Here is a 115343-nt window from a genome sequence, read left to right on the forward strand (position 1 = left end):
GCGCACGAACCGCCCCCCGACCGTCCCCTGCTCCTTCCTCCCCCCCCCCCCCCCCCCCCCCTCCCCCCCCCCCCCCCCCCCAGGACCGGCGTCCTAGATCACCAGCGACAGCAGCAGCACGAGGGCCCCCGCCACCACCGAGATGATCGTCTCCATCACCGACCAGCTCTTGATGGTCTGACCGACGGTCATGCCGAAGTACTCCTTGACCATCCAGAAGCCGGCGTCGTTGACATGGCTGAAGAACAGGGAGCCGGCGCCGATGGCGAGGACGAGCAGCGCCGTGTGGGTCGACGACATGTCGGCGGCCAGCGGTGCCACGAGCCCGGCCGCGGAGATGGTCGCGACGGTCGCCGAGCCCGTCGCGAGCCGGATGCACACCGCGATGAGCCAGGCCAGGACGAGCGCGGGGATGGACCAGTCCTCGGAGATCTCCAGGATCATCCGCCCGACCCCGGAGTCGATCAGCGTCTGCTTGAAGCCTCCGCCGGCCCCGACGATCAGCAGGATGCCCGCGATCGGCGCGAGGGACGTCTCCACGGTCGACGACAGCCGCTCCTTGGTGAACCCGGCCGCCCGCCCCAGCGTGAACATGCCCACGAGCACCGACGCGAGCAGCGCGATCAGTGGCGAGCCGACGACGTCGAAGACCCGCTGCACCATCTGCTCGGGGTCGTCGACCACGATGTCCACCAGGGCCTTGGCGAGCATGAGCACGACGGGCAGCAGCATCGTCGCGATGGTCGCCCCGAACCCGGGCCGCTTCTCCAGCTCCTCCGACGCCCGCGCGGGAATCATGCGCTCGGGCACCGGGACGTCCACCCACCGCGCCGCGTACTTCGAGAACAGCGGCCCGGCGATGATCACGGTCGGTACGGCGACGAGCAGACCCAGCGCCAGCGTGGCCCCCAGGTCGGCCTTGACCGCGTCGATCGCGACCAGCGGCCCGGGATGCGGCGGGATCAGGCCGTGCATGACGGACAGGCCCGCGAGGGCGGGGACACCGATCCGCATCAGCGAGTAGCCGCCGCGCTTGGCGACCATCAGGACCACCGGGATGAGCAGCACGATCCCGACCTCGAAGAACAGCGGCAGCCCGATCACCGAGGCGATCAGCACCATCGCCCACGGCATCGCCCGCCCGCCGGCCTTCGCGAGGATCGTGTCGACGATCTGGTCGGCGCCCCCGGAGTCGGCGAGCAGCTTGCCGAGGATCGCTCCCAGCGCGATGAGCACACCCACCCCGGCCACGGTCGTCCCGAGCCCGGTGGTGAAGCTGACGATCACCTTGTCCAGCGGTGCCCCGGCGAACGCGCCGAGCGCGAGCGAACCGATGGTCAGGGCCAGGAAGGCGTGCACCTTGAACCTGGTGATGAGCAGCACGATGACGGCGATGCCCGCCAGGACGGCTATGCCCAACTGCGCGTGGCCCGCCGAGGTGATCGGCTCGACGGGGTCCGCTGCCAGCATCTCGACGCTGAGTCTGGTCACGGTGATTCCTTGGAGGAGGGGGAGGAAGGGGAGGGGAAAGCGGAGGGGGAGGGGCAGCGGGCCCGGGGAGCCGGGTCGGTCACGACGCCGGGTCGAGCCGCGCTCGCAGCGCGACGACCGCCCGTTCGGTGATCTCCTCGGGGTCGCCCGAGACGTCGACCTCGACACCCGCCTCGTCCGCCCCCAGCGGTTGCAGCGTGGCGAACTGCGAGTCGAGCAGCGCGGTCGGCATGAAGTGCCCCCGCCGGCGCGCCATACGGTCCTCGATCAGCGCCCGGTCACCCGCGAGGTGCACGAAGACCAGGCCGGGCGCGGTGGACCGCAGCCGGTCCCGGTAGGCGCGCTTCAGCGCCGAGCAGCTGACCACCCCGCCGAGCCCGGCCCGGCCGCGCGCCCAGTCGCCGATGGCGTCGAGCCACGGCCACCGGTCCGCGTCGTCGAGCGGTGTCCCGGCCGACATCTTCGCGATGTTGGCCTGGGGGTGGAAGTCGTCGCCCTCGGCGTACGGAACGCCGAGCCGGGTCGCGAGCAGGGCACCGATCGTCGTCTTGCCGGTCCCCGCCACGCCCATCACCACGACGACGGGAGGGGTACGCATGGCTACCTCGCTGTCCTCGTCGACATCTGGGACGCCATCCGGCGTCGACGACACTGAAGCCGATTACATAGGACTAATTCAAGCCCTCGTGCCAAATAAACCTGACTTATGGTTCGCTCTGTTCTCCTCGTACCCTGATCCCCATGACCACACCGGGCCGGGGGCTGCACGGCCGAGTACTGGACACGCTCGGCCCGGCGATCACGGCCGGCGAGTACCCGCCGGGCAGCGTCCTGCGCACCGATGAACTCGCCCAGCGGTTCGAGGTGTCGCGCTCCGTGATGCGGGAGGCGGTGCGGGTGCTGGAGTCGATGCACCTGGTCGAGTCCCGCCGCCGGGTGGGAGTGATCGTCCGTCCGGCCGCCGCCTGGAACGTCTACGACCCGCAGGTCATCCGCTGGCGTCTCGCGGGCGCCGACCGCCCCCGCCAACTGCGTTCACTGACCGTCCTGCGGTCGGCGGTCGAACCGGTCGCCGCGGCCCTGGCGGCTACCCACGCCACCGCCGAGCAGTGCGCCGCCATCACCGAGTGCGCGATCGGCATGGTCGCCCACTCACGCGGCCACAAACTGGAGGGCTACCTCCTCCACGACGTCGCCTTCCACCGGCTGATCCTCACCGCCTCCGGCAACGAGATGTTCGCCCGCCTCGGCGACGTCGTCGAGGAGGTCCTCGCGGGCCGCACCCACCACGAGGTCATGTTCGACGACCCGGACCCCGCCGCCGTCACCCTCCACGTCCAGGTCGCCGAGGCCATCCGCGAGGGCGACGCCCCCCGGGCCGAACACCTCACCCGAGAGATCACCGAGGGCGCCCTGAAGGAACTCGACATACTGGCCCCTTGAGGCCCGCGGCCACAGCTCCGGCACCGGGTCACGACTCCAGGAACTCCCCGTCCACATACACCCACGCCCCGTCCACCCGCTCGAAACGGCTGCGCTCGTGCAGGGTGCCGCCGTGGAACGAGGCGCGGAAGGTGACCGTGCCGGTGGTGTGGAAGGCCGAACCCTCGCTCGTGCCGAGGATCTCCAGGCCGGTCCAGCGCATGCCCGGGTCGAAGTCGACGTGCGTCGGGCGCGTGCGCGGATGCCAGGTCCGCAGGAGGTACGCCTCGTCCTGGAAGACGAAGGCGCTGTACCGGGACCGCATCAGGGCCTCGGCGGTCGCGGCCCCGGCCGGCCCGGCGTGGAAACGGCCGCAGCAGTCCGCGTACGTGCCCGGCAGACCGCATGGGCACGGGCCGGCCGCCCTCGACGGCACCCCGCCGGGCGCCGAGAACCTGGCGGCGGACCTGGACGAGGGCTTCGAACGGGCCTTGGGGCTGCGACGCGACGACATGACCGCCATTCTGCCCGCCCCGGCACCCGCCCCCTACGCAAAGGCCCTTACGCGGTGCACCCGGTAACGGGCGTCACTGTTCGCCGGACGCGTCGTACTCGAACCCGGGCCCGCGCGGCGGAGGAGTCGGACGCGCCGTGGACGGTCAGCTCGTGTCCGGCCCCGACGACGGCCCGCACCCCGGCCTCCCCGAACACCAGCCAGGCGCGCTCGTCGGGTTATCGGCGTCCACCGGAACGTACGCGGCGCCGGCGGCCAGCACCGCGAGGATCACCACGTACAGGTCGCCGGTGCCCGCGGGGGGCGGGCCCGCAGGTCTGCCTGGGGATGTTTCCGTCCCGGCGCCGAACAAGCCCCACACTCTAGTGCTCACGTGACTACGGCCTGTCGTATCGGCCAAGAGGACGCATCCGCGAAGCAACCCGGAGGCATCGGGCCATCCCCGTGAGCCGGGGTTTTCCCGGTGGGACGAGACGTCTCCCACAGTTCGCCGCACCCTACGCACGAAGGCCGCGACCTGATGGTCGCGGCCTTCGCCACTGTGTCCGAGGGGGGACTTGAACCCCCACGCCCGATAAAGGGCACTAGCACCTCAAGCTAGCGCGTCTGCCATTCCGCCACCCGGACAAGGTGTCTGTCGTGCGGGGTGTCCCCCGCGGCGACAGAGAAAACATTACCAGGCTTTCCGGGGCCCTCGATCACACCCCGTTCCCGGAGGTCCGGGGCGTGAACGGCGTGTGACGGGCCGGTCCCGGTCTTGGGGCGGGCCACCGGGCAGGAGGAGGATGAGGGGAACCACCAGCAGCGACAGCGGGAGGAAGCAGCGTGAGCGAGACGGACACGGCCAGGCGCGTGACCGGCGAGGACGAGGTCGTGGACCTCTGCCGCGAGCTGATCCAGATCGACACCAGCAACTTCGGCGACCACTCGGGCCCGGGAGAGCGCAAGGCCGCCGAGTACGTCGCGGAGAAGCTCGCCGAGGTGGGTCTCGAACCGAGGATCTTCGAGTCGCACCCGGGCCGTGCCTCGACGGTGGCCCGCATCGAGGGCGAGGACCCGTCCCGGCCCGCGCTGCTCATCCACGGTCACACCGACGTCGTCCCGGCCAACGCCGACGACTGGACCCACCACCCCTTCTCCGGTGAGGTCGCCGACGGCTGTGTGTGGGGCCGGGGCGCGGTCGACATGAAGGACATGGACGCGATGACCCTCGCGGTCGTCCGGGACCGGCTGCGCAGCGGTCGCAAGCCCCCGCGCGACATCGTCCTCGCCTTCCTCGCCGACGAGGAGGCCGGCGGTACGTACGGCGCCAAGTACCTGGTCAAGAACCACCCCGAGCTCTTCGAGGGCGTCACCGAGGCGATCAGCGAGGTCGGCGGGTTCTCCTTCACCGTCAGCGAGCAGCGGCGGCTCTATCTGATCCAGACGGCCGAGAAGGGCATGCACTGGATGAAGCTGACCGTGGCCGGCACCGCCGGGCACGGCTCGATGATCCACCGCGACAACGCCATCACCGAGCTGTCCGAGGCCGTCGCCCGCCTCGGCCGCCACACCTTCCCGGTACGGGTCACCAAGACCACCCGTGCCTTCCTCGACGAACTCGGCGACGCGCTCGGCACGGAGCTGGACCCGGAGAACATGGAGGGCACCCTCGCCAAGCTCGGCGGGATCGCCAAGCTCATCGGAGCCACCCTCAGCAACACCGCCAACCCCACCCAACTCGGCGCCGGCTACAAGGTCAACGTCATTCCCGGCGAGGCCACCGCGCACGTCGACGGACGGTTCCTGCCGGGCTTCGAGGAGGAGTTCCTCGCCGACCTCGACAAGATCCTCGGGCCCAAGGTGCGGCGCGAGGACGTGCACTCCGACAAGGCGCTGGAGACGTCCTTCGACGGGGCGCTCGTGGACGCCATGCAGTCCGCGCTGGTTGCCGAGGACCCGGCCGCGAAGGCGGTCCCGTACATGCTCTCCGGCGGTACGGACGCCAAGTCCTTCGACGACCTCGGTATCCGCGGCTTCGGCTTCGCCCCGCTGAAGCTGCCCCCGGAGCTGGACTTCGCGGGCATGTTCCACGGAGTCGACGAACGGGTGCCGGTGGAGGGCCTGAAGTTCGGTGTGCGTGTGCTGGACCGTTTCCTCGACGCGTCCTGATCTTCCGCGACGGGATCCTGGTGATCCCCGAGCGGCCCTGAACCGCCGTGATACTGCCCGGAATTGTGTATTGAAACGATACTCCCCTAATCGGCAGCACGTACGATGATCGACCGAGTCGAGTGAATCGGACCATAGGCTCGTAGCTCGATTACTCCCTTCTCGTTACAGGTGATGTGACCCGCTACTCCGGGTCGCTTTGCCAACAAGGAGGAATAATGATCAAGAAGGTCGTCGCTGCTGCGGCTGCCACCGGTGGTCTCGTGCTCGCGGGTGCGGGTCTGGCTGTTGCCGACGCTGGTGCCCAGGGTGCCGCTGTCGGTTCCCCGGGTGTCGCGTCCGGCAACGTCGTCCAGGCGCCCGTTCACGTCCCTGTGAACGTGTGTGGCAACACGATCAACGTGATCGGGCTGCTGAACCCCGCCTTCGGCAACACCTGCATCAACAAGTGACGTTGTGCCTCACCCGGTGAGGGTCCGATAACCGTTGGCCCCGGAGTGTGCGCCATGCACTCCGGGGCCGACCGGTTCCACGGACAAGGTGAAGAAGATCAGACCATAGGGCTAAGGCAGGTAATTCAGACATGCGACAGGTCACCCGCAAAGGCCTGATGACGATGGCGGCCGCGTCCGGCGTCCTCGCCGCGGCCGGCGGATACGCGCACGCCGATTCCGGCGCCCAGGGCTCCGCGACCCATTCGCCGGGCGTTCTCTCAGGTAACAACGTGCAGGCGCCGGTCGAGGCCGAGGTCAACGTCTGCGGCAACACCGTCAGCGTCGTCGGGCTGCTCAACCCCGCGTCCGGCAACAAGTGCTCCAACGGCGTCAAGACCGGCAAGCACGCCGGTGGTTCCGGATCGTCGTACGGGGGCTCGCGGGCGCAGGGGCACGCCAGTGACTCGCCCGGCATCGCGTCGGGCAACCATGTGCAGGCCCCGGTGCACGTACCGGTCAACGCCTGCGGCAACAGTGTCAACGTGGTCGGCGTCGGCAACCCGGCCACGGGCAACGAGTGTTCCAACGGCGGGGGCGGCCACCACGGCTCGTCGCACGACGGCGGCTACGGCTCCTCCCACGGCGGCGGATCCCACGCGGACGGTCACGCCGGCAACTCGCCGGGCGTCGGCTCCGGCAATCACGTGCAGGTCCCGGTGCACGTACCGGTCAACGCCTGCGGCAACAGCGTCAGCGTGATCGGTCTCGGCAACGGCACGACCGGCAACGACTGCGGGAACCCGGGCGGTGGAGGGGCGCACGAGAACCCCGGCGGCCCGCAGAACCCGCCGGTCGAGCAGCCCGGCCCGGAGCAGCCCGGTAACCCCGGGACTCCCGAGAACCCGGGCAACCCCAACAATCCGGGCAACCCTGGGAACCCCGGAAACCCGGATGCCCCCGGCCCCGGTGGCACCAACACGCCGGGTACCCGGACCGACGGCCAGCCCGGGCCCATCGGGCAGCTCGCCCAGACCGGCGCCGAGGTGCCGCTCGGCCTCGCCCTGACGGTGGGCGCCGGCACGCTCCTCGGGGGCGCGCTGATCTACCGCAAGGCACGGGGCACCGCGCGGTAACCGGATCCCACGCACAGGAAACGGAGCGGGCCCCGCACCAGCGGGGCCCGCTCCGTTTCTCTCTGCTCACATCACCACGTGGCCCGCACCTGGCGGATGATCCGTCGGCGCAACCGCACCCTGCGGCTGCCATCGCGCAGCAGACTCAGTCGGTCCAACTCCCAGTGTCCGTACTCGGCATGGTCCGTCAGCAGGCGTGTGGCGTCCTTGCGGGAGACCCCGCGCGGTACGTACACGTCGACAAATTCGTATTCCGGCATCGGTATCTATTGTGCGGGCTGGGGCCCGGTACGGATAGCGTCTGCACTATGTCTGATGCTGCGCAGCCCACCGCTGCCGAGGTACGCGCCGCCGCCGAGGCGGTCAAGACCGCGCTCGACCGCCACCTGGCCGCGGTCGAACGCCGGTCGGGTGAGGACGACCCGGCCGTCTACGAGGCGTTCAACGAGCTGGCCGCGGCCGCCGAGGAGTACGACGAACTGCTCTACGACCGCTACGACGAGGTCACTCCCTTCGAGATCCCCGGCACCGAGGACATGCCGCCGTACACCGGACCCGAGGAGCCGAGCGCGCTGAGCGTGCTGATCCGGCGGGACTACACGGTGGTGGAGCCGCAGCGGTTGCTGGCGCAGGCGCAGCGGGTGGAGGCGGCCGACGAGCCGTCCGCCGTCGGCGCCGGCGACGACGAGGCGTCGGCCACCGTCCACGGCGCCCTGGGCGTCCTGTTCGGCGAATTCGAACCGGACGAGATCGCCTCCCGGCACAAGGAGTTCGGCCTGGAGGAGGGCGACTCCACCCTCTGGGTCACCGCCGGGGACGACACGGCCGACCCCGGGGAGTGGCTGGAGGCCCCGTTCGAGAACGTCGACCCCCAGCGGGTCGTCTGCCGCTTCGACGTCAGCGCGGTTTTCGACGAGGACGATCTCGAGGACGACGAGGATCTCGAGGACGAGATCGTTCTGGACGAGGAGGATGACGAGGAGTTGGAGCCGCTGGACGCGGACCGGTAGGGCGGGCGGCCCGGACTGCCCTCCGGGCCGGTCCCACCGGGTGTCAGCCGGCCGGGGGCACCTGCGCCTTGAGCAGGGCCGGGAGGCGGGTCGTACGGGGCTTCGGGGGGACCTCGGCGACCGCGCGGGGGAGCATCTGCTCGACGCCGTGGACGACGGACAGATGCCGCTCCGCACGGGAGAACGCGGTGTAGACCCAGGGACGGCTGAGCGCCGCGCCCGCGTCACCCGGCAGGACGACCACCGCGGCCGGCCAACGGTGACCCACCGCCTGGTGCGCCGTGAGCGCCCACCCGTGCCGTACGGCCGTCTCGACCCGTTCCTTCGGTACGACGACGGCGCCCCCCGCGCCCTCCAGATGCAGCCCCTCGGCGTCGGCCTTCACGACGCGACCCGGCGTCGCACGGCCCGGCACGGGGGAGTGGACGACACGGTCACCGGGGTCGAACCCGCCGAAGCGGCCCGGCCCGGGGTTCAGCCGCTCCTTCAGTGCCGCGTTCAGCGCACGGGTGCCCGCCGCGCCCCCATGGCCGGGGGTGATCACCTGCACCTGCTCGGCCGGGATGCCGAAGGCCCTCGGCACGGAGTCCACGACAAGCTGCACGGTCCGGTGCACCGCCTCCCCGGCGTCCCGCACCGGCACGATCACGACCTCCTTGCCGGGCGCCTCCACCTGGTTGAGCTCCCCGATCCCGATCCCGGAGACCAGCTCACCGAGCGGGCCGGGGTCCGGGGTCCGTGAGGCGACCTGCGGGCAGGCCCGGGCGGCGAGGAGGTCCGCGAACACCCGACCCGGCCCGGCGGACCACAGCACCCCCGGATCGCCGCTGAGCACCAGCCGTGCCCCGTCGGGCAGCGACTCGACTAGGACGGCGGCGGTCTCCACGTCGAGCTGCGGCGCGTCCAGCACCACGAGCAGATCGAGGGCGAACGCGCCCTCGGTGTCCCTGCCGGGCCCCTCGGCTCCGGCCAGCAGCCCGTCCACGGTGACCACGGCGGAACCACCCGTCCCGGCGTCGCCGGGGGCCGCGCCGTCCGCGCCGACGGCGTCCAGCAGCGCGGCGAACCGCCGCCTGCCGTCCGCGCTGTGCGTGGCCGCGTACGCCCGCAGCCCGAGGGCGCGCGCGGCGGCGACCAGCGCGGCGGGCTCGGCGCGGGCGGCCTCGCCGCCGGTGTGCAGGACGAGCCCGTCCCCGGCGACGGCGCGGATCAGCTCGGCGGCGGGACGGGGCGCCGACGCGGCCGCGGACGCCCACTCCGTGGTGTCGTCCTTGGGCAGGGAGTTCACAATCCGGGCGAGGCCGTCGGCGAGGCTCTCCTCGGCGAGGGCGTAACGCTCCAGGCCGACCAGGACACGCACCGGGCGCTCCGGCTCCTCCTCGTCGTCCTCGGCGTCGGTGGCCGCCGCGACGGGCGGGGCGTCGTCGAGCGCGTCCTGGAAGATCAGCGCCTCGCCCTCGGCGACGGCGCTCTGCACGGCCTCGTCCGGGTCCGGCACCGCACGCTGGGCGAGCGCGGCGGTGAGGACCGGGACCTCCAGCGCGGTGTGCCCGGCGACCGCGGCCTGTTCCAGCAGCCATACCGTGACCGCCCGGCCGCGCCGCTCGTCGTCCGGGCCGCACTCCGCGCCGAGCAGCGCCCGCGCGAAACCGTCGGCCTGTTCGGGCCGGACCCCGCCGACCCGCAGCAACTGCCAGGGGTCCTCGCGCAGACGGTCACCGGCGCCCTCGCCGAGTGCCTCGGCGACCTGCGGCGCCAGCGCCTCCGGAGCCCCGCCCTCGGCCAGCACCGCGCGCACCGCGCCGACGGTCTCGCCCGAGGGCGCCACGGCGACGGGGGCGGCCACCGGCTCCGGGCGCCGCACCGGTTCCGGCGCGGGCCGCCGCGGCGCGGGCTCCGGCTCCGCGAAGACGGTGGCCGAGGGCTTCTGCCCGCCCTCCACGGCCCGTACGGCCGCCAGCAGGTCGGCCGCCGTGCCGCTGAGCTTGGCGCCCGCCGTGATCGGCCCCTTCTTCTCGGCCTTCCGCCGCTCGATCCGCTCCCGCTCCAGCTTCTGCGCCGCCAACTCGGCCTGAGCCTCGGACAGGTCGGACCCGCTGTCGGCGCTCTCCGCGCCGACAGCCGCGTCCCCCGTGGCCTCCTCGGCTCCCGCGGCCTCGGTGGTCTCCCCGGTCTCCCCGTCCTCCCGGGCACTGTCGTCCGTGGCCGCGGCGGCCGCCGTGTCCCGGCCGTCGGGTGTGCCCTCGGCCTCCGCGGTCCCGGCGTCGGGGGTTCCGTCGGCGCGGTCCCCCGGCTCGTCCGGCTCCGTGGTCGCGGGCTCCGTGCTCACAGCGTGCTCCAGTCGTGATCGGGATAGCGGTGCACGGGCGCCGACACGTCGTCGAGCGCCCGGCAGATCTCGTCAGGAAGACTAAGGGTCTCCACTGACAACGCCGCCGTGAGCTGGAGCGCGTTGCGCGCTCCGACGATGGGTGCGGCGACCCCCGGCCGGTCCCGGACCCAGGCGAGGGCGACCTGGAGCGGCGTCACGGCGAGCCCGTCCGCGGCGGTCTGCACCGCGTCCACGATGCTGGTCGCCGTGTCGTCGAGGTACGGCGCGACGAACCGGGCCATGTGCTCGGAGCCGCCCCGCGAGTCCGGCGGCGTGGCGTGCCGGTACTTCCCGGTGAGCACCCCGCGGCCCAGCGGGGAGGACGGGAGCAGCCCGACCCCGAGGTCCAGCGCGGCCGGCAGCACCTCGCGCTCGACGCCGCGCTGGAGCAGGGAGTACTCCATCTGCGTACTGGCCAGCCGGGTGCGTATCCCCGGTGCGGCGAGCTGCCAGGTGGCCGCCTTCGCGAGTTGCCAACCGCAGAAGTTGGAGACCCCGGCGTAGCGGGCGCGGCCGCTGCTGACGGCCAGGTCGAGGGCGTGGAGCGTCTCCTCCAGCGGGGTCTCGGGGTCGTAGGCGTGGAGGTGCCAGAGGTCGACGTGGTCGGTGCCGAGGCGGGCCAGGGAGGCGTCCAGGGCGGCGAGCAGATGACCGCGGGAGCCGTCGAAGCGGCGGTCGGGGTCGGGGACGCTGCCGGCCTTCGTGGAGATGACCAGGTCACGGCGGGGCACAAGGCCGTCCATGAGCCGGCCGAGCAGATACTCGGCCTCGCCGTCGCCGTACACGTCCGCCGTGTCGACGAGGGTGCCGCCCGCTTCCCAGAACACCTTCAACATGTCCGCGGCGTCATGCTCGTCCGTGTCGCGGCCCCACGTCAGGGTGCCGAGCCCGATCCGGGACACGCGCAGGCCGGTACGGCCGAGATGCCTCTGCTCCATGGACGCCGACATTACTGTCCGGAGTTCGCCGTGTGGGGGCCTGTGGACGACCGATTTCCCCAGCGCACCGCGCGACCGGTCAGGAGGCACCCGCACTGGCCCCTCTGCCGCCTTCCCCCGGTAAGGTCAGGCGGAACAAGGACGTTACTGATCGGTAAGGGGAAGGCGGGTCTACATGAAGCTCGGGATCAACCTCGGCTACTGGGGCGCCGGAATGGACGGGGACAACCTCGCCGTGGCCCAGGAGGCCGACCGCCTCGGCTACGCGGTGTGCTGGGCGGCGGAGGCGTACGGCTCGGATGCCGCCACCGTGCTCAGCTGGGTCGCCGCCAAGACCGAACGCATCGACGTCGGCTCGGCCATCTTCCAGATCCCGGCCCGCCAGCCGGCGATGACCGCCATGACCGCCGCGACCCTGGACTCGCTCTCCGGCGGCCGGTTCCGCCTCGGCCTCGGGGTCTCCGGCCCGCAGGTCTCCGAGGGCTGGTACGGCGTCAAGTTCGACAAGCCGCTCGCCCGCACCCGCGAGTACGTGGAGATCGTCCGCAAGGCGATGACCCGCGAGCGCCTGTCCCACGACGGCGAGCACTGGACGCTGCCGCTGCCCGGCGGCCCCGGCAAGCCGCTCAAGCTCACCGTGCACCCCACCCGCGAGCACATCCCGCTGTACATCGCGGCGATCGGTCCGAAGAACCTGGAGCAGACCGGTGAGATCGCCGACGGCGCGCTGCTGATCTTCCCGTCGGCCGCGCACCTGGAGGACACCGCCATCACGCACCTGCGCGCGGGCCGCGAGAAGGCCGGCAAGACCCTCGACGGGTTCGACGTGTGCCCGACGCTGCCGCTCGCCGTCGGCGACGACAAGGACGTCACGACGCTCGCCGACACCTTCCGCCCCTACACCGCGCTGTACGTCGGCGGCATGGGCAGCCGCAAGCAGAACTTCTACAACCAGCTCGCCCAGCGCATGGGCTACGAGAAGGAGGCCGCCGAGATCCAGGACAAGTACCTGGCCGGCGACAAGGCCGGTGCCGCGGCCGCGATCCCGCACGAGCTCATCGACCAGACGACGCTCCTCGGCTCCGTGGAGCGCATCGCCGACCGGATGAAGGCCTACGAGGAGGCCGGCGTCACCACCCTCACGCTGGCGCCCGCGGGCTTCACGCTGGACGAGCGGATCGCCTCGCTGCGGGCCGGCACCGAGGCCCTGGAGCGGGCCGGGCTCGCCTAACGATCGGGGCCGGCGCCCCCACGCCGGCCCCGGGAAGCTCTACGGCCGTGGTGGGGGCTCGGGGGTCTTCCCCGCCACGGCCGTCACGGGGCACAACGCGCCACCGGCCCTCTCGGTTACGCGTCTTCGCCGCCCAGTCGTCCTTCGTTTGGCGGATTTGTCCGACACAGCTGTTGCCCGACTCCTGGTACCCCATTTGACTCGATTCTCAGGGTCCTGCAGAGAGGTGCCTCAGATGCTTTCGGCCAAGAGCCTGTTCCAGGAGATCATCGACGACGACGAGTCGTTCCGGCTGTTCTGCTCCATCGCCGCCAGCGGTGAGTCCCAGGGCGGCTGGGAGAACGCGCGCATCGCCGCGCTCGTCCCGGAGAGCGAACGCGCGCTCGCCCCCAGGATCACCCGCCACGGCGCGGACGAGGACAAGCACGGACGGATCTTCAACGCCCTGATGAGAAAACGCGGCCTCGAACCCGTGGAGGTTCCGCCGGAGACCGACTACACGATGCTGCTGGAGCGCCACGGCATCGGACTGGCCCACGACAAGCTCAAGGCCGACCAGGCCCTCACCGTGCGGGACATCATCGTCTACCTGTCCCACAGCCGTGTCACCGAACAGCGCGCCTCCGAGCAGATGGTGCTGCTCCGCAAGCACTTCGCCGACCACCCGGAGATCGGCAAGGCCGTCCGGATGATCTCCGACGACGAGGACAACCACCTCGCTTACACCCACGAGGAACTCCTGCGGTTCGCCGCCGCCGGACACGGCCGCCTCATCCAGCGGACCCTGCGCGAGTGCGCCCTCGCCGAGATCGCCGTCTACCGGGACGTCAGCCTCGCCGTGATGGCCCACATGGGGCGCGTCCTCGGCTGGCCGAAGGCCAAGTCCGCCGTGCTCGCGGCGGGCATCCACGCGGTGTACGCCTACGAGCGGGCCTTCGGCTGGCGCCGCATGGTCACCCTGGAGATGCCGGAGCGCCGCGACGCGCTCGGCGGACCGGCGACCGCGGCACCCGAGTTCGCCTGAGCCCCGGGCACGAACAGCCGCACGCGCGCGTGGAGCACTCCCCGCTCCGCCCGGTCTCCCCGCGCGCGGCGGCCGGTCGTCACAGCCACCCGCGCCGCTTGAACAACCGGTACACCAGCACCTCCAGCCCGGCGGTCACCGCGATCACCGCCGGATACGACCACACCCAGCGCAGCTCGGGCATGTGCTCGAAGTTCATGCCGTAGATCCCGGCGACCATCGTGGGGATCGCCGCCATGGCCGCCCACGCGGAGATCTTCCGCATGTCGTCGTTCTGCCGGACGCTCATCTGTGCGAGATGCGCCGAGAGGATGTCGGACACCAGCCGGTCCAGGCCCTCGACGGACTCGTTCACGCGGGTGAGATGGTCGCTGACGTCACGGAAGAAGGGCCGGGCCTGCTCGTTCACGAACGGCACGGCGGAGCCGGTCGCGCCCTGGCCGGAGAGCCGGGTGAGCGGCGCGGCGAGCGGGCCGGTGGCGCGGCGGAACTCCAGCACCTGACGCTTGAAGGTGTAGATCCGCGACGCGGTGTTCCGCGAGCCGCCGACGTCCGGGGAGAACACCTCCGTCTCCAGCTCCTCCAGGTCCGTCTGGAGCTCGGTCGCCACCTCCAGGTAGTGGTCGACCGTGGCGTCCGTGATCGCGTACAGCACCGACGTGGGCCCCTCGCCCAGCAGCTCCGGCTCCTGCTCCAGCCGGCGCCGTACGGCGTTCAGGGGCGAGCCCCCGCCGTGGCGGACGGTCACCACGAAGGAGTCGCCGAGGAACACCATGATCTCGTCCGTGCTCACCGTGTCCCCGGCCGGCTCGTACACGACCGGCTTCAACACCATGAACAGCGAGTCCTCGTACACCTCCAGCTTCGGCCGCTGGTGCGCCTTCAGGGCGTCCTCGACGGCCAGCGGATGCAGTGCGAACTCCTCGGTGACGAGGGCGAACTCCTTCTCCGTCGGCTCATGCAGGCCGATCCACACGAAGCCGCCCGAGGCACGCGCGGCGGCCAGGGCGTCGGAGAGGTCCTCGGGCCCCTCGGTGCGGTGGCCGTCGCGGTAGACGGCGCAGTCGACGATCACAGGGAGTTCCTTTCTCATCGGTGGAGCCGCAGGAAGGGCGTCTAGGCTGGGCCGCATGCCCACGTTGATCCTCGTCCGGCACGGCCGGTCCACCGCCAACACCGATGGTGTGCTCGCCGGGTGGACACCCGGCGTAGCCCTCGACGAGCGCGGCACCGCGCAGGCCGCGGCACTGCCCGGCCGTCTCGCCGGGCTGCCGATCTCCGAGGTCGTCACCAGCCCCCTCCAGCGCTGCCAGGAGACGATGCGCCCCTTCCTGGAGGCCCGGCCCGAGCTGAGTCCGCACACCGACGACCGCATCGGCGAGTGCCACTACGGCGACTGGTCCGGCCGCAAGCTCGCCGAACTCGCCGACGAGCCGCTGATGCAGGTCGTCCAGTCGCATCCGACGGCCGTGCAGTTCCCCGGCGGGGAGTCGATGCGGGAGATGCAGCATCGGGCGGCGGAGGCGGTACGGGAGTGGAACGCGCGCGTGGAGCGCGACCACGGGGCGGACGCCGTGTATGTGATGTGCTCCCACGGCGACATCATCAAGTCGCTCGTCGCGGACGCACTCGGACTTCATCTGGACCTCTTCCAGCGGATTTCTGTCGAACCGTGTTCCATCACCGCGATCCGTTACACACGACTGCGGCCGTTTCTCGTCCGCCTCGGCGACACCGGGGACTTCGCGTCCCTGGCGCCGCGCGAGGAACCCCCGGACGGCGACGCCGCCGTCGGGGGCGGCGCGGGAGCACCGTGATCGTCAACCGCAGTAGGGTGAAGCGGTCGCGAAGGCGCTGAACCCGTCAGCAGCCGGAGCGACCGGTCCCGACGTCGATTCCAATGGAGACAGGACGTGTCCCGTCAGGTGTTCCTCTACGACCCCCCGGACCGCTTCGTGGCCGGTACGGTCGGGCTGCCCGGGCGCCGGACCTTCTTCCTGCAGGCCTCATCGGGGCAGCGGGTCACCAGCGTGTCCCTGGAGAAGACCCAGGTCGCCGCGCTCGCCGAGCGCATGGACGAGCTGCTCGACGAGGTCGTGCGGCGCAGCGGCGGCAGTGCCCCGGTGCCCGCCGTCGCCCCCACCGAGGTCTCGGACACGGCACCGCTGGAAACCCCCATCGAGGAGGAGTTCCGCGTCGGCACCATGGCGCTGGCCTGGGACGGCGACGAGCAGCGCATGATCGTCGAGGCCCAGGCGCTGGTCGAGCTGGACGCCGACTCCGAGGAGGACCTCGCCGAGGCCGAGGAGCGGCTCCTCCAGGACGAGGAGAACGGCCCGCCGATGCTCCGCGTCCGCCTCACCGGCGCCCAGGCCAGGGCCTTCGCCAAACGCGCCCTGGACGTCGTCAACGCGGGCCGGCCGCCGTGCCCGCTGTGCAGTCTTCCGCTCGACCCGGAGGGACACGTATGTCCGCGCCAGAACGGATACCGCCGCGGGGAGTGACCTCCGACGGGCGGACCCCGGCCGTCGTGCTGCTGGCCGAGGGCGAGCTGACCGTGCGCGGCCAGGTGCGCGAGGCGTCCAACGCGGTCCTGTACTGCTCGGTCTCGTACGAGGGACGTGAGGCCGCCTGCGTCTACAAGCCCGTCGCCGGGGAGCGCCCGCTGTGGGACTTCCCCGACGGGACGCTCGCGCAGCGCGAGGTCGCCGCGTACGAGGTGTCCGAGGCGACCGGGTGGGGTCTCGTACCGCCCACGGTGCTGCGGGACGGGCCGTACGGGGAGGGCATGTGCCAGCTGTGGATCGAGGGGGTGCCCGGCTCGGAGCTGCTCGCCCTCGTGGACGGTGAGGAGGCGGGGGAGGGCTGGAAGGCCGTCGGCTTCGCCGAGGTCGGCGACGGCGAGACCGCGCTCCTCGTGCACGCCGACGACCGGCGACTGCGCCGCCTCGCCGTCCTCGACGCCGTCATCAACAACGCGGACCGCAAGGGCGGCCATCTCCTGCCCGCCGCCGAGGACCGGCTCTACGGCATCGACCACGGCGTGACCTTCAACGTCGAGAACAAGCTGCGGACCCTGCTGTGGGGGTGGGCGGGGGAGCCCCTCACGGACGAGGCCGTCGACGTGCTGAAGCGGTTGCGGGACGCGTTGGGCGACGGCGGTGAGCTGGCGGCGAAGCTGTCGCGTCTGATCACGGCCGCCGAACTGGACGCCACCAGGGAGCGGGTGGCCACCCTGCTGAGGACCGGCCGCCACCCGGAACCGAGCGGGGAGTGGCCGGCGATCCCGTGGCCGCCGGTGTGAGGCGGTGGTGCGGCAGGGCTCCACCACCCGCGAGTGCCGTGCATCGTGTGCGCCCGAACCGCCGGGCGCCCCCGGCTTAACCTGGGAGGGATCGGGTTAGGCTCGTGGCATGTATGCCTGGCCCGCTTCTGAGGTCCCCGTCCTGCCCGGCAAGGGCCGCGACCTGAGGATCCACGACACCGCGACCGGCGGTCTGGTCACCCTTGACCCCGGTCCCGTCGCCCGTATCTACGTCTGCGGTATCACCCCGTACGACGCCACCCACATGGGTCACGCGGCGACCTACAACGCGTTCGACCTCGTTCAGCGCGTGTGGCTCGACACCAAGCGGCAGGTTCACTACGTCCAGAACGTCACCGATGTCGACGATCCGCTGCTGGAGCGGGCCGAGCGCGACGGCATCGACTGGGTGGCCCTCGCCGAGAAGGAGACCGCCCTCTTCCGCGAGGACATGACCGCTCTGCGGATGCTGCCGCCGAGGGAGTACATCGGCGCCGTCGAAGCCATCCCCGGTATCGTCCCGCTCGTCGAGCGGCTCCGCGACGCCGGCGCCGCGTACGAACTCGAGGGCGACATCTACTTCTCCGTCGAGTCCGACCCCGACTTCGGCAAGGTCTCCGGTCTCGACGCCGCCGCGATGCGGCTGCTGTCCGCCGAGCGCGGCGGCGACCCGGACCGGCCCGGCAAGAAGAACCCCCTCGACCCGATGCTGTGGATGGCCGCGCGCGAGGGCGAGCCCAGCTGGGACGGCGGCTCCCTCGGCCGCGGCCGGCCCGGCTGGCACATCGAGTGCGTCGCCATCGCCCTGGACCACCTCGGCATGGGCTTCGACGTGCAGGGCGGCGGCTCCGACCTCGCCTTCCCGCACCACGAGATGGGCGCCTCGCACGCCCAGGTGCTGACCGGCGAGTTCCCCATGGCCAAGGCGTACGTCCACGCCGGCATGGTCGCGCTGCACGGCGAGAAGATGTCGAAGTCCAAGGGCAACCTCGTCTTCGTCTCCCGGCTGCGCCGGGACGGCGTCGACCCCGCGGCCATACGGCTCGCGCTCCTCGCTCACCACTACCGGGCCGACTGGGAGTGGACCGACCAGGTCCTCCAGGACGCCGTCGCCCGGCTGGGCCGGTGGCGTGCCGCCGTCTCCCGGCCCGACGGGCCGCCCGCCGAGGCGCTCGTCGAGGAGATCCGTGAGGCCCTCGCCGACGACCTGGACGCCCCGGCCGCGCTCGCGGCGGTCGACCGCTGGGCCGCGCTCCAGCAGGAGCAGGGCGGCACGGACGAGGGGGCACCCGGTGTCGTCTCCCGCGCCGTGGACGCCCTCCTCGGCGTGGCCCTGTGAAGTAACGACTCTGCACAGGCGGCACAGGGATGACCGGCCGTCACACGTGACACGCGCTCAGTCGGCGCGGTGGTGTCGCAGCGAGGGGGCGCCTTCTCCGTTCGGAGGGGGCGCCCCTTGCGCGTACGCGGGTGCCCTCCGCGAGGACACGGGCCTTTCCTCCGCGCACGTGGGGCCTCGTGCCCAGGGGAGGGCCCTTGCTCCGCGCATGCGGGGCCTCCCGCCCGGGCGAGGGCCCTTCCTCCGTGTACGCGGGGGCGTCGAGACCATGTCGGGGGGCTGTCGACGCCCTGTCGGTCGGTTGTCGAAGGCTGCGGGGCGGGGCGGCATGTGATGGGGTGAACGACGTCAGTCGAAGCCGGACCGGCCAGCCGCCGGTCCCTTCGTGGAAGGGACGCACAGTGGCACCCCCGCACTCCTCCCCCCACTTCTCCCACTCCTCCCGCTCCTCCCTCTCCCTCCACTCGGCCCAACGCCCCGTCAGCCGACGAGGACTGCTCACGGCGTCGGCCGCCACCGCGGGCGCCCTGCTCGTCGGGACGTCGGCCGCCGGGACCGCCGCGGCGGCCGGGAAGACCTGGCCGGACGTCATCCCGCTCCCCAACGGCTTCCGCCCCGAGGGCATCGCCATCGGCGGCGGCCCCTACGCCTACCTCGGCTCCCTCGCCGACGGCTCCATCTACCGCGCCGACCTGCGCACCGGGCAGGGCCGCATCATCTCCACCGGGCCCGGCACACCCTCCGTCGGCCTCGAACTCGACGGACGGGGACGGCTGTTCGTCGCCGGACGTGCCCAGGGCGCCCGCGTGGTCGACGTACGCACCGGCGCGGTCCTCGCCTCGTACCGGCTCAGCACGGCGACGCCCAGCTTCGCCAACGACGTCTTCCTGGCCTCGCGGACCGCCTGGTTCACCGACTCGTTCCAGCCGGCCCTCCACGCGCTGCCGCTCGGCAAGCACGGTGAGCTGCCGCACGCGGACGACGTCGTGACGCTCACCCTGCGCGGCGACTGGGCCCAGACGCCCGGAGAGACGGTCAACGCCAACGGCATCACCGCAACCCCGGACGGCAAGGCCCTGCTCGTCGTGCAGTCCGGCGCCGGGGGACTGCACCGGGTCGACCCGCGCACCGGCGTCACCCGGCTCGTCGACCTCGGCGACTCCGCGCCCCTCACCAACGGCGACGGCCTGCTGCTCCTCGGACGGCGGCTGTACGTGGTGCAGAACCGTCAGAACGCGATCGACGTGTTCCAGCTCGCCGCGGACGGCCGCTCCGGCATCTTCGAGGGCCGGCTCACGGACCCGGACTTCGACGTCCCGACGACCGTCGCCGCCCACAAGAACCGCCTGTACCTGCCCAACGCCCGCTTCACCACGACCCCGACGCCGGACACGACGTACACGGTCGTCGCGGTGGAGCACTGACCGGCGGCCGGCGGACCGGCACGGACCAGGAAGGCCGCCGCGCTCCCCGCCCCCTGCGCCAGGGAGTGGGGAGCGCGCGGTGACGTCCTCTCACGGGACCGGGCCGATCAGTCCTCCGAGGACTCCTCGTCGTCGCCGCCCGCCCGTGGCGGCTTGGGCGGTCGCGCCCGGCCACCGGGGTTGTCCTTCGGGTTCCACGCGCCGGGGCCGGTGTCGCCCCCGTCGGCCGTGGCGTGACCGCCGGCCGCACCGGTGGGGCCGCCGTCGCGACGCCGCAGATACCGCTCGAACTCGCGGGCGATGGCCTCGCCCGACGCCTCCGGCAGCTCCGCGGTGTCCCGCGCCTCCTCCAGCGTCTGTACGTACTCCGCGACCTCGCTGTCCTCGGCGGCCAGCTGGTCCACCCCCACCTGCCAGGCGCGCGCGTCCTCGGGCAGCTCGCCCAGCGGGATGCGCACGTCGATCAGGTCCTCCAGGCGGTTGAGGAGGGCCAGCGTCGCCTTCGGGTTCGGCGGCTGCGACACGTAGTGCGGCACCGCGGCCCACAGCGACACCGCCGGGACCCCCGCGTGCGTGCACGCCTCCTGGAGGATGCCGACGATGCCCGTGGGGCCCTCGTACTTGGTCTCCTCCAGGTCCATGCGCTGCGCGAGATCCGGGTCCGACGTGACCCCGCTGACGGGGACCGGACGCGTGTGCGGGGTGTCACCGAGCAGGGCGCCCAGGATCACCACCAGCTCCACGCCCAGCTCGTGGGCGAAGCCCAGCAGCTCGTTGCAGAACGAGCGCCACCGCATCGACGGCTCGATACCCCGGACCAGCACGAGATCGCGGGGCTTCTCGCCGCCGACCCGCACCACCGACAACCTTGTCGTCGGCCAAGTGATCTTGCGTACGCCGCCGTCCAGCCACACCGTGGGCCGGTTCACCTGGAAGTCGTAGTAGTCCTCGGCGTCGAGCGCCGCGAACACCTCGCCCTTCCACTCCCGGTCCAGGTGCGCGACCGCGGTGGAGGCGGCGTCGCCGGCGTCGTTCCAGCCTTCGAACGCGGCCACCATGACTGGGTCGATCAGCTCGGGAACCCCCTCCAGCTCGATCACCCAGCGCCTCCTTCCGACGTGCCCTCGCGTACGCCCCAACCTTACGGCGTGCCCAGGGGGCCTTCGCAGCCCCCTTGCACGGGGGAGTGAACGGATCAATGCCCCGTTCGCACGGCCACAACACGCGCCGCCCGCCGGGCGCGAGTGATCATCGCCTCACAGCGACGACCGCAGCCACTGCTCGATGCTCGCGATGTGGACCGTCGCCCAGGAGCGGGCGGCCTCGGCGTCGCGGTCGCGGAGGGTGGCGAGGATGGCGCGGTGTTCGTGGAGGGTGCGGCTGACGGCGTCCTCCTGGGTGAGGCCCCGCCAGACGCGGGCCCGGGTGGTGGGGCCCGACAGGCCGTCCAGGAGGGAGCAGAGCACGGAGTTCCCGGAGCTCTGCACGATGCCCTTGTGGAACTCCAGGTCGCAGGCGACCAGTTCCTCCACCGACGGATGGTCGCCCAGCTTGTCCAACTGGGCGCCCAGCGCGTCCAGTTGCTGCTCGCTGATGCGCAGGGCCGCCATCGCCGTGGCGGCCGGCTCCAGAATGCGGCGCACGGCGAGGAACTCCAAAACCGTGTCGTCGCGGTGGAAGTCGACGACGAAGCTCAGCGCCTCCAGCAGGAGCTGCGGGTCGAGGCTGGTCACATACGTGCCGTCACCCTGCCGTACGTCCAGGATGCGGATCAGCGACAGGGCGCGCACCGCCTCGCGCAGGGAGTTGCGGGACAGTCCCAGATCGGCGGCGAGTTCGCTCTCCTTGGGCAGCCGGTCGCCCGGGCGCAGCGCCCCGGAGACGATCATGTCCTTGATCTTCTCGATCGCCTCGTCGGTGACTGCCATGGCGCCGCCCTCCTGCTGTTCCCTGCCTGATCAGACATCCGATGTCTCAGGTCATTATGGGCCACCGCCGGGGAAGCGTTCCCCGGTCGCCACCCGCGCCCCCGCCCGGCGCCCGGCCGAGTGACTCCTCCAGCTGCGGTTCTCGGCCATCTTCGCAGGTCAGGTACGAGCACGGGCGCCCTCGGAACACCGGCGGTCCTACGCTGATCACACGATCCGGAGTCAGGAGGCACGGGGTGGGGATGCGGATCCGACCGGCGCGCACCGACGAGGCGGCGCCGCTGACCGAGCTGGTGCTGCGCTCGAAGGCCCACTGGGGGTACGGCGCGGAGTTCCTGGAGGCGTGCCGGGCCGAACTCACCATCCGCCCGGACGACATCCACCGCCATCGCGTGGTCGTCGCCGAGGACGCCGACAGCGCGGTCCTGGGGGTGGCGTCCCTGGAGGGCACGGCACCCGAGGGCAGCCTCGGCCTGTGCTTCGTCGAACCCGCCGCCATCGGCCGGGGCGTGGGCCGCGCCCTCTACTTCCATGTGACGAGGGCCGCCCGCGAGCTCGGCTTCGCCCGGCTCACCATCGAGGCGGACCCGAACGCCGAACCCTTCTACCGCCGGATGGGCGCCCGGCTGGTCGGCCGCACGGCCTCCGGCTCCCTCCCGGGCCGTGAACTCCCGCTCCTCGAAGTGCGCCTTGCGCCCCGGACCGAGGGCTGGACCCAGGCGTGGACGGCGGGGCGCCGTGCCGTCCACCTCGGCAACATCGCGGGGTTCCAGTCCCAGTTCGGCCCCGTCTCCCCGCAGGCCGCGCACTACTCCTGCCTGGCCGCGTTCCTCTCGCCCCACCCGGCCGTCCTGATCCTGCCCGCCGCAGTCCCGCCCGACTGGACCGACCTGATCGGCCGGCCCCTGGGCTGGGGACCCGTGGAGGTCTACGACGGCCTGACGGAACCACCCGGCCGGACAGACGGCCGGACAGACGGCCAGACGGACGGGCAAACGGACGGGCAATCGGACAGCTCCATGGCACGCGCGACCCGGCCGGTCCCGGAGGCTCACGGCGACACCCTGACCCGGGCCGTCCTGTCCCGACCGGCCCTGCTCCGGCGGCTGAGCTCCCTCGACCTGCCCCTCCTCCCATGGGGCCGCACCCCCGCCGTCGCCGAGCTGACCGGCGTACCCCTCGACCCCGAAACGCTGCGGTACGAGTCCAAGCGGGCCTCGCACGAGCTGTTCACCCGGCTCGCCCCGGACCACCCGGAGGTCCGGGTGCCCGAGCAGTGGCAACCCGCCACCCGGCGGGAGGCGGCACGTCTGCTGCGGAGGAGGAGCCGCGCGGGCCTGGCGACGGTCGTCAAGAGCGAGCACGGCGCCGGGGGTTCCGGCACCCGCGTGCTCCGGGACCAGGGCCGCGGCGGGCTGTCACGCCTGAGGAGACCTCCGCTGCCCCGAAGGCCCGTCCTGCTGGAGGAGTTCGTCGCCGGGGAGACCGAGCCACGGGACGTGACCTTCGACGGGCTCGTCGACGCGGACGGCCGCGTCCACGTGGTGGGCGTCGCCGCCATGGACGTCCTCGGCACCGCCTACCAGGGAGCCACCGTGGGCCCCGATGTCGTACCGCCGGCGCTCGCCGAGGCCGTGGCACGGTTCGGCGCCGCCGTGGGGGAGAGGATCGCGGCGAGCGGCCACCGGGGCTGGTACGACGTCGACTTCGTCACCGGCTCCGACGGCCGCCCGGCGCCCACCGAGATCAACCTCCGGATGACCGGCCCGTCCGTCGCCTTCATGGTCAAGGCGCGGCTGGACGAGACCCGAGGGGGCGACCACCTCGTCCGCAGCGTCGACCACGTCCCCCTCGGCGCCCGGCTGCCCGGCCCCGCCCTGTCCGCCTTCCTGCGCGACACGACCGCGCGCTGCGCCGGGATCGACGCCGTCCTGCTGCCCTCGATCCCCACCGCCGCCTTCGCGCCCGCCCCCTACCTGGGCGTCGTCCTGGCCGCGCACACCCGTGAACGCCTCGACGCGGCCGAGGCCCTGGTGCGCACGGCGGCCCGCGACACCGGCCGCCTGTTCACGGCCTAGGAGCGACCGCCGCGGGCTCCGGTCGGCGGGTCACGTACACCGCCACCACCACCGCCGCGATCATCAGCGGCACGTTGAAGGCGTACACCAGGGCCGCCTGCCGTTCCCAGTCGTTCTTCGCCGCCAGCCGGTAGAAGTTGTCCTGCGGCCACCACGAGGCGAGCAGCCACACCACGGCCAGGTGGGCGGCCGTCGTCAGTCCGCCGGAGCGGCCCTGGCGGCGCATCAGCGGGCGCCCGGCGATCAGGAAGGCGAGGCCGACACCGAACGCCAGCAACTCGGCGGCGTACAGCCCCCGGAAGAGCCACGACCACGGCGTGGGCACAGAGGTGAGGTCGGTCGAGCCCGGCCAGAGGACGTCGGTGAGGATCGCGGCGAGCGGCAGGACCACGACGAGCACCGCGCACCCCACCCCGTAGAGGAACCCCGCCGGGCCCGCGGCCGCGCCGCCGCCCTTGCCGTTGACCGGTGCGGACGTCCCGTGCCGCGCGGGCAGCGGCAGCAGCCGGCGGTCGATCCGCCCGGCCCGGTCACGGGGCAGGGACTCCAGGGTCACCACGGCCGCCGGTATCTCCTGGTCCGGCACCACGCCCCGCAGCCGGGCGCGTATCTCGTCGGCGCCCGGAGCGGCCGTAGGGGAGGCCGGGACGACGTAGGCGACGAGCCGCTCCTCGTCCACCGCGGCGATCACCGACTCCCGTATGCCGGGATGGGCGCCCAGCGCCGTCTCGGCCCGGTAGGGGTCGACGGTACGGCCGCGGACACGGACCCGGTGCGCCAGCCGGCCGCCGAACTCCAGCAGCCCGTCCTCCAGCAGGGTCCCCGCGTCCCCGGTGGCCACCGCGTCACCGCCGCCCGAGCCGACAGAGCGATCCGACCCGCCGGAGCCGTCGGAGCCGCCCGGACCATCGGTGCCCTCCGAGCCGCCGGGGCGATCCGAGCCGTCCGTTCCGCCGGTTCCGTCGGCGACGCCGTCCGGGGGTGTCAGCCAGATCTCGCCCTTGCGGACCTCGGCCCGGCAGCCGGGGAACGGGCGGCCGAGGAGGCTGACCCGGCCGGGCTCGGCCACCGGGTCGGTGAGCTGGTCCGTCTCGAACCAGGTGCCGCACCCCGCGACCTCCACGGTCCCGTAGACGTTGAGCAGCCGCGCCCCCGGCGCCAGCCGCCCCTGGAGCCGTACCTGCTCGTCGAGGCCGAGCCGTTCCCCGCCGACGGCCACCAGCCGAAGTCCCGCGGGCGGCGCCGCCCGGTCGAGCAGCAGCCGGGCCGCGTACGGGTCGGTGTCCAGCACCGTGACGCCCTCGGCGTAGGGCCGCTCCCACAGGGCGGGCCCGGTCTCCTCCTCCGGCAGCACCAGCGTGCCGCCGGAGCACAGGGCCCGGACCCAGCCGTAGGTGAAGGCGGCTGTGTCGGTCGGCGCGGTCACCAGATGGACGTCGGAGGGCCGCAGCCCAAACGTTTCGGCCCACGCCCGGTACGCGTCGTGCAGCCGCTGGTGGCCGACCTCCACCGCCCGCCGCTCGCCCGAGGTGCCCGCAGAGAACAGCACCGCCGCCGTCACCCCGCAGGGCGCGGCGGCGGGCTCGGGGGAGTGGGCGTCGATCAGCGCCGCGTCGGTGTCCAGGCAGACGACGGGCCGGCCGGTGCCGTCGTCCACGGCCGGCGCGTACCGCGCGTGCGTGAGGACCGTGCGCGCCCCGGACCGCTCCAGCGCCCGCCCGATGTCCCCCGTCGACTGCCGCGGGCCGATCAGGGCGAAGGCGCCGCCCGCCTTGAGCACGCCCAGCACGGCGACCAGGACGTCCGGCGTCCCGGAGGCGCACACCGCGACGGTCTCACCGGTGCCGAGCCCCGAGTCCAGCAGATGCCGGGCCAGACGGTTGGCCCGGCCCTCCAGCTCCCCGTATGTCAGCCGGGCGGTCGCGGTGGCCACCGCGGGCCGGTCGGGCGTCAGCCGCGCCCATGTCTCGAACAACCGATGGAGTTCGTTTGCCCCGTTCATGACCATTGATCATGGCAGAGGCAGGGTCCACCGGGTAGAACGTGCGACCGGGTAGAACGTGCGACCGGGCAGAAGGTGCCACCAGGAGGATGATGCCACCGGGGGAAGATCCGGCCGTGGCGAAGACCCGGCACAGGCCGAGGGGGCGGCTCCACCGATGTGGTGGAGCCGCCCCCTCGCGGTCCGGCCCCGGTGCGGCAGGGGCCGTATCCCGGCCGTCCGGCCCCGGTCAGGGGAGAGGCCGGACCGGCAGGCGGGTCTACTTCTTGTCGAGCAGGTCCTGGACCTTCGTACGGACCTCGTCCGTCGCCAGACCCCGGATCGTCAGGGTGGTGCGGCGGCGCAGCACGTCGTCGGCGGTCTCGGCCCACTCGGTGTCACGGGCGTACACGACCTGCGCCCAGATCTCCGGCGCGTCGGGGTGGACCCGCTCGGCCAGCTCGGGGTTCTCGTTGGCGAGCCGGGCGATGTCGAAGGCCAGCGAACCGTAGTGCGTGGCCAGGTGCCGGGCGGTGTCGGCGCCCATGCGGGGGCCCGGCGCCGGGCGGTCGGTGAGCAGCCGGTGCGCGACCGCCCGCGGGTTGGCGATGCCCGGCAGCGGCAGCTTCCGCGGCAGCGTGGCGACCGGCTCGAAGTCCTCGCCCAGCGGGTGGCCCGGAAGGGTCTCCAGCTTCTTCATGATGGTGCGGCCGATGTGCCGGAAGGTCGTCCACTTGCCGCCCGCGATGGACAGCATGCCGCCCCGGCCCTCGGTGACGACCGTCTCCCGCTTGGCCTTGGCGGTGTCGCCGGGGCCGCCCGGAAGCACCCGCAGACCCGCGAAGGAGTACGTGATCAGATCGCGGTCGAGCTGCTGGTCCCGGACGGAGAACGCGGCCTCGTCCAGGATCTGGGCTATGTCCTTGTCGTCGACGGCGACGTCCGCGGGGTCGCCCTCGTACATCTCGTCCGTGGTGCCCAGCAGGAGCATGTCCTCCCAGGGCAGGGCGAACGTGATGCGGTACTTGTCGATCGGTGTGGCGAGCGCGGCCTTCCACGGGGAGGTCCGCTTCAGCACCAGGTGCGCGCCCTTGGACAGCCGGATCGAGGGGGCCGCGTTCGGGTCCTCCATACGGCGCAGGTGGTCGACCCACGGGCCGGTCGCGTTCAGCACCAGCCGGGCGCTCACGCCGAACTCGTCGCCGGAGAGCCGGTCGCGCAGCTCGGCGCCGGTCACCCGGCCCTTGGTGAAGCGCAGCCCGGTGACCTCGGCGTGGTTCAGGACCACCGCACCGGACTCGACGGCCGCGCGGACCGTCATCAGCGCCATCCGGGAGTCGTTCATCTGACCGTCGCCGTACACGGCCACGGCCTTCAGGTTCTCGGTGCGCAGCTCGGGCACGTCCTGCACGGCCTTCGCCGGCGACAGCAGATGCCCGACGCCGTCACCGAACGCCGACAGCGCGGAGTAGGCGAAGACGCCCGCCCCGAGCTTCGCCGCGCCGTGCGGCCCGCCCTTGTACACGGGGAGGTAGAACGTGAGCGGGTTCGCCAGGTGGGGGGCCACCTGGCGGGAGACCGCACGGCGCTCGAAGTGGTTCTCCGCCACCAGCTTCACCGCGCCGGTCTGCAGATAGCGCAGACCGCCGTGGAGCAGCTTGGAGGAGGCGGAGGAGGTGGCGCCGGCGAAGTCACCGGCGTCGACCAGCGCCACCCTGAGCCCGGACTGCGCGGCGTGCCAGGCGGTGGAGATGCCCAGGATGCCGCCGCCGATCACGAGGAGGTCGTACGACGCCTTGGAGAGCTGCTCCCGGGTCTCGGCCCGGCTCGGGTTCGAGCCGGACGCCGGACGCGTCCCCAGGGCAGGCAGGGCTTGCAGGGTGGACTGACTGGTCATGTCGGGTTCTTACTCCTCATCAGAGCCGGTACGGAGGCTTCGGGCCCCGGCTCAGCTCTCGTCCTCGAGCCAGCCCATGGTCCGCTCGACGGCCTTGAGCCAGCTCTTGTACTCACGGTCGCGGGTCTCCGCGTCCATGCGGGGGGTCCACTCGGCGGCCCGCCGCCAGTTGGCGCGCAGGTCGTCGGTGCTGGTCCAGAAGCCGACGGCGAGACCGGCGGCGTAGGCGGCGCCGAGGCAGGTCGTCTCGGCGACCATCGGGCGCACCACGGGGGCGTCCAGGAAGTCCGAGAGGGTCTGCATCAGCAGGTTGTTGGAGGTCATGCCGCCGTCGACCTTGAGGGCCGTCAGCTCCACGCCGGAGTCCTTGGTCATGGCGTCCGTGATCTCACGGGTCTGCCAGGCGGTGGCCTCCAGGACGGCGCGCGCGAGGTGCGCCTTGGTGACGTACCGGGTGAGGCCGGCGATCACACCGCGGGCGTCGGAGCGCCAGTACGGGGCGAACAGACCGGAGAAGGCCGGCACGAAGTACGCGCCGCCGTTGTCCTCGACCGAGAGCGCGAGCGTCTCGATCTCGGCGGCCGTGGAGATGAGCCCCATCTGGTCGCGCATCCACTGCACCAGCGAGCCGGTGACGGCGATCGAGCCCTCAAGCGCGTACACCGGGGCCTGGTCGCCGATGCGGTAGCCGACGGTGGTCAGCAGGCCCGAGTACGAGTTGATGATCTTCTCGCCGGTGTTCATCAGCATGAACGTGCCGGTGCCGTAGGTGGACTTGGCCTCGCCCTCGGAGAAACAGGTCTGGCCGAACAGGGCCGCCTGCTGGTCGCCGAGCGCCGAGGCGACCGGGATGCCGCCGAGCAGGTCGCCGAGCCTGCCGCCGGTGATCTCGCCGTACACCTCGGCGGAGGAGCGGATCTCCGGGAGCATCGCCAGCGGCACACCGATGGACTCGGCGATCTTCTCGTCCCACTCCAGGGTGTGGAGGTTCATCAGCATGGTGCGGGAGGCGTTGGTGACGTCGGTGTAGTGCTTGCCGCCGTTGACGCCGCCGGTCAGGTTCCAGATGACCCAGGTGTCCATGGTGCCGAAGAGGATGTCCCCGGCCTCGGCGCGCTCGCGCAGACCCTCGACGTTGTCCAGCAGCCAGCGGGCCTTCGGACCGGCGAAGTAGGAGGCCAGCGGCAGACCGGTCTCACGGCGGAAACGGTCCTGCCCGACGTTGCGGCCGAGCTCCTTGCACAGGGCGTCGGTACGGGTGTCCTGCCAGACGATGGCGTTGTGGACGGGCTCACCGGTGTTCTTGTCCCACAGCAGCGTGGTCTCGCGCTGGTTGGTGATGCCGATGGCCTTGATGTCGTCGCGGGTGATGCCGGCCTTCTGGATGGCTCCGGCGACGACTTCCTGGACGTTGGTCCAGATCTCGTTGGCGTCGTGCTCGACCCAGCCCGGCTTCGGGAAGATCTGCTCGTGCTCCTTCTGGTCGACGGAGACGATACGGCCGTCCCGGTCGAAGACGATGCAGCGGCTGGAGGTGGTGCCCTGGTCGATGGCGGCGATGAAGGGGCCGGCGGTGTGGGCGTCGGTCACGGTGTGCTCCTGAAAGTCAACTGGTCGAAGGGCGGTACGTACGGCGCGTGCCAGGCGTCGGGCGACACCTGCGGCTCGCTCGTAGGTGGTGCTCTTAGGCGAACGCGACGTTGTAGATGCCCGCGGCGATGGCGGCGCCGATCAGCGGACCGACCACCGGGACCCAGGCGTAGCCCCAGTCCGAGCCGCCCTTGCTGGGCAGGGGCAGAAGGGCGTGCACGATGCGCGGACCGAGGTCACGGGCCGGGTTGATCGCGTAACCGGTCGGACCGCCGAGGGACAGACCGATCGAGACGACGACGAGCGAGGTGATCAGGGCGCCGAGGGTGCCGAGGCCCTTGCCACTGTCGTTCAGGCCCTGGGTGAGGACCGCGAGGACCAGCACGATGGTGCCGATGACCTCCGTGGCGACGTTCTGCGCGGCGTTGCGGATCTCGGGGCCGGTGGAGAAGATGCCGAGCACGGGGCCGGCGCCGGTCTCACGGGCCTCGACGGCCTTCGCCTTGGTGGTCTCCGCGCCCGGACCGCCGACGATCTCCCTGTCGGTGAGGTGGGCGTGGAACTGGCCGTAGTAGGCGACCCAGACCAGAGCGGCGCCGATCATCGCGCCGAGCAGCTGCCCGCCCCAGTAGGTGGGGACCTGGCTCCACTCGATGCCGTTCTCCTTCAGCGCGAGCGCGAGGGTCACGGCCGGGTTCAGGTGGGCGCCGGAGAGCGGCGCGGAGGTGTAGACGGCCGTCAGAACGGCAAAACCCCACCCGAAGGTGATGGCGAGCCAACCGGCGTTACGGGCCTTGGAGGCCTTCAGCGTGACGGCGGCGCAGACGCCACCGCCGAGCAGGATGAGTATGGCGGTACCGATGGTCTCGCCGATGAAGATGTCGGAGCTGGACACCCGCGACTCCTTTGTCCTTCGTCCAGGGGAAGGCGGACCCCGGGTCCCATTCCGGGGGTCCGCGCCCTCGGGGGTGAGAGCTGTACCCGGCCCTTGGCGTTGTCACACTCTAGCGCGTATTGCCGGTAGGTGTTCGACAATGCCGACCGATGGACGGGAGTCTTGCTGCGGCGTGAGTGGCTCGTCAAGGGTCCCGTTGTCGAAAACCCGATCGTTATTGATCGAACTGCCTGATCGATCGTGCGTCGGCTGCTATGGGCGCGCGCCGAGGTCAGCCACGACCGCGTATGGCGAGGGCCGGGACACTCTCGGTGTCCCGGCCCTCGAAGGGATCGGCGGCCTCCGCACGGCACGGGCACGGCGGCCCGGCAACGGTGGGAAGCGGGGTCAGAAGCGGGCGGCGCCCAGGTCGCGCGAGACGGCACGGGCGCAGTCCCGCACCGCCGCGATCAGCTCGGAGCGCAGCTCGCCGTCCCGGCGCAGCCGCTCCACGGCGCCCGTGATGCCGACCGCGCCGACGGGCATGCGCCGCCGGTCGTGGATGGGGGCCGCGATCGAGGCGACGCCCTCCCAGGTCTCCTCGACGTCCGCCGCGTACCCGCGGGCGCGGGTGAGGTCCAGGACGCCCTCGAAGTCGTCCAGCTCGCACACGGTCCGCTCCGTGAACGCCTTGCGGTCGGTCTCCAGGACCTCGCTGTGCGCCACCGGGTCGTAGGCCGCGAGGACCTTGCCGAGGGCCGTGGAGTGCAGCGGCTGCATGGCCCCTATCTCCAGCACCTGCCGGCTGTCGTCGGGCCGGAAGACGTGGTGCACGATCAGCACGCCCCGCTGGTGCAGCACCCCCAGGTGGACGCTCTCGCCGCTGGAGCGGGCCAGGTCGTCCGTCCACACCAGGGCTCGCGCCCGCAGCTCGTGGACGTCGAGGTAGGTGGTGCCCAGGCGTAGCAGCTCGGCGCCCAACTGGTAGCGCCCGGAGGCGTCGTCCTGCTCGACGAAGCCCTCCTGCTGGAGGGTGCGCAGTATGCCGTGTGCGGTGCCTTTGGCGAGGCCCAGCGACGAGGCGATGTCCGACAGGCCGAGTCGTCGCTCGCCGCCCGCGAGCAACCGCAGCATCGCGGCCGCCCGTTCGAGCGACTGGATGTTCCGTGCCATCGCCGTCCTGCCTCCGTCCCCTTCGACCGCCGCCCGCACATGAACTTCCAACGTTCGGCAATGTCGAACACTACCGGTCGTTGCCGACCTCTCGCTAATGGCCGTCAACACCTTTTCGGCCGAACGGGCCCGAGCGGCGCCCTTTTGGTGCCGGTCCCGTGTCCGTCCGGTGCGCGTCCCGTGGACACCGGGTGTCCGAGCGGTGTCGCCGTTCGTCCGTCGAGGGAGTAAACCGCACTCGACCGCTCACGCCACGCCGGTCCGCCCCGTGGACGCCCCTGACCCCGTCCGGCGCTCCGGGCTACCCTGACGGCGTGCGCCTTCCGCGGGAAGACGCAAAGCCGACAGCCGTCGCACTCCAGGGAGCACCTTCATGGCCTCGTCGCCGAATCCGTCCCCTTCGTCCGCCGCCGCCGCAGGCCGGGCCCGTTCCGACGCCCTGCGCGAGGCCCTCGCCACCCGTGTCGTGGTCGCCGACGGCGCGATGGGCACCATGCTCCAGGCGCAGGACCCCACCCTGGACGACTTCCAGCAGCTGGAGGGCTGCAACGAGGTCCTGAACGTCACCCGCCCCGACATCGTCCGCTCGGTGCACGCCGCCTACTTCGAGGCGGGCGTCGACTGCGTCGAGACCAACACGTTCGGCGCGAACCTGACCGCCCTCGGCGAGTACGACATCCCCGAGCGCACCGCCGAGCTGTCCGAGGCCGGCGCCCGCATCGCCCGCGAGACCGCCGACGAGTTCGCCGCGCGCGACGGCCGGCAGCGCTGGGTCCTCGGCTCGATCGGCCCCGGCACCAAGCTCCCCACCCTCGGCCACACCACGTTCACCGCCATCCGCGACGCCTACCAGCAGAACGCCGAGGGCCTCCTCGCCGGCGGCGCCGACGCCCTGCTCGTGGAGACCACCCAGGACCTCCTCCAGACCAAGGCGTCCGTCCTCGCCGCCCGCCGCGCCATGGCCACCGCCGGCTACGACGTCCCGCTGATCGTGTCGGTCACCGTCGAGACCACCGGCACGATGCTCCTCGGATCCGAGATCGGCGCGGCGCTGACCGCGCTGGAGCCGCTGGGCATCGACATGATCGGCCTGAACTGCGCCACCGGCCCCGCCGAGATGAGCGAGCACCTGCGGTACCTGTCGCGGCACTCCCGCGTCCGGCTCTCCTGCATGCCGAACGCCGGCCTGCCCGTGCTCACCAAGGACGGCGCCCACTACCCGCTGACCGCCCCCGAGCTGGCCACCGCCCAGGAGAACTTCGTCCGCGAGTACGGCCTCTCCCTCATCGGCGGCTGCTGCGGCACCACCCCCGAGCACCTGCGCCAGGTCGTCGAACGCGTCCGCGACCTCACCCCGGCCGAACGCAGCCCCCGCCCCGAGCCCGGCGCCGCCTCCCTCTACCAGACCGTCCCGTTCCGCCAGGACACCTCGTACCTGGCCATCGGCGAGCGCACCAACGCCAACGGCTCGAAGAAGTTCCGCGAGGCCATGCTGGAGGGCCGCTGGGACGACTGTGTGGAGATGGCCCGCGACCAGATCCGCGAGGGCGCCCACATGCTCGACCTGTGCGTCGACTACGTGGGCCGCGACGGCGTCGCCGACATGGCCGAACTCGCCGGCCGCTTCGCCACCGCCTCCACCCTGCCCATCGTCCTCGACTCCACCGAGGTCGACGTCATCCAGGCGGGCCTGGAGAAGCTCGGCGGCCGCGCGGTCATCAACTCCGTCAACTACGAGGACGGCGACGGCCCCGAGTCCCGCTTCGCGAAGGTCACCCGTCTGGCCCAGGAGCACGGCGCCGCGCTGATCGCCCTCACCATCGACGAGGAGGGCCAGGCCCGCACCCCGCAGAAGAAGGTCGAGATCGCCGAACGGCTCATCGACGACCTCACCGGCAACTGGGGCATCCACGAGTCGGACATCCTCATCGACACCCTGACCTTCACCATCTGCACCGGACAGGAGGAGTCCCGGGGGGACGGCATCGCCACCATCGAGGCGATCCGCGAACTCAAGCGCCGCCACCCGGACGTCCAGACCACCCTCGGCCTGTCCAACATCTCCTTCGGTCTCAACCCGGCCGCCCGCATCCTCCTCAACTCGGTCTTCCTCGACGAGTGCGTCAAGGCCGGCCTCGACTCGGCGATCGTGCACGCCAGCAAGATCCTGCCCATCGCCCGCTTCGACGAGGAGCAGGTGCGGACCGCCCTCGACCTCATCTACGACCGCCGCACCGAGGGCTACGACCCCCTCCAGAAGCTCATGGAGCTCTTCGAGGGCGCCACCGCGAAGTCCCTGAAGGCGGGCAAGGCCGAGGAACTGGCCGCCCTGCCGCTGGAGGAGCGCCTCAAGCGCCGCATCATCGACGGCGAACGCAACGGCCTGGAGGCAGACCTCGACGAGGCGCTGCTGACCCGCCCGGCCCTCGACATCGTCAACGACACCCTCCTCGACGGCATGAAGGTCGTCGGTGAACTCTTCGGCTCCGGCCAGATGCAGCTGCCGTTCGTCCTGCAGTCCGCCGAGGTCATGAAGGCCGCCGTCGCCCACCTCGAACCGCACATGGAGAAGAGCGCCGACGGCGAGGAGGCGGGCAAGGGCACCATCGTCCTCGCCACCGTCCGCGGCGACGTCCACGACATCGGCAAGAACCTCGTCGACATCATCCTGTCCAACAACGGCTACAACGTCGTCAACCTCGGCATCAAGCAGCCGGTCTCCGCGATCCTCGACGCCGCCCAGGAGCACCGCGCCGACGTCATCGGCATGTCCGGGCTCCTGGTCAAGTCCACGGTGATCATGAAGGAGAACCTGGAGGAGCTGAACCAGCGGGGCCTCGCCGCGAACTACCCCGTCATCCTCGGCGGCGCCGCCCTCACCCGCGCCTACGTCGAGCAGGACCTGCACGAGATCTACGAGGGCGAGGTCCGCTACGCCCGCGACGCCTTCGAGGGCCTGCGCCTGATGGACGCCCTCATCGGCGTCAAGCGCGGTGTGCCCGGGGCCAAGCTGCCCGAACTGAGGCAGCGCCGGGTCCGCGCCACCGCCACGGCCGTCGAGGAGCGCCCCGAGGAGGGCCACGTCCGCTCCGACGTCGCCACCGACAACCCCGTGCCCACCCCGCCGTTCTGGGGCACTCGCGTCAGCAAGGGCATCCAGCTCAAGGAGTACGCCACCTGGCTGGACGAGGGCGCCCTCTTCAAGGGCCAGTGGGGACTCAAGCAGGCCCGCACCGGCGACGGCCCCAGCTACGAGGAGCTCGTGGAGACCGAGGGCCGGCCCCGGCTGCGCGGTCTGCTGGACCGCCTCCAGACCGACAACCTCCTCGAAGCGGCCGTCGTCCACGGCTACTTCCCCTGCGTCTCCAAGGACGACGACCTCATCATCCTCGACGACGCCGGCAACGAACGCACCCGTTTCTCCTTCCCCCGCCAGCGCCGCGGCCGCCGGCTGTGCCTCGCCGACTTCTTCCGCCCGGAGGAGTCCGGCGAGACCGACGTCGTCGGACTCCAGGTCGTCACCGTCGGCTCCCGCATCGGCGAGGAGACCGCCAAGCTCTTCGAGGCCAACGCCTACCGCGACTACCTCGAACTCCACGGCCTGTCCGTGCAGTTGGCCGAGGCCCTCGCCGAGTACTGGCACGCCCGGGTCCGCGCCGAGCTCGGCTTCGGCGGTGAGGACCCGGCGGCCATCGAGGACATGTTCGACCTCAAGTACCGGGGCGCCCGCTTCTCCCTGGGCTACGGAGCCTGCCCCGACCTGGAGGACCGCGCCAAGATCGCCGAGCTCCTGGAGCCCGAGCGCATCGGCGTCCAGCTCTCGGAGGAGTTCCAGCTCCACCCCGAGCAGTCCACCGACGCCATCGTGATCCACCATCCCGAGGCGAAGTACTTCAACGCGCGCTAGGTCGCGTCCGGCGTTGGGCCGCCGAACACCGCCGCCCTGCCGCGACCCGGACGAAGGGCGCTTCGGCGCACGGCGTCGTACACTGGTCGGTCCACCGCAGGCCGGTTCCCCACCCGGGAACCGGCCTGCTCGTCCCACAAGGAGGTGCGCCGGATGACCACGACGATCCCCGCGCTAGGAACCCGGACGGCCGAAGGCTCCGCCCTGCAGGCCGTGCTCCTCGACATGGACGGCACCCTGGTGGACACCGAGGGTTTCTGGTGGGACGTGGAGGTCGAGGTCTTCCGCTCCCTCGGCCACACCCTCGACGAGTCCTGGCGCCATGTCGTGGTCGGCGGCCCCATGAGCCGCAGCGCGGGCTTCCTCATCGAGGCCACCGGCGCCGACATCACCCTCGCCGACCTGTCCGTGCTGCTCAACGACGGCTTCGAGGCCCGGATCGGACACGCCCTGCCGCTGATGCCCGGCGCGGCGAGACTCCTCGCCGAACTCGCCGCGCACGGTGTCCCCACCGCCCTGGTATCCGCCTCCCACCGGCGCATCATCGACCGCGTCCTGACCACTCTCGGCCCTCAGCACTTCGCCCTGACCGTCGCCGGCGACGAGGTGGAACGCACCAAGCCGTTTCCCGACCCCTACCTCCTGGCGGCCGCCGGGCTCGGCGCCGACCCGGGCCGGTGCGCGGTCATCGAGGACACCGCGACCGGTGTCGCGGCCGCCGAGGCGGCGGGCTGCCATGTCGTCGCCGTGCCCTCCGTGGCCCCCATCCCCCCCGCCGCCCGGCGTACCGTCGTGACCTCGCTGGAAGAAGTCGACCTGCCATTCCTGCACGGCCTGATCACGCTCTGACGGCGACGGAAATGGGCCCGTTCATGCACCCAGCGTGAACAATTGAAAGCACAATAAAACTCAAGATCATTAACGGGGCTTCCGTCGCCCCGGAATTCCGGCCGGGGAAACTCAATTCCCGCCATCGGGAAGCCCCCTCGGCCTGTGACGTTGACCACTCGGACCCGGCTCGCGCGGCCGGGTCCGGCACGTCCAAAACCCGCTTTCAGGGGCGATTGACGCGCCCAAGTGTCCCGATTGGTGTAGGGTGCACCAAACATTCCACCGGCGCTCTCATCCGTGCGTCCACACCCGGCTCCACAGCGTGAGGGGAACTCAACTCCGGTGCGCGCGGGCGCCTTACACGGGGCGGGCTAATCTCGACGCGGAAACATCGCCGTACCGCCCGGGACCCGCCCGCACCACCCCGCAGGCACCCGCCCCGGAATTGAGCTCTGGAGAAACTCGAGCATGAACCGCAAGACCCTGGTGCTGCCGGCCGTCCTCGGCCTGCTCGCCCCGGTGATCGCCGCCTGCGGCGCCACCGACGGCGCGAGCAGCGACGGCGACGCGATCGTCGTCGGCACCACCGACCGGTTCACCGCCTCGAAGGAGGCCCCGGCCCCGATCGACCCGGCCTACGCCTACGACGTCGGCACCTGGAACATCCTCCGCCAGACCGTCCAGACCCTCCTCGTCCAGCCCAGCGGCGACGGCGAGCCGGAGCCCGAGGCCGCCTCCCGCTGCGGCTTCACCGACACCGGCAGTGAGCGCTACGTCTGCACCCTGCGCGACGGCCTCAAGTTCGCCGACGGCAGCCCGATCACCGCCGAGGACGTCAAGTTCTCCATCGACCGCGCCCGCTCCATCAAGGCCGACAGCGGTGTCTTCGCCCTGCTGTCCACCATCGACCTCGTCGAGACCAAGGGCGACAAGCAGGTCATCTTCCACCTCAACGGCCCCGACGCCACGCTCCCGTACAAGCTGTCCACTCCCGTCGCCGGCATCGTCAACCCCGCCGACTACGACAAGGACAAGCTCCGCGACGGCTTCAAGGTCGACGGCTCCGGCCCCTACACCCTGGACGCCGAGGTCGAGAACAACGAACTCGTCAAGGCCGTCTTCACCAAGAACCCCCACTACCGGGGCCACTTGGACCCTAAGAACGACCAGATCGAACTGCGTTCCTTCGCCGACCCCGACGCCATGGGCAGCGCGCTCGAGAAGGGCGACATCGACCTGATGACCCGGACCATGACGCCGGCTCAGATCGACAAGTACGCCAAGTCCGAGGACAAGGACATCGACCTCATCGAGTCCTCCGGCCTGGAGATCCGCTACCTCGCCTTCAACACCGACGCGTCCCCGGTCAGGAGCACCGCCGTCCGCCGGGCCGTCGCCCAGATCGTCGACCGCGGCGCACTCGTCTCCAAGGTCTACGGCTCCCAGTCCGAGCCCCTCTTCTCGATCGTCCCGACCGGCATCACCGGCCACTCCAACTCGTTCTTCAACAAGTACGGCGACCCCAGCGTCTCCAAGGCCACCGAGACCCTGAAGCAGGCCGGCATCACCACCCCGGTCAAGCTGACCCTGCACTACACGACCGACCACTACGGCGCCGCCACGAAGACCGAGTTCGAGGTCCTGAAGAAGCAACTCGACGACAGCGGCCTGTTCGACGTCACCATCAAGGGCGCGCCCTGGTCCACGTTCCGCCCCGCCGAACAGAAGGGCGAGTACGCCGTCTACGGCATGGGCTGGTTCCCGGACTTCCCGGACGCCGACAACTACCTCGCGCCCTTCCTCGACAAGGACAACTTCCTCAACTCGCCGTACGACAACAGCGAGATCCGCAGCAAGCTGATCCCCGAGTCCCGCCGCGAGGCCGACCGGCTCACGGCCTCCGAGAGCCTCACCGGCATCCAGGACATCGTCGCCGACGACGTGCCGATCCTCCCGCTGTGGCAGGGCAACCAGTACGTCGCCGCCCGCGACGACGTCACCGGCGCCGAGTACGCCCTCAACTCCGCCTCCACGCTCCAGCTGTGGCAGCTCGGCCGCGGCATCGGCGACTGACCGTCACTCTTCACCCACGCGCGCCGACACCCGGGGGAGCCCGGCGCGTCCCGACACCCGACGACGACACAAGGCACTCACACGTGAACATGCGCACCCAGTGGCCCGTCCTGACCATCGCGACAGGGCTGGCCGCCGGCCTGCTGACCGGCTGCGGCTCCGAATCCGGGGGGACCGGGGACTCCGGCTCCAACGTGGTGCTCGGGATGACCGACGACGTCCTGGCCACCGACCCCGCCTCCGGCTACGACCCGGGTTCCTGGCTCCTCTTCAACAACGTCTTCCAGTCGCTGCTGAGCTTCCCCAACGGCGCCACCGAGCCCGAGCCGGAGCTCGCCGACGAGTGCTCCTTCGCCGACTCCAGGACCACCGTCTACGAATGCACCCTGAAGAAGGGCCTGAAGTTCAGCAACGGTGAGGACCTCACCGCGAAGGACGTCAAGTTCTCCTTCGACCGCATGCTGAAGATCAACGACGACGCCGGCCCGGCGATCATGTTCCCCATGCTCGACAACGTCGAGACGCCGGACGACACCACCGTCCGCTTCAACCTGAAGTACGCCGACGCCACCTTCCCCAGCAAGATCGCCTCCGGCGCCGGCGCCATCGTCGACGAGAGCTCCTACGACGCCGACGGCCTCCGCAAGGACGGCGAAGCGGTCGGCTCCGGCCCCTACAAGCTGGAGTCCTTCGGCAAGGACGAAGCCGTCTTCGCCGTCAACGACAACTACAAGGGCCCCGCCGACATCGAGAACGAGGGCATCACCCTCAAGTTCTTCCACGGCAAGCAGGACGCCCTGAAGAAGGCCCTCCTGGAGGGCGAGGTCGACGTCGCCTTCCGCGGCCTCAGCGCCGGAGCCATCTCCGACATCGAGACCGACACCTCCACCGCCAGCGGCGTCGAACTCGTCGACGGCACCGGCGCCGAGGTCCAGCACCTGGTCTTCAACATGAACGACCCGGTCACCGGCAAGATCGGCGTCCGCCGCGCCATCGCCCACCTCCTCGACCGCGAGGCCCTCGTCGACGAGGTCTACCAGGGCACCGCCACCCCGCTGTACTCGATCATCCCGGCGGGCATCACCGGCCACAACACCGCCTTCTTCGACACCTACGGCGCCCGCCCCTCGAAGGCCAAGGCCGAGGCCGCCCTGCGTGCCGACGGCATCACCGACAAGGTCGAACTCACCCTCTGGTCCACGCCGTCCCGCTACGGCCCCTCCACCGACCAGGAGCTCGAGGCCATCGCCAAGCAGCTCAACGACTCCGGCCTGTTCGACGCGAAGGTCAAGTCCGTCGCGTTCCCCCAGTACGAGAAGGACATAGCCGCCGGCAAGTACGGCCTCTACGTCAAGGGCTGGGTCCCGGACTACCCGGACCCCGACAACTTCACCAGCCCCTTCTTCGGCAAGGGCAACGTCCTCGACAACAACTACACCAACAAGACCATCACCGGTGATCTCCTGCCGAGCACGGCCGCCCAGAGCGACCGCTCCGCCACCGAGCAGGAATACGCCGAACTGCAGAACCTCGTCGCCGAGGAGGTCCCCCTCCTCCCCGTCTGGCAGGCCAAGCAGTACGCCGTCATCCGCCAGAACGTCTACGGCCTCGAGTACTGCCTCGACGCGTCCACCGTGTTCCGCTTCTGGGAGATCAGCAAGGGCTGACGGCCCACCCCTGACGGCCCACCAGCCGTCGACGAACCACCCCCCCCGTCAACACCCGAGGGCGTCCCCTTCACCACGAAGAGGGCGCCCTCGGCACGTCGTCCACCCCGGCGCCCGCTACTGCGCGCCGGGCCGCACCAGCCCGCTCTCGTACGCGTACACCGCCGCCTGCACCCGGTCCCGCAGCCCCAACTTGGTGAGCACATGCCCCACATGCGTCTTCACCGTCGTCTCGCTGACGAACAGATCGGCCGCGATCTCCGCGTTCGACAGACCCCGCGCCACCAGCTTCAGCACCTCGACCTCACGGTCGGTCAGCGTGTGCAACGTGTCCGGCACCGGCTCGTCCCCCGACGGAAGATGCTCCGCGTACTTGTCGAGGAGGCGGCGTGTGATGCTCGGCGCCAGCATCGCCTCACCGCCCGCGACCACCCGGATCGCCTGCACCAGCTCATGCGCGGGGGCGTCCTTCAACAGGAATCCGCTGGCCCCCGCCCGCAACGCCTCCACCACGTACTCGTCCAGATCGAACGTGGTCAGCACCAGCACCTTCGCCGGACCGTCCCGCCCGGGACCGGTGATCTGACGGGTCGCCTCCACCCCGTCCATACGGGGCATACGAATGTCCATCAGAACCACATCGGGCTGCAACGCCCGCACCTGGTCGAGCGCCTGCAGGCCGTCTCCGGCCTCCCCGACGACCGCGAGGTCCTGCTCCGCCTCCAGAATCATCCGGAAGCCGGTACGCAGCAGCGGCTGGTCGTCAACCAGTAGGACGCGGATGGCCACGAAAATCTCCTTCGCTAGTCCGGGCCCATTCTGCCCTGCGCCCAGGGTCTGTCGTTTGGATCATGCCGGTTTTCGGGCTACGGCACGTTGACAACTGCCGATGAGCGGGGCTTGGCGCGTGCAGCAGCAAGGCGGAGGAGGAAGTCAACGCGACGGGGGAGTCGGGGACCGACGACAACGCCGCAGATGGGCGTGCCAATCCCCGAGGCCCAGGCGTGATCCAAACGACCGGCCCTAGGAGGGAGACTCCGGCGACCTCACCTGCAAGGGATACGGCGGGGGAGTACCACCGAATTCCGGACACACCGCCCGGTGGTCGCACCAGCCGCACAGTTTCGTCGGCCGGGGCCGCCACTCGCCGGTCTCCGTCGCCAGCCGGATCGCCTCCCACAGCGCCAGCAGCTTGCGCTCCACCCGCTCCAGATCGGCCATCACCGGGTCGTACGTCAGCACATCACCGCTGCCCAGATACACCAGCTGCAGCCGGCGCGGCACCACCCGCTTCAGCCGCCACACCACCAGCGCGTAGAACTTCATCTGGAACAGCGCGCCCTCCGCGTACTCGGGCCGCGGTGCCTTCCCCGTCTTGTAGTCGACGATCCGCACCTCACCCGTCGGCGCCACGTCCACCCGGTCGATGATCCCGCGCAGCCTGAGCCCCGAATCCAGCTCCGCCTCCACGAACAACTCCCGCTCGACCGGCTCCAACCGGGTCGGGTCCTCCAGCGTGAACCAGCGCTCCACCAGCCGCTCGGCCTCCGCCAGCCAGCCCGCGAGCCGCTCGCCCTCCGGGTCGTCCGCGAACAGCTCCACGACCTCCGGCCGCGACTCCCGCAGCCGGTCCCACTGCGCCGGCACCAGCGACTTGGCCTTCGGTGCCGTCCGCTCCGCCGCCGGCGCGTCGAACAGCCGCTCAAGCACCGCGTGCACCAGGGTGCCCCGCGTCGCCGCCTCGCTCGGCTTCTCCGGCAGCCGGTCGATCACCCGGAACCGGTACAGCAGCGGACACTGCATGAAGTCACTGGCCCGCGAGGGCGACAACGAGGCCGGGGGCGCCGCCTCCCGCGCGGGGCGCGCGCCCTCTTCGCCGGTGCCGTCCACCGCGCCGGAGGGTGCGGTGCCGGCGCCGGTGCCGTCGGTGCTGGTTTCCATGACGACAGACCATACGGCCCACCACTGACAGTGACCGCCACGGGGCCGCCGGCGACGGATGCCGACCGGCCCGCGCGTCCCCGGACCGCCCCCGTCCACCGACACGGCCGTGTGCCTGCTGCGACGCGGGGAAAACTGAGGGGGTGCCGGGGCGGAACCCATGACGGCGACCGCATAGCATCGACCACAGACCCTTCCGCCACTGGACAAAGGCGCGGAAGACGCTTCGAACGAGGGGACATCGTGGAGACGAGCGGCGGGAGCGGGCAGCCGCGGTCGGGCAACGACGACGCGACCGAACACACGGACGGCGAGACCACCCACACCGCCGACCTCGCCCCCACCAACCCTGCCGAACCGACACCCGAGGGCACCCCCGCCCCCCGTCGAGACCCGCAGACCACGGAGGGCACCGAGGCCATCGAACCCTCGGACGTCACCGACGGAACCGGGGCGGACACGAAGGCCGCCGCGCGAGCCGAGAAGCAGGCCGCCACCGAGGGCGCCCGGACGCCGGAGGCCGCCGGAGGCGCGGGGGAGTCCGGTGAGCCGAACGCTCCCGAGAGCCCCGCGGACACGGGCCACACCGGGGGCGCCGAGGCCGCCACCGGCCGACCGGATCGCCGCGCAGCCGCCGAAGGCGCCGGTCAGCCCGAGGACCCGGCGGCCGACGGCCGTTCCGAGGCTCCGACGGCCTCCCGCCGGGCTGGGCGACCGGACGCCTCCGAGAACCCCCAGTCGCCCGCCGACGCGCAGCCCTCCGAGCACCCCGCGCCCTCGGCGGACACACAACCGTCCGAGGAACCCCGCCCGGCCGACAGCCCCCGGCGGCCCGCGGACGCCCTCCCTCCGGAGGACCACCGGCGAGCCGCGGACACGCCGTCCTCCGAGGGCTCCCAGCGGCCCGACGCGCCCCACTCGACGGACGGCCCCGCCTCCCTGCGCAAGGGCCCCTCGGCCGGGTCCTCCGCCGCGTCCGAGGACACCGCCAGTACCGCGCGGCCCTACGCCCACGGCGGCGGGCCCAAGCCTCCCGAGCGGCCCAAGGAGCCCGGCGGCGGCATCCTCATGGGGCGTCCCTTCGGCGTACCCGTGTACGTCGCGCCCAGCTGGTTCCTCGTCGCCGCCCTCATCACCTGGGTCTTCGGCGGCCAACTCGACCGCGTCCTGCCCGAACTCGGCGCCCTCCGCTACCTCGTCTCCCTCTTCTTCGCGGTCGCCTTCTACGCCTCCGTCCTCGTCCACGAGCTCGCCCACACCATCGCCGCCCTCCGCTTCAAACTCCCCGTACGACGCATTCAGCTCCAGTTCTTCGGCGGCGTCTCCGAGATCGAGAAGGAGTCCGAGACCCCCGGCCGCGAATTCGTCCTCGCCTTCGTGGGCCCCCTCCTCTCCCTCGTCCTCGCCGGCGTCTTCTACCTCGCCCTCCTCGCCGTGGAACCCGGCACCGTCCCCGGCGTCCTGCTGGCCGGCCTGATGATCTCCAACCTCATCGTCGCCGCCTTCAACCTCCTCCCCGGCCTCCCCCTCGACGGCGGCCGCATGCTCCGCGCCGTCGTCTGGAAGATCACCGGCAAGCCCATGAGCGGCACCGTCGCCGCCGCCTGGGTCGGCCGCGCCCTCGCCCTCTCCGTCCTCATCGGACTGCCCTGGCTCACCCAGTCCGGCCTCCTCGGCGCCGACGCCACCGACAGCGTCGGCATGGACACCGTCCTCGACGCCCTGCTCGCCGCGATCCTCGCCGCCATCATCTGGACCGGCGCCGGCAACAGCCTCCGCATGGCCCGCCTGCGCGAACACCTCCCCGAACTGCGCGCCCGCGCCCTCACCCGCCGCGCCGTCCCCGTCGAGACCGACACCCCCCTCTCCGAAGCCCTCCGCCGCGCCAACGACGCCGGCGCCCGCGCCCTCGTCGTCGTCGACGCCGACGGCGAACCCCTCTCCCTCGTCCGCGAGGCCGCCATCGTCGGCGTCCCCGAACACCGCCGCCCCTGGGTCGTCGTCAGCGGCCTCGCCCAGGACCTCACCGACGGCATGCGCGTCTCCGCGGAACTCGCCGGAGAAGAACTCCTCGACGCCCTCCGCGCCACCCCCGCCACCGAGTACCTCGTCGTCGAGGAGACCGGAGAGATCTACGGCGTCCTCTCCGCCGCCGACGTGGAACGCGCCTTCGTCAAGGCCATGGCCAGGCCCTCCTGACCCGCACGCCCCCCACCACCCGGGCACAGCGGTGGTCCGCGGCCCCGTCGGGGACCGGTAGGCTGGTCACATGTCCGAACCGACCGGTGCCGCCCGCCGTCGCGGGCCCTTCAAGGTCGGGGACCAGGTTCAGCTGACCGACCCCAAGGGCCGCCACTACACGTTCACGCTCGAAGAGGGAAAGAACTTCCACACCCACAAGGGTTCCTTCCCTCACGACGAGCTGATCGGCGCACCCGAGGGCAGCGTTGTCCGCACCACCGGTAACGTCGCCTACCTCGCGCTGCGCCCCCTGCTCCCCGACTACGTCCTGTCCATGCCCCGCGGCGCCGCCGTGGTCTACCCCAAGGACGCGGGGCAGATCCTCGCCTTCGCCGACATCTTCCCCGGCGCCCGCGTCGTGGAGGCCGGCGTCGGCTCCGGCTCGCTCAGCAGCTTCCTGCTGCGCGCCATCGGCGACCAGGGCATGCTCCACTCGTACGAGCGCCGCGCGGACTTCGCCGAGATCGCCCAGCAGAACGTGGAGCGCTACTTCGGCGGCCCCCACCCCGCCTGGCAACTCACCGTCGGCGACCTCCAGGACAACCTGTCCGACACCGACGTCGACCGCGTCATCCTCGACATGCTCGCCCCCTGGGAATGCCTGGAGGCCGTCTCCAAGGCACTCGTCCCCGGCGGCATCCTCTGCTGCTACGTCGCCACGACCACCCAGCTCGCCCGGACCGTCGAGTCCATCCGCGAGATCGGCAGCTTCAACGAGCCGACCGCCTGGGAGACGATGATCCGCAACTGGCACATCGAGGGCCTCGCCGTCCGCCCGGACCACCGCATGATCGGCCACACCGGCTTCCTGCTCACCGCCCGCCGCCTCGCCGACGGCGTCGAGCCCCCCATGCGCCGCCGCCGCCCCGCCAAGGGCGCCTACGGCGAGGACTACGCCGGCCCCAACGCCGACGGCGGCAACGCCCGCTGACCCCACCGGCAACCCACCCTTGACGTGGCCGAGTTCCCCGTAGCGCCCGGGAACTCGGCCACGCCGCTTTCGCGTTGACGCGCACCAGAACGCCCCCGCGAACCCCGCACCCCGCCGTTCCACCCCGCTGTGACGTGTGGCACCATGCGGGGCATCCCAACCGCCACAGCCCTCCCAGGAGACGCTCCTAGTGCAGCAGCCCGCGGTCCCGGAACTGGCACACGCGCACACCCGCCCGATCCACTGGCTCGCCACGGCCACCGCCCTCGCCGGAGTCGTGGCCCTGTCGTCGGCCCTCCAACCGGACGCGGCGAGAGCCGCCCAGCCCGGCCCGGGGCCCAAGCCCGCCCCCGCCGCGGTCGCCGCCCCCCACCCCGCCGACGTCGACCTGCCCCTGGACTGCGGCCCCGTCGACGTCGTCATCAAGGAACAGGCATCCGGAGACCTCGACGGCGACAACCGCCCCGAGACCGTGGCCGTCGTCCACTGCGACGCCGCCATGGGCACCCCGCCCGACGCCGTCTACGTGCTCACCCGCTCCACCGACGCCGCACGGCCCCGCGTCGTGGCCACCCTCGTCGCCCCCGAGGACCGCGACACCGTCACCGACTTCGCCGTCCGTGACGGAGCCGTCACGGCCACCCTGCACGGCTACTCCTCGCCCAAGGTGCCCAATTGCTGCCCCGACGTCACCGACGACGTCGAATGGCAGTGGCGGAACGGGGCGTTCGTACGCTCGACACCCGCAGGTACCCAAAGCGTGTGACACCCCGCCCAAGGGGATGTGATCACCCGGCAAACCCGGTGTGAGAAACCAGACACGGCATGGCGGGGAGTGGCCGCCCGGTCACTCCGCGTCCGGGCCGTACACCTCGACCCTGTCCGAAACCCGACGTACATGGATGCACTCGCCCGGACACTCCTTCGCCGAGTCCACCACGTCCGTCAGAAGCGGCAGCGGAACCGGCGTCGTCGCCCCCGGAGCCTGCAGCAACTCGTCGTCCACGCTCTTCACATACGCCAGCCCGTCGATGTCCAGCTCGAACACCTCGGGCGCGTACTGCGCGCAGATACCGTCACCGGTGCACAGGTCCTGGTCGATCCAGACCTCGAGCGCCTCGCCCACGGTCCCGGACTCCTGTTGCACGGTCATCTCTCCTGCCATTCCTCTCGCCACGGTCGGGAACCATGCAGGCCCTGACGGGTGTTGAACACTTCGACCCTACCCGGACCGGCTTCCCAATCATGTTCCGTGGGTATTCCCCTGGCGTGAGGGAGAGCGCAAGGGTGAAGATCGGACACACCCCGACCGTCTTTGTGATCTAGGGGTTTCAATCGACACCCACCCAGGTAGGGTCTGGAAGCGTCCAGCTCCCCTTGGAGGAGGTGAGGACCGTGGCAGCCCACGACGACGACATGAACCGCGGCATCCGCCCGGGACGAGGGTCCGACGACCCGGCCGGGCAGATTGCCTACCTTGAGCAGGAGATCGCCGTCCTGCGACGCAAGCTCGCCGACTCTCCGCGACACACGAGGATTCTCGAAGAGCGGATCGTCGAGCTGCAGACCAACCTGGCCGGCGTGTCCGCACAGAACGAGCGGCTCGCCAACACGCTCCGTGAGGCCCGCGACCAGATCGTGGCCCTCAAGGAAGAAGTCGACCGGCTCGCACAGCCCCCGGCCGGCTTCGGTGTCTTCCTCACGGCGAACGAGGACGGCACGGCCGACATCTTCACCGGAGGCCGAAAGCTCCGCGTGAACGTCAGCCCGAGCGTGGACCTGGAAGAGCTCCGGCGCGGCCAGGAAGTCATGCTCAACGAAGCGCTCAACGTGGTCGAAGCCATGGAGTTCGAGCGCGTCGGGGACATCGTCACCCTCAAGGAGATCCTCGAGGACGGCGAGCGCGCCCTGGTGCTCGGGCACACCGACGAGGAACGGGTGGTACGGCTCGCCGAGCCGCTGCTGGACGTCACCATCCGCCCCGGCGACGCCCTGCTGCTCGAACCCCGATCCGGCTACGTCTACGAGATCGTCCCGAAGAGCGAGGTCGAGGAACTCGTCCTCGAAGAGGTCCCGGACATCGGCTACGAACAGATCGGCGGCCTCGGCGGCCAGATCGAGGCCATCCGCGACGCGGTCGAGCTCCCGTACCTCTACCCCGACCTCTTCAAGGAGCACGAGCTGAGGCCGCCCAAGGGCGTCCTCCTCTACGGGCCCCCCGGATGCGGCAAGACGCTCATCGCCAAGGCCGTGGCCAACTCACTGGCCAAGAAGGTCGCGGAAGTGACCGGCCAGGCCGCGGGCAAGAGCTTCTTCCTCAACATCAAGGGACCCGAGCTCCTCAACAAGTACGTCGGCGAGACCGAGCGGCAGATCCGCCTCGTCTTCCAGCGTGCGAGGGAGAAGGCCAGCGAGGGCACCCCCGTCATCGTCTTCTTCGACGAAATGGAATCCCTCTTCCGCACCCGTGGATCCGGTGTCAGCTCGGACGTGGAGAACACCATCGTCCCCCAGCTGCTCGCCGAGATCGACGGCGTGGAAGGCCTGCAGAACGTGGTCGTGATCGGCGCCTCCAACCGCGAGGACATGATCGACCCCGCCATCCTGCGCCCCGGCCGACTCGACGTGAAGATCAAGATCGAGCGTCCCGACGCCGAGGCCGCCAAGGACATCTTCGGCAAGTACCTCACCGAGCGCCTCCCGCTGCACTCCGACGACCTCGGCGAGCACGGCGGCAGCAAGGCCACCACCGTCGAGAGCATGATCCAGACGGCAGTGGAACACATGTACGCCGAATCCGAGGAGAACCGCTTCCTGGAAGTCACCTACGCCAACGGAGACAAGGAAGTCCTCTACTTCAAGGACTTCAACAGTGGCGCCATGATCGAGAACATCGTCGGCCGCGCCAAGAAGATGGCGATCAAGGACTTCCTGGAGAAGAACCAGAAGGGCCTCCGCGTCTCCCACCTCCTCCAGGCCTGCGTGGACGAGTTCAAGGAGAACGAGGACCTGCCCAACACCACCAACCCGGACGACTGGGCCCGAATCTCCGGAAAGAAGGGCGAACGGATCGTTTACATCCGTACCCTGATCACCGGAAAGCAGGGTGCCGACACGGGACGCTCCATCGACACGGTGGCGAACACCGGACAGTACCTGTAAAAGGCAGGGCGGCTGCGGGTGCCCTCAGTGGGTACCCGCAGCCGACTGTTTTTCGGGTCACGGCTGGAGCAGTCAATGACGCAAATGATCTCCCCACCAGCGCGAAGCCGTTCTAGGCTCGTTCGTACCGCCGAGTCGCGCAGTGCGGGGACGGGCACCGCACACGCACCGGAGCGCCAGCGGTACTTGAGCGGCGTCCCCGACCGAGGGCGCCGCCGGGCAAGGAGGGCCGCATGACCGTACGGCGAGTAATGGGCATCGAGACGGAGTACGGGATCTCCGTCCCCGGCCACCCCAATGCCAATGCCATGCTCACCTCGTCCCAGATCGTCAACGCCTACGCCGCGGCGATGCACCGGGCCCGCCGGGCCCGCTGGGACTTCGAGGAGGAGAACCCGCTGAGGGACGCGCGAGGCTTCGACCTCGCCCGTGAGGCCGCCGACTCCAGCCAGCTCACCGACGAGGACATCGGCCTGGCCAACGTCATCCTCACCAACGGAGCACGCCTCTACGTCGACCACGCACACCCCGAATACAGCGCCCCCGAGGTCACCAACCCCCGGGACGCCGTCCTCTGGGACAAGGCCGGCGAACGGATCATGGCCGAAGCCGCCGAACGGGCGGCCCAGCTCCCCGGCGCACAGCCGATCCACCTCTACAAGAACAACACCGACAACAAGGGCGCCTCCTACGGCACGCACGAGAACTACCTGATGAAGCGGGAGACCCCCTTCTCGGACATCGTGCGCCACCTCACGCCGTTCTTCGTCTCCCGCCAGGTCTTCGCCGGCGCCGGACGCGTCGGCATCGGCCAGGACGGCCACGAACACGGCTTCCAGCTCAGCCAGCGCGCCGACTACTTCGAGGTCGAGGTCGGCCTGGAGACCACCCTCAAGCGCCCCATCATCAACACCCGCGACGAACCCCACGCGGACGCCGAGAAGTACCGCCGCCTCCACGTGATCATCGGCGACGCGAACCTCTCGGAGATCTCCACCTACCTGAAGCTGGGCACCACCGCCCTCGTCCTCTCCATGATCGAGGACGGCTTCATCGCCGTCGACCTCGCCGTCGACCAGCCCGTACGCACCCTCCACCAGGTCTCCCACGACCCGACGCTGCAACGCCTCATCACACTGCGCAGCGGACGCACGCTGACCGCCGTGCAGCTCCAGATGGAGTACTACGAGCTGGCGCGCAAGTACATCGAGGAGCGGTTCGGCGCGGACGCCGACGACCAGACCAAGGACGTCCTCAGCCGCTGGGAGGACACGCTCAACCGCCTGGAGCACGACCCCATGAGCCTCTCCGGCGAACTCGACTGGGTCGCCAAGCGGGAACTCATGGAGGGCTACCGCCGCCGTGACGGCCTCGACTGGGACGCCGCCCGGCTTCACCTGGTCGACCTCCAGTACGCCGACGTACGGGCCGACAAGGGCCTCTACAACCGTCTCGTGGCCCGCGGCAAGATGAAGCGGCTCCTCGACGAGACGGAGGTCGAGCGGGCGCGTACGAAGCCGCCGGAGGACACCCGCGCGTACTTCCGCGGCCGCTGCCTGGAGCAGTACGCCGACGACGTCGCGGCCGCCTCCTGGGACTCCGTGATCTTCGATCTTCCGGGCCGGGATTCGCTCCAGCGGGTTCCAACCCTCGAACCCCTTCGCGGAACGCGAAATCACGTCAAGGAGCTCCTGGACCGCTGCCGCACGGCAGAAGACCTGGTCAAGGTCCTGTCCGGCGGCTGAACCGGGGTTCGAACCCGATCAGCCGGGCAGGGTGGAAACAGCGCCGTCCGGGAATCATCGAGGTGGTTCCCGGACGTTGTCGAAACAACGGGGCCAATGTCAGACCCGGCTTGTAGGGTCTGATCATGACCGATCGGCAGGAAAGCCGACCTGCCGACCATGTCGGGCGAACTGAGCGGGGTGAGGGTTATGGCGACCAAGGACACCGGCGGCGGACAGCAGAAGGCCACCCGTTCCACCGAAGAGGTCGAGGAGCAGGCGCCCGAGGCGCAGGCCGGCGAGGACCTCAAGGAACGACACGAGAAGCTGAGCGACGACGTCGACTCGGTTCTCGATGAAATCGATGATGTCCTGGAAGAGAACGCCGAGGATTTCGTGAGGTCCTTCGTTCAGAAGGGTGGAGAGTAGTTTCGCCTTTGATTCTAAGGTGAAGCAGGGCTTCTTCAGTGGAGCAGTCGGGGGAGCCGCTGTTCGCGGTGCGAGGAGTGTTTACCGCGGGCGGCGTTCGCCAGTAACAAGGGCATGCCTGACGGCCTTCAGGCGTACTGCCGGGAGTGCTCGGCCGAGTACTACCGGCAGCGTCAGGAGGCCAAGGGTAAAAGGTCCGGCCCAAGGTGCCGGTTCCTCGTGGGCACAAGCGATGCCCCCAGTGCGAACAGGTCAAGCCGCACTCCGCATGGGAGCCGAACAAGTCCGCGTCGGACCGGATGGGCCAGCTACTGCCGGACATGCCGTGCGGAGCGCAGTCGGATCAGCTACTTCAAGCGCAAGTACGGCCTCACCCCAGCCGAGTTGGACGCCATGGTCGCCGAGCAGCACGGGATCTGTTGTATCTGTCTCGCTGGTCCGGCGGAGCATGTGGATCACTGCCACGAGACGGGTAGGGTCCGAGGCGTACTGTGCTTCAGCTGCAACGCGGCGCTGGGGCAGTTCAAGGATCGGCCCGACGTCATGAGGCGGGCTGCGACATACGTGGAAGGAAACGCGTGGAAGCCAACACTCGTAGCACCGGGCGTCTACCAGCTGCCTTCCTGACGCCTGGGTCGTCGTCCTTCATGGACTTCCTGTCGGAGCACCAGCCGGAGCTGCTCCCCGGCAAGCGGCAGCTGCCGCCGACCCAGGGCGTGATCGAGGCCCCGCACGGCACGACGATCGTGGCCGTGACGTTCCCCGGCGGTGTGGTGCTCGCCGGCGACCGGCGGGCCACGATGGGGAACATGATCGCGCAGCGGGACATCGAGAAGGTGTTCCCCGCGGACGAGTACTCGGCTGTGGGAATCGCCGGTACGGCCGGTCTGGCCGTGGAGATGGTCAAGCTGTTCCAGCTGGAGCTGGAGCACTTCGAGAAGGTCGAGGGGGCGCAGCTCTCCCTGGAGGGCAAGGCGAACCGTCTGTCGACCATGATCCGTTCCAACCTCGGCATGGCGATGCAGGGTCTGGCGGTGGTCCCGCTGTTCGCGGGCTACGACGTGGACCGGGAGAAGGGCCGCATCTTCTCCTACGACGTGACGGGCGGCCGTTCCGAGGAGTCCGGTTACGCGGCCACGGGTTCCGGCTCGATCTTCGCGCGCGGTGCCATGAAGAAGCTCTTCCGTGAGGATCTGACCGAGGAGCAGGCCACGACGCTCGTGGTGCAGGCTCTGTACGACGCGGCTGACGACGACTCGGCGACCGGTGGTCCCGATGTCGCCCGCCGGATCTACCCGATCGTCACCGTGATCACCGAGGACGGCTTCCGTCGGCTCACCGACGAGGAGTCCTCCGGGATCGCCCGCTCGATCCTGGAGCGGCGTCTGGAGCAGCCCGACGGTCCGCGGGCCGCGCTGCTCTAGCCGGTCCGGCGCGGACGGCCCTCTTATCAAGGTGATCCAGTGACTTCGACAGAAAGGGACGGATAACCGGTGTCGACGCCGTTCTATGTCTCACCCCAGCAGGCCATGGCCGACCGGGCGGAGTACGCCCGCAAGGGCATCGCCCGCGGCCGCAGCCTGGTCGTGCTGCAGTATGCCGACGGCATCGTGTTCGTCGGCGAGAACCCGTCCCGTGCGCTGCACAAGTTCAGCGAGATCTACGACCGGATCGGTTTCGCGGCCGCCGGCAAGTACAACGAGTACGAGAACCTGCGGATCGGTGGTGTGCGCTACGCCGACCTGCGGGGTTACACCTACGACCGTGACGATGTGACCGCTCGCGGTCTCGCGAACGTCTACGCCCAGACGCTGGGCACGATCTTCTCCTCGGCGGCCGAGAAGCCGTACGAGGTGGAGCTCGTCGTGGCCGAGGTGGGGGAGACGCCCGAGGGCGATCAGATCTACCGTCTGCCGCACGACGGCTCGATCGTCGACGAGCACGGTTCGGTCGCGGTGGGTGGTAACGCCGAGCAGATCAGCAGCTATCTGGACCAGCGTCACCAGGACGGCATGTCCCTGGCGGAGGCCCTGAAGCTCGCGGTGCAGGCGCTGTCGCGGGACACCAACGGCACGCAGCGGGAGATCCCCGCCGAGCGGCTGGAGGTGGCGGTCCTGGACCGTACGCGTCCGCAGCAGCGCAAGTTCAAGCGCATCGTCGGCCGTCAGCTGGCCCGTCTCCTGGAGACGGACGGCGCGTCCACGGAGGCCGAGAGCTCCGAGGAGGAGTAGGCCGACAGTCCGGCGTCAGCCCGCCCGTAATGCGCCCCGGTCGATCATGGCCGGGGCGCGCGACGTTGGAGGGGGTGTCGCTCACCCCCGACGGGGTGTTCAGGCCCCTGGGCGGGCCGTGGAGCCCCGTACGACGAGTTCCACGGGGATGTCCCCTTCCTGGGGTGTGCGGCCCTCCAGGACCGCCAGGAGGGCCGCCATGCCGCGTTCCCCGAAGGTTTCGGCGTCGAGGCGCACGGTGGTGAGTTCGGGGTCGAGTGCGGTGGCGAGGCCGAGGTCGTCGACGCCGGTGACGGAGATGTCGTCGGGGACCCTCAGTCCGAGGCGGCGCAGGGCCTTGTAGGCCCCGGCGGCGAGTTTGTCGTCGTCGCAGACGAGTGCGGTGGGCCGGGGGCCGTCGGGCCCGGTGAGCGCGGCTTCGGTGGCGGTCAGGGCACCCTCGATGGAGATGGGTGCGGCCACCGTCCGCAGGGTGGTTCCGGAGACCGCGGCGAGCCGTGTGGCGAGTTCCTGTGCGCGTACCTCGAAGGTCCAGGAGGGGACGTCGGCGGCGAGGTGCAGGAAGTGGCGGTGGCCCAGGGCGAGGAGGTGGTCGGCGACCTGTCGTGCGCCGTCGCGGATGTCGAGGTTGACGGTGACGGCGCCGTGGCTGCCCCGGGGGTCGCTGTCGAGCATCACCAGGGGCAGCTGGTCGCCGCGGATGGCGCTGAGGGCGTCGGCGGCCATGGAGGAGGCGATGACGCCGTCGAGGGCGGCCTGGGCGGAGGCGAAGGGGTCGCGGGCGGGGCCGACGCCTTCGGGGGAGGGATAGAGGACGACGCCGAAGCCGTGCCGTGCGGCGACGCGGGCGGCCCCGGTGTAGACACCGCCGAAGAACTCGGTGGTGAGGGCGGGGACGACGAGGAGGACTGTGCGGGTGCGGCCGAGGCGGAGGTTGCGGGCGGCGAGGTTGGGCCGGTAGCCGAGTTCGCGGGCGGCTTCGCGGACCCGTTCGGCGGTGGTCTCGGAGACGCGGCCGCGCCATTTGTCGCCGAGGACGAGGGAGACGGCGGCCTGGGAGACGCCGGCGGCCTGGGCGACGTCACGGCTCGTGGGCCGTGTACTACCTCGTGCCACGGTGGGCGTGCTCCTTCGTGGGCCTCGTGCGTGTGGACGCGTGGTCAGCGCTCATGGTACGTATGACTACGGACGTTATACGTAACACTTCCTCCGTCGGCTCCTTCTGGACCGGCGGGAGCCGACGAGCCGACGAGAGTCGTCCGAGGGGCGGAACATGGCAGCCGGATACCTGGAGATCCTCAGGGCGCGGCATGCCGCGCGTCTGCTGGCGGGCACGCTGGTGGGGCGGTTGCCGAACGCGACGGCCGCGATCGCGATCGTGCTGTTCGTGCGCGCGGAGGGCGGGACGTACAGCCTGGCGGGGGCGCTGGCCGCCGTGTACGGCGTGGCGAACGCGGTGGGGCAGCCGCTGCTGGGCCGTCTGGTGGATCTGCGCGGGCAGCCGCGCGTGCAGCTGCCCGCGGCGCTGGTGTCGGCGCTCGGCATGACCGTCTTCGCGCTCTCGGGGCTGGATCCGCTGCCGGTCGCGTATCTCTCGATGGCGGTCGCGGGGCTGTTCACGCCTCCGCTGGAGGGCGGGCTGCGGGCCCTGTGGTCGTCGGTCCTGCGCCGGGAGGACCAGGTGCACACGGCGTACGCGATGGACGCGGTGGCCCAGGAGATCATGTTCACCGTGGGGCCGCTGCTGGTGACGCTGTGCGTGGCGCTGTGGTCCGCGGCGGCGGCACTGGTCGTGCTCAATGTCGTCGGGGTGCTCGGCGCGCTGTGGGTGGTGGTCTCGCCGCCGTCCCGGGCCTGGCGGTCGGCGCCGCGCGAGGCGCACTGGCTGGGCGCGCTGCGCTCGCCGGGGATGCTGGCGCTGCTCGGCGCGTTCCTGTTCGTGGGGATCGCACTGGGGTCGATCACGGTCGCCGCGGTGTCGTACGCGGACGGTCACGGCGGGGACGCTGTCTACGGCTGGCTGATGGCGGGCGTGGGCCTGGGCGCGCTCGTCGGTGGCACGGCGTACGGGGCGCGGCGGTGGGGCGGGGCGCCCGAGCGGCGGTTGCAGGTCCTGGTGGGGCTGCTGGCGGTCTGCTACGTGCCGCTGACGCTGATGCCGGGTCCGGTCGGGATGACGGGGCTGACGACGCTCGCGGGGGTGTTCCTGGCGCCGGCGATCGCGTGCGGGTTCGTGCTGGTGGACCGGCACGCGCCGCGGGGGACGGTGACGGAGGCGTTCTCGTGGATCGTGACGACGTTCACTGTGGGCCAGTCGGTGGGTACGGCGGTGGCGGGGCCGGTCGTGGAGTGGGGCGGGACGCTGTGGGGCTTCGTGGTGCCGGGTGCCGCGGGGGCCGTGTCGCTGCTGGTTCTGCTGGCGACGGGACGGGTTCTGGCTGTTCCCTCGGGGGGTGCGGTGGTTGCGGTCTCATCGGAAAATGATCCAAACCGTGCCGTCGAACCCCGTTTCAGGTCGGTGGATCAGGCGTAATGTTCAGTCATGGACCGCCGCATTTTCGGGCTGGAGAACGAGTACGGCGTCACGTGCACGTTCAGGGGACAGCGCCGTCTGTCTCCTGACGAGGTGGCGCGGTACCTCTTCCGCCGTGTCGTGTCATGGGGCCGCAGCAGCAATGTGTTTCTGCGGAACGGGGCCCGCCTCTATCTCGACGTGGGCTCACATCCGGAATACGCGACACCCGAATGTGACAACGTGACCGAGCTGGTCACTCACGACAAGGCCGGCGAGCGCATTCTGGAAGGACTGCTGGTCGACGCCGAACGCCGCCTGCACGAGGAGGGAATCGCGGGCGACGTCTATCTCTTCAAGAACAACACGGACTCGGCGGGCAACTCATACGGTTGCCATGAAAACTATCTGGTGGCGCGGCACGGGGAGTTCTCCCGGCTCGCGGACATCCTCATTCCGTTCCTGGTCACGCGGCAGTTGCTGTGTGGCGCGGGCAAGGTGCTGCAGACGCCGCGTGGTGCGGTGTACTGCGTGAGTCAGCGCGCGGAGCACATCTGGGAGGGCGTCAGCTCGGCGACGACGCGTTCCCGGCCGATCATCAACACGCGTGACGAGCCGCACGCGGACGCGGAGCGGTACCGCCGGCTCCATGTGATCGTGGGCGACTCGAACATGTCCGAGACGACCATGCTGCTGAAGGTCGGTGCCACCGATCTGGTGCTGCGCATGATCGAGGCGGGCACGGTGATGCGGGACCTGACGCTGGAGAACCCGATCCGGGCGATCCGCGAGGTCAGCCATGACATCACGGGCCGGCGCAAGGTGCGGCTGGCCAGTGGCAGGGAGGCGTCCGCGCTTGAGGTGCAGCGCGAGTACTTCGAGAAGGCCGTGGACTTCTGCGAGCGGCGCGGTATCCGCACGGGCACCGTGGAGCAGGTCCTGGAGCTGTGGGGTCGCACGCTGGACGCGATCGAGGCCGAGGATCTGGACCGGATCGGTACCGAGATCGACTGGGTGATGAAGTACAAGCTCATCGAGCGGTACCGGGCCAAGCACAACATGACCATGTCGCATCCGCGGGTCGCGCAGATAGACCTCGCGTATCACGACATTCACCGTCGTCGTGGGTTGTACTACCTCCTGGAGAGGAAAGGTCAAGCCGCCCGGATCTGCAATGACTTGAAGATCTTCGAGGGCAAGTCGGTTCCGCCGCAGACGACTCGGGCGCGGCTGCGTGGTGACTTCATCCGGCGGGCGCAGGAACAGCGCCGGGATTTCACGGTCGACTGGGTGCATCTGAAGCTCAACGACCAGGCGCAACGCACGGTGTTGTGCAAGGATCCGTTCCGTTCGGTGGACGACCGGGTGGAGAAGCTGATCGCCGGAATGTGAGCCGGAATGTTCCGGGTGTGTCTCCCGCCCTGGAATGCACCCGGGCGGGAGGCTTCTGAGCCGGAACGCAACGCGGGGCGCCGTACGTTTGCCGTACGGCGCCCTTCTCACGCCGTAGAGTTGCGCGCACGCATCCGACAAGATCGACCGATACGAGGCCCTCACCGTGCGCCGACGCTCACTCCTCATCGCTGTTCCCGCCGGACTGGTCACGCTCGCCGCCTGTGGTGACGACAAGTCCGACTCGGCCAAGGCCAGCAGCAGCCCGTCCGCGTCGGCGAGCGCGGCGAAGCCGCCGAAGATCGTGGACGGTCCGCTGCCCGCGATCACGGCCGGGGTGAAGTTCGACGAGAAGCCGACCGTCGCGAAGGGCAGTGGGGACCCGTCGAAGAACCTGGCCGTGAAGACGGTGATCGCGGGCACCGGCAGGACGGTCGCCGAGGGTGACTACATCCAGGCGAACTACCTGGGTCAGATCTGGGAGACGGCCAAGGTCTTCGACAACTCCTACGACCGCAAGACGCCGCTGGTCATCCAGCTGACCCCGCAGGGCATCATCGACGGCTGGCGCTATGCGCTGACCGGTAAGAAGGCCGGCAGCCGGGTCCAGATGGCCGTGCCGCCGACCTGGGGCTACGGCAAGCAGGGGAACGCGCAGGCGGGCATCAAGGGCGACGACACGCTGGTCTTCGTCGTGGACATCCAGAACACGTTCAACGCCAAGAGCTCCGCCAAGGGCAAGAACGTCCCGCAGAACGACGCGAAGCTGCCGAAGGTGAGCACGAACACCGACGGCAAGGCCCCCACCGTCGACATCCCGAAGGCGGACCCGCCGGCCGACCTGGCCGCGACGTACATCATCGAGGGCGACGGCCCGGAGGTCGCGGCCGACGACAGCCTGCTGGTGCAGTACAAGGGCGTCATCTGGGACACCGGCAAGGAGTTCGACTCGTCGTACAGCCGGGACGCGCTGAGCTCGTTCGGGATGCAGCAGGTCGTCAAGGGCTGGCAGCAGGGCATGGCGGGCAAGAAGGTGGGCAGCCGCCTGCTGATCGTGATTCCGCCGAAGCTGGGTTACGGCGACACGCCGCCGAGTGGCAGCGACATCAAGAAGGACTCCACGATGGTCTTCACCGTGGACATCCTCGCGAAGATGTGAGTGCGCGGGATGCGAGACTGTCCCGCGTTGTCTTTTCGTACAAGAGCAGGAGCCTGAAGACGTGAGCATTGAGAAGCCCGAGATCGACTTCCCCGAAGGCGAGCCCCCGAAGGACCTTGAGATCAAGGACATCTGGGAGGGCGAGGGCGAGGTCGCGCAGGCCGGCCAGACCGTCACCGTGCACTACGTGGGCGTGTCCTTCAGCACCGGCGAGGAGTTCGACGCCAGCTGGAACCGTGGTACGCCGTTCCGCTTCCCGCTCGGTGGCGGCCGTGTCATCAAGGGCTGGGACCAGGGCGTGCAGGGCATGAAGGTCGGCGGCCGCCGCCAGCTGACCATCCCGGCGCACCTCGCCTACGGCAACCAGAGCCCGACCCCGGCGATCAAGCCGGGCGAGACGCTGATCTTCGTGGTCGACCTGCTCGGGGTCTGATCATCGTACGACCGGAGCGGCCCGGTCCTGTGACCGGAGCCGACCACCTGGGGTCCATGCCTGTTCGGGCATGGGCCCTCGGCTTTTGCCGCGACGCTCGGTAGCGGTACGGTCGTGCCGCAGAAGCACCCATAGGGAAGGGCGTCGATGGCCATTGCCAAGGCCGAGCGGTTGATGAACCTGGCGCTGTGTCTGCTGGGGACGCGCCGGCCGCTCAGCAAGCGCGAGCTGCGGGAGTCCATCGAGGCCTACCTGGAAGCCGGGTCCGACGACTCCTTCAACCGCATGTTCGAGCGCGACAAGGACGATCTGCGCGAACTCGGCCTGGTCATCGAGACGGTGGAGAACCTCGACGGCGAGGTCGGCTACCAGGCCCGCCGCGACAGCAACAGCCTCCCGCCCATCACGCTCGACGCCGAGGAGGCCGCCGCCCTGGGGCTCGCCGCCAAGGTCTGGCAGCAGGCCCGCCTCGCCGGGGCCGCCAGCGGCGCCCTGCAGAAGCTGCGCGCGGCCGGCCTCCCCGAGGACGTCGACCCGTACGAGGCCCACGGGGCGCTGGAGCCGCGCATCCCGGTGCACGAGGCCGCGTTCGAGCCGCTGATGCTGGCCTGCCGGGACCGCCGCCCGGTGGTGTTCGAGTACCGCAAGGCCACCGCCGCCCGCCCCGAGCCCCGCCATGTGGAGCCGTGGGCGCTGGAGTGCTGGCGCGGCCACTGGTACCTCGCCGGTTTCGACCGGGACCGGGGCGCCGAGCGGGTCTTCCGGCTGTCGCGGATCACCGGCAAGGTGCGCAGCCGGGGCGGTGCCTTCACGGCCGAGGTCCCGGACGTCGTCACCGTGCGGGAGACCGTCGCGAGCTGGGCGGGGGAGACCGCCGACCGCTCCGCGCTGATCCGGCTCCGCACGGGCGCCGGCTACCCGCTGCGGGCCAGGGCCACCGCCGTGCGGGAACTCGGCGACGGGTGGGACGAGTTGGAGATTCCGTACGGGCACGGTCTGGATGCCTGGCTGGTCGAGTTCGGGCCCGACGTGGTCGTCCTGGACCCCGCCGAGCTGCGGGCCGACGTGGTCGACCGGCTGCGTGCCGTGGCCAAGGGTTGAGGGGACGTAAGAACGTGGTGGGAAAACCGGCCCGGCCGGCGAACGCCATCGACCAGACCCGGCGGATGCTCTCCCTGGTCACGTATCTGCGCGAGCGCCCCGGCGCCCGTATCGAGGACGTGGCCCGCGCCTTCGGGATCACCGAGGACGAGCTGGTGTCGGACCTCGATGTGCTGCCCATGTGCGGGACCAGCTTCCGCGGCGGTGACCTGCTCGACATCGACACCGACGGCGAGCGGATCTGGTGGCACAACCCGGCCGCGCTCGGGGCGGAGGCCGCCGAGCCGCTGAGGCTGGCAGCCGACGAGGCCACCGCCCTGCTCGTGGCCGCCCGCGCGGTCGCCACGCTGCCCGGGCTGCGCGAGAGCGACCGGCAGGCGCTGCTGCGGGCCACCGCCAAGGTGGAGGCGGCCGCGGGCGAGGCGGCCGGGGCCAGCTCCCGGCTGTCGGTGACCTTCGAGTCGGAGGGCGGAGTCTTCGCCGACGTCGACCGGGCCATCTCGGAGCGGCGACGGCTGTGGATCCGCTACTACTCCCCGGCCCGCGACGAGGTCACCGAACGGGAGATCGACCCGATTCGCCTGGTCAGCGTGGGTCACACCTATGTCGAGGCATGGTGCCGACGCTCCGAGGCGCGCCGGACGTTCCGCCTCGACCGGGTCGCCGAGATCAAGATCCTCGACGAGCCGTCCGCGCCGCCCGAGATCGAGCTGCGGGATCTGTCGGAGGCGCTGGTGCAGCCCGCCGCCGAGGACCCGGAGGTCGTCGTCGAGGTCGGGCCCGGCGGACGGTGGGTCGCCGAGTACTACCCGCACGACAGCGCCGAGGAGCTCCCGGACGGCGGGCTGCGCATCACCCTGCGCACCCCCGACCCCGCCTCGCTGCGGCGGCTCGCGCTGCGGCTCGGACCGGACGGGCGGATCGTCTCGCCCCAGGACCTGGCCGACAGCGCCCGCCGGGCGGCCCGTGAGGCTCTGGCGGCCTACGACGAGGTCGTACCGGCGTACGACGGGCTCGACGCCCGGCTCGGTGCGCCGCGTGGGGCCGGTGCGGGGCAGGAGCGGCAGTACGACAGACAGGAGCGAGGGCTGTGAACGGCGGGTCGGCTGTGTCCGGAGTTCAGGGTCTGCAGGGCGTGCAGGGTTTACAGGGCGTGCCGGAGATGTCGGCGGCGGTCGCGTTCGCGGGGATGAAGCGGGTGGTCGACGTGGTGTTCAGGGCCGGATGCCCCGACTGCCGGGCCAGCTTCGAACTCGGCGCGAGCGCGCTGCGGCTGGCCATCGGCGCCACCAGCAAGACCACGTTCTACTCCTTCACCTGCCCCGAGTGCGGTGTCGCCGTCCGTAAACCGGCCGGGGAGCGCATCGTCGAGCTGCTCACCGGGGGCGGCGTGCGGACGCTGCGGCTCCATTCGCCGGGCTAGGGTCGTCGCTATGTTCTGGCCGATGTTCGCTGTCGCTATGGGTTTTCTGGGGCTCGCCGTGCTGGGGGTGCTCGCCGTCCGGGTCTTCGTCGAGGCCCAGCGGCTTGGCCGGCAGGTCACCGAGTCGGCGCGGCGGATCAACAGGGCGGCGGAGGACCTGGAGCGGGCGACGGCGAGCGCGGCCCGCTCCGCGGAGGCGCTGTGAGCGACCGGCCTGCTCCGCTGAGGCGCTGTGGAATGGCCGGCCTGGTCCGCGGACGCTGCGTGAGCCGCTGACCGGGTCCGCGGACGCTGCGTGAGCCGCTGACCGGGTCCGCGGACGCTGCGTGAGCCGCTGACCTGCTCCGTGGGCGCGGGGTGGGTTCGCTGACCTGCTCCGTGGGCGCCAGGTGAGCCGCTGACCTGCTCCATGGCCGTGCCGTGAGTGGTCGACCTGCTCCGTGGACGGGCCGTGAGGTAAGAGCGTGGCTGCTGTGAGGTGCAGGCGGGCATGCGGTGAGCCGACGGGCCTGTGCGGTTTGCGCCACTTCGCCCTGTCACCTTCATACCTTCGGCAGGTACGCTGCCTGTCGCGGCCCGGTGAACGAGGCCAGGGTCGCGCGAATCGGGAGTACGCACAGGGATTGCCTCTGATTCACCCCTGAGCGTTACGATCGCTGCCAGTACGGTCGTTCGGACACTTGTCCGACCGGTCGGACAGCCCCCACCCGCCGCCTCGGTGAAGAAGGTAGACAGCTATGGGTAGGCTCGGCCCCACCGAGATCATTCTGATCCTCGTCGTCATCGTCCTGCTGTTCGGTGCGAAGAAGCTCCCTGACATGGCGCGCTCGCTCGGCAAGTCCGCCCGCATCCTCAAGAGCGAGGCGAAGGCCATGAAGAGCGACGGCCAGGAGGACACCACCACCTCCGCCGCGCCTCCGCACGCCGGCGACACCCCGGCTCAGCGCACCATCCAGGCCGCGCCCGGCGACGTGACCAGCTCCCGCCCGGTCGCGGAGCCGACGGACACGACCAAGCGCTGACGCAGGGCCGGAGGAGACATCCGGCCTGCCGCACGAGATGAGGACGTGGGTTGCTCAAGTCTGCCCGCAAGACGGAGAAGGATCCCGAGGGGCGGATGCCCCTCGCGGAGCACTTGCGCGAGCTGCGAAACCGTCTGGTGAAGAGTTTGCTGGCGATCGTCGTGGCGACCGTCGTCGCAGCCCTCTTCTACAAGGACATCATCCAGTTCTTCACAGATCCCATCCTCCGCGCGGTGGGATGCGAATACTCCTTCGCCGAGCTGGCGAAGAACACCAATGAGACGCAGTGCGCGCGCATCGTGCAGAACGGTCTGCTGAGCCCGTTCACCCTCGCCCTGACGGTCTCCCTGTCATCGGGCGTGGTGCTCGCCGCCCCGGTGTGGCTGTACCAGCTCTGGGCGTTCGTCGCTCCGGGACTGCACCGGAACGAGAAGAAGTACGGCCTCGGCTTCGTGGCGGCGGGTTTCCCGCTGTTCGTCATGGGTGCCTACTTCGCGTACTGGTCGCTGCCCAAGATGGCGTCGGTGATGTTGGAGTTCTCCATCATCGGCAGCGACAACCAGCTCCCCCTCGACGATCTGCTGAACCTGATCATGCGAATGATCGTCGTCTTCGGCCTCTCCTTCGAGCTGCCGCTGCTGCTGGTGATGCTGAACTTCGGTGGGGTGCTCTCGGGTAAGAAGATGGCCGGCTGGTGGCGGGGCATGATCCTCGGCATCACCCTGTTCGCGGCGATCGCCACTCCCAGCACCGACCCGATTTCCATGCTGGCGCTGGCCGGTCCCATCTGGATCCTGTACTTCGCCGCGTCGGCCATCGCCCTGGTCAACGACAAGCGCCGGGCCCGCGTCGAGGCCATGAAGCCGGCCGACGACGAGGCATCCGAGCTGGACCTCACCCCCGAGGACATCGGCGAGGTCGAGACCGTGTCGGCCAGCAGGGCGCTGCCGTCCCCGTCCCCGTCACCTGAGACGGAACGCGACCGGATCAACGGCTACGACGACGTGACCTGACGCGTCGCGTGCGTCCGCGACCCGGCGTACGCGGATCGGCACAGATCAGGCATCGCGGGACCTGGAGCGGCCGGGGCGCCCACATGGCGCACCCGGCCGCTCCCGTGCGCGGGGCGGTCATCCGGATAATGATCGTCCCGTTGTCAGTGGGGCCCGGTACGCTCGAAAGCACGATGACAGAGGATCTCTCACCGGCCGAGCGGTATGCGGCAGCACGTAGGCGCGCTGCCGAGCAGGCCACCGCGCTCGCGTCCTTCCGCGAGATGTACGACTTCGGCCTCGACCCCTTCCAGATCGAGGCCTGCCAGGCGCTCGAGGCGGGCAAGGGCGTCCTGGTGGCCGCCCCCACCGGCTCGGGCAAGACGATCGTCGGCGAGTTCGCCGTCCACCTCGCCCTGAAACAGGGCAAGAAGTGCTTCTACACGACACCCATCAAGGCCCTGTCGAACCAGAAGTACGCCGACCTGTGCCGCCGTTACGGCGCCGACCAGGTCGGACTCCTCACCGGCGACAACAGCGTCAACTCCGACGCCCCGGTGGTCGTGATGACCACCGAGGTCCTGCGGAACATGCTGTACGCGGGCTCCCAGACCCTCCGCGGCCTCGGCTACGTGGTCATGGACGAGGTGCACTACCTCTCCGACCGCTTCCGCGGCGCCGTCTGGGAAGAGGTGATCATCCACCTCCCCGAGTCGGTCACCCTCGTCTCCCTCTCGGCGACCGTGTCGAACGCCGAGGAGTTCGGCGACTGGCTGGACACCGTGCGCGGCGACACCGAGGTGATTGTCTCCGAGCACCGGCCCGTGCCGCTGTTCCAGCACGTGCTCGCCGGCCGGCGGATGTACGACCTCTTCGAGGAGGGCGAGGGCCACCGGAAGGCCGTCAACCCCGACCTCACACGCATGGCCCGCATGGAGGCCAGCCGCCCCTCCTACCAGGACCGCAGACGGGGCCGCGCCATGCGTGAGGCCGACCGGGAGCGCGAGCGCCGCCAGCGCTCCCGCATCTGGATCCCGAGCCGGCCGGAAGTCATCGAACGGCTCGACTCCGAGGGCCTGTTGCCGGCCATCACCTTCATCTTCAGCCGCGCCGCCTGCGAGGCCGCCGTCCAGCAGTGCCTCCACGCCGGCCTGCGCCTCAACGACGACGACGCACGACTCAGGGTGCGCGCCCTCGTCGAGGAGCGCACGGCGTCCATCCCCTCCGAGGACCTCCACGTCCTCGGCTACTTCGAGTGGCTGGAAGGCCTGGAGCGCGGCATAGCGGCCCACCACGCGGGCATGCTGCCGACGTTCAAGGAGGTCGTCGAGGAACTGTTCGTACGCGGCCTGGTCAAGGCCGTGTTCGCCACCGAGACCCTCGCCCTCGGCATCAACATGCCCGCCCGCTCGGTGGTGCTGGAGAAGCTCGTCAAGTGGAACGGCGAGCAGCACGCCGACATCACCCCCGGCGAGTACACCCAGTTGACCGGCCGCGCCGGCCGCCGCGGCATCGACGTCGAGGGCCACGCCGTCGTGTTGTGGCAGCGCGGCATGAACCCCGACCACCTCGCCGGCCTCGCGGGCACCCGTACCTATCCGCTGCGCTCCAGCTTCAAGCCGTCGTACAACATGGCGGTCAACCTGGTCGAGCAGTTCGGCCGGCACCGTTCGCGGGAGCTGCTGGAGACGTCCTTCGCGCAGTTCCAGGCCGACAAGTCCGTCGTCGGCATCTCCCGCCAGGTCCAGCGCAACGAGGAGGGGCTCGAGGGCTACAAGGAGTCGATGACCTGCCACCTCGGGGACTTCGAGGAGTACGCCCGCCTCCGGCGCGAGCTGAAGGACCGCGAGACCGAACTGGCCAAGCAGGGCGCGGCCCAGCGGCGCGCCGAGGCCGCCGTGGCCCTGGAGAAGCTCAAGCCGGGCGACGTCATCCACGTCCCGACCGGCAAGTACGCGGGTCTCGCCCTGGTGTTGGACCCCGGGCTGCCCGCCGGGCGGTCCAACGGCCACCGCGGCTTCGAGTACCACGACGGCCCGCGCCCGCTGGTGCTCACCGCCGAGCGGCAGGTCAAGCGGCTGGCGTCGATGGACTTCCCGGTGCCCGTGGAGGCGCTGGAGCGGATGCGGATCCCGAAGTCCTTCAACCCCCGCTCACCGCAGTCCCGCCGCGATCTGGCGTCCGCGCTCCGCACGAAGGCCGGGCACCTGGTACCCGACCGGCACCGCAAGCGGCGCGCCGCCGCCGCCGACGACCGCGAGATCGCGCGTCTGCGCGCCGACCTGCGGGCCCACCCCTGCCACGGGTGCAGCGACCGCGAGGACCACGCCCGCTGGGCGGAGCGCTACTACCGGCTCAAGCGGGACACCACGCAGCTGGAGCGGCGCATCGAGGGCCGCACCAACACGATCGCCCGCACCTTCGACCGGATCGTCGCGCTCCTGACCGAGCTGGACTATCTGCGGGGCAACGAGGTCACCGAGCACGGCAAGCGGCTCGCCCGCCTCTACGGCGAGCTGGACCTGCTGGCGAGTGAATGCCTGCGCGCCGGCGTCTGGGAGGGCCTCGGCCCCGCGGAACTCGCCGCCTGTGTCTCCGCGCTCGTCTACGAGGCCCGGGTCGGCGACGACGCGATGGCGCCGAAGCTGCCGTCGGGCGCCGCGAAGGCCGCGCTCGGCGAGATGGTGCGGATCTGGGGGCGACTGGACGCGCTGGAGGAGGAGTTCCGGATCACCCAGAGCGAAGGGGTCGGACAGCGTGAGCCCGACCTCGGCTTCGCCTGGGCCGCGTACATGTGGGCCTCCGGGAAGGGGCTCGACGAGGTACTGCGGGAGGCGGACATGCCCGCCGGTGACTTCGTGCGCTGGTCCAAGCAGGTGATCGACGTGCTGGGACAGATCTCGGCGGCGGCCCCTTCGGGGTCCACCGTGGGCAAGAGTGCGCGCAAGGCGGTCGACGAGCTGTTGCGGGGGGTTGTGGCCTACTCCTCGGTGGGGTGACGCCCACGGGGACGGAGGGCGACGCCTACGGGGGTGGGTGCGGGTGGTGTGTGGCTGGTCGCGCGGTTCCCCGCGCCCCTCACCGCTCTCCGGTCACCTGGGACCCTCGGGCTCTCCGCGGGTCAGGAACGACCTCCACCCGCCGTGGCGTGTGATGTCCTCGGCGTCCCGCAGGGCTGTCGGTTCGCAGAGGAAGCCGGGGGTGCTCGTGCCGTCGGCGAGCTGCACACTGCCCAGGGTCATGGGGTGGGGGAGTGTCGTCAGGAGGCGTCCCAGGCCCTCCGCCGGGAGGCGCCAGATCTCCGTCTCGATCGCGGCGCCGCCTTCGCCGACGTGGACCAGGCCCGGCTTCGGCGGGGACGTCCGCAGGGCGTGGAGACGGTAGACCGGCGCGGTCGTCGTCGTACGTTCCAGGCGGGCGCCCAGGGCGAGGAGCTGGGGGTTCAGAGGCTGCCCCGAGAGGTGGGCGCCGACGACGGCCAGCCGTGGCTCCGGCGGGAGGAGCGCGGCGATCCGGGCCAGCCGCTCGTCCGTGAACGCCGGGCCGATCAGCATCACACCGAAGGGCAGACCGTTCACCTCGCCCGCCGGGGCGGCGACGGCCGCCAGGTCGAACAGGTTCGTCGAGTTGGTGAAGCGGCCCAGGCGGGCATTGGCGCCCAGCGGGTCGGCGGCCACGTCGGCGAGGGTCGGGTGCCCCGGGGCCGTCGGCAGCAGCAGGGCGTCCGCGTCGGCCAGTTCGGCGAGGGCGTGGGCGCGCAGCGCGGCCAGCCGGTCCTGGTCGGCGAACAGTTGATGGGCCGGGACCTCGCGGGCGCGGCTGATGATGCCGGCCACGGTGGGGTCGAGACCGTCCACACCGTCGACGAGCGCCTTGTCGACGAAGGGGCCCACCGCCGTGTACCGCTCCGCCACGAACGCGCCCTGGTACAGCATCGCGGCCGCCTCGGTGAACGGGGTGAGGTCCAGGGCGCGGATCTCCACGCCCGCGTCGCCCAGTCGCGCCACCGCCGCCTCGTACGCCTCCGCCCAGCCGTCGTCCAGTTCGCCGAGCTGCTCGCGCGGCGGGACGGCGACACGCCACGGACCCGGTGTGCGCTGTGGGAGGGCCGGGAGGGCGCGGGTCGGTGGGGAGGTCATGTGGGCGAGGGCCTGCTCGGCCTCCGGGAGGGTGCGGGCGAACACCGTCACACAGTCGAGGGAGGCGCAGGCAGGGACCACGCCGTTGGTGGGGACCAGACCACGGGTGGGCTTCAGGCCGACGATGCCGTTGAAGGCGGCGGGAACGCGGCCCGAGCCCGCGGTGTCCGTGCCGAGGGCGAGGTCGACGATGCCGAGCGCCACCGCCACGGCCGAACCCGAGCTGGAGCCGCCGCTGATTCTGGACGGGTCGTGGGCGTTGCGGACGGCGCCGTACGGAGAACGGGTGCCGACGAGGCCGGTCGCGAACTGGTCCAGGTTCGTGGTCCCCAGCACGATCGCGCCGGCCTCGCGGAGACGGGCGACGACCGGGGCGTCCTCGTCCGGCGTGTACGCGTAGGCCGGGCAGCCGGCGGTCGTGGCCAGGCCGTGGACGTCGATGTTGCCCTTGACGGCGAGGAGGCGGCCGGCGAGGGGCAGCCGGTCCCCGGCGGCGAGGCGGGCGTCTACGGCCCTGGCCTCCGCTTCGACGTCCGGCCGGGCACGCAGGTCGATCCAGATCTCGGGGCGGTCCACGGCGTCGATGCGCTCGTACGCCAGGCGGACACGGGTCAGGGTCGGGGACGGGTGCGGCATCTGTGCTCCTGTGCTGGGACGGTCCGTCGGTGTGCGGGGCGGGCCCGGTGTCAGTCGGTGTCGGGTGTCAGGACGAGGAGCGGCGTGCCCGCCTGGACCTGGGCGCCCGGGACGGTCAGGGTCTCGTGGACCACGCCGTTCAGGGGGGAGTGGACGCGGGACTCCATCTTCATGGCCTCCAGGGTCAGCAGGGGCCGGCCGGTGGTCACTCGGTCGCCGGGCCGGACGTGGAGCTGCCAGACCGACGCGGCGAACTCCGCCTCGATCACCCGCCCGCCCGCCGGGACGTCGATCTCCGTCGAGGGCACCGGTGCGGCGGTGGCCGCCTCCGCTCGGGCGAACTCGCCGGCGGCCTCCCAGGCGGCTCGTTCCGCGGCGAAGGCGGACCGCTGACGGGATCTGAACTCGGCTATGGAATCGGCGTGTTCGGCCAGGAACCGCTGGTGGTCGGCGAGGGAGAACTCGCCCTCCTCGATCCGCGGGACGAAGCGGCCCGAGATGATGTCGGCCCGCAGGGCGAGGAGTTCGTCCGCGTCCACCGGATACCACTTCACACGGTCGAAGAAGCGCAGGAGCCACGGGGAGCCCGCCTCGAAGGCACCGCGCTGCTGCCAGGGGGACCAGACCTGGGTGGTGCGGCCGACGAACTGGTAGCCGCCGGGCCCCTCCATGCCGTAGACGCACAGGTACGCGCCGCCGATGCCCACCGAGTTCTCGGCGGTCCAGGTGCGGGCGGGGTTGTACTTCGTCGTCACCAGACGGTGGCGCGGGTCGAGCGGGGTCGCCACCGGCGCGCCCAGGTACACGTCGCCCAGGCCCAGGACCAGGTACTCGGCGGCGAACACCGTGTCGTAGACGTCCGCCACCGATTCCAGGCCGTTGACGCGGCGGATGAACTCGATGTTCCACGGGCACCAGGGCGCGTCGTCGCGGACACCGGCCATGTAGCGGGCGATGGCCTCACGGGTCGCGGGATCGTCCCAGGACAGGGGCAGGTGGACGGTGCGGGAGGGGACCACCAGCTCGTCGGCCGGTGGGAGCGAGGCGACGATCCGCCGTACGGTGGCCAGGAGTTCGGGTTGGGGGAGCCGCGCCGGGTCGGTGCGGATCTGGAGGGAGCGGATGCCGGGGGTGAGGTCGGTGACGCCGTCGGGGGCCGTCTCGGCCACGGCCTCCATCAGGGCGTGCACCCGCATCCGCAGGCCCAGGTCCAGTTGCATGGGGCCGAACTCGACGAGCAGGTTGTCGTCGCCGCTGCGGCGGTACGTCACCTCGCCGTCCCGGGCCAGGACACCTCCGTCGACGATCGCGGGGCGGGGCGAGGCGTCGTCGGCGACGGGCAGGAAGCGGACCGTGTCGCCAGGGCGGAGCTGCCCCAGCTTCCAGCGTTCCGTGGAGATCACCGTGGCCGGGCAGACGAATCCGCCGAGCGAGGGGCCGTCGGGGCCGAGCAGGACCGGCATGTCGCCGGTGTAGTCGACGGCGCCGACCGAGTACGGGGTGTCGTGGATGTTGGAGGGGTGCAGACCCGCCTCGCCGCCGTCGCTCCGCGCCCAGCGGGGCTTCGGGCCGACCAGCCGTACGCCGGTGCGGGCCGAGTTGAAGTGGACCTTCCAGTCGGCGGCGTAGAACTCGCGGATGTCCTCCTCGGTGAAGAACTCCGGTGCCGCGTGCGGGCCTTCGAGGGCGGCCACCTGCCAGGTCGAGCCGAAGACCGGGCGGGCCCCGGCCGGTACGGGGCTGCCTTCGGTGACCCCTCCGCCGTGCAGCACGTCGCCCGTCCGCAGCTCCCGGCCGCCGTGGCCGCCGAAGCGCCCCAGGGTGAAGGTGGCCGCGCTGCCGAGGAACGACGGCACGTCCAGGCCGCCCCCGGCGAACAACACATAGGTGCGCAGGCCGTGTCGGGTGGGGGCGCCGACGGCCAGCACGGCTCCGGCGGGCACGGTCACCGGTTCCCACTGCGGAACGGGTGAGCCGTCCACGGTCACCGGGGCCGGGGCGCCCGTCACGCACACCGTGGTGGCGTGGGTGAACCGCAAGGAGGGTCCCCGCAGGGTGCATTCGAGGCCCGGTGCGCCCTCGGGGTTGCCGAGCGCCGTGTTGCCGAGGCGGAAGGACAGGTCGTCCATGGGGCCGCAGGGCGGTACGCCGACCTGCCAGTACCCGGTGCGGCCGGGCCAGTCCTGCACGGTGGTGAGGGTGCCGCCGGAGACCACCTCGACACGGGGCGTCGGGTCGCTCACGGTCGCGAGCGTGGCGGTGGAGTGGGTGGCCCGCCGCAGGTCAGGGTCGCGCAGGGCGGCCCTGAGCTGGCCCAGGTTGGTCTCGATGCCGTCGATCCGGGTCCGGGACAGCGCTTCGTCGAGCCGGCGCAGGGCGTGGGCGCGGTCCGGTCCATGGGCGACGACCTTGGCGAGCAGCGGGTCGTACGACGTCGTCACCTCGGTGCCGGTCTCCACCCAGCCGTCCACGCGGACGCCCGGCGGAAACTCCACCCTCGTCAACAGGCCAGCGCTCGGCCGGTGTTCCCGGGAGGGGTCTTCGGCGTAGATCCGGGCCTCGACGGCGTGGCCGCGGGGCGGCCCCGGGTCGCGGACGACGTCCGACTCACCGCGTGCCAGGCGCAGCATCCAGGCGACGAGGTCGACGCCGTGGGTCTCCTCGGTGACCGGGTGCTCCACCTGGAGGCGGGTGTTGACCTCCAGGAAGTAGGCCTCGCCGCGCTCCGGGTCGTACACGAACTCGACGGTTCCGGCGGAGCGGTAGGCGACGCTGGCGCACAGGTCGCGGGCCGACGTGGCGAGCCGCGCGCGGACGGCGTCGGCGAGGTTGGGCGCCGGGGCCTCCTCGACGACCTTCTGGTTGCGGCGCTGGAGGGAGCAGTCCCGGTCGCCGAAGGTGACGACGCGGCCCTCGCCGTCGCCGAAGACCTGCACCTCCACGTGGCGGGCGTGCTCGACGAGGCGTTCGAGGAAGACACCGGCGGAGGAGAACGAGGCGGCGGCGACTCGCTGCACCCGCGCCCACGCCTCCGCCAGTTCGGCGGCGGAGCGGCAGGCCGACATACCGATGCCGCCCCCGCCGCCGGTGGCCTTCAGCATCACCGGGTAACCGACGGCCTCGGCGCGGGCGACGGCCTCGTCGAGGGAGGCCAGCAGGCCCGTGCCGGGAAGCAGCGGGACGCCCGCGGCCTCGGCGGCGGCCCGCGCGGTGTGCTTCGCGCCGAACAGCTCCAACTGCTCCGGGGTGGGGCCCACGAACACGATCCCGGCGTCCGCGCAGCGGCGGGCGAAGGCGGCGTCCTCGGACAGGAAGCCGTAGCCGGGGTGGACGGCGCCCGCGCCCGCGTCCTTCGCCGCCCTCAGCACCAGGTCGGCGTCGAGGTACGACTCCTGCGCGGGCGCCGGACCGAGCCGTACGGCTGTGTCGGCGAGGCGGACGTGGGGTGCGGCGCGGTCGGCGTCGGAGTACACGGCGACCGTGCGCAGGCCCAGGTCGCGGGCGGTACGGATGACGCGGACGGCTATCTCGCCCCGGTTGGCGACCAACAGGGTGCCGAAGGTCATGCGGGGCTCCCTTGGGAGGCAGGGGCTTCGAGCAGGGGCTGGGCGATGGTCATCTCGACGGCCGTCGGGGTGAAGCCGTTGCAGGGGTTGTTGATCTGGGGGCAGTTGGAGACCAGCACGAGGACGTCGCACTCCGCACGCAGGGTCAGGGACAGCCCCGGCGCGGAGATGCCGTCGACGATGCCGAGGGTGCCGTCCTTCTCGACCGGCACGTTCATGTACCAGTTGACGTTCGACACGAGGTCGCGTTTGCCGAGGCCGTGCCGGGCGCCCTCCGCGAGGAAGTTGTCCACGCAGGCGTGCTGCGACCAGGTGTGGTGCCCGTACCGCAGGGTGTTCGACTCCTTGGAGCAGGCGCCGCCCACCGTGTCGTGCCGGCCGACGTCGTCGGCGACCACGGTCATCAGAGGGGTGTGCTCGTTGGACATCAGCACGCTGCCGGTGGTGAGGAAGATGCCGCCCTGCGCGTGGATGGTGTCGGGGGCGCTGTAGCGGACGGCTGTGTCGTGGGCGTCGTACACGAGGAAGTCGACGGCCTGGTTGCCGTGCAGATCGGTGAGGGTGAGGGTCCCGCCGGCCGGGACGACGGCGGACCAGGCGGCGCGGGCCGCGACAATCTGGGAAGTCATGCGGTCCTCCTCGCGGCGCGGGCCGGAACGATCACGGTCGTCATGCGGCCCCCCTGGCGGTGCGGAACTCGGCGGTGTTGAGGAAGGCCCGGCGCCCTTCCGGGGTGGCGTTCCACAGCGGATCGTCCGGCTCGGTCGCTCGGGCCCGCCAGGCGAGCACCTCCAGCGCGGTGCTCACATACTCCGGGCGCGGATCTGCGGGGTGCGGGACGTTGGCGATGAGGACGGTGACGTCCTGCTCGGTGCGCAGGGTGACACTGGCGCCGGGGCCGGCGGAGCCGGTGAAGTCGAGGGTGCCGTCGTCGCGTACCTCGACGCCCTGGAAGAACGAGAGGGAGGGCGGCAGGTCGCGGGGGCCGAGTCCGTTCTTCGCGGCGGCGAGTTTGAACAGCTCGCGTCCGGCGGGGGAGGGGGACTGGGGGCTGCCGTCGCCGTAACGGGCGGTGTTGCGCACGAGGGTGGAGGTGCCGCACAGCGCGTCGTGCCGGCCGGAGGTGTCGGCGACCAGGGAGGCGAGGACGCGGCCCTGGTCGGACAGGAGCAGGACGCCCTCGCCGAGGTAGGCGTTCCACTGGACCTTGACGGTGTCGGCGACGTTCAGCCGCTCCCAGGGACGGTCGGCGACGTACAGCAGGACGTGGGCGCAGGCGTCGCCGTGCGGGTCGGTCAGGCGCAGCTCCGTGCCGCGGGCCAGCACCTTGTGCGTGTAGTTGCCGCCCGCGACGGTCTCGGCCCACACGAGGGGGCCGGCGTCGGCGGGCGGGTCCGGCCAGTCGCCGGCCGGGACGACGGGCATCGCCTCGGCGCGGGTGCCCTCCTGGGCGCGGGCATGGTCGCGTGCTCCGTACGTGGTCGCTGTCGCCATGGCGGGACCTCCGGGTGCGGCACTTATTTCTGTCGTGCGACAGAAATTAGGGGGGAGGTGGGTCGCCGCCATGTCCCACGCGTTGCGGGGCAGTTACCGGGGCCTCACCGGTCGGTTCGTTGACGGGAGGGTGATGAGGGAGGGTGGGGACGGGGGTGTTCGGCGGTGGTTTCGCCGGTGGGGCAGCCGGTGGTGGGAGCTGAACGCCGCCCGGAGGGGTGTCGCGGTGCGTGTGCGAGGATCGAACGCATGGGAAGCGCGGGTGGTGCGGGCGAGCGCACGGGAGGCGCGGGTCGTGCGGGCGAACGCGCGCGAAGTGTCGGCGGTGCGGGCGAGCGCGCGGGAAGTGCCGGTGGTGCGGGCGAACGCGCGGGAAGTGCCGGTGGTGCGGGCGAACGCGCGGGAAGTGCCGGTGGTGCGGGCGAACGCGCGGGAAGTGCCGGTGCTGCGGGTGGGCGGCGGGTCGGTAGGCCCAGGGTCGCGCAGCGGCCGGACAGCGGGTTGTCGCCGCGCGGCGAACTCCTCGCTGCGGCGGCCGAGTTGTTCACCACCCGTGGCTATGCCGCCACGACCACCCGGGCCGTCGCCGAACGGGCCGGGATGCGGCAGGCGTCCATGTACCACTACGTCTCCGGCAAGGAGGAGTTGCTGGCCGAGCTCCTGGAGTCCACGGTGACGCCGTCCCTGGGGTACGCCCGTGACCTGCTCACCCGGGACGCCGACCCGGCCGAGGATCGGTTGTGGGAGCTGTGCCGCGCCGATGTGGAGCTGCTGTGCGGCGGCCCGCACAACCTCGGCGGGCTGTACCTCCTCCCCGAGGTCCGCGCCGAACGCTTCGCCGGCTTCCACGCCGTGCGGGCCGAACTCAAGGACGCCTACGGCCAGTTGATCGCGGCGACGGCCGTGGGCGGGGCGCTCGCCAAGAGCGAGCTGGAGCTGCGGACCGACCTCGTGTTCGGGCTGATCGAGGGGGTCATCCTCGTGCACCGCTCCGACCCGGACCGCCAGGTGGCCGCGTTCGCCGAGGCCACGGCGGACGCCGCGCTGCGCATCGTCGGCGCCTGAGGTCTGATGCCCTGAGGCCGATTGCCTATGCCTATTGCCTGAGGCCTGAGGCCTGAGGCCTGAGGCCTGATACCCGCGGTCTGCCGTCTCGGCTTGGCCGTACGGCCGACCTTCAGGACCCGCCCTGGCCCTCCCCCCGCCCTCCCCTTCGCACACCCGTACATCGTCACGCTGTGCGTTCGAGTCGCGCCTTAGCGTGTAAACGACCAGAGCGTACTCCTGTCGTGAGGGTGATTTCAGGCGGTTGCTGAATATGACACAGCGATGATCCGGTCGGACTAAGCTCGCCCGCAGCGCACCGAGTTGGGGTGTATTCGTGCGCTTGTTCCAAAAATTACCGAAGATCCAGTTTGATTCCCGGATGAACCCCAGCTAGTCCCAGCTAGTCCCAGCTAGTCCCAGCTAGTCCCAGAAGTCCCAGCAAGTCCCCCGACCTCCAGCCGATTTGTCGTTAGAGGGCATACATGGTGAGTGTTCAATCGCCTCCAGGTGGCCGTGACCTCCCCCACGGGCGCGTACTACTGCTGCCGGCGATACTGATGGCCGCGGCGACCGGGATCACCGTCGCCCTGGTGACAGGGCCGATCCGGCTCGCCGTCGGCTTGACCGGAGCCGTCGCGACACTGCTGCTGATCGCGGTCGCGGTCGTGGCCGTGCGCGGCACCCGCCGCTCCGTGCGCGAACTGCGCGCCGAACAGGAACGGCGGACCCTCTCCCTGAAGCAGCGGATCGCCGCCCACGACCAGGAGTTCACCCGGCTGGGCAAGGAGATCCTGCCCGCCGTGCTGTACCGGCTGCGCGGTGGAGAATCCCCCTCAGAGGTGATTCGCCACGTCATCGACGGTGACCCGGAGTGGCGGGAACTCCCGCAGTCGCAGCGCGACTTGCTGCGCGCGGTGCTCGACATCGTGGACCGCGAGGAAGCGATGCGCGACTCCTCGCAGCGTTCCTTCGTCAACATCGCCCGCCGCGTCCAGGCGATCGTCCACCAGCAGAACAAGGAACTCCGAGAGATGGAGGAGGACCACGGGCGCAACCCCGAGGTCTTCGACGACCTGCTGCGCATCGACCACGGCACCGCCCTGATCGGCCGCCTCGCCGACTCCATCGCCGTCCTCGGCGGCAGCCGCCCGGGCCGCGTCTGGCCCAAGCCCGTCCCGCTGTACAGCTGTCTGCGCGGCGCGATGTCCCGCATCCTGGAGTACCGCCGCATCGAGCTGCACTCCATCGCCAAGGTCAACGTCAACGGCGTCTCCGTCGAACCCGTCATCCACGCCTGCGCCGAACTCCTCGACAACGCGACCCGCTACTCCCCGCCGCACACCAAGGTGCACGTCACCGCGGTCGAGGTGCAGACCGGCGTCGCCATCGAGATCGAGGACGGCGGCATCAGCCTCAGCGAGGAGGCACGGGCCAAGGTCGAGGACATGCTGGCGAAGGCGCAGCAGGGCATCGACCTCCAAGAGCTCGGCAGCAGCCCGCGCCTCGGCCTCGCCGTCGTCGGCCGTCTCTCCACGATGTACAACATGCAGATCTCGCTGCGGCAGTCCGCGTACGGCGGTGTTCGCGCCGTCGTCGTCGTACCCCGTGACATGCTCACCGACGAGCCCGCCCCCGGACTCGCCCACGGCATCGGCGCGGCCGCCGTACCGACCATGGACACCGGTGGCGTCGAGGGGCCCAACCGCAAGCCCAAGCGTCGCCGCCCGACCACCGGACCGCGGATCCCGAGTTCCGCGGAGGAGATGGGCCAGGGCATGGACGACGACGTACCCGTCGTCACCGAGTGGACCGCGGGCGGGCTCCCGCAGCGCCGCAGTCGGATGAAGATCCCGCTGAGCCAGCGCTACGCCGAGGCCGCCGCGGCGGAAGCCGCAGCCGAGGCCGCCATGGCCGCCGCACCCGTCTGGGAACCGGAGCACGAACCGAAGAAGGAACTGCCGCCGCCCGGCATGTGGGTCGAGGCGTTCATGGCAGGGCTCAAGCGCGACCCGGACCCCGGCGCCTTCTCCAGGAACCCGGACGACCCGACTGGCCCCGGGCTCACCGCTTCCACCGCGAACACCGAGCCGGCCCGCAACGAGGCCGACGACGAGGGGGACCTCAAGTGATCCAGCAGCGAGCCAATTTCGACTGGATGCTCAAGGATCTGGCCGATGGCGTACCAGGCATCCAGCAAATCGTCGTGCTCTCCGCCGACGGCCTGCGGATCGCCCGCTACGGCGGTGATCCCGACGCCGCCGACCGCGTCGCCGCCGCCTGCGCCGGACTGCAGAGCCTCGCGGGCGCCGTGGCCGGGGAGATCCCGCAGAGCGACGGCGAGATGCGCATGGTCATCATCGAGATCAACGGCGGCTACTTCTACCTTATGGCCGCCGGCTCCAACGCCTATCTCGCCGTGCTCGCCAACGAGATCGCAGAACCCGGTCTGATGAGCAACCGCATGCGCGACCTGGTGGACCGGATCGGCGCCCACCTCACCAGTCCGCCCCGGCGGAACGGGCAGACCGTATGACGCCTCCGCAACGCCAGCGCCGCCACCCCACACCACAGCCCCCTCCACCGCCTCCCGTGGAGGCACCCGCGGGAAGCGAGGGCGATCGCCCGCCCGAGCGTCTCTACATCCTCACGGGAGAGGACGGCGAACGAGCACCGATCGACCTCGTCACGTTAATCGTCGCGCGCGCCGATCCGCCGCCGTCTGCCGCTCCGGAGCAGTCGGCGCTGATCCGGATCTGCCAGGCCCCCCTGTCCGTGGCCGAGATCTCGGCCTATCTCAACCTGCCGATCAGCGTGGTGACCGTCCTGCTCACCGAGCTGCTGACGGCCGAACTGGTTCAGGCGCGCGCACCCGTCGTCCGGCAGGCGCGGGCCGACCGTTCCCTCCTCGAAGCGGTGATGCATGGACTTCAAAAGCTCTGACACCATCACGGGTCCACGGACCGAGGACCACCTGCCGCACACCGCGCAGGCCGCGGCGAAGATCGTGATCGTGGGCGGTTTCGGGGTCGGCAAGACGACCATGGTGGGCTCCGTCAGCGAGATCAGACCGCTGACGACCGAGGAGACCATGACCCAGGCCGGCATCGGAGTCGACGACAACTACGGCTCCAAGTCCAAGACCGCCACCACCGTGGCGATGGACTTCGGCCGCATCAGCATCACGGACCAGCTGGTGCTGTACCTGTTCGGAACCCCCGGCCAGGAGCGCTTCTGGTTCCTCTGGAACGGTCTGTTCGAGGGCGCCCTAGGCGCGGTCGTCCTGGTCGACACCCGTCGCCTGGAGGTCAGCTTCGACGTCATGGGCCGCCTGGAGGAACGCGGTGTCCCCTTCGTCGTCGCCGTCAACGACTTCCCGGACGCTCCCCGCTACCCCATCGAGGAGCTGCGCCAGGCACTGGACCTGGCCGTGGAGATCCCCATCATCCGCTGCGACGCGCGGCGCCGGGCCTCCAGCCGGGACGTCCTGATGACCCTCATGCGGTTCCTGCACTCCTTGACCATGACGGGTGCCTCGGCGTAGGCCCCGTACCCGTCCCTGACTGGGAGCCGTGTCGTCCCGCACGGTTTTCCTTCCCGGTCGCCCCAGCAATTCCCCCGACTCGGACCCCCTTCAATTCGGAGCGATCATCGTGACGCCTGAAGCACACTCCCTGACCGGTACGGACGACCCCGAGCTCGGGCCGCCCCCCGGCTGTCCCGCCCACGGCCTGGGCCCCGGCGGACTCCGCCGGCTCTACGGCCCTGAGGCGGAGGACCTGGGAGCCGTGTACGAGAAACTGCGCGCCGAGCACGGCACGGTGGCCCCCGCGCTGCTCCACGACGACGTGCCGATCTGGGTGGTGCTCGGCCACAGCGAGAACATGCACATGGTGAGCACGCCCTCGCAGTACTGCAAGGACAACCGGCTGTGGCGGCCCATGCGGGAGGGTGAGATCAGGCCCGACCACCCGCTCATGCCGCACTTCGCCTGGCAGCCCATCTGCGCCCACGCCGAGGGCGACGAGCACCTTCGGCTGCGCGGCGCGGTCACCGGCGCCATGTCGACGATCGACCCCCGGGGTATCCGCCGCTACATCAACCGCGCCACCCAGCACCTGGTCAACAAGTTCTGCGAGGACGGCAGGGCCGACCTCGTCGGCCAGTTCGCCGAGCACCTGCCGATGGCGGTGCTGTGCGAGATCCTCGGCATGCCCGAGGAGTACGGCGACGAGCTGGTCCAGGCCGCCCGTGACTGCCTCAAGGGCAGCGACACCGCGCTCGTCAGCCACGCCTACGTCATGGACGTCCTCGGCCGGCTCGCGGTCCGCCGACGCGCCCAGCCCGAGGAGGACTTCACGAGTCACCTCATCACCCACCCGGCCGGGCTCACCGACGACGAGGTCAGGGAACATCTGCGCGTGGTGCTCCTCGCCGCCTACGAGGCCACCACCAACCTCCTCGCCAACGTGCTGCGCCTCGTCCTCACCGACCCTGGCTTCCGCGCTCAGCTCAAGGGCGGCCAGATGACGGTGCCCGAGGCGGTCGAGCAGTCCCTGTGGGACGAGCCCCCGTTCAGCACCGTCTTCGCCTACTTCGCCAAGCAGGACACCGAGTTGGGCGGCCAGCGCATCCGCAAGGGCGACGGGCTGCTTCTCGGTATCGCGCCGGGCAACGTCGACCCGCGTGTCCGGCCCGACCTCAAGGCCAACATGCAGGGCAACCGCGCCCACCTGGCCTTCAGCGGCGGCCCCCACGAGTGCCCGGGTCAGGACATCGGCCGTGCCATCGCCGACGTCGGCGTCGACGCACTGCTGACGCGGGTCCCGGACATCCAGCTCGCTTGCGAGGAGCGCGAGCTACGCTGGCACGAGTCCATCTCCAACCGGCACCTGGTGGAGCTGCCGGTACGGTTCGCGCCGAAACCCCCGCAGGAGGTCGTCCTGCGCCCAGGCGCCAAGCAGGTGCCGACGCAGCGCCCGGGCACCGCACGGACCGCCGCACCGCAGCCGCAGCCCGCTGCCGCGGAGCCGGCCGTCGCTGTCGCCGAACCCGCGACCACGCCAGAACCGGCCTGCCGACCTGGCCTGTTCCGGCGGATCCTGCGTTGGTGGCGGATCGGCTGACCTTGCTGTCGCACGCGCCTACTCGGCCCACGCCTCGTACGACGACCAGGCTCGCAGCTCTCGCGGGCTGACGAACCGGTGGTCCCGCCCCGTGACCGGATCAGTGAACTCCAGGCACCGCGCCAGCAGTTGGAGCGGACGTCGGAAGTCACCGGCCGCCACGGGGTCGGCCACCACCGGATAGAGGGGATCGCCGAGGATCGGCACCCCGCACGCGTTCATGTGAACCCGCAGTTGGTGTGTCTGCCCGGTACACGGCGTCAGCCGGTACCGGGCCCGCCCCTCGTGGTGTTCCAGCAGCTCGATCCGGCTGATGGCATTGGGCTCGCCCTCGACCTCACGGGCGGTCAGGACCCCGCGGTCCTTGACGATCCGGCTGCGCACGGTCCGGGGCAGCGTCAGCCCGGGGTCGTACGGCGCCACCGCCTCGTACTCCTTCTCCACCCGTCTGTCCCGGAACAGCGACTGGTAGGCGCCGCGCTCCTCGGGCCGCACGGTGAACAGCACCACCCCGGCGGTCAGCCGGTCCAGTCGGTGGGCCGCGGTCAGGGTCGGGACACCGAGTCGCCGTCGCAGCCGGGCCAGGGCCGTCTCGGCGACATGGCTGCCGCGCGGGGTGGTGGCCAGGAAGTGCGGCTTGTCGGCCACCACCACGTGCTCGTCGCGGTACAGGACGTCTACCTCGAACGGCACCCGCTCCTCGGCGGGCAGATCCCGGTGGAACCATACGAACATGCCCGGCCTGTACTCCATGTCGCGGGGCACCGGACGCCCGGCGACATCGACGATCAGCCCCGCGTCGAGCATGCCGTCGATCACACCGGGTCCGGCCGCCAGCCGTGCCACGAGGTGATCCCGTACCGTCGCCCAGCCGTCACCTGCGGGCAATCGCACCCGCACCGGATCCACCCCGTCGCGTTGCGGCAGGGGAGAGGGCGGGGACGGGGCACGGCGTCTCATCACCGTCAAGCATACGAGCGGCTCGGTGAGCCCGGCTGGGACCGTTCTGAGCCACCGGGCCGCCTCGGACTCGCCCTGTGGCGCGGAACGTTCGGCGATCAGGCGGGCAGCCTCGCGGCCTGCGCTGGCTCCTGCCGAACGCCCGCGTGGAGACGGTGCAGACGATCGACGTCCTGCGGCTCGCCGACGCCGGGCGGCCCTGTGAGGCGCATGCGATTCGCGGCGGCGAACGCCTCGTCGAGCCATTCGTCCGTCGGTTTCTCACCGAAGAGCCGGGTGAGTTCCCGCAGCATGGGCGGGGCGAGCGGGAATCGTTTTCCCCGACGCCGCTCCTGGTAGCGGTCCTGCAGCTGCACGAAGAGGAAACCGCTGCGGCCGAAGTGAACCAGGGATTCCGGTGCTCCCGTGAAGACCAGGTCGTCGATGAGATCCAGGTAGATCGACCGGTAGCTCGCCTTCCTCGACTCCGACCGGCGGTCATTCGAGGTGGGCTGGTGATTGTCCACCGAGTAGACGCCGAGGGCGGACTTGCTCAGATCCATGGAGAGACAGTCGCAGATGGCGCTGTCCATGAGCCACGGGAAGGAAACCGGTCCCGCTCCACTGTTCCTGACCACCATGATGGCGGTTCCATATGCATTTCCGGTATTCCCTCGGAATATGACACCGTCCCACATGTTCGGAGAGCTGTTCAACGCCTCGTGAAGCCCGACATGGGCCTCTCCGGGGCGAAAGTCCATCTTCTCCGCGTACTGGACGATGGCCTGCCTGACCAGGGACAACAGTGCGTGCACGGCGTCACGCCCCCAGCCGGCCGCGTCCATCTCCCGCATCAGGTCCCCGACGGACCTGCCGTACATGCGGAAGCGGCCCCTGACCAGGTCGAGCGGGGGGATGCAGATGTCGTCGATGATGGTGGCGAAGGCTATGTAGTGCAGACTCAGCGGGTCGGCGTCGTATTCCTCGCCACACCAGCACGCCATCCACTGGACGGTGTCGCGGCATGCGCGGGACACCGTGTCGGCGGCCTCGGCATCATGCTTCTTCGTCCAGTCCGAGTAGTGCGCCGGAATCCTGCCCCGCCGCTCTCCGGCCGCATCCCATCGCTCCAGCACCTTGTCGAGCAGGGGCCAGACGTTCACCTCGTGGTACTGGGGTACGGGGCCCGCGTAACCGCCTTCTCCCATCACGCCGTACAGGTGCGCGGTCTGCTTGTTGTAGCGAGATCGCGTGGTCTGCGGGACGGTGGTATCCATCCCGTTTCGCGGGTAATGAAGGAAGGTGCATGCAGTGTCGCGTGCACAGTCCGAACCACACCAAAAGTCATGCGCGAGGTGCAGCATTTCCTGGATTCCGCGGGTGCCTGACAGCTGTTCCAGTGCCTCGTGCGCCGTTCCCTTCCAGGCGAGCATGTCCGGGGTTACCGTCGCGCTCTCAACGCCACTTGATGCCATAGCCCGAGCCTCCGCAAGAAGTTCCCACTTCTGTGCAACCTCAGCGTGCGCGCGACGCCGCTTTCCGTTGAAGAGCGTACGGCGAGCGTACAGCGGCAAACAAGGGGCGCATTTGACCGAAAAACTGTCACGGGTGGTACTCGGAGTGACTGGCGATGTCCGGTGTTGATCGTGGTTGTTCGCCGTGCGGGTGCGCGAAGAATGGACCGGACTGTTCCGTTCAGCCTTTCCCGTAGCCGTGGACCTGGCGCCGATGTGGTGCGAGCGACAGTCGACACAACACCCCCACACCCACCGTGACCAGCAAGAAGAGAACGGTGAACCACTGGAACCACCAGCCGCTGCCCGAGGGGTCGTAGACCTCGGCCCGGGGCCAGGCCAGGTTGATGGTCATGAACAGGCCGTAGGCGAGGGCGAGGGCGTTGACGGGGACGCCCCAGCGGCCGAGGGAGAAGAGGGGCCTGCCCGTCTCGTCCGTGCCTCCGCCGGGGAACGTGCCCTTGAGCCGCCGGACGAGCAGCGGGCCGGTGACCATCGCGTACGCCAGGTACAGCATCACGATGCAGGTCGTGCCGATGGCGAGGAACGCGTCCGGCGAGACGAAGTTCAGGAGCAGCAGGGCCGCGGCGAGGGCGCCCACGATCACGGCCGGCGCGCCCGGCATGCCCGTGCGCGGGTTGACCCGCGCGAGCCGTGCGGAGAAGGGGAGTTGGCCGTCGCGGGCCATCGAGAACAGCATGCGGCAGGCCGACGTCTGGATCGCCAGCGTCGCCACCGCGATCGCCACGACCACGTCGGCGAGCAGCAAGCGGCCCACACCGTCGCCGAGGCTGCTCGTCAGGACGTAGCTCAGGCCGTCCACGGCCAGTCGGCCGTCGGTGAGGCTGGGCGCGGCGAGCAGCCCACCGAGGACGATGAGACCGCCGAGCAGTCCCGCCGCCCCCAGAGCGGTGAGGATCGTCCGGGGCGCGGTGCGGCGCGGGTGGTGGGTCTCTTCGCTCATCTCGCCCGCGCTGTCGAAGCCGATCATCACGTACGCCGCCATGAACGAGCCCACGAGCAGCGCCCCGAGGAGGTCGGTGCTGCCCTCGGCGGTGTGGAAGGTGATGCCGGGGGAGCGCTCTGCGTGCGTCAGGAGGAGGACGACGATCAGGATCGCCCCGATGATCTCCGCGGTCACCCCCACCCGGTTCACCATGGACAGCACCCGGTTGTCCAGGACGTTCACCAGGGTGGTGAGCGCCAGCAGAACCATGCCGAGCACGGCCGCGTTCGCCGCGCCCGTGGCGGTGGTCGGCGCCGGGTCACCGCCCACCAACTGGAAGCCTGACCAGATCGCGGGCATCACGATCTGCAGGGCGAGCGCGGCCGCCGCGACCACCACGATCTGCCCGATCACCATGATCCAGCCCGCGAACCAGCCGAACGTGGCGTTCGACAGCCGCGAGGACCACTGGTAGATGGCGCCCGAGATGGGATAGCGCGCCGCCAGCTCCGCGAAGCAGGCGGCGACCAGGAGTTGGCCGAGCAGCACGGCCGGCCAGGTCCAGAAGAAGACCGGGCCGCCGAACGCGAACCCGAACGCGAAGAACTGGAAGACGGTCGTCAGGACGGAGATGAAGGAGAAGCCGGCCGCGAACGAGGCGTACCGGCCCAGGCTGCGGTGCAGTTCCTGGCGGTAGCCGAACGCGGTCAGGGAGGTGTCGTCGGGGGAGCGCGACGGGTCGGGGCGGAGGTCGGCGGGGGAGGTGCTCGTCATGGCGGCAACCTGCTTTCGCAACAAGCGGCACGAGCGTTCGCGCGGCAGTGACGCGAATTCCTGTCGGGTGACAGAAATGAGGGGACAGAAGCTAGGGGAGCCCCGTGTCGTGCGTGTCACGCGCCCGTGTCCGCGGCGCGCCCAAACCCTCACGGGGGGCGGCGCGGCGGCGGTTGAGGTGGGTGCGGCGGCAGGTGTGGTCTGCTGTGATCCGGTGTTGCGCGCGGAGGCCGGGATGATCGCGGCCTATGCTGAGCGGCCTCTCCGGACCACCACACCGCGAGGAGCTGTGGATGACGACCGACGTGCCGCCCGCCCATCGGCTCCTTCCGGGTGCGCCGGAGTCCCCGGTGCTCCTGCATGTGCCGCACGGTTCACGGGTGATACCCGCGGCCGTACGGGAGAGGATCGTCCTCGATGACGCCGCGCTGGAGCGGGAGTTGGACCACATCACCGACGCGCACACGGAACGGATCGCCGAGCGGGCCGCCGCCCGCGCGGGGGCCACGCCCTGGAGGTTCGTCAACCAGCTCTCGCGGCTGGTCGTCGACCCCGAGCGGTTCCCCGACGAGCGGGAGGAGATGCTGGCCGTGGGCATGGGCGCCGTCTACACGAGGACCACGCACCGGGAGGCCCTCCGCCCTGACGGCCACGACGGACGGCCCCTCGTCGACGCGTACTTCGTGCCGTACGCCGCCGCGATGACCGACGCCGTGGCGCGGCGCCTGGAAGACGCCGGGCGGGCCGTGGTCGTCGACGTCCACTCGTACCCGAGCGAGCGCCTCCCTTACGAGCTCCACGGCGACGGGCCCCGGCCGCCGATCTGCCTGGGCAGCGACCCGTTCCATACGCCGCCCGAGCTTCTCGGCCTCGCGGAGGGGGCGTTCGCGGGGTTCGGCGGGACGGGTGTCAACAGCCCGTTCGGGGGCGCGTACGTGCCGCTGGAGTACTACGGGAAGGACCCACGGGTCACCGCCCTGATGATCGAGATCCGCCGCGACGTCTACATGACCGAACCGGGCGGACCGGCGGGCCCCGGCCTGGAGGAACTCGCGCACGCGCTGGCCCGGTTCGTCGACGCGGCGACGAACGCCATCTGAGCCCGGCCTCAGCCCCCGCCTCGCGGGCTCAAACCCCCGCCTCGCCGGCGTTTCTCCCCGAGGCCGCGGACGCGTGCAAGCTCGGTACGCCAGCGCCGCCGCAGGGTTGCGGCACAGCGCGCGGGCAAGCATGAGGCGAGGCGCGTCGGCAGAACCGGACTCGGCGGTCACGGTCACCTCAGACGGGAGCTGCCTCGCCCGGCGGTCTGCGCGAGCTACGGCTGCTGCCCCTCGCCCGGCCGTCTACTGAGCTACGGCTGCCCCTCGACCGGTCGCCTCAGGCGGACGCCGTCACGCCGTCCTGTTCCGCCTCCACGCGGGCGTTCCACTCCTTCTTCGTGGCCTGCCAGCCGTCCTCGTTGTGGCCGAGGCGCCAGTAGCCCGAGACGGACAGGTCCTCGCGGGGGATCTGGCGTTCGACGCGGAGCAGCCGGCGCAGCTCCTTGACGAAGCCCGCCTCACCGTGGACGAAGGCGTGCAGTCGCCCCTCGGGGAACTCCAGCGCGCGTACCGCCTCGATGAGCAGGGAGCCGACGGGGCGGTCACCGCGGTGCAGCCAGACCACGTCCACGTCGGAGTCGATCTTCTGCTCCTCCTCGGGGCCGGCGACCTCGACGAAGGCGTGGGCGCGGGCACCGTCGGGAAGGGCCTCCAGGGAGGCGCTGATCGCGGGCAGGGCGCTCTCGTCACCGGCGAGCAGATGCCAGTCGGCCTCGGGGTTGGGCGCGTACGCGCCACCCGGGCCCAGGAGCCGTACCGTTTCGCCCGGCTGGACGCGGGTCGCCCAGGGGCCGGCGAGGCCCTCGTCGCCGTGGAGCACGAAGTCGACGGTCAGCTCACGCAGTTCGGCGTCCCAGGCTCGCACGGTGTACGTCCGGGTCACAGGCCACTGGTCCCGTGGCATCTCCGCGCGGATCCGCTCCAGATCGAACGGCTCCGGGTACGTCACGCCGTCCGGGCCGAAGAGGAGCTTCACGTAATGGTCGGTGCTGCCCCGCGTGGTGAACTCGGCGAGACCGTCGCCTCCGAGGACGACGCGCTGCATGTGCGGGGTGAGCCGCTCGGTGCGGACGACTCGCGCGGAGTGGGGCTTGGGGCTCCTGCGTACCGGACGCTCTGCCATGACGGCCTCCCGAATACCTAGTAAGGCTTACCTAAGTTATCATCTCCCACCGGAATTCACCCCATGCTCGACCAGTGGACGACAACTTCGTGATGTGAGTCGTGCCTCAGCCCCCTCACCACCGAAGTGCCACCACACCCCCCGGCGTACGCCCCACCCGTACCGTCGTCGGCCCGGCCCCGTCACCCCTGCAGCGTGGTGAGCAGTCGCTGCAACGACCCTCCCAACCCCCAGCGGGCGGCAAGGGCCTCCAGCGCGGCCGCGTCCCGCGGCGCCTTCGGCAGCGCGGTGTCGACGTCGGGGAGCGGTACGTCCGAGGCGACCCGCACCACCTTCGGCGCGACCGCCACGTACGGACGCGCCCCGTCCAGCCGTTTGCGCTGCGACGGCGTGAGTCCCGCCGTCGGATCGTCGACCGCGGCCATGATCCCGGCCAGGTCGCCGAACTGCGCGAGCAGCTTCGCGGCCGTCTTCTCACCGATGCCGGGCACTCCCGGGAGACCGTCGCTCGGGTCGCCGCGCAGCAGCGCCAGATCCGCGTACCCCTGCCCGACGACCCCATACTTCTCGCGCAGCAGCGCCTCGTCGGTCAGCTGGAGGGTGCCCACGCCCTTGAGGGGGTACAGCACGCGGATGCCGCGCTCGTCGTCGACCAGCTGGTACAGGTCGCGGTCGCCGGTGACGATGTCCACCGGGTCCTTCGCGAGAGCCGTGAACGTGCCGATGACGTCGTCCGCCTCGTACCCGGCGACGCCGACGCGCGCGATGCCGAGCGCGTCCAGCACCTCCTCGATCACCGGTACCTGCGGCGACAGCGTGTCCGGCACCTCCTCCTCGTCCGGCCCCGCCTCGTGCTCCTCGGCCACGCGGTGCGCCTTGTAGGAGGGGATCAGGTCGACCCGCCACTGCGGACGCCAGTCCGCGTCCATGCACGCCACCAGATCCGTCGGCCGGTGGTCCTTCACCAGGCGGTCGATGAAGTCCAGCAGCCCGCGCACCGCGTTCACCGGGGTGCCGTCCGGGGCCTTCACGGACTCCGGCACACCGAAATAGGCGCGGAAGTAGAGGGAGGCGGTGTCGAGAAGCATCAGGCGTCCAGTCACGTCCCGCATCATGCCGTACGGCGCCGACAGCGGGCCCCTGACGCAACCGCCGCGACCCGTACGCGGGAGGGCGTGAACGCGTTTCGTGAACACCCCTGACCAGCGGTGAACGGCCTGCGAAGCGGGCCACTGTCGCGTTTCGCGCGGAGCGGCCAGAGCAGGGGCGGCCCCGGAGCGGCGGCCGTGTCAGCGGGACCGGCGCGGGCGGGCCGATCCCGCCGTGCTCCGCGGACGCGACGCCCCGCGCGACGGTGCCCGGCGCCGGCGAGACCAAGCTCTACGAGGACCAGGTCCAGAACGTGTACGGCCTCAAGGGCGAGTACCGCCTCGTCAAGTCCAACGCCTCCGCCATGCTCGCCCAGTTGGACCGGGCGTACGGGAAGAAGGAGCCGATCGCGGTCACCCTGGGGTCGCACTGGGCGTACGACAGGTACCGGCTGACCAAGCAGGCCGACCCGGGGAAGGACTTCGGCTCGGGCGACGGGATCCACACCCTCGGCCGCAAGGGCATCGCCGCGAAGGAGCCGCGCGTCGCCCGGTGGCTCAAGGACTTCAAGCTCACCGAGGCACAGCTCACCGCCCTGGAGGACGCCATCGTGGACGCCGGCAGGGGCCACCGGGAGGACGGCGTCAGGGCCTGGCTGAGGAAGAACCCGGGGATCGTCGACAGGCTCGCCCCGGTCGCCGGGACCCGCTAGCTGGCGAGCCGTGTCGCCGGGACCCGGCGACAGGTGATCCGGACGTGACCGCCCCGCCCCTGCCGAACGGGCGGGGCGGTCACGTACTGGCGTACGGGAAAGATCCGGACAACCGCCCCGCGGCGCGCGGCGGGGCCGGGCTCGAACTCAGCGACCGGTACCGGCACGCGTGCGCGACCCAGCGTCAACTACGGTCCGGTGGACCGCCCGGACCGGTGACGGGCCGTGTCGACGGGATCACACCGCGCGCCCGGCCGGGCGGCCGGAGCGGCTCCCTCACTGGCGTGAACTGTGAGCATGGCCCCTCACCGGGTTTACGGGGATGTGACGGGCGCGTGAAACGGTTTGCCGAACATGCGTAGGGTGCAGAGAACTCATCAGGAGAACCGCGCCCGATGAGTGCCGGGCCGTCGACCATCCGTACTCGGAGCCGTAGGCGCCCTCGGCCCGACCCGTGAACGAAGACCCCGGACCAAGAGCGACGAGCGAAGGAGGGAGCCGGAGCTATGGGCGACCACAAAGAGCAGCCCCTTCGGGTGGGCGCGGCCGTCCGGCGGCGGCGCCGGGCACTGGAGCTCACGCTCTCGGCCGTGGCCGAGCGCAGCGGCCTGTCGGTTCCCTTCCTCAGCCAGGTCGAGAACGAGCGGGCCCGCCCCAGCAAGCCCTCCCTGGAACGCATCGCGGACGCCCTCGGCACCACCGCCGTCGAACTGCTCGCCGCGGCCGACCCGGCGTGCAGCGTCGATGTCGTGCGCGCCGAGGACGACTCCCTCACGCCCCCCGTCTCCCGCACGCGCTCCCTGGTGCGTGGTCACCACCAGTTGCACGCCATGGAGTTCACCGGCGACCACGACGAGGGCCGCGAGGTCCAGCACCGCAACGACGAGCTGATGTACGTCGTCGAGGGCGCCGTCGAGGTCGAGGCCGAGGGCCGCGCCCACCGGCTGGGGCGCGGCGACACGCTGTACATGTCCGGTGGCGTACGGCACCGCTGGCGGGCCACCGTCCCGGACACCCGCGTCGTCGTGGTCGCCGTCGCCGACCACATCGAGGCGCTGGAGGACCGGCACCGCAGGGGGAAGTGACGCCGTGCGGCGCGTCGTCTCCCTCGTCCCGTCCCTGACCGAGGCCGTCGCGGTCACGCTCCCCGGCGCGCTGGTCGGCGCCACCGACTGGTGCGACCACCCGGGTGATCTGGACGTCGTACGGATCGGCGGCACCAAGAACCCCTCGGTCGACGCGATCGTGAAGCTCGCCCCCGACCTGGTCGTCGCCAACGAGGAGGAGAACCGCGCCGTCGACCTGACCACCCTGCGCGAGGCGGGCGTCGAGGTCCTCGTCACCGAGGTGCGCGGCGTCCCCGAGGCCTTCACCGAACTGGACCGCGTCCTGCGCGCCTGCGGCGCCCGGTCCCGGCCCGGCTGGCTCGACGAGGCCGAGTCGGCGTGGGCCCGGCTGCCGGACCCGGGCCGCCGGACGACAGCCGTGGTGCCCATCTGGCGGCGGCCCTGGATGGTGCTCGGCCGGGACACCTTCGCCGGTGACGTCCTTGCTCGCCTCGGCGTGGACAACCTGTACGGCGGGCACGCCGAGCGCTATCCGAAGGTGCCCGTCGAGGAACTGCGGGCCGCCGCCCCCGAGGTCGTCGTCCTCCCCGACGAGCCGTACCGCTTCACCGCCGACGACGGCCCCGAGGCGTTCGGCGGCCTGCCGTGCGCGTTGCTGAGCGGCCGCCACCTCACCTGGTACGGGCCGTCGCTGACCGAGGCGCCGCGGGTGCTCGGCGAGGCCCTGCGAGCAGCTCTGCGCTGACCAGTCCCCGCACGGTACCGACGGCGGCCGTCGCCCAGGCCGTCAGCAGCAGCGCGTACAGCGCGACGGCGAGGACCTCGAAGGCGACGAGCCCCGTGTGCCGGGCCAGGCCCTCCGCGCCGGTCACACATGTGCCCACCGGGAAGGTGAACGCCCACCACGCCAGGGAGAACCCCATGCCCCGCCGCCGCGCGCGCACGGCCAGCGCCCCCGCCAGGGCCAGCCACAGCAGCGCGAAACCCATGACCGGCACCCCGTACAGGACGGCGAGGGCGGGCCCGTACGGCGTCGACGCGGGCAGGGCGGTGGGCGCCGCGTCCGCGAGGTTGCCGGCCGCGGTGGTCGACTGGCCGAGCGGCCCCAGCACCAGGAACAGGCTCGGCGTCACCGCGAGCGGCAGCGGCCCCGCCGTCACCAGCCGCGCCACGACCAGCGGCAGCACCAGCAGCGTGGCCAGCAGACTCAGCCCGAACAGCGCGAGACAGCCGAGCAGCAGGGTCTGCCGGGCCTGACCGGGCGGCAGGTACGGCACGAGGAGCGGGCCGAGCGCGGCGGACACCATCGGCGCCACGAGGGGGAGCAGCAGGACGGGGGTGACCCGGCCGGGCTCCACACGGTGCCGGACGATCAGGAGATACGGCACGACGACCGCCCCGCCGACCCCGACGAGCGTGCCGGCCCCGAAGAGCACGGCGTCCAGCGCGACGGCCGCCGGCACGCCGATCCGGTCCCGGCCGACGACCAGGGCGCCGCCGCCCACGGCGAGCAGGGCCATGGAGAGGCAGCCGTAGAAGGGGGCCACGGCGGGGTCGAGGAAATGAGCCCGGGCCTGGTCGCGGTGATGACGCCAGTGCAGGGCGCGGGCGCCGAGCACGGCGACCAGGGCGAGCAGCGCGAGGGCCCAGACCGCCGCACAGACCGTCCGGACGCCCGGCAGGTTCCCGGGAAGCCCGGCACCGGCCGTGGCGACGATCGCGGTGCCCATGACCGGGGCGTACCACTGGGGGCCGAGGTGGCGGAACGACGGGGCTCGGACGGTGGGGGAGAGGGGCGCCGAGGAGATGGGGGCGGTGGCGGTGGGAGGTGCGCCTGCGGGGCCGGGGGCGGTGGGAGGCGTGCCTGCCGGGCCTGTCGTGGCCGGAGGCGGGCCTGTCGGGCCGGTGGTGGGGGCGGGAGCGGGGGCGTCCGTGGGGCGAGCCGGGGTGGCCGGCGGGGTCGGAAGGACGCGGCGGACTGGGGTGACCATGGAGCGAGCGTCTCGTCGTCCCGGTGGGGCCACCAGGGAGTCCGTGTGTATGGGGACATAAGCTGGCGTTATGAGTGAGCTGGAGGAGCCGCGGGGCGGGCTGGCCCATAGGGTGCCGGATCTGGGGGCCCTCGAACTGCTGCTGGCCGTCGCCCGGCTGGGCTCGCTCGGGCGGGCGGCGCGGGAGCTGGGGATCACCCAGCCCGCCGCGAGCAGCCGGGTCCGCTCCATGGAGCGGCAGCTCGGCGTGGCCCTGGTCGACCGGTCGCCGCGCGGCTCCCGGCTCACCGACGCGGGGGCGCTGGTCACCGACTGGGCCCGGCGGATCGTGGAGGCGGCCGAGGCGTTCGACGTGGGCGCGCAGGCGCTGCGGGACCGGCGGGACTCGCGGCTCCGGGTCGCCGCGAGCATGACCATCGCCGAGTATCTGCTGCCGGGGTGGCTGATCGCCCTGCGGGCCGAGCGGCCGGACACCGCGGTGTCGCTCCTCGCGGGCAACTCCACGATCGTCGCGGAGCGGCTGCTGGCGGACGAGGCGGACCTGGGGTTCGTGGAGGGGCCGACGGTGCCCGCCGGGCTCGACGCGGTCGTGATAGCGCACGACCACCTGATCGTGGTGACGGCGCCCGGGCACCCGTGGGCGCGGCGGCGCCGGCCGTTGGACGCGGCGGAACTGGCGTCGACGCCGCTGATCCTGCGGGAGAAGGGGTCCGGGACGCGCCAGGTGCTGGAGTCGGCGCTGGGCGGGCTCGCCCGGCCGTTGATCGAGCTGTCGTCCACCACGGCGGTCAAGTCGTCCGCGCTCAGCGGGGCCGGGCCGGCCGTCCTCAGCGAGCTGGCGCTGGGGGAGGAGCTGTCCGCCCGCCGGCTCGTCCGCATCCCCGTCGACGGGGTCCGCCTCCGCCGTGCGCTGCGGGCGGTCTGGCCGACGGGCCACCGACCGGCGGGACCGGCACGGGACCTGTTGGGGCTGACCCGGGGCGGCACGTCGGCCGCCGACTGACGGTGAAACGCCGTGGGCGCAGTTCCCCGCGCCCCGGGCTCCGCCCTGGGACATCCAGGCCCCTCGGCGCCCCCGGCACGCGAAGGTCGCCCGCCGTCAGGACGCCGCTCGCACGAGCGCCCGCATGACTCCCAGGTCCTCGCCCATCTCGGGGTGCCACTGGACGCCCAGGACCCACGAGGGTGCCGGCCGTTCGATCGCCTCCACCGTGCCGTCGTCCGTGGCGAACGCCGACGCCACCAGGCCCTCTCCGAGGCGGTCCACGGCCTGGTGGTGGTACGTCGGCACATCGGCCTCCTCGGGCGCGATCTCCGCGTAACGGGTCCCCGGCACCGGCTTCACGGAGTGACGGCCGAAGACCCCCACCTCGGCCACATGCCCGTCGATGTGCTGGACGAGCGTGCCGCCGAGCGCCACGTTCAGCAGCTGCATGCCCCGGCAGATGCCCAGCAGCGGCGTTCCGGAGTCCAGTGCCGCCCGGATCAGGGCCAGCTCCCAGGCGTCCCGTGTGGGCGCGGGAGGCCCACAGCGCGGGGAGCGTTCCGCGCCGTAGTGGACGGGGTCCACGTCGGGGCCGCCCGCGATGACCAGGCCGTCGACACGGGCCACCGCCGCGGCGGCGTACGACGGGTCGTCCGGCGGGAGCATCGCGGCGACGCCGCCCGCCGCCTGCACGAGCCGGGGGTAGCCGACCGGCAGCAACGCGGCCTCCAGCTCCCAGACGCCCCAGCGCGCGCCGGACTCCAGATACGTACTCACACCGATCAACGGCCTGGTCACACGTGCTCCTGACGGATGAGATGCGTGGAACTGCGGGACGGAACGAGTCAGTCCCGTGCCAACTCTGCCTCGGCGGCGGCCAGTGCCGCGAATTCCTCCTCCGGCGCCTTCGCCACCAGGTGCTTGCGGCTGTAGAGCCCGAAGTACGCTGCCGCGGCCGCGTACACGCCGAGCGCGATGAGCGCCGCCGTCACGTCCACCAGGAACGTCGCCACCAGTGCCGAGCACGCGAGGACGAGGGCGACCGAGGAGGTCAGGATGCCGCCCGGCGTGCGGTAGGGCCGTTCGAGCCCCGGCTCCCGGCGGCGCAGCACGATGTGCGACAGGGACATCAGGGCGTAGCTGATGGTGGCGCCGAAGACGGCGATGTTCAGCATCCGGCCGCCGTCCCCGGTGCCGGCGGCCAGCGCGAAGCCGATCGTGCCCGGCACCAGCAGCCCGAGGTACGGGGCCTTGCGGCCGCTGGTGAGGGACAGGACCCGGGGGAGGTAGCCGGCCCGGGACAGCGCGAAGAGCTGGCGCGATCCCGCGTAGATCAGGGAGAAGAACGAGGCCACGAGGCCCGCCAGGCCGGCGTAGTTCACGAAACGGCTCAGCGCCGTGGCCTTGCCGTCCGGCTGGAGCGCCTCGACCAGCGGGTTGCCGGCGTCCTGGATGGCGGCCGAGCCACGCGCCCCGGCCGCGGCGAAGAAGGTGATCACCGCCAGCACCACCAGGACGCCCATCGACCAGCGGATGGCCTTCGGCAGCGTACGGGCCGGGTCCCTGGTCTCCTCGGCGGCCAGCGGCACGCCCTCGACGCCCAGGAAGAACCACATGCCGAACGGGAACGCCGCCCAGATGCCCAGCAACCCCATGGGCAGCCAGGAACTCGCGCCGAAGGCGCTCGTGTCGACCGGGATGTCGTCGAGCGCGGACACACTGAAGTCGGGCAGCGCGCCCAGGGCGAACACGATCAGGGCGAGGACGGCGATACCGGTGACGACGAAGCTGGCGATCAGCGCCTCACCGACACCCCAGAGATGGATGCCGATGAAGAACGCGAAGCAGAACAGGTACACCGGCCAGCTCGACGTCAGGCCGAACAGGCCCAGCGACTCGACGTAGTCGCCGATGAAGATCACGATGGCGGCCGGGGCGAGCACGTACTCGATCAGGATCGCCGTGCCGGTCAGGAAGCCGCCCCAGGGGCCGAGCGCCCGGCGGGCGAAGCCGTAGCCGCCGCCCGCCGTGGGCAGGATCGCGGAGAGTTCCGCGAGGGCGAAGACCATGCAGGCGTACATGGTGCCCATGAGCACCGTGGCGATCGCCAGACCACCGAAGCCGCCCTTCGCCAGGCCGAGGTTCCAGCCGGAGTAGTCGCCGGAGACGACATAGGCGACGCCGAGGCCGGTCAGCAGGACCCAGCCGGCGCTGCCCCGGCGGAGCGTTCTGCGCTCCAGGTAGTCGTCCGCCGCGTCGACGGTGTCCGTGGCTTTCAGGGACATGGGCACTCTCCCCACTCAAAGGAATGGATCCATACCTTTGTGGGGTCGATGGCGGAAAAGCAATACCCCTGCGTTAAGCGGCCGTAAATCCGTGCCCGTCCGGGCCTGCCCGCCGGGCCCGGGTCTCACCCGAGGAAGCCGCGCAGCAGGGCCGCCGTGCCCGCGCAGTGCTCCCGCATGATCTCCCGTGCCGCCTCGGCGTCCTCGTCGAGCACCGCCTCCACCAGGATCGTGTGCTGCTGCTGCGAGTGCTCCAGGTTGCGCACCAGCAGGGGGATGCAGTCGAGGAGGTCGTTCACCCCCGAGCGCACGCCGGCGTACTGGGCGGCGAGCGACGGCGAACCGGACAGCTCGGCGAGGGTCAGGTGGAACAGGGTGTCCAGCCGGCGGTACTCCGCGAGCGGCGCGTCACGCGTGCGGGCCAGGGCCTCGCGCAGCCGCTCGGCCTGCTCGTCGGTCAGGCTGTGCGCCGCACACAGCCCGGCCGCGCCCACCTCCAGCACCTCGCGGAAGCGCAGCGTGTCCTCGACGTCGATGTCCTTCAGTCGCCGACGCAGTTCGTCCTCGCCGGGGGTCTCGGCGCGTGGCAGCACGAACGTTCCTCCGTAGCGGCCGCGCCGCGCCTCGACCAGGCCCTGCTCCTGCAGCACCTTCAGGACCTCGCGCAGCGTCACCCGGCTGATCCCGAGCCGTTCGGCCAGGTCGCGTTCGGCCGGCAGGCGCTCGCCGCCCGGCACCAGGCCGAGCCGGACCACCTGGAGGATCTGCTCCAGGGCCTCCTCGAAGCCGTTGCCCGCCCGCACCGGACGCAGTACGGACGCCAGCCGGTCCTCGGCCCACGGACTCTCCGGTCCCGCCCCTGTCCGCGACATGTGGCGGTACCCCCTTCCCAATAATGGTTCCGGGTAATACCTTATGGCTCCCGGATGGCCGAAGAAGCCCCTAGGAGGCTTTCCCGTGGCAGACCGCACACCCCCGCTCTCCGTCGAGGAACTGCACGCCCTCGTCGCCGGCGGCGAGATCGATACTGTCGTCCTGGCCTTCCCCGACATGCAAGGGCGACTCCAGGGCAAGCGGTTCGCCGCACGCTTCTTCCTCGACGAGGTACTCGCCCACGGCACCGAGGGCTGCAACTACCTCCTCGCCGTCGACACCGAGATGAACACCGTCGACGGCTATGCGATGTCCTCCTGGGACCGGGGCTACGGCGACTTCGCCATGCACCCGGACCTGTCCACCCTGCGCCGGGTGCCCTGGAACGAGGGCACGGCCATGCTGATCGCCGACCTCGCGTGGAACGACGGCTCACCGGTCGTCGCCGCCCCCCGCCAGATCCTCCGCCGCCAGCTGGAGCGCCTCGCCGAACTGGGCTACACCGCCAAGGTCGGCACGGAGCTGGAGTTCATCGTCTTCAAGGACACCTACGAGCAGGCCTGGGACGCCGGGTACAAGGGCCTCACCCCGGCCAACCAGTACAACATCGACTACTCGGTCCTCGGCACCGGCCGTATCGAGCCCCTGCTCAGGAGGATCCGCAACGAGATGGCGGCCGCCGGGCTGACCGTCGAGTCCGCCAAGGGCGAGTGCAACCCCGGCCAGCACGAGATCGCCTTCAAGTACGACGACGCCCTGGTCACCTGCGACCAGCACGCCGTCTACAAGACCGGCGCCAAGGAGATCGCCTCCCAGGAGGGCGTCTCCCTCACCTTCATGGCCAAGTACAACGAACGCGAGGGCAACTCCTGCCACATCCACCTGTCCCTCGCGGACGCCGACGGCGCCAACGTGATGGCCGACGGCCAGGGGATGTCGCAGGTCATGCGGCACTTCCTCGCCGGCCAGCTCGCCGCGCTCCGTGACTTCTCGCTGCTCTACGCGCCCAACATCAACTCCTACAAGCGGTTCCAGCCGGGCTCCTTCGCCCCGACCGCCGTGGCCTGGGGGTACGACAACCGCACCTGTGCCCTCCGGGTCGTCGGCCACGGCCGCTCCATGCGGTTCGAGAACCGGCTCCCCGGCGGCGACGTCAACCCGCACCTCGCCGTCGCCGGGCTCGTGGCGGCCGGCCTGTACGGCATCGAACAGAAGCTGGAACTGCCGGACGTGTGCGAGGGCAACGCCTACACCGGCGACTACGCCCATGTGCCGACCACCCTGCGCGAGGCCGCCGAGCTGTGGGGCAACAGCCCCATCGCCAAGGCCGCCTTCGGCGACGAGGTCGTCGCCCACTACCTCAACATGGCGCGGGTCGAACTCGCCGCCTTCGACGCCGCCGTCACCGACTGGGAGCTGCGCCGCTCCTTCGAACGCCTGTGAACCACGCCCCGCGGAAAGGCCCTTCCTTGTCCGGACAGTCCCCGCAGTACGAGCAGCAGCTCCAGGTACTGAACCCCGCCACCGAGGAGGTCGTGGCCACCGTCCCCGCCGCCACCCCGGCGGACGTCGACGCGGCCGTCTCCCTGGCGACGAAGGCCCAGCGGGGCTGGGCCGCGCTGGCACCCGGCGACCGGGCCCGACTGCTGCGCCGGTTCGCCGTCACCGTGGACGAGCACCTGGAGGAGCTGGCCCTCCTGGAGGTCCGCGAGGCCGGGCACACCATCGGCAACGCCCGCTGGGAGGCCGGCAACGTCCGGGACCTGCTGGACTACGCGGCCGGCGGCGTCGAACGGCTCACCGGCCGTCAGATCCCCGTCCCCGGCGGCCTCGACGTCACCATCCTCGAACCCCTCGGCGTGGTCGGCGTGATCGCCCCCTGGAACTTCCCGATGCCCATCGCGGCCTGGGGCGTCGCCCCCGCGCTCGCGGCGGGCAACGCGGTGCTCCTCAAGCCGGCCGAGACCACCCCGCTCACCGCCCTCCGCCTCGCGGAGCTGGCACGTGAGGCGGGACTCCCCGAGGGCCTGTTCCAGGTGCTGCCCGGCCACGGCGCCGTCACGGGCAACGCCCTCGTCGAACACCCCGGCGTCGCGAAGATCGTCTTCACCGGTTCGACGGCCGTCGGCAAGCAGGTACTGGCCAAGGGCTCGGAGCTCCTCAAGCGCGTCACCCTCGAACTCGGCGGCAAGAGCCCCAACATCGTCTTCGCCGACTCCGACCTCGAAGCCGCCGCGGCCGCCGCCCCCATGTCGTTCCTCGACAACTCCGGCCAGGACTGCTGCGCCCGCACCCGCATCCTCGTGCAGCGCTCCGTCCACGACCGCTTCCTCGACCTCCTCGCCCCCGGCATCGAGTCGGTCCGCGTCGGAGACCCGGCCGACGAGGCCACCCAGATGGGCCCGCTGATCTCCGCCGTCCAGCTCGACCGGGTCCGCGGCTACGTCGACCCGGACGCGCCCGGCATCCGCGGCAAGGCCCCCGAGGGCCCCGGCTTCTGGTTCCCGCCGACCGTCCTCACCGGTGTCGAGCCGCACGCGCGCGTGGCCGCCGAGGAGGTCTTCGGCCCGGTCGCCGTCGTCCTCCCCTTCGACGACGAGGCCGACGCGATCCGCCTCGCCAACGACACCCCGTACGGCCTCTCCGGCTCCATCTGGACCCGGGACGTCGGCCGCGCCCTGCGCGTCTCGCAGGCCGTCCGCGCGGGCAACCTGTCCGTCAACTCCCACTCCAGCGTCCGTTACTGGACGCCCTTCGGCGGCTTCAAGCAGTCCGGAATCGGGCGCGAACTCGGCCCGGACGCCCTGACCGCCTTCACCGAAACCAAGAACGTCTTCATCAGCACGGAGGGCCCCGCACTGTGACCCAGCCCCAGGACACCATCTGCCGCCGACTCGTCGGCCGTACCGCCGTCATCACCGGTGCCGGCAGCGGCATCGGCCTCGCCACGGCCCGCCGCCTCGCCTCCGAGGGTGCCCACGTCGTCTGCGGCGACGTGGACGAGGCGCGGGGCAAGGCGGCCGCCGAGGAGGTCGGCGGGATCTTCGTGAAGGTCGACGTCACCGACGCCGAGCAGGTGGAGGCGCTGTTCAAGACCGCGTACGACACCTACGGCAGCGTCGACATCGCCTTCAACAACGCGGGCATCTCCCCGCCCGACGACGACTCCATCCTGGAGACCGGCCTGGAGGCCTGGAAGCGGGTCCAGGAGGTCAACCTCACCTCCGTCTACCTGTGTTGCAAGGCGGCCATCCCGTACATGCGGCGCCAGGGCAAGGGCTCCATCATCAACACCGCCTCCTTCGTGGCCCGGATGGGCGCGGCGACCTCCCAGATCTCGTACACGGCCTCCAAGGGCGGTGTGCTGGCGATGTCCCGCGAGCTGGGAGTGCAGTTCGCCCGGGAGGGCATCCGCGTCAACGCCCTGTGCCCCGGCCCGGTCAACACCCCGCTGCTGCAGGAGCTGTTCGCCAAGGACCCCGAGCGGGCCGCGCGCCGCCTCGTGCACATCCCGGTCGGGCGGTTCGCGGAGGCCGACGAGATGGCCGCCGCCGTGGCCTTCCTCGCGAGCGACGACTCGTCCTTCGTGAACGCCACCGACTTCCTGGTCGACGGCGGCATCTCGGGCGCCTACGTCACCCCGCTCTAGGGCATCGGGAACATCGCACCGGGAACACCCACCCTGGCGGTGTGATTAAAGTGCCGGGATGAGCAGTTCGCCGCCGCCCGGCTGGTACCGCGACCCGTCCTACCCGCTCACCGAACGCTGGTGGGACGGGTCCGCGTGGACCGACCACCGGCGCCAGCCGGAGCAGCCCGTCCCGCTCCCGACCCAGCCCCGGCCGCCCAAACGCCCCGGGCGCACCAAGGTGATCGCGCTGGCCGCCACCGGTGCCGTGCTGGTCGCCGGCGCGGTCACCGGCGGCGTCCTCGTCCTGGGCGGCGACGGTGACGGCGGCCAGGAGACACGAACGGCCCCCACCGCCCCGTCGTCCGGCGGCGCCGAGAGCCCGTCCCCGACCGCCCCGTCCGCGACCCCCTCCGGCTCCGGGGCCGGCGGTGACGCGTCCGTCGTCGTGGACGACCTGAACGGCATCACCTTCCCGGTCCTCGACGGCTGGACCGACGGCGCGGACGCCGACGAGGACGCCGTCCTCGTCACCGACGGCACCTATGACTGCCCCGGCGACGACGGCCTGTGCCGCAGCGGCTGGGTCTACTCCCGCACCGTGACCCAGAGCGACGAGACGTCCCCGAAGGCCCTCGCCGAGAACGACATCGAGGACGCCGCGAACGACGCGTACGACCGCGACGACCTGGACCGGCGCCCGTACGACGGCATCACCGGACACGAGGTCGTCGGCTCCGGCTCGGTCGCCGTCGCGGGGCGCGCCGGCTACTTCGTGCGCTGGCGGGTCACCACCGACGCCGGGCCCGGCGGGTACGTCCAGTCCCTCGTCTTCCCGTCCAGCGTCGGCTCCGAGGCGCCGGTCCTCGTCCGGTTCGCCGTCGACGCGGGCCACGACGGCCCGCCGGTCGGCGACATCGACCGGATCGTCCGGGGCATCCGGGCGGTCGGCGACGAGAAGACCGGCGGGGGAGTGGGCAGCAGCCTGGGCCCGCGATGACACGGCGGGTCCGGGCGCACCACCGGGTCCTACAGGAAGGTGTGGCCCTCGCCCCGGTACGTCGGGACCGTCGCCGTCACCTCGTCACCCTCCACCAGGTGCAGCACGTCGAACCGCTCGCACAGCTCACCGGCCTTGGCATGCCGAAACCACACCTTGTCGCCGAGCAGCAGATCGTCCGCCGGGGCGCCGAGCAGCGGGGTCTGCACCTCGCCCGGCCCCTCCTGCGGGTCGTACTTCAGCCCTTCCGGCAGATACGGCACCGGCAACCGGTCCGGCCCCGCGGCACCGGAGGCGGGATACCCGCCACCGAGCACGGTGACCACGCCGACCCCCGGGCGCCGGACCACGGGCATCGCGAACAGCGCGGCCGGACGCCCGCTGAACGACGTGTAGTTGTCGAAGAGGCGGGGCACGTAGAGCCCGGACCCGGCGCCGATCTCGGTGACCGCGTCCTCCGCCGCCGTGTGCTGCACACTGCCCGTGCCGCCGCCGTTGACGAACTCCAGGTCCGGCGCCACCCGCCGCACGGCACGGACGACCTCGGCCCGGCGGGCGGCCAGTTCCTTCTTCGCGGTGGCCTGCATCAGCCGCACCGCCCGTGAACGCAGGGGCCGCCCGGCCACCGAGTCGCCCACACCGGCGATATGGCCCTCGTACGCCATGATCCCGACCAGCTTGAACCCCGGCCGCTCGGCCACGGCCCGCGCCACCTCGGCGACCTGCTCGGGGGAGTGCAGCGGCGAACGCCGCGCCCCGATCCGCACCCGGCCCCCGAGAAGCTTCAGGGAGGTGTCCAACTCCAGGCAGACACGCACCACTTCGGTGCCGCCGCGCCGCGAGTGCTCGATCAGCTGGAGGTGGGCGGGGTCGTCGACCATCACGGTGACGGCGGCGGCGAGCTTGGGATCGCCCGCCAGTTCCGCGAAGGCGTCCTGGTCGGCGGACGGATAGGCGAGGAGGATGTCGTCGAACCCGGAACGGGCCAGCCACAGGGACTCGGCGAGAGTGAACGACATGATGCCCTGGAAGCCCTCACGGGCCAGGACCCTCTCCAGCAGCGCCCGGCAGCGAACGGACTTGCTCGCGACGCGGATCGGCTTGCCGCCGGCCCTTCGGGCGAGGTCGTCGGCGTTCGCGTCGAAGGCGTCGAGGTCGACGATCGCCAGAGGTGCGTCGAGATGAGCGGTGGCCCGGTCGTAGCGGGCCCGGTCGGCGGCGCGCGCAGTCATGAACGAAGCCTGCCAGACATGATTACCGCAGGGTAGGGGGACGTTCCGGGCTAAAGCCCCGGTGCCGCCGACTGGTTCCCGCTCGACCCCGGGCAACCCGTAGAGTGACGCGAACGCAGGGGACGACCTCGACGGGGATGCCGATCCGCTGCCACGGGTATGGCTTGCGTGTGGTGTGACCACGGGTGCGGTCGGCCCGTGGTGTGACGCATGTCCATGGGAGCGAACCCGTCGCATGCGTGCCGGTCGCTCCCACGGGTGACCGGGACCCGGACGGTTCCGGGTCGGCCCGGGCACGAGGAAACGGGGGGTGCATGAGCACGGAAGCGCGTCGCGCCTCCATCCCCCCGCGCCCACCGAGGCGCCCCGCCACACCGCCGCACGTCCCCGCGCCGCCCACCACCCCACCGCAGAGCACCGTGCCCCCCACCGACACCCCGCCGCCGCGCCGCGAGCCCACCCCCACCGCCGACACCCCGCGAGGCGGACGCCCGCCCGGCGACGGCACTTCCGGCCCGCGTCCTGGTGGTGCGCCGGGGGGACGGCCCTTCCTCGGCAGTAACTCCGGCGCACGCCCCACGGGCGACAGCGCCTCCGACGCGCGGGCGAACGGCGGACGGCCGTCCAGGACGCCCTTGACGGGTGAGAGTGCGTTCGGACCGCGCCCGTTCTTCGGGGCCGGTCCCGGTGGCCGTCCGCCCGCCGGGAACACCACCGGTTCAGGCGGTGCCCGTGCTTCGGCCGGGAACGCATCCGACGGGAACGCGTCCGACGGGGGTGCCTTCGCCGGGGGTGACTCGGCGGGAGGCGCTTTCGCCGGGCGCGCCTTCGACGGGCCGTCGTCGGGGCGCCCTGACGGAGCGGTGCCTGCCGGCCCACGCGGGGGCGAGTCGGGGGCGCGGCCCTCGAACGGTTCCGCGTCGACCCTGCCGCCGCGGCCGGGCTGGGCGCCGTCGAACGGGGAGACGCCGGCCGTGCCCCGGCGTCCGCAGCGACCGCCCACGACAGGGGTGCCCGCACGGCCCACCGCTCCGCCCCGCCCCTCCTCTGCACCCTCCACGACGCAGGGCGGCGCGCTCTGGGACGACCGGCGACGGGACCCGGCGGACGCGCAGCGGCCTCCGCACGGCCTGTTCCCCGGCGGGGAACCTTCGCAGGGCTCCGAGACGGACGATGGCCCGGCTGCACGGAACCACGCCGAACACCCGCGTTTCTCCGACTTCCGCAGGACCGCCGCGGCGAGCGGCGCGACCCCGCCACCCCCCGCGGCCTCGGCCCGCTTCCCCGACACCCCGCCCGCCTCCGCGCCCCGTCAGACGGGCCGCCTCGCGAGGCTCACGACGCCGACGCCGACGCCGACGCCGCGCCACGCCGCACGTGCCGCCACTTCGGAGCCGGGTGCGCCCGAAGCGCGCGTCGATGCCGCCCCGCCCCGCCAGGCCGACCGGCTGACGGGGCAGCCCGGTGCCGCTGCCTCCCGCCCCGCCGGACAGCCGTCCGTCGCCCCCGCTGCGCGTCCTGCCGCACGGGCTTCCGGTAGTACTCCGGACCCGGCCCGCCTCCCCGGGCAGTCCTCCGGTGGTGTTCCGCCGCGCCCCGAGGGGGCACCCTCCGCTTCCACGGTTCGCGGGAGTGTGCCCGCAGGGGCCGGGGGTTCCCTGCCCGGGGCGAAGGGGGAGCCGCGTGGTTCTCTGTCCGGGGACGGCGGTGCCGACGCCGGGCGACGGCCGCGGCCCGGGGATCCCGGCCATCCGGGGGCCTGGCAGCCGCCCTCCGGGGCCTCCCGACGGTCCGCCGACGCCATCGACGACGCGCTCGGCGGCAGCTCCGGGCGGCCCTACGTGACGCTCGCCGAGCCCGACACCTCGCCGTGGACCTCGGCCGAGTCGGACGGCGACGTACGACGCAGGCCGCGCCCGACCGGCGCCCGCGCCGCGGCCATGGCTGCCTGCGTGGTGCTCGGCGTCGGCCTCATCGGCGGCGCGGCGGCGGGCAGTTGGCTCACCGGGGACCCGGGTCCGGACGGCACCCGCGTGGGCTTCGCCGCGGCCGGCGCCCTCTGGCACGGCGTACCCGTCGACGAACTGTTCCCCCCCACCGTGCAGGGAGAGGGCGCCGGCCCCGGCGGTACCGACCGCACCTGGACCCGCGTCGCCGTCGCCCCCGACAGCGGCTGCGCCGACGCCTTCGACCCTCTGCTGCGCCAGGCCCTCGCCCCCGTCGGCTGCCTGCGCCTGCTGCGCGCCACCTACACCGACGCGACCCGCAGCAACGTCACCACCGTCGGCTTGATGTTCACCAAGGCCGACCCCACCGGCATGGCGACCCTCAAAACCCACTTCGCGCGCGACGGCCTCGACCGGCGCATCGACCTGATGCCCCGCCCGTACGCGGCCAAGGGCACCGTCGCCGCCGGCTTCGGCGACGACCAGCGGGCCTCCTGGACCATCTCCGTCCTCACGGACGTCCCTGTCGTCGTGTACGCGGTCTCCGGTTTCGCCGACGGCCGCACCGTCTCCGAACCGCAGCCCGCCGAGGACGCGATGCAGGCCGACGCCACCACCGCCCCCGCCCAGGCCGGTCTCGGTCACGAGGCCCAGGGCCTCGCCGACCGCATCGAACGCGGCCTCCGCAAGACCGCCGCGTCCGCCTCGGAGCAGCCTTCATGACCGCCGAGGAGACCGGAAGCACCGACGAGACCGGCCGCGCCGACGGCACCGAACCCATTGGCGAGGCCAGGCTCGTCGGCGGCACCGATCCTGTCGGCGAAGTCAGGCTCGTCAGCGACCCAGAACGCGTCGACGAGGTCAGGCCCGTCGGCGGCCCAGAACGCGTCGGCGAGACCGGGCGCGCCGACGCGGCCGAGGGCATCCGGCAGGCCCGCCCCTCCCCGACCGCCGCGCACGCACAGAAGGCCCCGACCCGCGTGACGTCGTACCCCGAGCCCGGGAAGCCGGCACCGACCGCGACCATCGCCACGGCGGGGGACCCGGTGCACGCCGCCCGCACACCGGCGCGGACCCGCCGTGCCCGCCACCCCCGGCGCACCGCCCTCCTGGCACTCCCGCTCGCCTTCTCCCTGGCCCTCCTGCCCTCCACCACCGCCCACGCCGACGGCATCCGGGACCAGCAGTGGGCCCTCGACGCGATGCACACCCAGGAGGCATGGCGGACGACCAAGGGGGAGGGGATCACCGTCGCGGTGCTCGACACCGGCGTCGACGACGAGCACCCCGACCTCGTCGGGAACGTCCTCCCGACCAGGGACCTGGTCGGCTTCGGGGCCTCGCGGGGCGACCGCTCCTGGGCCCGGCACGGCACCGCCATGGCCGGCATCATCGCCGGTCACGGCCACGGCGTGAACAACGGCGACGGTGTCCTCGGCATCGCCCCCGAGGCGCGGATCCTGCCCGTCCGCGTGATCCTGGAGGACGGCGACTCCGCTCGTTCCAAGGCCCGCAGCACCCGCGGCAACGCCCTCGCCGAGGGCATCCGCTGGGCCGCCGACCAGGGCGCCGACGTCATCAACCTCTCCCTCGGCGACGACTCCGAGTCCGCCCACCCCGAGCCCTCCGAGGACGCGGCCGTCCAGTACGCCCTGAAGAAGGGCTCGGTCGTCGTCGCCTCCGCCGGCAACGGCGGCAAGAAGGGTGACCACGTCTCGTACCCGGCGGCCTACCCGGGCGTCATCGCGGTGACCGCCGTCGACGAGGACGGCGACCGCGCCCCGTTCTCCACCCGCCGCTGGTACGCCACCGTCAGCGCGCCCGGCGTCGACGTCGTCATCGCCGACCCCGACCGCAAGTACTACGAGGGCTGGGGCACCAGCGCCGCCGCGGCCTTCGTCTCAGGCGCCGCCGCCCTCGTCAAGGCGGCCCACCCCGGCCTGACCCCGGCCCAGGTGAAACGGCTCCTGGAGGACACCGCCCGTGACGCCCCCGTCGGCGGCCGCGACGACTCCCGCGGGTTCGGCTTCGTCGACCCGGCCGCCGCCATCAGGGAGGGCGGCAGGCTCAGGCCCGACGACCTCACGTCCGCGGCGTACGGCCGCAAGTACTTCGGCCCCGGCCCCGACCCCGTGAAGGAGGAGGACACCGCCTCCGGCTGGGCGGCCCCCGCCGCCGGCGGCCTCGGCGTCGCCCTTCTCATCACTGCCGTCGTCATCTGGCGCGGCGACCGCCGACGACCGGACGAGTTCCTGATCTGACACGACGGGGGGAGCCCGCCGCGAGCCCCCTCCCGGACGTCGCACGGTGCCCGACCGGCCATCACGAAGAGAACACCGACACCCCGGCCCTGGCCGCCGCCTCGACCAGCGCGATCCCCTTCGCCTTCGTCGTGTTGCCGTGCGACACCACGGCGACCAGGCAGTCCCGCCCGTCCACGGTGACCCGGCCGACGCTGTTGATCACCCACAGCCCGGTGGCCGTACGGGGCAGCCACCCGTTCTTCAACGCGAACCGCACGCCGGAGGAATCCGTGGAGCCGTCCGCCGCCGCCGACACCCCCCAGTCCTGGCCCACTGCGATCTGCCCCATCAGCCGCCGCACATACGTCCGCGAGGCCCCGCTCAGCTCCGACTCGTCGTCGTCCCCGAACACCTGGCGGAGCAGGACGAGCTGGTCGACCGCCGTGGTGCGGGTCAGGCCCCAGTACAGGCCGTCGCCGCCCACCGTCCCCGTCAGACCGAACCGCTCGTTCGCCGCGTTCAGGCCCCCCGCCTCACCGATGGCCTTCCACAGCGCCGTCGCGGCCGTGTTGTCGCTGTCGCGGATCATCGTGGCGGCGTACGCCTTCTCCCGCGCCGTGAGCCCCCGGCTCGCGTCCTGCGCCTGGAGCAGCAGCGCGGCCAGGATGTCCACCTTCACGATGCTCGCGGTCTCGAACCGCCCGTCCCCGTAGACAGCGCCGGCCCCGGACCCCATGTCCAGCACGGCCACCGAGAACGCCGCCCCGCCCTCGACCGGCACCTCCGCCAGGGCGGTCGCGAGCAGCGCGTCGTGATCGACCTCGGGCACCGCCACAGGTTCCACCGACGCCTCCTCCACGTCCGCGCCCGGCGCGGTGGAAGCGGAGGCCGAGGGCGATACCGACGATGACGCCGCCGACGATACGGCCGCGCCCCCGCCGTCCTGCGCGCGGGCCGTCACGTACAGGGTCCCGGCGGCGGTCCCGCACACCATGAGGGCGGCGGCCAGGAGGGCACAGAGGAGGGGGCGGCGCACGGCCGGGCGGGCCCGGCGACGGGCTCTGCGAGAAGGCATGCCGCGATGGTGGTGGGTCGCGCTGTGCGGTGGGTTAGGCGGATGTTAGAGCCAGGTCAGGACATACTCAGAAAGCTGTGAGTGAGGTGACGGTCACGTTTCCGGCCCGGAGAACGCCCGGGAGACCTCCCCCGATAGGGTCGACAACCGTGGCGAACAAGAACATCCCCGACCCCGGCTACTCCGACGACGACGGCTCCGCCGACCCCCGGCTGAGCGCCGCGCTCACCGCCTGGGCCGAGGACCGCACCGCCGTCGGCCCCGTCCTCGAAGCGCTCAAGGACGCCCGGCTGCTCGTGCCCGTCGTGGCCGTGCTCGGAGAGGTCGAGGAGGACGAGAACGGGCTGCGCCGCGAGAAGACCAGCGACATGGCCGTACCCACCCTGAAGGCCGGCCACCGCACCGCCCTGCCCGCCTTCACCTCCACCGACTCCCTCGCCCGCTGGGACCCCGCCGCCCGCCCCGTCGCCGTACCGACGCACCAGGCCCTCCAGGCCGCCGCGCACGAGAAGGCCGACACCCTCGTCCTGGACCTGGCGGGGCCCGTGCCGTTCGAGCTGACCGGATCAGCGCTGCTCGCGCTCGCCGAGGGACGTACGACGGCCGACCCGCTCGCCGACCCCGCCGTCATCGCCGCGGTGCGCGCGGCCGTGGCCGCTGAGCCCTCCGTGCTCCGCGCCCACCTCGGGCCCGGACAGTCCGACGGCACCCTCGCCCTGGTCCTCGCCCCCGCCGCCGCCCCCGCCGAGGCCGCCCGCGCGGTCGCCTCACGGCTCGCCGCCGACGAAACACTCAGGGCCCGCCTGGTGCGCGGCCTCGACCTGGCACTCCTGCCGGCCGGAACCACGCCTCCGGGCGAGCCCCTGTACGTGAAGGACTGACTCAGCCGTAGAACGGGCCGGTGTACTTCTCGCCCGGGCCCTGGCCCGGGTCGTCCGGGACGACCGACGCCTCGCGGAACGCCAGTTGCAGCGACTTCAGACCGTCGCGCAGCGGCGCCGCGTGGAACGAGCTGATCTCCGTCGTGGACGCGTCGAGCAGACCGGCGAGGGCGTGCACCAGCTTCCGGGCCTCGTCCAGGTCCTTGTACTTGTCGCCCTCCTCGGTCAGACCCAGCTTCACCGCGGCGGCGCTCATCAGATTGACGGCGACCGTCACGATCACCTCGACCGCGGGGACCTCGGCGATGTCACGGGTCATCGAGTCGAAGTCGGGGGACTCGGGGGACTCAGGAGGGGTGTCACTCATGCCCCACACGATAGGCCCCGGCGCGTACGCTCCCACCTGCGGGAGTCCGCTGCGCCCCGATTGGCACCCCAGGTTTGAACCCGCTATGGTTATGACTACGACCGGCTGGACACTTGTGTGCCCGGCCCGCAAGTGGAGGCTCCGAACTCCCACCTGACCATCCTCCGGGACGGCAGGTCACCGGTCAGACGGCCCCCACCGTTCCGTACGGACGGTGGAGTCGTCCGAATCGCGCCCCGCGGCCACCGCGGCGGTGCTCCGGCAGTCATTGGAGCCCCGCCTGTGTCCCGTCCGGGGCATTTTTCATGCGCCGCGATGGTTGGTCCTTATGTCAACCAGACATGACACGGCGGTCCGCCAGACCGTCGTGGGGTGCTACCGAGGAGGATCCATCAGCGCCGAGCCCCGCATCAACGACCGGATTCGCGTTCCCGAGGTGCGACTTGTCGGTCCCAGCGGCGAGCAGGTCGGAATTGTTCCGCTTGCCAAGGCCCTGGAGCTTGCGCAGGAGTACGACCTCGACCTGGTCGAGGTGGCCGCGAACGCACGTCCGCCGGTCTGCAAGCTCATGGACTACGGGAAGTTCAAGTACGAGTCGGCCATGAAGGCCCGTGAGGCGCGCAAGAACCAGGCGCACACGGTCATCAAGGAGATGAAGCTCCGGCCGAAGATCGACCCGCACGACTATGACACCAAGAAGGGTCACGTCGTCCGGTTCCTCAAGCAGGGCGACAAGGTCAAGATCACGATCATGTTCCGTGGTCGCGAGCAGTCCCGGCCCGAGCTGGGCTACCGGCTGCTGCAGCGTCTCGCGGAGGACGTCCAGGAGCTCGGGTTCGTCGAGTCGAACCCGAAGCAGGACGGCCGCAACATGATCATGGTCCTCGGTCCGCACAAGAAGAAGACCGAGGCGATGGCCGAGGCCCGTCAGGCTCAGGAAGCGCGGAAGGCGGAAGCGAAGGCCAACCCTGGCAAGTCGCAGAACGCCGCCGAGGCCGGGCCCGTCGAGGTCGAGGCGCCTGCCGAGGAGCCCGCCGAGGCGTAAGTCCCCTGGACGACAGTCCGGGGGAAGCCCTGGACGCGAGTCCGGGGTGTCAACCGATAGAAATGACGTTCCGTCGTGCCCGGTTTAGCGACCGGGCACCGGAGCGCCACTGACGAGGAGAGAACGGCGCTATGCCGAAGAACAAGTCGCACAGCGGTGCCAGCAAGCGCTTCAAGGTCACCGGCTCCGGCAAGGTGCTCCGTGAGCGCGCCGGCAAGCGCCACCTGCTCGAGCACAAGTCGTCCCGCGTGACGCGTCGCCTCACCGGCAACGCCGAGATGGCCCCGGGCGACGCCGCGAAGATCAAGAAGCTTCTCGGCAAGTGACGAAGCGGCGCTGATCGTCCGTCGATCACCCAGCGCCGTACGTCAGGACCGGGACCCAATCGAATTTCGGGCCGTGTGAGGACAACCACGGCCCCGCTACAAGGAGTTAAAAAGTGGCACGCGTCAAGCGGGCAGTCAACGCCCACAAGAAGCGCCGGGCGATCCTCGAGCAGGCCTCCGGCTACCGCGGTCAGCGTTCGCGCCTGTACCGCAAGGCCAAGGAGCAGGTCACCCACTCGCTGGTCTACAACTACAACGACCGCAAGAAGCGCAAGGGCGACTTCCGTCAGCTGTGGATCCAGCGCATCAACGCCGCTGCCCGCGCCAACGGCATCACGTACAACCGCTTCATCCAGGGTCTGAAGGCCGCGAACATCGAGGTCGACCGCAAGATCCTCGCCGAGCTGGCCGTCAACGACGCCACCGCGTTCGCCGCGCTGGTCGAGGTCGCGCAGAAGGCGCTGCCGGCGGACGTCAACGCGCCGAAGGCCGCGTGACGCCGCGCTGGCCTTGAGCCGGATGTCGATGTGAACCCCGGACCCGTGGGCCTTTCGAGGCTTGCGGGTCCGGGTGTTTGTTACGCCTGCCGTCTCGGGGGTGCGGGTGGTTGACGGCTGCGGGTGGGGGTTGTTCGCGCAGTTCCCCGCGCCCCTGAAAAGCGACCGGGGCTGCGCCCCGTGCTTTTCATGAAGGGCGGGCCGCAGGCCCGTTCCCTTCAGGGGCGCGGGGAACTGCGCGAGAAACCACACACCACCCGCACCCGCCGACGAACCCGTACCCCCGAGTCCCAAGGCGCCCCCTCCACCATCCCCCGCCCGACCCGAAGGTGATCCATTGTCCGCCGCCCCCGAGTTGATCTCTCCCCGTTCCGCCCGGGTCTCCGCCGCTCGGCGGCTCGCCAAGCGGAACTTCCGGGGCAAGGACCGCCTGTTCCTCGCCGAGGGCCCCCAGGCGGTGCGGGAGGCGGCGGCTCACCGCGCGCCGGCCGACGGCACCTCCACCCTCGTCGAGCTGTTCGCCACGGTCGACGCCGCGGAGCGCTACGCCGACATCGTCGGCGAGGCCCGCGCCGCGGGTGCCCGCGTGCACCTCGCCGACGAGACCGTCATCGCCGACATCTCCACGACCGTCACCCCGCAGGGGCTCGTCGGGATCTGCCGCTTCCTCGACACCCCCTTCGAGGAGATCCTCGCCGCCCGCCCCAAGCTCGTCGCCGTCCTCGCCCACGTCCGCGACCCCGGCAACGCCGGCACCGTCCTGCGGTGCGCCGACGCCGCCGGCGCCGAGGCCGTCGTCCTCACCGACGCGTCCGTCGACCTCTACAACCCCAAGGCCGTCCGGGCCTCCGTGGGGTCGCTGTTCCACCTGCCCGTCGCCGTCGGCGTGCCCGTCGAGCAGGCCGTCGCGGGGCTCAAGGACGCCGGCGTCCGCATCCTCGCCGCCGACGGCGCCGGCCAGGACGACCTCGACGACGAGCTGGACAAGGGCACCATGGGCGGACCCACGGCCTGGGTGTTCGGCAACGAGGCCTGGGGGCTCCCCGAGGAGACCCGGGCGCTCGCCGACGCCGTCGTACGGGTCCCCATCCACGGAAAGGCGGAGAGCCTGAACCTCGCGACCGCCGCCGCCGTATGTCTCTACGCGTCCGCCCGTGCACAGCGCGCCTTCGGAGGGTGCCGCACCGTCACTCCCAGCTAGTAGGGTGACGGGCTCGGGGGCCCACTGCACAACGGAAGAGGTGGGGTACGGGGATGAGGGTCGGCACGAGCAGCACACTGGGGGGCCGCGACGCGCGCGCCACACCCACGGCGCCGCACGCCGAGATCGCCGGACTCGGCATCGACCCCGACGACCTCCCCGACGGGCTCGTCGTCGCCGACGAACAGGGCCGCGTGATCTGCTTCAACGCCGCCGCCGCCCGGATCACCGCCGTCCCCGCCGCCGACGCCCTCGGACTGCCCCTGGAGCGGGCGCTGCCCCTGGAGGACCTCGAAGGCCGCCGCTGGTGGCAGCTGACCGATCCCTACGGGGGCCTCGCCATCCGTGTCGGCCAGCCCGAGCGGAACCTGCTGCTGCCCGGCGCCCGCGAGGTCCTCGTGTCGGCCCGGTACATCCGCACCGAACCCACCGGCCCCGTCCGCCGTGTCGTCGTCTCCCTCCGGGACACCGAGGCCCGGCGCCGCACCGAACGCAGCCACGCCGAGCTGATCGCCACGGTCGCCCACGAACTGCGCTCGCCGCTCACCTCGGTCAAGGGGTTCACCGCGACCCTGCTCGCCAAGTGGGAGCGGTTCACCGACGACCAGAAGAAACTGATGCTGGAGACCGTCGACGCCGACGCCAACCGCGTCACCCGGCTGATCGCCGAGCTGCTCGACATCTCCCGCATCGACTCCGGGCGGCTGGAGGTGCGCAGGCAGCCCGTCGACATAGGCGCGGCCGTCGGCCGGCACATCCAGGCGTACGTCGCGGCGGGACAGCCCGCCGACCGGTTCCTGCTCCGCATCGAGCAGCCGCTGCCCGACCTGTGGGCCGACCCCGACAAGATCGACCAGGTGCTCAGCAACCTGCTGGAAAATGCCGTGCGGCACGGCGAGGGAACCGTCACGATTGACGTCACGCCCACGGCGTCCCCCCGCGAAGGGGAGGACACCGGTACGTCGGTCACGGTGAGCGACGAGGGCACCGGTATCCCGGAGGAGTCCATGAACCGCGTCTTCACCCGCTTCTGGCGGGGCAGCAAGCGCGGTGGCACCGGCCTCGGGCTGTACATCGTCAAGGGCATCGTCGAAGCCCACGGCGGCACCATCACCGTCGGACGCGCCCCGAGCGGCGGCGCCGAGTTCCGATTTACGTTGCCCGTGGGGGCCCCGGCCTATCTGGCCTAGCCGCCCCGCGGGCGCGTTCGCACACCTCAACCCCGTTAGACTCGGCCTTTGGCACCTTTGCGTCCCCATAGCGGAGACGATTCGTCCACGAGTCGGTGTGACGGGGACCTTCAGCCAGCCAACCGGAAGCACGGGAAGAGATGTCGGCACCGAATAAGTCGTACGACCCTGTAGAGGTCGAGGCGTTGAAACCGGAAGAGATCGAGCGCATGCGGGACGAGGCGCTCGCCGCCTTCGCCGCCGCGGACTCCCTCGACGCGCTCCAGGAGGCCAAGGTCGCCCACACCGGCGGCACCTCCCCGCTGGCGCTCGCCAACCGCGAGATCGGCGCCCTGCCCCCGCATGCCAAGGCCGCCGCCGGCAAGCTCGTCGGCCAGGCCCGCGGCGCCGTGAACAAGGGCCTCTCCGCCCGCCAGGCCGAACTGGAGGCCGAGCGCGACGCGCGCGTCCTCGTCGAGGAGGCCGTGGACGTCACGCTGCCCTACGACCGCGTACCGGCCGGCGCCCGCCACCCCCTCACCACGCTCTCGGAGCGCATCGAGGACGTCTTCGTGGCCATGGGCTACGAGGTCGCCGAGGGCCCCCAGGTCGAGGCCGAGTGGTTCAACTTCGACGCCCTCAACATCGGCCCGGACCACCCGGCCCGCGGCGAGGCGGACACCTTCTTCGTCGAGGGCCCCCAGGGGGGCACCGAGTCCGGTGTCGTCCTGCGCACCCACACCTCGCCCGTCCAGATCCGCTCCCTGCTCGACCGCGAGCTGCCGGTGTACGTGATCTGCCCCGGCCGCGTGTACCGCACCGACGAGCTGGACGCCACGCACACCCCGGTGTTCCACCAGGTGGAGCTGCTCGCCGTCGACGAGGGCCTGACCATGGCCGACCTCAAGGGCACGCTCGACCACATGGTCCAGTCGCTGTTCGGCGAGGGCATGAAGACCCGGCTGCGGCCCAACTTCTTCCCCTTCACCGAGCCGTCCGCCGAGATGGACATGGTCTGCTACGTCTGCCGCGGCGAGTCCGTCGGCAACCCCGACCGGCCCTGCCGCACCTGCTCCAGCGAGGGCTGGATCGAACTCGGCGGCTGCGGCATGGTCAACCCCAAGGTGCTCACCGCCTGCGGTGTCGACCCGGAGAAGTACAGCGGCTTCGCCTTCGGGTTCGGCATCGAGCGGATGCTGATGTTCCGCCACAACGTCGAAGACATGCGAGACATGGTCGAGGGTGACGTCCGGTTCACCCGGCCGTTCGGGATGGAGATCTGATGCGGGTCCCGCTTTCCTGGCTGCGGGAGTACGTCGACCTGCCGGCGACCGAAACCGGCCGTGACGTCCAGGCCAAGCTCGTTTCCGCGGGCCTCGAGGTCGAGACCGTCGAGCACCTCGGCGCCGACCTCAAGGGCCCCCTGGTCGTCGGCCAGGTCCTGACCATCGAGGAGCTGGAGGGCTTCAAGAAGCCGATCCGCTTCTGCACGGTGGACGTCGGCCAGGCCAACGGCACCGGCGAGCCCCAGGAGATCGTCTGCGGCGCCCGCAACTTCGCCGTCGGCGACAAGGTCGTGGTCGTGCTTCCGGGCGCCACGCTTCCCGGCGGCTTCTCGATCTCCGCGCGCAAGACGTACGGCAAGACCTCCCACGGCATGATCTGCTCCAGCGACGAGCTGGGCATGGGCGACGACGGCACCAAGGGCATCATCGTGCTGCCGCCGGAGACCGAGGTCGGCAAGGACGCGATCGAGCTGCTCGAGCTGGTCGACGAGGTCCTCGACATCGCCGTCACCGCCAACCGCGGCGACTGCCTGTCGATCCGCGGCGTCGCCCGCGAGACCGCCATCGCCTACGGTCTGCCGCTGCGCGACCCCGCGCTCCTCGACGTGCCCGGCCCGAACGCCTTCGGCCACCCCGTCCAGGTCTCCGACCCGCTCGGCTGCGACCGCTTCACGGCCCGCACCGTCACCGGTCTCGACCCCGAGGCGCGCTCCCCGATCTGGCTCAAGCGCCGGCTCCAGAAGGTCGGCATGCGCCCGATCTCGCTCGCCGTCGACATCACCAACTACGTGATGATGGAGCTCGGCCAGCCGCTGCACGCCTACGACCGCAACCTCGTCCAGGGCACCATCGGCGTCCGCCGGGCCGCCGAGGGCGAGAAGATCGTCACCCTCGACGGCGTCACCCGGAAGCTGCACGCCGAGGACCTCGTCATCACCGACGACCGCGGCCCCATCGGCCTCGCGGGCGTCATGGGCGGCGCGAACACCGAGATCGCCGACCACGACGATGTGGAGAACGCCTCCACCGAGGTCGTCATCGAGGCCGCCCACTTCGACCAGGTCTCCATCGCGCGCACCGCCCGCCGGCACAAGCTGTCCTCGGAGGCGTCCCGCCGCTTCGAGCGCGGCGTCGACCCGCTGGCCGCGTCCGCCGCCGCCCAGCGCACCGTCGACCTGCTGGTGCTCCTCGCGGGCGGCACCGCCGACGCGGGCGTCACCGAGGTCATCGCCCCGTCCGCGCCGCACACCATCGCGGTCCCGGCGGACCACCCCGACAAGGTCGCGGGTGTCGTCTACGGTCGCGAGACCGTCGTACGCCGCCTCCAGGAGGTCGGCTGCGACGTCTACGGCCAGGACGAGCTGATCGTCACCGTGCCGTCGTGGCGGCCCGACCTCGCCGACATCAACGACCTGGCGGAGGAGGTCATCCGCCTGGAGGGCTACGAGAACCTGCCCTCCACGCTGCCCAAGCCCCCGTCGGGCCGCGGCCTCACCCACCGGCAGCGGCTGCACCGCCGGGTCGGCCGGGCGCTCGCCGGCGCCGGGTACGTCGAGGCGCCGAACTACCCGTTCATCAGCGAGCAGGTCTTCGACCAGCTCGGGCTGGACGCCGACGACCCGGCCCGCCGTGTCGTCCGGCTCACCAACCCGCTGAGCGAGGAGGAGCCCGCGCTCCGTACGACGCTGCTCCCGGGCCTGCTCGGCGCGCTGCGGCGCAACGACGGCCGCGGCTCGCACGACCTGGCCCTCTTCGAGACGGGGCTGGTCTTCCAGCCGCGCGCCGAGCAGGGCGTCGCCGTCGCGCTGCCGGTCGACCGCCGGCCCACCGACGAGGAGATCGCGACGCTGGACGCCGCGCTGCCCGAGCAGCCGCGCCACGTCGCCGTCGTCCTCGCCGGGGCCCGCGAGCAGGCCGGCTGGTGGGGCAAGGGCCGTCCGGCCGACTGGGCCGACGCGGTCGAGGCCGGGCGCGCCGTCGCCCGTGAGGCCGGCGCGGAGCTGATCGTCCGCAAGGGCCAGTACGGGCCCTGGCACCCGGGCCGCTGCGCCGAGTTCGTGGTCGTCGTCGACGGCGCCGAGCGCGTCGTGGGCCACGCCGGTGAACTGCACCCGCGCGTCGTCAAGGCCCTCGGGCTGCCCGCGCGCACCTGCGCGGCCGAGCTGGACCTGGATGTGCTGGAGCGGGTCGGGGACGACACCCCGCAGGCGCCGAGCATCTCCTCGTTCCCGGTCGCCACGCAGGACGTCGCGCTGGTCGTCGACGAGTTCGTGCCGCACACCGAGGTCGAGGCCGCGCTGCGCGAGGGCGCCGGTGAACTGCTGGAGGCCATCCGGCTGTTCGACGTCTACGAGAACGCGGAGCAGCTCGGTGAGGGACGGAAGTCGCTGGCGTACGCGCTCCGCTTCCGGGCCGCGGACCGGACGCTGACCGTGGACGAGGCGTCCGCGGCGCGCGACGCGGCGGTCGCCCTCGCGGGTGAGCGTACGGGGGCGGTTCTGCGGAGCTAGGACGCCGAGGACGCCACGGGCGCCGTGGGCGTCCGGGTGCCGAGAGCGTCGAAGGGGCGGGGAGCTGCGCGTGTTCGCGGCTGCGGGTTGTCCGCGGCTGGTCGCGCAGTTCCCCGCGCCCCTTTCACGTCCCCCTCTCTTCTTCTCACTCATTCGAGTGAGAAGTTCGGGCGATCTGGCCCGAACGGGGCATTCGGTCGACAGAATCGGACCGGCCTCTCTGGGCCGTACCGCTGTCAGGGCCTGATGGGGGGCCAACGGCATGATTCGAATCAGGACTGGGGCACCTCCACGGGCATGGGTACGAAGGCGCCGCCCGTCCGACCGGCGGTCTGTCCGACGGGCGCTGGCGCTGGGGTTGCCGGCGGTGTGGGGCGCGACAGCCGTCACCTACACGTGGGCCTGCCCGGTGGCGCGGAACAACGGCCTCGGGGCCCGGCTCGCCAACAGCGCCGTGTTCCTCGCGGTCGGCGCCGGGCTCGTACTGCAGGTCAGACAGGTGTTGCTGCAAGAGGTGCGGCAGGCGCGCCGGATCGCCGGCGCCGCGCAGAGCGTACTGCTGCGGCCCCTGCCCGCCCGGATCGACGGACTGGCCACCGCCGCCGCACAGCTCTCCGCCGACCGGGGCGCGACCGTCGGCGGCGACCTCTACGAGGTGATCGCCACCGAACACGGCGTGCGCGTCGTGATGGGCGACGTGCGCGGCCACGGCCTCTCCGCCATCGGTACCGTCGCCGCCGTGCTCGGCAGCTTCCGCGAGGCCGTCCACGACGAGGCCGAACTCACCGGTGTCCTCGCCCGACTCGACCGCGCCCTCGCCCGGCATCTGCGGGACCGCGCCCGCGCCGAGGACACCGAGGAGTTCGTGACCGTACTCCTGCTGGAGATCGCCCCCGACGGTGAGGTCCACGCCCTCAACTGCGGGCACCCCTGGCCGTATCTGCTGACCGCCGACCGGGTGGAACCGATGGCCGGCGCCGACCCGCTGCCCCCGCTCGGGGTGTTCCCGCTGCCGGCGGAACTGCCGGCCACCCCGTGCGGCCGGCTCCTCCCCGG

97 protein-coding genes, 1 tRNA gene and 1 pseudogene (1 of these 99 cut by a window edge) are annotated in these 115343 nt (G+C 71.5%); 63 read left to right on the forward strand and 36 right to left on the reverse strand.

Going from position 1 to position 115343, the window contains the following annotated elements:
- Window positions 1-93: 93 nt before the first annotated feature.
- Together ACZ4Z3_RS23585 and ACZ4Z3_RS23590 are read right to left on the reverse strand one after the other, a co-directional pair.
- Window positions 94-1491, reverse strand: a complete 1398-nt coding sequence (locus ACZ4Z3_RS23585) for a GntP family permease (protein ID WP_468502865.1) — start codon at window positions 1489-1491, stop codon at window positions 94-96.
- 79 nt (window positions 1492-1570) lie between these two features.
- A complete protein-coding gene (locus ACZ4Z3_RS23590; RefSeq protein WP_468502866.1) occupies window positions 1571-2089 on the reverse strand; it encodes a gluconokinase in 519 nt (172 codons plus the stop codon).
- 143 nt (window positions 2090-2232) lie between these two features.
- On the opposite strand from ACZ4Z3_RS23590, the gene ACZ4Z3_RS23595 reads away from it, so the two are divergent.
- On the forward strand, window positions 2233-2934 hold the full coding sequence (locus tag ACZ4Z3_RS23595; protein WP_468502867.1) for a FadR/GntR family transcriptional regulator: 702 nt from the start codon (window positions 2233-2235) through the stop codon (window positions 2932-2934).
- Window positions 2935-2962: 28 nt separating this feature from the next.
- Here the strand turns inward: ACZ4Z3_RS23595 and ACZ4Z3_RS23600 are convergent, their stop codons facing one another.
- The 3 genes and pseudogenes from ACZ4Z3_RS23600 to ACZ4Z3_RS23610 form a co-directional block, all read right to left on the reverse strand.
- Complete coding sequence (locus tag ACZ4Z3_RS23600) at window positions 2963-3427, reverse strand: YchJ family protein (RefSeq protein WP_468502868.1); 465 nt, start codon at window positions 3425-3427, stop codon at window positions 2963-2965.
- 88 nt (window positions 3428-3515) lie between these two features.
- A pseudogene (locus ACZ4Z3_RS23605) lies at window positions 3516-3911 on the reverse strand (hypothetical protein); the annotation flags it as partial.
- 58 nt (window positions 3912-3969) lie between these two features.
- Window positions 3970-4054 (reverse strand) — tRNA-Leu (locus ACZ4Z3_RS23610).
- A gap of 198 nt (window positions 4055-4252) precedes the next feature.
- Here ACZ4Z3_RS23610 and ACZ4Z3_RS23615 point away from each other — a divergent pair.
- The 3 genes from ACZ4Z3_RS23615 to ACZ4Z3_RS23625 all read left to right on the forward strand — a co-directional run bounded on the left by ACZ4Z3_RS23615 (window position 4253) and on the right by ACZ4Z3_RS23625 (window position 7145).
- A complete protein-coding gene (locus tag ACZ4Z3_RS23615) occupies window positions 4253-5578 on the forward strand; it encodes a M20/M25/M40 family metallo-hydrolase (protein ID WP_468502869.1) in 1326 nt (441 codons plus the stop codon).
- 218 nt (window positions 5579-5796) lie between these two features.
- The gene (gene chpH / locus ACZ4Z3_RS23620) at window positions 5797-6030 is read left to right on the forward strand and encodes a chaplin ChpH (RefSeq protein WP_468502870.1); all 234 of its coding nucleotides are present in this window, start codon (window positions 5797-5799) and stop codon (window positions 6028-6030) included.
- A gap of 131 nt (window positions 6031-6161) precedes the next feature.
- Window positions 6162-7145: a chaplin gene (locus ACZ4Z3_RS23625; protein WP_468502871.1), complete on the forward strand. Its 984-nt coding sequence runs from the start codon at window positions 6162-6164 to the stop codon at window positions 7143-7145.
- A gap of 71 nt (window positions 7146-7216) precedes the next feature.
- Here the strand turns inward: ACZ4Z3_RS23625 and ACZ4Z3_RS23630 are convergent, their stop codons facing one another.
- Window positions 7217-7405 (reverse strand): DUF5703 family protein, encoded by a 189-nt coding sequence (locus tag ACZ4Z3_RS23630; protein ID WP_005485166.1) that lies wholly within the window; start codon window positions 7403-7405, stop codon window positions 7217-7219.
- A gap of 48 nt (window positions 7406-7453) precedes the next feature.
- Here ACZ4Z3_RS23630 and ACZ4Z3_RS23635 point away from each other — a divergent pair, with 48 nt between their 5' ends.
- Window positions 7454-8155 carry a hypothetical protein gene (locus ACZ4Z3_RS23635; RefSeq protein WP_468502872.1) on the forward strand — a complete coding sequence of 234 codons (702 nt, stop codon included), beginning with the start codon at window positions 7454-7456 and terminating at the stop codon, window positions 8153-8155.
- A 43-nt stretch (window positions 8156-8198) separates the two neighbouring features.
- Here the strand turns inward: ACZ4Z3_RS23635 and ACZ4Z3_RS23640 are convergent, their stop codons facing one another.
- Both ACZ4Z3_RS23640 and ACZ4Z3_RS23645 read right to left on the reverse strand, forming a co-directional pair.
- Window positions 8199-10484 carry a helix-hairpin-helix domain-containing protein gene (locus ACZ4Z3_RS23640; protein ID WP_468502873.1) on the reverse strand — a complete coding sequence of 762 codons (2286 nt, stop codon included), beginning with the start codon at window positions 10482-10484 and terminating at the stop codon, window positions 8199-8201.
- Window positions 10481-11464, reverse strand: coding sequence for an aldo/keto reductase (locus ACZ4Z3_RS23645; RefSeq protein WP_107462689.1), 984 nt, complete (start codon window positions 11462-11464; stop codon window positions 10481-10483). The genes ACZ4Z3_RS23640 and ACZ4Z3_RS23645 overlap by 4 nt, the downstream gene beginning before the upstream one ends.
- A 175-nt stretch (window positions 11465-11639) precedes the next feature.
- On the opposite strand from ACZ4Z3_RS23645, the gene ACZ4Z3_RS23650 reads away from it, so the two are divergent.
- Both ACZ4Z3_RS23650 and ACZ4Z3_RS23655 read left to right on the forward strand, forming a co-directional pair.
- Window positions 11640-12695, forward strand: a complete 1056-nt coding sequence (locus tag ACZ4Z3_RS23650; RefSeq protein WP_468502874.1) for an LLM class F420-dependent oxidoreductase — start codon at window positions 11640-11642, stop codon at window positions 12693-12695.
- A gap of 235 nt (window positions 12696-12930) precedes the next feature.
- Window positions 12931-13719, forward strand: a complete 789-nt coding sequence (locus ACZ4Z3_RS23655; protein WP_468502875.1) for a ferritin-like domain-containing protein — start codon at window positions 12931-12933, stop codon at window positions 13717-13719.
- Window positions 13720-13798: 79 nt separating this feature from the next.
- On the opposite strand, the gene corA is transcribed toward ACZ4Z3_RS23655, so the two are convergent.
- Window positions 13799-14794: a magnesium/cobalt transporter CorA gene (gene corA / locus ACZ4Z3_RS23660; protein ID WP_468502876.1), complete on the reverse strand. Its 996-nt coding sequence runs from the start codon at window positions 14792-14794 to the stop codon at window positions 13799-13801.
- A 55-nt stretch (window positions 14795-14849) separates the two neighbouring features.
- Between corA and ACZ4Z3_RS23665 the strand changes: the two genes are divergently transcribed.
- The 5 genes from ACZ4Z3_RS23665 (at window position 14850) to ACZ4Z3_RS23685 (ending at window position 19786) form a co-directional block, all read left to right on the forward strand.
- Window positions 14850-15536 carry a histidine phosphatase family protein gene (locus tag ACZ4Z3_RS23665; protein WP_468502877.1) on the forward strand — a complete coding sequence of 229 codons (687 nt, stop codon included), beginning with the start codon at window positions 14850-14852 and terminating at the stop codon, window positions 15534-15536.
- Window positions 15537-15632: 96 nt separating this feature from the next.
- The gene (locus tag ACZ4Z3_RS23670) at window positions 15633-16223 is read left to right on the forward strand and encodes a DUF3090 domain-containing protein (RefSeq protein ID WP_055514112.1); all 591 of its coding nucleotides are present in this window, start codon (window positions 15633-15635) and stop codon (window positions 16221-16223) included.
- Window positions 16187-17023 (forward strand): SCO1664 family protein, encoded by an 837-nt coding sequence (locus ACZ4Z3_RS23675; protein WP_468502878.1) that lies wholly within the window; start codon window positions 16187-16189, stop codon window positions 17021-17023. Before ACZ4Z3_RS23670 ends, ACZ4Z3_RS23675 begins: the two co-directional genes overlap by 37 nt.
- Before the next feature lie 109 nt (window positions 17024-17132).
- Window positions 17133-18362 (forward strand): cysteine--1-D-myo-inosityl 2-amino-2-deoxy-alpha-D-glucopyranoside ligase, encoded by a 1230-nt coding sequence (gene mshC / locus ACZ4Z3_RS23680; RefSeq protein WP_468502879.1) that lies wholly within the window; start codon window positions 17133-17135, stop codon window positions 18360-18362.
- Between the two features lie 401 nt (window positions 18363-18763).
- On the forward strand, window positions 18764-19786 hold the full coding sequence (locus tag ACZ4Z3_RS23685) for an NHL repeat-containing protein (RefSeq protein ID WP_468502880.1): 1023 nt from the start codon (window positions 18764-18766) through the stop codon (window positions 19784-19786).
- 107 nt (window positions 19787-19893) lie between these two features.
- Here ACZ4Z3_RS23685 and ACZ4Z3_RS23690 read toward each other — a convergent pair whose 3' ends face one another.
- Together ACZ4Z3_RS23690 and ACZ4Z3_RS23695 are read right to left on the reverse strand one after the other, a co-directional pair.
- Window positions 19894-20886 (reverse strand): PAC2 family protein, encoded by a 993-nt coding sequence (locus ACZ4Z3_RS23690; protein ID WP_099965637.1) that lies wholly within the window; start codon window positions 20884-20886, stop codon window positions 19894-19896.
- A 156-nt stretch (window positions 20887-21042) separates the two neighbouring features.
- A complete protein-coding gene (locus tag ACZ4Z3_RS23695) occupies window positions 21043-21714 on the reverse strand; it encodes a FadR/GntR family transcriptional regulator (RefSeq protein ID WP_468502881.1) in 672 nt (223 codons plus the stop codon).
- Window positions 21715-21956: 242 nt separating this feature from the next.
- Here ACZ4Z3_RS23695 and ACZ4Z3_RS23700 point away from each other — a divergent pair, with 242 nt between their 5' ends.
- Complete coding sequence (locus ACZ4Z3_RS23700) at window positions 21957-23792, forward strand: GNAT family N-acetyltransferase (protein ID WP_468502882.1); 1836 nt, start codon at window positions 21957-21959, stop codon at window positions 23790-23792.
- Here ACZ4Z3_RS23700 and ACZ4Z3_RS23705 read toward each other — a convergent pair.
- The 5 genes from ACZ4Z3_RS23705 to ACZ4Z3_RS23725 form a co-directional block, all read right to left on the reverse strand.
- Window positions 23782-25794, reverse strand: a complete 2013-nt coding sequence (locus ACZ4Z3_RS23705; RefSeq protein WP_468502883.1) for an AMP-binding protein — start codon at window positions 25792-25794, stop codon at window positions 23782-23784. The two genes, ACZ4Z3_RS23700 and ACZ4Z3_RS23705, sit on opposite strands and share 11 nt — an antisense overlap.
- A 259-nt stretch (window positions 25795-26053) precedes the next feature.
- A complete protein-coding gene (locus ACZ4Z3_RS23710; RefSeq protein ID WP_468502884.1) occupies window positions 26054-27670 on the reverse strand; it encodes a glycerol-3-phosphate dehydrogenase/oxidase in 1617 nt (538 codons plus the stop codon).
- A 51-nt stretch (window positions 27671-27721) separates the two neighbouring features.
- Window positions 27722-29260 (reverse strand): glycerol kinase GlpK, encoded by a 1539-nt coding sequence (gene glpK / locus ACZ4Z3_RS23715; protein ID WP_468502885.1) that lies wholly within the window; start codon window positions 29258-29260, stop codon window positions 27722-27724.
- Window positions 29261-29354: 94 nt separating this feature from the next.
- On the reverse strand, window positions 29355-30155 hold the full coding sequence (locus ACZ4Z3_RS23720) for an MIP/aquaporin family protein (protein WP_468502886.1): 801 nt from the start codon (window positions 30153-30155) through the stop codon (window positions 29355-29357).
- A 387-nt stretch (window positions 30156-30542) separates the two neighbouring features.
- A complete protein-coding gene (locus tag ACZ4Z3_RS23725; RefSeq protein ID WP_468502887.1) occupies window positions 30543-31307 on the reverse strand; it encodes an IclR family transcriptional regulator in 765 nt (254 codons plus the stop codon).
- Between the two features lie 373 nt (window positions 31308-31680).
- Between ACZ4Z3_RS23725 and metH the strand changes: the two genes are divergently transcribed.
- The 4 genes from metH to ACZ4Z3_RS23745 all read left to right on the forward strand — a co-directional run bounded on the left by metH (window position 31681) and on the right by ACZ4Z3_RS23745 (window position 39785).
- The gene (gene metH, locus ACZ4Z3_RS23730; RefSeq protein ID WP_468502888.1) at window positions 31681-35214 is read left to right on the forward strand and encodes a methionine synthase; all 3534 of its coding nucleotides are present in this window, start codon (window positions 31681-31683) and stop codon (window positions 35212-35214) included.
- 153 nt (window positions 35215-35367) lie between these two features.
- Window positions 35368-36063, forward strand: a complete 696-nt coding sequence (locus ACZ4Z3_RS23735; protein WP_468502889.1) for an HAD family hydrolase — start codon at window positions 35368-35370, stop codon at window positions 36061-36063.
- A 450-nt stretch (window positions 36064-36513) separates the two neighbouring features.
- The gene (locus ACZ4Z3_RS23740; RefSeq protein WP_468502890.1) at window positions 36514-38118 is read left to right on the forward strand and encodes an ABC transporter substrate-binding protein; all 1605 of its coding nucleotides are present in this window, start codon (window positions 36514-36516) and stop codon (window positions 38116-38118) included.
- A gap of 83 nt (window positions 38119-38201) precedes the next feature.
- Window positions 38202-39785: an ABC transporter substrate-binding protein gene (locus ACZ4Z3_RS23745; RefSeq protein WP_468502891.1), complete on the forward strand. Its 1584-nt coding sequence runs from the start codon at window positions 38202-38204 to the stop codon at window positions 39783-39785.
- Window positions 39786-39902: 117 nt separating this feature from the next.
- On the opposite strand, the gene ACZ4Z3_RS23750 is transcribed toward ACZ4Z3_RS23745, so the two are convergent.
- A complete protein-coding gene (locus ACZ4Z3_RS23750) occupies window positions 39903-40574 on the reverse strand; it encodes a response regulator (protein ID WP_055523022.1) in 672 nt (223 codons plus the stop codon).
- Between the two features lie 234 nt (window positions 40575-40808).
- Window positions 40809-41726, reverse strand: coding sequence for a RecB family exonuclease (locus ACZ4Z3_RS23755; RefSeq protein ID WP_468502892.1), 918 nt, complete (start codon window positions 41724-41726; stop codon window positions 40809-40811).
- A gap of 243 nt (window positions 41727-41969) precedes the next feature.
- Between ACZ4Z3_RS23755 and ACZ4Z3_RS23760 the strand changes: the two genes are divergently transcribed.
- The 3 genes from ACZ4Z3_RS23760 (at window position 41970) to ACZ4Z3_RS23770 (ending at window position 45664) form a co-directional block, all read left to right on the forward strand.
- A complete protein-coding gene (locus ACZ4Z3_RS23760) occupies window positions 41970-43925 on the forward strand; it encodes a site-2 protease family protein (protein ID WP_468502893.1) in 1956 nt (651 codons plus the stop codon).
- 70 nt (window positions 43926-43995) lie between these two features.
- A complete protein-coding gene (locus ACZ4Z3_RS23765) occupies window positions 43996-44898 on the forward strand; it encodes a tRNA (adenine-N1)-methyltransferase (RefSeq protein ID WP_099965625.1) in 903 nt (300 codons plus the stop codon).
- Window positions 44899-45088: 190 nt separating this feature from the next.
- Window positions 45089-45664 (forward strand): hypothetical protein, encoded by a 576-nt coding sequence (locus ACZ4Z3_RS23770; RefSeq protein WP_468502894.1) that lies wholly within the window; start codon window positions 45089-45091, stop codon window positions 45662-45664.
- Between the two features lie 81 nt (window positions 45665-45745).
- On the opposite strand, the gene ACZ4Z3_RS23775 is transcribed toward ACZ4Z3_RS23770, so the two are convergent.
- Entirely contained in the window at window positions 45746-46051 is a 306-nt protein-coding gene (locus ACZ4Z3_RS23775) for a ferredoxin (protein WP_099965623.1), read from the reverse strand.
- Between the two features lie 242 nt (window positions 46052-46293).
- Between ACZ4Z3_RS23775 and arc the strand changes: the two genes are divergently transcribed.
- The 6 genes from arc (at window position 46294) to prcA (ending at window position 52444) form a co-directional block, all read left to right on the forward strand.
- Window positions 46294-48060, forward strand: coding sequence for a proteasome ATPase (arc, locus tag ACZ4Z3_RS23780; protein ID WP_468502895.1), 1767 nt, complete (start codon window positions 46294-46296; stop codon window positions 48058-48060).
- 233 nt (window positions 48061-48293) lie between these two features.
- Complete coding sequence (gene dop, locus ACZ4Z3_RS23785; protein ID WP_468502896.1) at window positions 48294-49805, forward strand: depupylase/deamidase Dop; 1512 nt, start codon at window positions 48294-48296, stop codon at window positions 49803-49805.
- A 189-nt stretch (window positions 49806-49994) separates the two neighbouring features.
- Window positions 49995-50213: a ubiquitin-like protein Pup gene (locus ACZ4Z3_RS23790; RefSeq protein ID WP_055540795.1), complete on the forward strand. Its 219-nt coding sequence runs from the start codon at window positions 49995-49997 to the stop codon at window positions 50211-50213.
- A gap of 393 nt (window positions 50214-50606) precedes the next feature.
- Entirely contained in the window at window positions 50607-50840 is a 234-nt protein-coding gene (locus ACZ4Z3_RS23795; protein WP_359694015.1) for an endonuclease VII domain-containing protein, read from the forward strand.
- Window positions 50792-51637, forward strand: a complete 846-nt coding sequence (prcB, locus tag ACZ4Z3_RS23800; RefSeq protein WP_359693943.1) for a proteasome subunit beta — start codon at window positions 50792-50794, stop codon at window positions 51635-51637. Before ACZ4Z3_RS23795 ends, prcB begins: the two co-directional genes overlap by 49 nt.
- Before the next feature lie 69 nt (window positions 51638-51706).
- Complete coding sequence (prcA, locus tag ACZ4Z3_RS23805) at window positions 51707-52444, forward strand: proteasome subunit alpha (RefSeq protein WP_055540797.1); 738 nt, start codon at window positions 51707-51709, stop codon at window positions 52442-52444.
- Window positions 52445-52543: 99 nt separating this feature from the next.
- Here prcA and ACZ4Z3_RS23810 read toward each other — a convergent pair whose 3' ends face one another.
- Window positions 52544-53560: a LacI family DNA-binding transcriptional regulator gene (locus ACZ4Z3_RS23810; protein ID WP_468502897.1), complete on the reverse strand. Its 1017-nt coding sequence runs from the start codon at window positions 53558-53560 to the stop codon at window positions 52544-52546.
- A 157-nt stretch (window positions 53561-53717) separates the two neighbouring features.
- Between ACZ4Z3_RS23810 and ACZ4Z3_RS23815 the strand changes: the two genes are divergently transcribed.
- From ACZ4Z3_RS23815 to ACZ4Z3_RS23865, 11 genes are all read left to right on the forward strand, one after another.
- Complete coding sequence (locus ACZ4Z3_RS23815; RefSeq protein WP_468502898.1) at window positions 53718-54977, forward strand: MFS transporter; 1260 nt, start codon at window positions 53718-53720, stop codon at window positions 54975-54977.
- 9 nt (window positions 54978-54986) lie between these two features.
- Window positions 54987-56348 (forward strand): Pup--protein ligase, encoded by a 1362-nt coding sequence (gene pafA, locus ACZ4Z3_RS23820; protein ID WP_055517796.1) that lies wholly within the window; start codon window positions 54987-54989, stop codon window positions 56346-56348.
- A 166-nt stretch (window positions 56349-56514) separates the two neighbouring features.
- A complete protein-coding gene (locus ACZ4Z3_RS23825) occupies window positions 56515-57507 on the forward strand; it encodes an FKBP-type peptidyl-prolyl cis-trans isomerase (protein WP_468502899.1) in 993 nt (330 codons plus the stop codon).
- Window positions 57508-57568: 61 nt separating this feature from the next.
- Window positions 57569-57940 (forward strand): FKBP-type peptidyl-prolyl cis-trans isomerase, encoded by a 372-nt coding sequence (locus tag ACZ4Z3_RS23830; protein ID WP_468502900.1) that lies wholly within the window; start codon window positions 57569-57571, stop codon window positions 57938-57940.
- Between the two features lie 147 nt (window positions 57941-58087).
- Window positions 58088-59041: a helix-turn-helix transcriptional regulator gene (locus ACZ4Z3_RS23835; RefSeq protein ID WP_468502901.1), complete on the forward strand. Its 954-nt coding sequence runs from the start codon at window positions 58088-58090 to the stop codon at window positions 59039-59041.
- A gap of 14 nt (window positions 59042-59055) precedes the next feature.
- Window positions 59056-60135: a helix-turn-helix transcriptional regulator gene (locus tag ACZ4Z3_RS23840; RefSeq protein ID WP_468502902.1), complete on the forward strand. Its 1080-nt coding sequence runs from the start codon at window positions 59056-59058 to the stop codon at window positions 60133-60135.
- A 68-nt stretch (window positions 60136-60203) separates the two neighbouring features.
- Window positions 60204-60464, forward strand: coding sequence for a hypothetical protein (locus tag ACZ4Z3_RS23845; RefSeq protein WP_468503107.1), 261 nt, complete (start codon window positions 60204-60206; stop codon window positions 60462-60464).
- 10 nt (window positions 60465-60474) lie between these two features.
- A complete protein-coding gene (locus ACZ4Z3_RS23850) occupies window positions 60475-60669 on the forward strand; it encodes a hypothetical protein (protein WP_468502903.1) in 195 nt (64 codons plus the stop codon).
- Window positions 60670-61201: 532 nt separating this feature from the next.
- Entirely contained in the window at window positions 61202-61486 is a 285-nt protein-coding gene (gene tatA, locus ACZ4Z3_RS23855) for a Sec-independent protein translocase subunit TatA (protein WP_055517803.1), read from the forward strand.
- A 50-nt stretch (window positions 61487-61536) separates the two neighbouring features.
- Window positions 61537-62499: a twin-arginine translocase subunit TatC gene (gene tatC / locus ACZ4Z3_RS23860; RefSeq protein ID WP_468502904.1), complete on the forward strand. Its 963-nt coding sequence runs from the start codon at window positions 61537-61539 to the stop codon at window positions 62497-62499.
- A 128-nt stretch (window positions 62500-62627) separates the two neighbouring features.
- Entirely contained in the window at window positions 62628-65477 is a 2850-nt protein-coding gene (locus ACZ4Z3_RS23865) for a DEAD/DEAH box helicase (RefSeq protein ID WP_468502905.1), read from the forward strand.
- 93 nt (window positions 65478-65570) lie between these two features.
- Here the strand turns inward: ACZ4Z3_RS23865 and atzF are convergent, their stop codons facing one another.
- The 4 genes from atzF to ACZ4Z3_RS23885 are packed head-to-tail and all read right to left on the reverse strand — an operon-like array spanning window position 65571 to window position 72313.
- Window positions 65571-67253, reverse strand: coding sequence for an allophanate hydrolase (gene atzF, locus ACZ4Z3_RS23870; protein WP_468502906.1), 1683 nt, complete (start codon window positions 67251-67253; stop codon window positions 65571-65573).
- Window positions 67254-67303: 50 nt separating this feature from the next.
- Entirely contained in the window at window positions 67304-70819 is a 3516-nt protein-coding gene (locus ACZ4Z3_RS23875; protein ID WP_468502907.1) for a 5-oxoprolinase/urea amidolyase family protein, read from the reverse strand.
- The gene (locus ACZ4Z3_RS23880) at window positions 70816-71448 is read right to left on the reverse strand and encodes an urea amidolyase associated protein UAAP2 (protein ID WP_468502908.1); all 633 of its coding nucleotides are present in this window, start codon (window positions 71446-71448) and stop codon (window positions 70816-70818) included. The genes ACZ4Z3_RS23875 and ACZ4Z3_RS23880 overlap by 4 nt, the downstream gene beginning before the upstream one ends.
- A 40-nt stretch (window positions 71449-71488) precedes the next feature.
- Window positions 71489-72313, reverse strand: a complete 825-nt coding sequence (locus ACZ4Z3_RS23885; RefSeq protein ID WP_468502909.1) for an urea amidolyase associated protein UAAP1 — start codon at window positions 72311-72313, stop codon at window positions 71489-71491.
- Window positions 72314-72814: 501 nt separating this feature from the next.
- Between ACZ4Z3_RS23885 and ACZ4Z3_RS23890 the strand changes: the two genes are divergently transcribed.
- From ACZ4Z3_RS23890 to ACZ4Z3_RS23915, 6 genes are all read left to right on the forward strand, one after another.
- Window positions 72815-73378, forward strand: a complete 564-nt coding sequence (locus ACZ4Z3_RS23890) for a TetR/AcrR family transcriptional regulator (protein ID WP_468502910.1) — start codon at window positions 72815-72817, stop codon at window positions 73376-73378.
- A gap of 464 nt (window positions 73379-73842) precedes the next feature.
- Entirely contained in the window at window positions 73843-75489 is a 1647-nt protein-coding gene (locus tag ACZ4Z3_RS23895; RefSeq protein ID WP_468502911.1) for a sensor histidine kinase, read from the forward strand.
- A complete protein-coding gene (locus ACZ4Z3_RS23900; protein WP_099965605.1) occupies window positions 75486-75893 on the forward strand; it encodes a roadblock/LC7 domain-containing protein in 408 nt (135 codons plus the stop codon). Before ACZ4Z3_RS23895 ends, ACZ4Z3_RS23900 begins: the two co-directional genes overlap by 4 nt.
- Entirely contained in the window at window positions 75890-76300 is a 411-nt protein-coding gene (locus ACZ4Z3_RS23905; protein WP_468502912.1) for a DUF742 domain-containing protein, read from the forward strand. Before ACZ4Z3_RS23900 ends, ACZ4Z3_RS23905 begins: the two co-directional genes overlap by 4 nt.
- Complete coding sequence (locus ACZ4Z3_RS23910) at window positions 76281-76901, forward strand: GTP-binding protein (protein ID WP_468502913.1); 621 nt, start codon at window positions 76281-76283, stop codon at window positions 76899-76901. Before ACZ4Z3_RS23905 ends, ACZ4Z3_RS23910 begins: the two co-directional genes overlap by 20 nt.
- Window positions 76902-77010: 109 nt before the next feature.
- Window positions 77011-78483 carry a cytochrome P450 gene (locus ACZ4Z3_RS23915; protein ID WP_468502914.1) on the forward strand — a complete coding sequence of 491 codons (1473 nt, stop codon included), beginning with the start codon at window positions 77011-77013 and terminating at the stop codon, window positions 78481-78483.
- A gap of 18 nt (window positions 78484-78501) precedes the next feature.
- Here ACZ4Z3_RS23915 and ACZ4Z3_RS23920 read toward each other — a convergent pair whose 3' ends face one another.
- The 3 genes from ACZ4Z3_RS23920 to ACZ4Z3_RS23930 form a co-directional block, all read right to left on the reverse strand.
- Window positions 78502-79443, reverse strand: coding sequence for an RluA family pseudouridine synthase (locus ACZ4Z3_RS23920; protein WP_468502915.1), 942 nt, complete (start codon window positions 79441-79443; stop codon window positions 78502-78504).
- A gap of 98 nt (window positions 79444-79541) precedes the next feature.
- The gene (locus tag ACZ4Z3_RS23925) at window positions 79542-80855 is read right to left on the reverse strand and encodes a hypothetical protein (protein ID WP_468502916.1); all 1314 of its coding nucleotides are present in this window, start codon (window positions 80853-80855) and stop codon (window positions 79542-79544) included.
- 262 nt (window positions 80856-81117) lie between these two features.
- Window positions 81118-82656 carry an amino acid permease gene (locus ACZ4Z3_RS23930; protein ID WP_468502917.1) on the reverse strand — a complete coding sequence of 513 codons (1539 nt, stop codon included), beginning with the start codon at window positions 82654-82656 and terminating at the stop codon, window positions 81118-81120.
- Between the two features lie 293 nt (window positions 82657-82949).
- Here ACZ4Z3_RS23930 and ACZ4Z3_RS23935 point away from each other — a divergent pair, with 293 nt between their 5' ends.
- A complete protein-coding gene (locus ACZ4Z3_RS23935; protein ID WP_468502918.1) occupies window positions 82950-83756 on the forward strand; it encodes an N-formylglutamate amidohydrolase in 807 nt (268 codons plus the stop codon).
- 277 nt (window positions 83757-84033) lie between these two features.
- On the opposite strand, the gene ACZ4Z3_RS23940 is transcribed toward ACZ4Z3_RS23935, so the two are convergent.
- Both ACZ4Z3_RS23940 and ACZ4Z3_RS23945 read right to left on the reverse strand, forming a co-directional pair.
- Window positions 84034-84879 (reverse strand): siderophore-interacting protein, encoded by an 846-nt coding sequence (locus tag ACZ4Z3_RS23940; RefSeq protein WP_468502919.1) that lies wholly within the window; start codon window positions 84877-84879, stop codon window positions 84034-84036.
- Between the two features lie 182 nt (window positions 84880-85061).
- Window positions 85062-85991 (reverse strand): 5'-3' exonuclease, encoded by a 930-nt coding sequence (locus ACZ4Z3_RS23945; RefSeq protein ID WP_468503108.1) that lies wholly within the window; start codon window positions 85989-85991, stop codon window positions 85062-85064.
- Window positions 85992-86233: 242 nt separating this feature from the next.
- Here ACZ4Z3_RS23945 and ACZ4Z3_RS23950 point away from each other — a divergent pair, with 242 nt between their 5' ends.
- From ACZ4Z3_RS23950 to ACZ4Z3_RS23960, 3 genes are all read left to right on the forward strand, one after another.
- Window positions 86234-86680, forward strand: coding sequence for a glycine betaine ABC transporter substrate-binding protein (locus ACZ4Z3_RS23950; protein WP_468502920.1), 447 nt, complete (start codon window positions 86234-86236; stop codon window positions 86678-86680).
- A 506-nt stretch (window positions 86681-87186) separates the two neighbouring features.
- Entirely contained in the window at window positions 87187-87765 is a 579-nt protein-coding gene (locus ACZ4Z3_RS23955) for a helix-turn-helix domain-containing protein (RefSeq protein WP_055712701.1), read from the forward strand.
- Window positions 87766-87769: 4 nt separating this feature from the next.
- Window positions 87770-88492, forward strand: a complete 723-nt coding sequence (locus tag ACZ4Z3_RS23960) for a helical backbone metal receptor (protein WP_468502921.1) — start codon at window positions 87770-87772, stop codon at window positions 88490-88492.
- Here ACZ4Z3_RS23960 and ACZ4Z3_RS23965 read toward each other — a convergent pair.
- Window positions 88419-89738 carry a TDT family transporter gene (locus tag ACZ4Z3_RS23965; RefSeq protein WP_468502922.1) on the reverse strand — a complete coding sequence of 440 codons (1320 nt, stop codon included), beginning with the start codon at window positions 89736-89738 and terminating at the stop codon, window positions 88419-88421. The genes ACZ4Z3_RS23960 and ACZ4Z3_RS23965 overlap by 74 nt on opposite strands.
- A gap of 70 nt (window positions 89739-89808) precedes the next feature.
- Here ACZ4Z3_RS23965 and ACZ4Z3_RS23970 point away from each other — a divergent pair, with 70 nt between their 5' ends.
- Window positions 89809-90741: a LysR family transcriptional regulator gene (locus tag ACZ4Z3_RS23970; RefSeq protein WP_468502923.1), complete on the forward strand. Its 933-nt coding sequence runs from the start codon at window positions 89809-89811 to the stop codon at window positions 90739-90741.
- A 96-nt stretch (window positions 90742-90837) separates the two neighbouring features.
- Here the strand turns inward: ACZ4Z3_RS23970 and ACZ4Z3_RS23975 are convergent, their stop codons facing one another.
- From ACZ4Z3_RS23975 to ACZ4Z3_RS23985, 3 genes are all read right to left on the reverse strand, one after another.
- A complete protein-coding gene (locus ACZ4Z3_RS23975; protein WP_468502924.1) occupies window positions 90838-91521 on the reverse strand; it encodes a gamma-glutamyl-gamma-aminobutyrate hydrolase family protein in 684 nt (227 codons plus the stop codon).
- 47 nt (window positions 91522-91568) lie between these two features.
- Window positions 91569-93008 (reverse strand): ethanolamine permease, encoded by a 1440-nt coding sequence (gene eat / locus ACZ4Z3_RS23980; protein ID WP_468502925.1) that lies wholly within the window; start codon window positions 93006-93008, stop codon window positions 91569-91571.
- Between the two features lie 125 nt (window positions 93009-93133).
- Window positions 93134-93880, reverse strand: a complete 747-nt coding sequence (locus ACZ4Z3_RS23985) for a FadR/GntR family transcriptional regulator (RefSeq protein ID WP_468502926.1) — start codon at window positions 93878-93880, stop codon at window positions 93134-93136.
- An 85-nt stretch (window positions 93881-93965) separates the two neighbouring features.
- Between ACZ4Z3_RS23985 and ACZ4Z3_RS23990 the strand changes: the two genes are divergently transcribed.
- Genes ACZ4Z3_RS23990 through ACZ4Z3_RS24005 form a run of 4 tightly spaced genes read left to right on the forward strand, consistent with a single transcriptional unit; the run spans window position 93966 to window position 98509 of the window.
- A complete protein-coding gene (locus ACZ4Z3_RS23990) occupies window positions 93966-95324 on the forward strand; it encodes a glutamine synthetase family protein (protein ID WP_468502927.1) in 1359 nt (452 codons plus the stop codon).
- A gap of 26 nt (window positions 95325-95350) precedes the next feature.
- Window positions 95351-96745 (forward strand): aldehyde dehydrogenase family protein, encoded by a 1395-nt coding sequence (locus ACZ4Z3_RS23995; RefSeq protein WP_468502928.1) that lies wholly within the window; start codon window positions 95351-95353, stop codon window positions 96743-96745.
- Window positions 96742-97530, forward strand: coding sequence for a 3-oxoacyl-ACP reductase (locus ACZ4Z3_RS24000; RefSeq protein WP_099965585.1), 789 nt, complete (start codon window positions 96742-96744; stop codon window positions 97528-97530). Before ACZ4Z3_RS23995 ends, ACZ4Z3_RS24000 begins: the two co-directional genes overlap by 4 nt.
- A 58-nt stretch (window positions 97531-97588) precedes the next feature.
- Window positions 97589-98509 (forward strand): DUF2510 domain-containing protein, encoded by a 921-nt coding sequence (locus ACZ4Z3_RS24005; protein ID WP_468502929.1) that lies wholly within the window; start codon window positions 97589-97591, stop codon window positions 98507-98509.
- Window positions 98510-98538: 29 nt separating this feature from the next.
- Here the strand turns inward: ACZ4Z3_RS24005 and ACZ4Z3_RS24010 are convergent, their stop codons facing one another.
- The gene (locus tag ACZ4Z3_RS24010) at window positions 98539-99741 is read right to left on the reverse strand and encodes an amino acid deaminase/aldolase (RefSeq protein WP_468502930.1); all 1203 of its coding nucleotides are present in this window, start codon (window positions 99739-99741) and stop codon (window positions 98539-98541) included.
- 1634 nt (window positions 99742-101375) lie between these two features.
- On the opposite strand from ACZ4Z3_RS24010, the gene ACZ4Z3_RS24015 reads away from it, so the two are divergent.
- The gene (locus ACZ4Z3_RS24015; protein WP_468502931.1) at window positions 101376-102410 is read left to right on the forward strand and encodes a hypothetical protein; all 1035 of its coding nucleotides are present in this window, start codon (window positions 101376-101378) and stop codon (window positions 102408-102410) included.
- 323 nt (window positions 102411-102733) lie between these two features.
- Window positions 102734-103948 (forward strand): type VII secretion-associated serine protease mycosin, encoded by a 1215-nt coding sequence (gene mycP / locus ACZ4Z3_RS24020; protein ID WP_468503109.1) that lies wholly within the window; start codon window positions 102734-102736, stop codon window positions 103946-103948.
- Between the two features lie 61 nt (window positions 103949-104009).
- Here the strand turns inward: mycP and ACZ4Z3_RS24025 are convergent, their stop codons facing one another.
- On the reverse strand, window positions 104010-105005 hold the full coding sequence (locus ACZ4Z3_RS24025) for a serine hydrolase (RefSeq protein ID WP_468502932.1): 996 nt from the start codon (window positions 105003-105005) through the stop codon (window positions 104010-104012).
- Between the two features lie 149 nt (window positions 105006-105154).
- Here ACZ4Z3_RS24025 and ACZ4Z3_RS24030 point away from each other — a divergent pair, with 149 nt between their 5' ends.
- Complete coding sequence (locus tag ACZ4Z3_RS24030) at window positions 105155-105886, forward strand: SseB family protein (protein ID WP_468502933.1); 732 nt, start codon at window positions 105155-105157, stop codon at window positions 105884-105886.
- 1 nt (window position 105887) lies between these two features.
- Here the strand turns inward: ACZ4Z3_RS24030 and ACZ4Z3_RS24035 are convergent, their stop codons facing one another.
- On the reverse strand, window positions 105888-106253 hold the full coding sequence (locus tag ACZ4Z3_RS24035) for a DUF1844 domain-containing protein (protein WP_468502934.1): 366 nt from the start codon (window positions 106251-106253) through the stop codon (window positions 105888-105890).
- Between the two features lie 367 nt (window positions 106254-106620).
- Here ACZ4Z3_RS24035 and infC point away from each other — a divergent pair, with 367 nt between their 5' ends.
- From infC to ACZ4Z3_RS24075, 8 genes are all read left to right on the forward strand, one after another.
- Window positions 106621-107298: a translation initiation factor IF-3 gene (gene infC / locus ACZ4Z3_RS24040; protein ID WP_468503110.1), complete on the forward strand. Its 678-nt coding sequence runs from the start codon at window positions 106621-106623 to the stop codon at window positions 107296-107298.
- A gap of 131 nt (window positions 107299-107429) precedes the next feature.
- Window positions 107430-107624: a 50S ribosomal protein L35 gene (gene rpmI, locus ACZ4Z3_RS24045; RefSeq protein WP_004933563.1), complete on the forward strand. Its 195-nt coding sequence runs from the start codon at window positions 107430-107432 to the stop codon at window positions 107622-107624.
- A 113-nt stretch (window positions 107625-107737) separates the two neighbouring features.
- The gene (rplT, locus tag ACZ4Z3_RS24050) at window positions 107738-108121 is read left to right on the forward strand and encodes a 50S ribosomal protein L20 (protein WP_033531708.1); all 384 of its coding nucleotides are present in this window, start codon (window positions 107738-107740) and stop codon (window positions 108119-108121) included.
- A 337-nt stretch (window positions 108122-108458) separates the two neighbouring features.
- Window positions 108459-109322, forward strand: coding sequence for a TrmH family RNA methyltransferase (locus tag ACZ4Z3_RS24055; RefSeq protein ID WP_468502935.1), 864 nt, complete (start codon window positions 108459-108461; stop codon window positions 109320-109322).
- A gap of 53 nt (window positions 109323-109375) precedes the next feature.
- A complete protein-coding gene (locus ACZ4Z3_RS24060) occupies window positions 109376-110512 on the forward strand; it encodes a sensor histidine kinase (protein ID WP_468502936.1) in 1137 nt (378 codons plus the stop codon).
- Between the two features lie 140 nt (window positions 110513-110652).
- Window positions 110653-111774: a phenylalanine--tRNA ligase subunit alpha gene (gene pheS / locus ACZ4Z3_RS24065; RefSeq protein ID WP_468502937.1), complete on the forward strand. Its 1122-nt coding sequence runs from the start codon at window positions 110653-110655 to the stop codon at window positions 111772-111774.
- Complete coding sequence (gene pheT / locus ACZ4Z3_RS24070; RefSeq protein WP_468502938.1) at window positions 111774-114287, forward strand: phenylalanine--tRNA ligase subunit beta; 2514 nt, start codon at window positions 111774-111776, stop codon at window positions 114285-114287. The genes pheS and pheT overlap by 1 nt, the downstream gene beginning before the upstream one ends.
- Window positions 114288-114654: 367 nt before the next feature.
- Window positions 114655-115343, forward strand: partial view of a PP2C family protein-serine/threonine phosphatase gene (locus ACZ4Z3_RS24075; RefSeq protein WP_468502939.1) — the 5' portion only. The gene runs 310 nt beyond the window's last position; only the first 689 of its 999 coding nucleotides appear in the window; its start codon is at window positions 114655-114657; its stop codon lies beyond the right edge, outside the window.

It is taken from the genome of Streptomyces sp. NPDC030296, from assembly GCF_055572815.1.

Excerpts from the sequence above, each read along its gene's own strand:
- ACZ4Z3_RS23645 (WP_107462689.1), bottom strand. The coding sequence starts at position 11,464 with ATGGAGCAGAGGCATCTCGGCCGTACCGGCCTGCGCGTGTCCCGGATC.
- atzF (WP_468502906.1), bottom strand. The coding sequence starts at position 67,253 with ATGCCGCACCCGTCCCCGACCCTGACCCGTGTCCGCCTGGCGTACGAG.
- ACZ4Z3_RS23970 (WP_468502923.1), top strand. The coding sequence starts at position 89,809 with ATGAGTGAGCTGGAGGAGCCGCGGGGCGGGCTGGCCCATAGGGTGCCG.
- ACZ4Z3_RS23905 (WP_468502912.1), top strand. The coding sequence starts at position 75,890 with ATGACGCCTCCGCAACGCCAGCGCCGCCACCCCACACCACAGCCCCCT.
- ACZ4Z3_RS24060 (WP_468502936.1), top strand. The coding sequence starts at position 109,376 with ATGAGGGTCGGCACGAGCAGCACACTGGGGGGCCGCGACGCGCGCGCC.
- ACZ4Z3_RS23710 (WP_468502884.1), bottom strand. The coding sequence starts at position 27,670 with ATGACCAGTCAGTCCACCCTGCAAGCCCTGCCTGCCCTGGGGACGCGT.
- ACZ4Z3_RS23955 (WP_055712701.1), top strand. The coding sequence starts at position 87,187 with ATGGGCGACCACAAAGAGCAGCCCCTTCGGGTGGGCGCGGCCGTCCGG.
- ACZ4Z3_RS23650 (WP_468502874.1), top strand. The coding sequence starts at position 11,640 with ATGAAGCTCGGGATCAACCTCGGCTACTGGGGCGCCGGAATGGACGGG.
- ACZ4Z3_RS23845 (WP_468503107.1), top strand. The coding sequence starts at position 60,204 with ATGTCGGCGGCGGTCGCGTTCGCGGGGATGAAGCGGGTGGTCGACGTG.
- ACZ4Z3_RS23930 (WP_468502917.1), bottom strand. The coding sequence starts at position 82,656 with ATGACGAGCACCTCCCCCGCCGACCTCCGCCCCGACCCGTCGCGCTCC.
- ACZ4Z3_RS23850 (WP_468502903.1), top strand. The coding sequence starts at position 60,475 with ATGTTCTGGCCGATGTTCGCTGTCGCTATGGGTTTTCTGGGGCTCGCC.
- ACZ4Z3_RS23675 (WP_468502878.1), top strand. The coding sequence starts at position 16,187 with ATGTCCGCGCCAGAACGGATACCGCCGCGGGGAGTGACCTCCGACGGG.
- ACZ4Z3_RS23795 (WP_359694015.1), top strand. The coding sequence starts at position 50,607 with ATGGTCGCCGAGCAGCACGGGATCTGTTGTATCTGTCTCGCTGGTCCG.
- mshC (WP_468502879.1), top strand. The coding sequence starts at position 17,133 with ATGTATGCCTGGCCCGCTTCTGAGGTCCCCGTCCTGCCCGGCAAGGGC.
- pheT (WP_468502938.1), top strand. The coding sequence starts at position 111,774 with ATGCGGGTCCCGCTTTCCTGGCTGCGGGAGTACGTCGACCTGCCGGCG.
- ACZ4Z3_RS23695 (WP_468502881.1), bottom strand. The coding sequence starts at position 21,714 with ATGGCAGTCACCGACGAGGCGATCGAGAAGATCAAGGACATGATCGTC.
- ACZ4Z3_RS23880 (WP_468502908.1), bottom strand. The coding sequence starts at position 71,448 with ATGACTTCCCAGATTGTCGCGGCCCGCGCCGCCTGGTCCGCCGTCGTC.
- ACZ4Z3_RS23595 (WP_468502867.1), top strand. The coding sequence starts at position 2,233 with ATGACCACACCGGGCCGGGGGCTGCACGGCCGAGTACTGGACACGCTC.
- ACZ4Z3_RS23625 (WP_468502871.1), top strand. The coding sequence starts at position 6,162 with ATGCGACAGGTCACCCGCAAAGGCCTGATGACGATGGCGGCCGCGTCC.
- ACZ4Z3_RS23600 (WP_468502868.1), bottom strand. The coding sequence starts at position 3,427 with ATGTCGTCGCGTCGCAGCCCCAAGGCCCGTTCGAAGCCCTCGTCCAGG.
- ACZ4Z3_RS23755 (WP_468502892.1), bottom strand. The coding sequence starts at position 41,726 with ATGGAAACCAGCACCGACGGCACCGGCGCCGGCACCGCACCCTCCGGC.
- ACZ4Z3_RS23705 (WP_468502883.1), bottom strand. The coding sequence starts at position 25,794 with ATGAACGGGGCAAACGAACTCCATCGGTTGTTCGAGACATGGGCGCGG.
- ACZ4Z3_RS23935 (WP_468502918.1), top strand. The coding sequence starts at position 82,950 with ATGACGACCGACGTGCCGCCCGCCCATCGGCTCCTTCCGGGTGCGCCG.
- ACZ4Z3_RS23885 (WP_468502909.1), bottom strand. The coding sequence starts at position 72,313 with ATGGCGACAGCGACCACGTACGGAGCACGCGACCATGCCCGCGCCCAG.
- ACZ4Z3_RS23945 (WP_468503108.1), bottom strand. The coding sequence starts at position 85,991 with ATGCGGGACGTGACTGGACGCCTGATGCTTCTCGACACCGCCTCCCTC.
- ACZ4Z3_RS23765 (WP_099965625.1), top strand. The coding sequence starts at position 43,996 with ATGTCCGAACCGACCGGTGCCGCCCGCCGTCGCGGGCCCTTCAAGGTC.
- ACZ4Z3_RS23815 (WP_468502898.1), top strand. The coding sequence starts at position 53,718 with ATGGCAGCCGGATACCTGGAGATCCTCAGGGCGCGGCATGCCGCGCGT.
- ACZ4Z3_RS23630 (WP_005485166.1), bottom strand. The coding sequence starts at position 7,405 with ATGCCGGAATACGAATTTGTCGACGTGTACGTACCGCGCGGGGTCTCC.
- ACZ4Z3_RS23775 (WP_099965623.1), bottom strand. The coding sequence starts at position 46,051 with ATGACCGTGCAACAGGAGTCCGGGACCGTGGGCGAGGCGCTCGAGGTC.
- ACZ4Z3_RS23735 (WP_468502889.1), top strand. The coding sequence starts at position 35,368 with ATGACCACGACGATCCCCGCGCTAGGAACCCGGACGGCCGAAGGCTCC.
- ACZ4Z3_RS24005 (WP_468502929.1), top strand. The coding sequence starts at position 97,589 with ATGAGCAGTTCGCCGCCGCCCGGCTGGTACCGCGACCCGTCCTACCCG.
- tatA (WP_055517803.1), top strand. The coding sequence starts at position 61,202 with ATGGGTAGGCTCGGCCCCACCGAGATCATTCTGATCCTCGTCGTCATC.
- ACZ4Z3_RS23925 (WP_468502916.1), bottom strand. The coding sequence starts at position 80,855 with ATGCTCGCCTGGAAGGGAACGGCGCACGAGGCACTGGAACAGCTGTCA.
- chpH (WP_468502870.1), top strand. The coding sequence starts at position 5,797 with ATGATCAAGAAGGTCGTCGCTGCTGCGGCTGCCACCGGTGGTCTCGTG.
- ACZ4Z3_RS23665 (WP_468502877.1), top strand. The coding sequence starts at position 14,850 with ATGCCCACGTTGATCCTCGTCCGGCACGGCCGGTCCACCGCCAACACC.
- dop (WP_468502896.1), top strand. The coding sequence starts at position 48,294 with ATGACCGTACGGCGAGTAATGGGCATCGAGACGGAGTACGGGATCTCC.
- eat (WP_468502925.1), bottom strand. The coding sequence starts at position 93,008 with ATGTCCCTGAAAGCCACGGACACCGTCGACGCGGCGGACGACTACCTG.
- ACZ4Z3_RS23910 (WP_468502913.1), top strand. The coding sequence starts at position 76,281 with ATGGACTTCAAAAGCTCTGACACCATCACGGGTCCACGGACCGAGGAC.
- metH (WP_468502888.1), top strand. The coding sequence starts at position 31,681 with ATGGCCTCGTCGCCGAATCCGTCCCCTTCGTCCGCCGCCGCCGCAGGC.
- ACZ4Z3_RS23965 (WP_468502922.1), bottom strand. The coding sequence starts at position 89,738 with ATGGTCACCCCAGTCCGCCGCGTCCTTCCGACCCCGCCGGCCACCCCG.
- pheS (WP_468502937.1), top strand. The coding sequence starts at position 110,653 with ATGTCGGCACCGAATAAGTCGTACGACCCTGTAGAGGTCGAGGCGTTG.
- ACZ4Z3_RS24010 (WP_468502930.1), bottom strand. The coding sequence starts at position 99,741 with ATGACTGCGCGCGCCGCCGACCGGGCCCGCTACGACCGGGCCACCGCT.
- ACZ4Z3_RS23985 (WP_468502926.1), bottom strand. The coding sequence starts at position 93,880 with ATGTCGCGGACAGGGGCGGGACCGGAGAGTCCGTGGGCCGAGGACCGG.
- ACZ4Z3_RS23940 (WP_468502919.1), bottom strand. The coding sequence starts at position 84,879 with ATGGCAGAGCGTCCGGTACGCAGGAGCCCCAAGCCCCACTCCGCGCGA.
- rpmI (WP_004933563.1), top strand. The coding sequence starts at position 107,430 with ATGCCGAAGAACAAGTCGCACAGCGGTGCCAGCAAGCGCTTCAAGGTC.
- ACZ4Z3_RS23865 (WP_468502905.1), top strand. The coding sequence starts at position 62,628 with ATGATCGTCCCGTTGTCAGTGGGGCCCGGTACGCTCGAAAGCACGATG.
- ACZ4Z3_RS23835 (WP_468502901.1), top strand. The coding sequence starts at position 58,088 with ATGGCCATTGCCAAGGCCGAGCGGTTGATGAACCTGGCGCTGTGTCTG.
- ACZ4Z3_RS23875 (WP_468502907.1), bottom strand. The coding sequence starts at position 70,819 with ATGACCTTCGGCACCCTGTTGGTCGCCAACCGGGGCGAGATAGCCGTC.
- ACZ4Z3_RS23655 (WP_468502875.1), top strand. The coding sequence starts at position 12,931 with ATGCTTTCGGCCAAGAGCCTGTTCCAGGAGATCATCGACGACGACGAG.
- ACZ4Z3_RS23895 (WP_468502911.1), top strand. The coding sequence starts at position 73,843 with ATGGTGAGTGTTCAATCGCCTCCAGGTGGCCGTGACCTCCCCCACGGG.
- ACZ4Z3_RS23740 (WP_468502890.1), top strand. The coding sequence starts at position 36,514 with ATGAACCGCAAGACCCTGGTGCTGCCGGCCGTCCTCGGCCTGCTCGCC.
- ACZ4Z3_RS23920 (WP_468502915.1), bottom strand. The coding sequence starts at position 79,443 with ATGAGACGCCGTGCCCCGTCCCCGCCCTCTCCCCTGCCGCAACGCGAC.
- ACZ4Z3_RS24035 (WP_468502934.1), bottom strand. The coding sequence starts at position 106,253 with ATGAGTGACACCCCTCCTGAGTCCCCCGAGTCCCCCGACTTCGACTCG.
- ACZ4Z3_RS23590 (WP_468502866.1), bottom strand. The coding sequence starts at position 2,089 with ATGCGTACCCCTCCCGTCGTCGTGGTGATGGGCGTGGCGGGGACCGGC.
- pafA (WP_055517796.1), top strand. The coding sequence starts at position 54,987 with ATGGACCGCCGCATTTTCGGGCTGGAGAACGAGTACGGCGTCACGTGC.
- ACZ4Z3_RS23635 (WP_468502872.1), top strand. The coding sequence starts at position 7,454 with ATGTCTGATGCTGCGCAGCCCACCGCTGCCGAGGTACGCGCCGCCGCC.
- ACZ4Z3_RS24025 (WP_468502932.1), bottom strand. The coding sequence starts at position 105,005 with ATGCCTTCTCGCAGAGCCCGTCGCCGGGCCCGCCCGGCCGTGCGCCGC.
- ACZ4Z3_RS23790 (WP_055540795.1), top strand. The coding sequence starts at position 49,995 with ATGGCGACCAAGGACACCGGCGGCGGACAGCAGAAGGCCACCCGTTCC.
- ACZ4Z3_RS23700 (WP_468502882.1), top strand. The coding sequence starts at position 21,957 with ATGCGGATCCGACCGGCGCGCACCGACGAGGCGGCGCCGCTGACCGAG.
- ACZ4Z3_RS23725 (WP_468502887.1), bottom strand. The coding sequence starts at position 31,307 with ATGGCACGGAACATCCAGTCGCTCGAACGGGCGGCCGCGATGCTGCGG.